General features: G+C 55.5%; 75 protein-coding genes (1 of these 75 running past the window's edge). 39 read left to right on the top strand and 36 right to left on the bottom strand.

The genetic code is table 11. From position 1 onward, the window contains the following. Together OSO_RS0104455 and OSO_RS0104450 are read right to left on the bottom strand one after the other, a co-directional pair. A protein-coding gene (locus OSO_RS0104455) for a glycine--tRNA ligase (RefSeq protein WP_010582307.1) crosses the window boundary here: on the bottom strand, nt 1-1277 show its 5' portion. It extends 199 nt beyond the left edge of the window; 1277 of the gene's 1476 nt are visible here — the first part of the coding sequence; the start codon lies at nt 1275-1277; its stop codon lies beyond the left edge, outside the window. Between the two features lie 340 nt (nt 1278-1617). After that, nucleotides 1618-2733, bottom strand: a complete 1116-nt coding sequence (locus OSO_RS0104450) for a Gfo/Idh/MocA family protein (RefSeq protein WP_010582306.1) — start codon at nt 2731-2733, stop codon at nt 1618-1620. 666 nt (nt 2734-3399) lie between these two features. On the opposite strand from OSO_RS0104450, the gene OSO_RS0104445 reads away from it, so the two are divergent. The 6 genes from OSO_RS0104445 to OSO_RS0104385 all read left to right on the top strand — a co-directional run bounded on the left by OSO_RS0104445 (nt 3400) and on the right by OSO_RS0104385 (nt 17885). Then, nucleotides 3400-6816, top strand: a complete 3417-nt coding sequence (locus OSO_RS0104445) for a tetratricopeptide repeat protein (RefSeq protein WP_157605030.1) — start codon at nt 3400-3402, stop codon at nt 6814-6816. 1293 nt (nt 6817-8109) lie between these two features. Continuing rightward, nucleotides 8110-8913, top strand: a complete 804-nt coding sequence (locus tag OSO_RS0104425; protein WP_010582303.1) for a DUF4198 domain-containing protein — start codon at nt 8110-8112, stop codon at nt 8911-8913. Between the two features lie 306 nt (nt 8914-9219). Continuing rightward, nucleotides 9220-10305, top strand: coding sequence for a DUF1559 domain-containing protein (locus OSO_RS0104415; protein ID WP_010582302.1), 1086 nt, complete (start codon nt 9220-9222; stop codon nt 10303-10305). Nucleotides 10306-10705: 400 nt separating this feature from the next. Further along, the gene (locus OSO_RS0104405) at nt 10706-12007 is read left to right on the top strand and encodes a Gfo/Idh/MocA family protein (protein WP_029246632.1); all 1302 of its coding nucleotides are present in this window, start codon (nt 10706-10708) and stop codon (nt 12005-12007) included. Between the two features lie 278 nt (nt 12008-12285). Continuing rightward, nucleotides 12286-15477 (top strand): DUF1553 domain-containing protein, encoded by a 3192-nt coding sequence (locus OSO_RS0104395; RefSeq protein WP_010582300.1) that lies wholly within the window; start codon nt 12286-12288, stop codon nt 15475-15477. Nucleotides 15478-15833: 356 nt separating this feature from the next. Beyond that, nucleotides 15834-17885, top strand: coding sequence for a TolC family protein (locus OSO_RS0104385; RefSeq protein WP_010582299.1), 2052 nt, complete (start codon nt 15834-15836; stop codon nt 17883-17885). Between the two features lie 94 nt (nt 17886-17979). Here the strand turns inward: OSO_RS0104385 and OSO_RS0104380 are convergent, their stop codons facing one another. Continuing rightward, a complete protein-coding gene (locus OSO_RS0104380) occupies nt 17980-19356 on the bottom strand; it encodes a Gfo/Idh/MocA family oxidoreductase (protein WP_010582298.1) in 1377 nt (458 codons plus the stop codon). Between the two features lie 562 nt (nt 19357-19918). On the opposite strand from OSO_RS0104380, the gene OSO_RS0104365 reads away from it, so the two are divergent. Both OSO_RS0104365 and trhA read left to right on the top strand, forming a co-directional pair. Beyond that, entirely contained in the window at nt 19919-20716 is a 798-nt protein-coding gene (locus OSO_RS0104365) for a polysaccharide deacetylase family protein (RefSeq protein WP_010582296.1), read from the top strand. Nucleotides 20717-20764: 48 nt separating this feature from the next. Continuing rightward, nucleotides 20765-21535, top strand: a complete 771-nt coding sequence (gene trhA, locus OSO_RS42085; RefSeq protein ID WP_010582295.1) for a PAQR family membrane homeostasis protein TrhA — start codon at nt 20765-20767, stop codon at nt 21533-21535. Here trhA and OSO_RS0104355 read toward each other — a convergent pair. The 3 genes from OSO_RS0104355 to OSO_RS0104345 all read right to left on the bottom strand — a co-directional run bounded on the left by OSO_RS0104355 (nt 21505) and on the right by OSO_RS0104345 (nt 26279). Continuing rightward, nucleotides 21505-22494: a 3'(2'),5'-bisphosphate nucleotidase gene (locus OSO_RS0104355; RefSeq protein ID WP_010582294.1), complete on the bottom strand. Its 990-nt coding sequence runs from the start codon at nt 22492-22494 to the stop codon at nt 21505-21507. The two genes, trhA and OSO_RS0104355, sit on opposite strands and share 31 nt — an antisense overlap. A gap of 21 nt (nt 22495-22515) precedes the next feature. Beyond that, nucleotides 22516-23571 carry an Ldh family oxidoreductase gene (locus tag OSO_RS0104350; protein ID WP_040591913.1) on the bottom strand — a complete coding sequence of 352 codons (1056 nt, stop codon included), beginning with the start codon at nt 23569-23571 and terminating at the stop codon, nt 22516-22518. 80 nt (nt 23572-23651) lie between these two features. Next, the gene (locus tag OSO_RS0104345) at nt 23652-26279 is read right to left on the bottom strand and encodes a tetratricopeptide repeat protein (RefSeq protein WP_010582292.1); all 2628 of its coding nucleotides are present in this window, start codon (nt 26277-26279) and stop codon (nt 23652-23654) included. Between the two features lie 287 nt (nt 26280-26566). On the opposite strand from OSO_RS0104345, the gene OSO_RS0104335 reads away from it, so the two are divergent. Beyond that, the gene (locus tag OSO_RS0104335) at nt 26567-28897 is read left to right on the top strand and encodes a GH92 family glycosyl hydrolase (protein ID WP_010582291.1); all 2331 of its coding nucleotides are present in this window, start codon (nt 26567-26569) and stop codon (nt 28895-28897) included. 63 nt (nt 28898-28960) lie between these two features. On the opposite strand, the gene OSO_RS0104330 is transcribed toward OSO_RS0104335, so the two are convergent. After that, complete coding sequence (locus tag OSO_RS0104330; protein WP_010582290.1) at nt 28961-29704, bottom strand: response regulator; 744 nt, start codon at nt 29702-29704, stop codon at nt 28961-28963. A 302-nt stretch (nt 29705-30006) separates the two neighbouring features. On the opposite strand from OSO_RS0104330, the gene OSO_RS42080 reads away from it, so the two are divergent. After that, on the top strand, nt 30007-34437 hold the full coding sequence (locus tag OSO_RS42080; RefSeq protein WP_010582289.1) for a chemotaxis protein CheB: 4431 nt from the start codon (nt 30007-30009) through the stop codon (nt 34435-34437). A gap of 134 nt (nt 34438-34571) precedes the next feature. On the opposite strand, the gene OSO_RS0104320 is transcribed toward OSO_RS42080, so the two are convergent. The 3 genes from OSO_RS0104320 to OSO_RS0104310 all read right to left on the bottom strand — a co-directional run bounded on the left by OSO_RS0104320 (nt 34572) and on the right by OSO_RS0104310 (nt 38930). Continuing rightward, the gene (locus tag OSO_RS0104320) at nt 34572-35885 is read right to left on the bottom strand and encodes a Gfo/Idh/MocA family protein (RefSeq protein ID WP_010582288.1); all 1314 of its coding nucleotides are present in this window, start codon (nt 35883-35885) and stop codon (nt 34572-34574) included. 154 nt (nt 35886-36039) lie between these two features. After that, nucleotides 36040-37026: a PD40 domain-containing protein gene (locus OSO_RS0104315; RefSeq protein ID WP_157605028.1), complete on the bottom strand. Its 987-nt coding sequence runs from the start codon at nt 37024-37026 to the stop codon at nt 36040-36042. A gap of 98 nt (nt 37027-37124) precedes the next feature. Continuing rightward, entirely contained in the window at nt 37125-38930 is a 1806-nt protein-coding gene (locus OSO_RS0104310; RefSeq protein ID WP_010582286.1) for a polymorphic toxin-type HINT domain-containing protein, read from the bottom strand. Nucleotides 38931-39237: 307 nt separating this feature from the next. Between OSO_RS0104310 and OSO_RS0104305 the strand changes: the two genes are divergently transcribed. The 5 genes from OSO_RS0104305 (at nt 39238) to OSO_RS0104280 (ending at nt 46237) form a co-directional block, all read left to right on the top strand. Continuing rightward, a complete protein-coding gene (locus OSO_RS0104305; RefSeq protein WP_162130509.1) occupies nt 39238-40011 on the top strand; it encodes a leucine-rich repeat domain-containing protein in 774 nt (257 codons plus the stop codon). A gap of 384 nt (nt 40012-40395) precedes the next feature. Continuing rightward, nucleotides 40396-42087, top strand: a complete 1692-nt coding sequence (locus OSO_RS0104295) for a DUF1549 and DUF1553 domain-containing protein (protein WP_157605026.1) — start codon at nt 40396-40398, stop codon at nt 42085-42087. Between the two features lie 63 nt (nt 42088-42150). Further along, nucleotides 42151-43452, top strand: coding sequence for a DUF1501 domain-containing protein (locus OSO_RS0104290; RefSeq protein WP_010582282.1), 1302 nt, complete (start codon nt 42151-42153; stop codon nt 43450-43452). A gap of 152 nt (nt 43453-43604) precedes the next feature. Next, nucleotides 43605-44159, top strand: coding sequence for a sigma-70 family RNA polymerase sigma factor (locus OSO_RS0104285; protein WP_010582281.1), 555 nt, complete (start codon nt 43605-43607; stop codon nt 44157-44159). Beyond that, nucleotides 44156-46237 carry a DUF1549 domain-containing protein gene (locus OSO_RS0104280; protein WP_010582280.1) on the top strand — a complete coding sequence of 694 codons (2082 nt, stop codon included), beginning with the start codon at nt 44156-44158 and terminating at the stop codon, nt 46235-46237. Before OSO_RS0104285 ends, OSO_RS0104280 begins: the two co-directional genes overlap by 4 nt. 97 nt (nt 46238-46334) lie before the next feature. Here OSO_RS0104280 and OSO_RS0104275 read toward each other — a convergent pair whose 3' ends face one another. The 5 genes from OSO_RS0104275 to hisA form a co-directional block, all read right to left on the bottom strand. After that, complete coding sequence (locus OSO_RS0104275) at nt 46335-47810, bottom strand: bifunctional 2-methylcitrate dehydratase/aconitate hydratase (protein ID WP_050985997.1); 1476 nt, start codon at nt 47808-47810, stop codon at nt 46335-46337. Then, nucleotides 47776-48924: a bifunctional 2-methylcitrate synthase/citrate synthase gene (prpC, locus tag OSO_RS0104270; protein ID WP_010582278.1), complete on the bottom strand. Its 1149-nt coding sequence runs from the start codon at nt 48922-48924 to the stop codon at nt 47776-47778. Before prpC ends, OSO_RS0104275 begins: the two co-directional genes overlap by 35 nt. 8 nt (nt 48925-48932) lie before the next feature. Next, nucleotides 48933-49829 (bottom strand): methylisocitrate lyase, encoded by an 897-nt coding sequence (prpB, locus tag OSO_RS0104265; protein WP_010582277.1) that lies wholly within the window; start codon nt 49827-49829, stop codon nt 48933-48935. Further along, the gene (locus OSO_RS42075; RefSeq protein WP_050985995.1) at nt 49826-51601 is read right to left on the bottom strand and encodes an amidohydrolase; all 1776 of its coding nucleotides are present in this window, start codon (nt 51599-51601) and stop codon (nt 49826-49828) included. Before OSO_RS42075 ends, prpB begins: the two co-directional genes overlap by 4 nt. 112 nt (nt 51602-51713) lie before the next feature. Continuing rightward, a complete protein-coding gene (gene hisA / locus OSO_RS0104255) occupies nt 51714-52448 on the bottom strand; it encodes a 1-(5-phosphoribosyl)-5-[(5-phosphoribosylamino)methylideneamino]imidazole-4-carboxamide isomerase (protein WP_010582275.1) in 735 nt (244 codons plus the stop codon). A 430-nt stretch (nt 52449-52878) separates the two neighbouring features. Here hisA and OSO_RS51555 point away from each other — a divergent pair, with 430 nt between their 5' ends. Together OSO_RS51555 and OSO_RS0104230 are read left to right on the top strand one after the other, a co-directional pair. Next, nucleotides 52879-54108 (top strand): tetratricopeptide repeat protein, encoded by a 1230-nt coding sequence (locus tag OSO_RS51555; protein ID WP_083842776.1) that lies wholly within the window; start codon nt 52879-52881, stop codon nt 54106-54108. 410 nt (nt 54109-54518) lie between these two features. Beyond that, nucleotides 54519-55553, top strand: a complete 1035-nt coding sequence (locus tag OSO_RS0104230; RefSeq protein WP_010582272.1) for a FliG C-terminal domain-containing protein — start codon at nt 54519-54521, stop codon at nt 55551-55553. 114 nt (nt 55554-55667) lie between these two features. Here OSO_RS0104230 and OSO_RS0104225 read toward each other — a convergent pair whose 3' ends face one another. From OSO_RS0104225 to OSO_RS0104185, 9 genes are all read right to left on the bottom strand, one after another. Then, nucleotides 55668-56552: a hypothetical protein gene (locus tag OSO_RS0104225; RefSeq protein ID WP_010582271.1), complete on the bottom strand. Its 885-nt coding sequence runs from the start codon at nt 56550-56552 to the stop codon at nt 55668-55670. After that, on the bottom strand, nt 56549-58255 hold the full coding sequence (locus OSO_RS0104220) for a hypothetical protein (RefSeq protein WP_010582270.1): 1707 nt from the start codon (nt 58253-58255) through the stop codon (nt 56549-56551). Before OSO_RS0104220 ends, OSO_RS0104225 begins: the two co-directional genes overlap by 4 nt. Further along, the gene (locus OSO_RS0104215; RefSeq protein ID WP_010582269.1) at nt 58233-59861 is read right to left on the bottom strand and encodes a helix-hairpin-helix domain-containing protein; all 1629 of its coding nucleotides are present in this window, start codon (nt 59859-59861) and stop codon (nt 58233-58235) included. The genes OSO_RS0104220 and OSO_RS0104215 overlap by 23 nt, the downstream gene beginning before the upstream one ends. Further along, nucleotides 59858-61039, bottom strand: coding sequence for a hypothetical protein (locus OSO_RS0104210; RefSeq protein WP_010582268.1), 1182 nt, complete (start codon nt 61037-61039; stop codon nt 59858-59860). Before OSO_RS0104210 ends, OSO_RS0104215 begins: the two co-directional genes overlap by 4 nt. Beyond that, nucleotides 61036-61545 carry a type IV pilus modification PilV family protein gene (locus tag OSO_RS0104205; RefSeq protein WP_157605024.1) on the bottom strand — a complete coding sequence of 170 codons (510 nt, stop codon included), beginning with the start codon at nt 61543-61545 and terminating at the stop codon, nt 61036-61038. The genes OSO_RS0104210 and OSO_RS0104205 overlap by 4 nt, the downstream gene beginning before the upstream one ends. Then, the gene (locus tag OSO_RS0104200; RefSeq protein WP_157605022.1) at nt 61542-62168 is read right to left on the bottom strand and encodes a pilus assembly FimT family protein; all 627 of its coding nucleotides are present in this window, start codon (nt 62166-62168) and stop codon (nt 61542-61544) included. Before OSO_RS0104200 ends, OSO_RS0104205 begins: the two co-directional genes overlap by 4 nt. A 2-nt stretch (nt 62169-62170) precedes the next feature. After that, a complete protein-coding gene (gspG, locus tag OSO_RS0104195; protein ID WP_010582265.1) occupies nt 62171-62644 on the bottom strand; it encodes a type II secretion system major pseudopilin GspG in 474 nt (157 codons plus the stop codon). A gap of 84 nt (nt 62645-62728) precedes the next feature. After that, nucleotides 62729-63937: a type II secretion system F family protein gene (locus OSO_RS0104190; RefSeq protein ID WP_029246625.1), complete on the bottom strand. Its 1209-nt coding sequence runs from the start codon at nt 63935-63937 to the stop codon at nt 62729-62731. Nucleotides 63938-63956: 19 nt separating this feature from the next. Beyond that, the gene (locus tag OSO_RS0104185; RefSeq protein ID WP_010582263.1) at nt 63957-65657 is read right to left on the bottom strand and encodes a GspE/PulE family protein; all 1701 of its coding nucleotides are present in this window, start codon (nt 65655-65657) and stop codon (nt 63957-63959) included. A gap of 698 nt (nt 65658-66355) precedes the next feature. Here OSO_RS0104185 and OSO_RS0104170 point away from each other — a divergent pair. Next, the gene (locus OSO_RS0104170) at nt 66356-67288 is read left to right on the top strand and encodes an EF-hand domain-containing protein (protein ID WP_010582262.1); all 933 of its coding nucleotides are present in this window, start codon (nt 66356-66358) and stop codon (nt 67286-67288) included. Nucleotides 67289-67405: 117 nt separating this feature from the next. Here the strand turns inward: OSO_RS0104170 and OSO_RS0104165 are convergent, their stop codons facing one another. The 3 genes from OSO_RS0104165 to OSO_RS0104150 all read right to left on the bottom strand — a co-directional run bounded on the left by OSO_RS0104165 (nt 67406) and on the right by OSO_RS0104150 (nt 79368). After that, entirely contained in the window at nt 67406-73267 is a 5862-nt protein-coding gene (locus tag OSO_RS0104165; protein ID WP_010582261.1) for a secretin N-terminal domain-containing protein, read from the bottom strand. Between the two features lie 1006 nt (nt 73268-74273). Beyond that, nucleotides 74274-75245, bottom strand: a complete 972-nt coding sequence (locus OSO_RS47425) for a hypothetical protein (RefSeq protein WP_157605020.1) — start codon at nt 75243-75245, stop codon at nt 74274-74276. Nucleotides 75246-75477: 232 nt separating this feature from the next. Further along, nucleotides 75478-79368, bottom strand: coding sequence for a secretin N-terminal domain-containing protein (locus OSO_RS0104150; RefSeq protein ID WP_029246622.1), 3891 nt, complete (start codon nt 79366-79368; stop codon nt 75478-75480). A 420-nt stretch (nt 79369-79788) separates the two neighbouring features. Here OSO_RS0104150 and OSO_RS0104135 point away from each other — a divergent pair, with 420 nt between their 5' ends. The 16 genes from OSO_RS0104135 (at nt 79789) to OSO_RS0104055 (ending at nt 93604) form a co-directional block, all read left to right on the top strand. Beyond that, entirely contained in the window at nt 79789-80367 is a 579-nt protein-coding gene (locus OSO_RS0104135) for a flagellar basal body-associated FliL family protein (protein ID WP_010582257.1), read from the top strand. Further along, nucleotides 80364-81272: a FliM/FliN family flagellar motor switch protein gene (locus tag OSO_RS0104130; protein WP_010582256.1), complete on the top strand. Its 909-nt coding sequence runs from the start codon at nt 80364-80366 to the stop codon at nt 81270-81272. Before OSO_RS0104135 ends, OSO_RS0104130 begins: the two co-directional genes overlap by 4 nt. 66 nt (nt 81273-81338) lie before the next feature. Next, nucleotides 81339-81713: a FliM/FliN family flagellar motor switch protein gene (locus OSO_RS0104125; protein ID WP_010582255.1), complete on the top strand. Its 375-nt coding sequence runs from the start codon at nt 81339-81341 to the stop codon at nt 81711-81713. Nucleotides 81714-82145: 432 nt separating this feature from the next. Beyond that, nucleotides 82146-82754: a FliO/MopB family protein gene (locus OSO_RS0104120; RefSeq protein ID WP_010582254.1), complete on the top strand. Its 609-nt coding sequence runs from the start codon at nt 82146-82148 to the stop codon at nt 82752-82754. Between the two features lie 3 nt (nt 82755-82757). Then, entirely contained in the window at nt 82758-83438 is a 681-nt protein-coding gene (fliP, locus tag OSO_RS0104115; protein ID WP_010582253.1) for a flagellar type III secretion system pore protein FliP, read from the top strand. A gap of 76 nt (nt 83439-83514) precedes the next feature. After that, complete coding sequence (locus OSO_RS0104110; RefSeq protein ID WP_010582252.1) at nt 83515-83784, top strand: flagellar biosynthetic protein FliQ; 270 nt, start codon at nt 83515-83517, stop codon at nt 83782-83784. Nucleotides 83785-83901: 117 nt separating this feature from the next. Then, nucleotides 83902-84645, top strand: a complete 744-nt coding sequence (locus OSO_RS0104105) for a flagellar biosynthetic protein FliR (protein WP_157605018.1) — start codon at nt 83902-83904, stop codon at nt 84643-84645. 3 nt (nt 84646-84648) lie between these two features. Then, entirely contained in the window at nt 84649-85716 is a 1068-nt protein-coding gene (locus OSO_RS0104100; protein WP_010582250.1) for an EscU/YscU/HrcU family type III secretion system export apparatus switch protein, read from the top strand. 21 nt (nt 85717-85737) lie between these two features. Further along, a complete protein-coding gene (locus OSO_RS0104095; protein WP_010582249.1) occupies nt 85738-87855 on the top strand; it encodes a flagellar biosynthesis protein FlhA in 2118 nt (705 codons plus the stop codon). Nucleotides 87856-88148: 293 nt separating this feature from the next. After that, nucleotides 88149-88868, top strand: coding sequence for a sigma-70 family RNA polymerase sigma factor (locus OSO_RS0104090; RefSeq protein WP_010582248.1), 720 nt, complete (start codon nt 88149-88151; stop codon nt 88866-88868). Nucleotide 88869: 1 nt separating this feature from the next. Beyond that, a complete protein-coding gene (locus tag OSO_RS0104085; protein ID WP_040591595.1) occupies nt 88870-89133 on the top strand; it encodes a hypothetical protein in 264 nt (87 codons plus the stop codon). 89 nt (nt 89134-89222) lie between these two features. Continuing rightward, on the top strand, nt 89223-90131 hold the full coding sequence (locus tag OSO_RS0104075; RefSeq protein ID WP_010582246.1) for a hypothetical protein: 909 nt from the start codon (nt 89223-89225) through the stop codon (nt 90129-90131). Nucleotides 90132-90134: 3 nt separating this feature from the next. Then, nucleotides 90135-90944 (top strand): hypothetical protein, encoded by an 810-nt coding sequence (locus OSO_RS0104070; protein WP_010582245.1) that lies wholly within the window; start codon nt 90135-90137, stop codon nt 90942-90944. A 161-nt stretch (nt 90945-91105) separates the two neighbouring features. Further along, the gene (locus OSO_RS42065; RefSeq protein WP_010582244.1) at nt 91106-91885 is read left to right on the top strand and encodes a motility protein A; all 780 of its coding nucleotides are present in this window, start codon (nt 91106-91108) and stop codon (nt 91883-91885) included. A gap of 57 nt (nt 91886-91942) precedes the next feature. Further along, nucleotides 91943-92719 carry an OmpA family protein gene (locus OSO_RS0104060; RefSeq protein WP_010582243.1) on the top strand — a complete coding sequence of 259 codons (777 nt, stop codon included), beginning with the start codon at nt 91943-91945 and terminating at the stop codon, nt 92717-92719. Beyond that, on the top strand, nt 92720-93604 hold the full coding sequence (locus OSO_RS0104055; protein ID WP_010582242.1) for a CDC27 family protein: 885 nt from the start codon (nt 92720-92722) through the stop codon (nt 93602-93604). A gap of 170 nt (nt 93605-93774) precedes the next feature. Here the strand turns inward: OSO_RS0104055 and OSO_RS0104050 are convergent, their stop codons facing one another. Together OSO_RS0104050 and OSO_RS0104045 are read right to left on the bottom strand one after the other, a co-directional pair. Next, entirely contained in the window at nt 93775-94758 is a 984-nt protein-coding gene (locus OSO_RS0104050) for a quinone oxidoreductase family protein (RefSeq protein WP_010582241.1), read from the bottom strand. 168 nt (nt 94759-94926) lie between these two features. Next, nucleotides 94927-96258 (bottom strand): Gfo/Idh/MocA family protein, encoded by a 1332-nt coding sequence (locus OSO_RS0104045; RefSeq protein WP_029246619.1) that lies wholly within the window; start codon nt 96256-96258, stop codon nt 94927-94929. 167 nt (nt 96259-96425) lie between these two features. On the opposite strand from OSO_RS0104045, the gene OSO_RS0104040 reads away from it, so the two are divergent. Then, nucleotides 96426-97235 carry an SDR family NAD(P)-dependent oxidoreductase gene (locus OSO_RS0104040; RefSeq protein ID WP_010582239.1) on the top strand — a complete coding sequence of 270 codons (810 nt, stop codon included), beginning with the start codon at nt 96426-96428 and terminating at the stop codon, nt 97233-97235. 30 nt (nt 97236-97265) lie between these two features. Here the strand turns inward: OSO_RS0104040 and OSO_RS0104035 are convergent, their stop codons facing one another. Together OSO_RS0104035 and secA are read right to left on the bottom strand one after the other, a co-directional pair. Continuing rightward, the gene (locus OSO_RS0104035) at nt 97266-98624 is read right to left on the bottom strand and encodes a 3-deoxy-D-manno-octulosonic acid transferase (protein ID WP_010582238.1); all 1359 of its coding nucleotides are present in this window, start codon (nt 98622-98624) and stop codon (nt 97266-97268) included. A 75-nt stretch (nt 98625-98699) separates the two neighbouring features. Beyond that, nucleotides 98700-102329 (bottom strand): preprotein translocase subunit SecA, encoded by a 3630-nt coding sequence (gene secA, locus OSO_RS0104030; protein ID WP_010582237.1) that lies wholly within the window; start codon nt 102327-102329, stop codon nt 98700-98702. 549 nt (nt 102330-102878) lie between these two features. Between secA and bioB the strand changes: the two genes are divergently transcribed. Both bioB and map read left to right on the top strand, forming a co-directional pair. Then, nucleotides 102879-103964, top strand: coding sequence for a biotin synthase BioB (gene bioB / locus OSO_RS0104015; protein WP_010582234.1), 1086 nt, complete (start codon nt 102879-102881; stop codon nt 103962-103964). Nucleotides 103965-104151: 187 nt separating this feature from the next. Continuing rightward, nucleotides 104152-104970, top strand: a complete 819-nt coding sequence (gene map, locus OSO_RS0104010; protein WP_010582233.1) for a type I methionyl aminopeptidase — start codon at nt 104152-104154, stop codon at nt 104968-104970. 105 nt (nt 104971-105075) lie between these two features. On the opposite strand, the gene OSO_RS0104005 is transcribed toward map, so the two are convergent. The 4 genes from OSO_RS0104005 to OSO_RS0103980 form a co-directional block, all read right to left on the bottom strand. Further along, nucleotides 105076-106902, bottom strand: a complete 1827-nt coding sequence (locus OSO_RS0104005; protein ID WP_029246617.1) for a DUF8034 domain-containing protein — start codon at nt 106900-106902, stop codon at nt 105076-105078. A 940-nt stretch (nt 106903-107842) separates the two neighbouring features. After that, nucleotides 107843-109474 carry a hypothetical protein gene (locus OSO_RS0103990; RefSeq protein WP_010582231.1) on the bottom strand — a complete coding sequence of 544 codons (1632 nt, stop codon included), beginning with the start codon at nt 109472-109474 and terminating at the stop codon, nt 107843-107845. Nucleotides 109475-109545: 71 nt separating this feature from the next. Beyond that, the gene (gene bioD / locus OSO_RS42060) at nt 109546-110283 is read right to left on the bottom strand and encodes a dethiobiotin synthase (RefSeq protein ID WP_010582230.1); all 738 of its coding nucleotides are present in this window, start codon (nt 110281-110283) and stop codon (nt 109546-109548) included. Further along, complete coding sequence (locus OSO_RS0103980) at nt 110280-111098, bottom strand: SAM hydrolase/SAM-dependent halogenase family protein (RefSeq protein ID WP_010582229.1); 819 nt, start codon at nt 111096-111098, stop codon at nt 110280-110282. Before OSO_RS0103980 ends, bioD begins: the two co-directional genes overlap by 4 nt. Nucleotides 111099-111724: 626 nt before the next feature. Here OSO_RS0103980 and OSO_RS0103970 point away from each other — a divergent pair. Together OSO_RS0103970 and OSO_RS0103960 are read left to right on the top strand one after the other, a co-directional pair. Beyond that, nucleotides 111725-112795: a hypothetical protein gene (locus OSO_RS0103970; RefSeq protein ID WP_010582228.1), complete on the top strand. Its 1071-nt coding sequence runs from the start codon at nt 111725-111727 to the stop codon at nt 112793-112795. A 240-nt stretch (nt 112796-113035) separates the two neighbouring features. After that, on the top strand, nt 113036-113842 hold the full coding sequence (locus OSO_RS0103960; RefSeq protein ID WP_083842772.1) for a DUF3592 domain-containing protein: 807 nt from the start codon (nt 113036-113038) through the stop codon (nt 113840-113842). A gap of 259 nt (nt 113843-114101) precedes the next feature. Here the strand turns inward: OSO_RS0103960 and OSO_RS0103950 are convergent, their stop codons facing one another. After that, nucleotides 114102-114635, bottom strand: a complete 534-nt coding sequence (locus OSO_RS0103950) for a hypothetical protein (RefSeq protein WP_010582226.1) — start codon at nt 114633-114635, stop codon at nt 114102-114104. Between the last annotated feature and the right edge of the window lie 708 nt (nt 114636-115343).

The following is a 115343-nucleotide window of genomic DNA, read 5'->3' as shown; positions in this document are numbered from 1 at the left end:
TATTCCACGGCGATTCCGGCCTGCTTGAATTCCCGATAGATCTCCGCCGCTTTCTCTGGCATTCCGTCCTTCTTGATGAGCGGAAAGACGGCGACCTTAATCGGAGCCAACTTCGGGTTGAATTTCAGATAGACGCGGGATTGCATCGCGCCTTTGTCATCCGGCTGCTGATCTTCATGATAGGCCTCGCACAGAAAGGCGAGCGTGGCGCGATCACAACCGGCAGCAGGTTCGATGACGTGTGGCACAAACCGTTCACGCGCCTGATCGTCATAGTAGCTCAGGTCTTTGCCGCTTCCCACATACTTCGCCTTTCCATCCGGGCCCGTTTCGATGACCAGCTTTCCATCCTGTTTGCACAGCTTGCCCTCAGAGTGTGAACGCAAATCGAAATCACCGCGGTGTGCGACACCTTCCAGTTCGCCGTACGAACCCGCTTCCAGAAACGGGAACGCATATTCCAAGTCAGCCGTTCCGACGGAATAGTGCGCTAGCTCTTCTTGCGCATGTTCGCGCAAGATCAAATTGCTCTTCGAGATACCGTGCTTGATGTACCAGTTGTACCGACGGTCGCGCCAATACGTGTACCATTCGAACGACTGGCTTGGATGGCAGAAGAATTCCATCTCCATCTGCTCGAATTCGCGTGAGCGGAAGGTGAAGTTTCGCGGGGTGATCTCGTTACGAAAACTCTTGCCGATCTGGGCAATTCCAAATGGGATCTTCACGCGGCTGGAATCGCAAACGTTTTTGAAATTGACGAACATGCCCTGCGCCGTTTCCGGACGCAGGAATGCGCGGTTTTCCTCCGATCGAACCGCACCGGTATACGTCTCGAACATCAAATTGAAATCACGCGGTTCCGTCAGTTGGCATTTGTCGTGCTCGCCCGGATGCTTTGAGGGCTTGAGCGGACACTCGCTGGTTCCCACGTGATCGGCACGAAAACGGCCCTTACATTCGCGACAATCGACGAGCTTATCGGCGAACAGGTCGAAGTGTCCCGAGACCTTCCAGACCTGTGGATGCATGATGATCGAGGTCTCGACCCCCACCATGTCGAAGCTCGAAGGAGCTCCCGCAGGGACCGAGATTTCGTCGTGCTCGGTAATCATATCCGACCACCAGGTTTGACGCACATTGCGTTTAAGTTCGACCCCCAATGGGCCATAGTCCCAAAAGCCGTTCAATCCACCGTAGATTTCGGACGACTGGAACACGAAACCGCGCCGCTTGGCGAGCGCGACGATTTTGTCCATTCGGTTTTCAACGGCCATCGATCAATGCCTTTTACTCAAAATGTTTCAACGAGACGAATCGAACGAGATCATCAGCCGGTTGAAATGAGACAGACAGCCGTTTCCTCAAAGGAAGTGGTGGGTCTCTCCGGGTGCGACAGAAGCCGTCCTCTTGAATTCAACAGACCGTTTGTGAATACGGGATGTGCCGTACGTTAGCCCGAAGTGTCTGCGAGGGAAAGTGAAGTTCCCCCTCACTGGCGCTTCGGCTATCGCCTTGGCACTTTTCCAGTTCGCTCCTGCGGGCACCAAACGGGTGAAGATCGAGCCGCCGCGCGACGATTACGTATCTGACAACGGCGACTCATCATAAGTCAGTTCACGATAACGTGAACTCGGGAAGGGGCATGACAGCACCGCCTTTCAGCGCCGACTCGTGTGCCAGAATCCCGACACAGGTCCAGTTGGCGGAAAGCGTCGCATTGGGCCAGGGGTCACGATCCTCAATGAGGGCACTCACCATTTCATGGACCAGATGTGGATGCGAGCCCCCATGACCGCCGCCCTGAATGAACGACAGGTGATCGGCATCCTGGATCGATTGAGTGAACTTCCGGATCGGTTCGGGAAGTCGGTGCGCAAAATCAGGGACTTCCACCTTCGAGGCGATTTCATGCTCAGGCTTTTTCGCTGTATGAAGCACGTGTGGCTCGCCTTCGACCAGCGTCCACTCAAAGCTCTTTTTGGTGCCGTAGACATCGAAGCTCTCGCGGTACTGACGCGCCACATCATACAGGAATCGCCAGATATGAGCCGTCAGGTCCGAATCCTTGATCTTGATATGGCATGACTCGACTGCGAACTTATTGCCGGATTTCTGGGCGATATCGTCCCGCACGGTTCCGGACCCGAAGCAACTGACATACTCGGCACGCCCATTGACCAGTCCCAGGCAAGGGCTGACCACGTGGGTGGCATAGTGCATCGGAATCATTTTTTGCCAGTAGGCCGGCCAGCCGTCCATATCCTGAGGATGCGATGCCGCCAGATGCTGAATCTTGCCGAGTTCACCCTTTTCGTAAAGGTCTTTGATGAACAGAAATTCACGCGAATAAACGACCGTTTCGGCCATCATATATTTCAGCCCGGTCTGCTTCACCAATTCGCAGATCTGACGACACTCCTCGACGGTGGTGGCCATCGGCACGGTGCACATCACGTGTTTTCCGGCCTTGAGTGCCTGAATGGACATCGAAGCATGATCGGGGATCGGCGAATTGATATGTACGAAATCGACGTTCGGATCTTTCAGGACGTCGGCATAGGTCGTGAACCGCTTTTCGATCTTGAATCGATCGCCGATCGCGCTCAGATGCTCGGCATTTCGCTGACAGATCGCGTAGACGTTCGCATTGGGATGTGACTGGTAAATGGGAATAAATTCCGCACCAAATCCCAGTCCAACCATGGCGACGTTGACTTGTTTCTGCCCCATCTTGCTAGTCCTTCTCGGAATTCAACGACATCAAACGCGGTGCATTGCGGCGGCGATCTGCGGCAATACCTGACCTCGCGCCTTCGGATAAAGTGCCTGAAGTCCGGCAAGAATAAACCAAATCTCGTCTGCATGCCAACATGTCGAAGTCCCCTCGTTCGACACCTCACGCAGTTTGGCATCGCGGCCGCGTCGGCGCGGTGAAAAGAACGCCGTGCACCAGGAATTGCCTATGTCGAATTACCTAGTTTTACTCAATCCCCCCCGAGTGACGAACGCAAGATCGAAACCCGTCGGTTTGCCCATTTCTCGCCTCTTCATTAGGGCCGGAACAAAAACGGCATCGTGTTCACTTTACAACTTACAAACAGATCAATGACAATGTGACTTTGTGTATATGATGTATTATTAATGTTTTGGCACGTGGCAACTATGCGCCACTAGCTCATCCGTGAAAACCGTTGAATGATGCCTGAACGAAATTCGACAGCAACGCGTCTGCGGAATGTGTCTTCCACCTTTTGCAAATTTACGGCATTCGCAGTGATTCTGATCGCGAGATGCGGAATCGACCTTCCGCACTTTCGACCAATCCTGGGGAACCAATTTTGTGCTTCTTTGTCCGCCTCGGAAGGTTCGTCTGGAGGGCGAGGTGACGATCACAAGGTGGAAAGACGCCTGCCCGTTCAACGTGCTCAAGACCAGCTTGCTCGTGCAAATGCGGAAGCCGATACCGTTGCTGCGAAGCCTGCGGAAGGCCTTGCACATTCACCAAAGGGGACCGTCGCACTCACCGTCGACGAGCCGTCCATTAGTGCAGACCTACGCGGAGTCTCATGTGGGTCAATGGGACGCGAGCTGATTCGGCAAAGTATCCTGATTGCCGCACGCGAGGAACTCGGGTTAAGTACCCTTGATGGGACTCTGGATGAACTGGTGCTGACCACGGATTCGCCAACATCCTATCCATTGCAAATGGATATGACGCTTGAATCACGTGACGAGGTCACGGGCGACATCCGTGTACAGATTGTGTTGTCGCGATATGGTGCGGATGGAAAAACATCTCGTTGGACGTCACCTTCGGTAAAAATGTCGACGACACAATCGCTAATTGAGCTCGCTGAACAAGTGGAACCGTTTTCACGGAAAGAATTTGTGGCGGCGCTGAAAGAGATGGGATACACCGCTGCACCCGTAACCGCTTTAGAATCGAAGGCGATTGTCAGCGATTCCGAAGATCACCTGGATTTTGTTTTTCAGTTCGGCCGCCTTCGCAATCTGCATGCACGGCGAAAAGTGCAAGGCGAATCGGTTGAGAATCTAGGAGAGTTGGTTCGTGCTTATGCCAATCTGGGAAGTCTGGTTGAATTTCATTGGGCTCCAACTTGGAAAGCTCTCAGTGCCAGGTCGCTGATTTATTCGCACCGCATGGTGGCGAAGTATGGTTCCAACAGCAACAGCCTTGGTCACCGCGCTTACGCATGGGCGCTCGCCGGGAATCACGCTCAAGCACTCAAAGACGTCAAAGCAGCTCAAGCGGATTCCCAATCGGAAGCTCCGAAATGGTTGCCCTTGATCGAAGCGTATTGTCAGTACGACTTACCGGTTTTTGAAAAATCCGGTGCCTCGAATTTGGAACTGTCATCCTATCTTCACATGCGGATCATTGACGCGCGTCACCATACCCAAGCGGCCCTTGAAGCGGTTGCGAAATTCGAGAGTCTGAATCCCGCTAGTTATTACGTGCTCGAAGTGATGTGTGAGACCAATAGGATTAGAAGTTTAAGAATCGCGACAGAGGACGTCGCCATACAGATTTGGCCCGAAATTTATGATCGCCTGACTCATTTGACGGGATTCCCTGCCGCAGCGCAAAAAATCGCCAGCCAACAATCCAACTCGACTGGCCGAGTCAACGTGGACACGGAACACCCTGCTCGATTGCAGCTGATGAAAGAACTTGAAAAGGCAGGATCAACATCCGAACGTCAGGAGGAGCTGAGCTGGAGGTTGCTCGCCAACATGCTGAAAGATGTGACGTTTGTTGAGGCCTGGCGACGTTTGAGTGTTGAATCAAAGACATTGGGGCTGCCCATCGAGCAAGTCAAGGCGACGTATCAAGAGTTATTGCCGATGTTCAAAGAGCATCGTTTCGGCAAGTATCTCACCACGTTCACTGGAGAACGCGAACTCATTGCGTCCAGCTATCAGGAGTTGATGAAGTCGGCCCCTCGGATTGCCTACGAAGCGCGTGGCCTGCATGTTGTCCACGCGGCCTATCAGGTCTCCAGAGAAGACGCCACGCAACTCGATATGTTTGTCTATCGGCACGTTGAGCGTCTCTACGACGATATGCAATGTGTGCTCAGAATTGGTGCGGCATCTTGGAGAACGCTCGCAGGAACGTCCCTGCGCGGCGTCGCACCGAATCATCCTCGTTCGTTTGCGTATTCGGTGCAATCCGCAACTTCCTTTTCCGATGAAACCGCACAGAAGTGGGAGCTCAAGTTTCAGAAAGACGCATATATCCAATTTGAAATGGGCAGAAAGTACCGCCGCCTGAATCGATCGGAAGACGCGATTCGCTGCCTGAAACAATCGATCGCGGTCGAGCCATCCCATGAGGCGTATTTTGCACTCGCCGACGAATACCAGGATCAGCAGGATTTCGAAACCTGCGTCAGTCTCTTAAAAGAGGCCGAAAAACTGCCTGGATTTGGACTCGAACAGGGACGCGCCAGCGAGAAGATCGCCAAAATATTAATGCGGCAGGGGAAGTGGAAAGAGGCCAAGGTTCATGCGGAAAACGCGGCCTCAACTTATTCTGGTTGGGGTCTTTTCATTGCGGGACGTTGTGCGGAAGGACTGAAGAATTGGAAAGAAGCAGAGAGATATTATCAAGCGCTTTCCGAACGCTACGAAGGGAACGCTATGGACTGGTTCTATGCCTGCGTTCGCTGGAACCGCGGAGATCGGAAGGCGGCACGCGCATTCGCGGATAGCTATCTGAATTCTCGACTCCCCAATCGCGAGAAAGATCAGGTGGTTGCAACGGGCCTATTGCAAATCATTGATGGTAACTCAAAGGCGGCACAGCAGACTTACCTCAAGGCCGTAGGCGAGGAATCCAGAACGCCCTTCTTCTATATTATGGGGGCACTGCTCGCGGATCATAACGACGATGCTGTGGCGCGCGATGATGTTTTGAAGCAGATGGGCGTGAAATTCAACCAGCATTCAACTCTCGTGCGACTGGCCGGCATGCTGCTCAGTGCCGTACAAGACCGAAGTCGTGTTCAGTGGAATGAATTGTCGTTCCAGGAGATTGTGGACGGTTCGTCAAACGACGATGACGTGACACTCATGTATTTCTGTGCGGGAAAATTCCTGGATCACCATGGAGAGAAGAAGCTTGCCACGCAGTATTTGCAGTGTGCCGCGTCGTCTTCTGATGTGAAAAGTTACGGTTGCCTCTTGGCCACACTGGTACTGCGTGGACAGAAGGCAAAGATCCCCGAAACCCGACTGAATCGTCATCCAGATGACCGAATCGCCGCGCTTAAATTGACTTGGAAACGCGATCAGGCTGTTCGAGAAAAAAAATACGAAGCCGCAGCCGAGGCCTTGAAAGAAGCTCTCAAACTTCGCCCCGATTTGACGATCGCATACCTGTCGCGCGGGAAACTGCACGAGGCTCAGGGACAGTATCAAGAGGCGATTCTCGCTTATCAGAACTTACTCAAGCGAAACCCTAATTCCGAGTACGCGCATCTCAATCTGTCCATTCTCTACGCCTCCTGTCCACAAGATGACGTCCGCAATGGCGCCGAAGCCACCAAATGCGCCCTGAAAGCCCTGGAACTTCGCGGGTTTCTATCACCCTACCACCTGACCCTCGTTGCTGCGGCCTACGCAGAAAATCGAGAATTTGACAAAGCGATCGAACATCAGGAACGAGCGATCAAGCTCTACCCGAATGTCAAAGCATGGAACGAGCAACTTGAATCCTTTCGAAACAAGAAGCCTCTCCGATTCACAGTACCTGTAGGTGCCGCTGAGGTATCGGAAAACGACGGTTAAGGCATGCCAGTGCACGGGTTGAGGACGGACGTATTCGCTTCGTAGCACTCGGTGACATTTCGAGTTCCAATCGCGATGACATGACGGTCTTCCAACGACTCTCGATCTCCCCTCCGCATGTTCCTCGCTTTTTCTTGGTGTTCCCGCTGAAGAATTTTCGTTCACTGGATGAATGCCGGCCCACAGAATTGAGGTGCGCCAACAATCGTGGCGTTCCACCGACATGTCTCTACAATTGCCGAACTGAAATGCTCTAACCATTGTCCCCGGTTCTCGGCACTGGGAAAAACTCGATCGACCAATCTCTCTTCAATGCAATTTGGAATGCACTCCTGATATGGTAAGCGTTGTGGAGAGCGAATCGATTTGGCCGTGAATCTGCCCGAGAAGGGCAAGGCAAAAATCGATGACGTTGTGTCGGTGGCAGGATTTTGTAGGTCTCTCGCGACGGCAAGTCATCTCGATCTTGCTGGTCATTGCGATACTGGGCGCGCTGCTGCCGATTCCCCTTGCCTCTTCTCGGTCACCAAGTGGCAAAGATGTCTCGCGTCCGTTTCCTTGCCAAAACCGAGCATGCGGATGCCATTCTGCTGAGCAGTGTGAGAAACGATGCTGCTGCTTCTCTGCCAGGCAAAAGCGAGCTTGGGCCAAACGCAATCAGGTCGACGCATTCGCAGTGCTTGCCGAGACATCTCGATCCAGCTCGCGAACCGCCGCAGCTCGAGGGGGATGTTGTTCGGCTCATGAAGCGTCACAGCCTCAACATCCAAAACTGTCAGCGAATTCTGCGACAAAGAAAGAATCGCGACTCGGATATGTGATGGGAGTCGTTGCTCAAAAATGTCAGGGGATTGCGACCGCCTTCTCCGGTCAACCCTTGTTTGTCATACCATCAATTGTGTCGCCGAATCCGCGAAGGAAGCAGGCAGGCGAACGATTCATCCTGGAGGATTTGTGGTTCGTCGGGCATGATCCGGAACCGCCTGTTCCTCCGCCCCGTCTACGGGATACCCGAGCATCATCTGATCTCGATATGTACTGCTTGAAATACGGAAGTAAATCCGCATTTGTTTAGCAGCCTGTTGACGTAAGGGGGACAGGCACCTCGGCATTCACGGTGTCATGGCGTTTTTGAATCTGGTCGGAGCCAGTCCCCGTTACGTCAACAGGCTGTTAGAGCTCATTTCCACTAAGCCGGAAATGAGAGACGACGAATATCGCGAAGCGTGTGCGTCAATTAGACGTACCTTCGACTCCTTCATTTGATGAAAATGCTTTCCAAGGGAAATGCTCATGCGAAATTTGATTTTAGCCTTTACAGTTGCTCTTGCGCCATTGACGGCCGTAGCTCACGATACCTGGGTTGAAACGAACACCGCCCTCGTCAGGCAGGGAGATGTTGTCTTTGTGGACTTGAAATTGGGCAATCACGGAAACGATCACCGAGACTTCAAATTGGCGAGCAAGATCACGCTTGCGCCCTGTCAGCTTTCTGTGATCGGTCCGGATGGCAAAGCGGTCGATTTGAAGCCGGGGATTGTCGATACCGGATATGCCCCCAAAGAAGGGTATTGGTCGGGTCGATTCGTTGCGAAAGACGCAGGGTTGCATGTGGTCTCGCATACGCTCAACACATTGCACGGTACGACACGGGCGATCAAAAGTGGCAAGACGTATTTTCAGGCGAGCCGTCAACTCGACGCCGTGCCGGCGGATCAAACGGGATTTGACAAACCCTTGGGCCACGCGATGGAACTCGTCCCCCTGGCGAATCCCATCACCGCGATGGGACCAAATGAACCCATTCGCGTGAAATTGTTCTATCAATCGAAGCCGCTGGCAGGCGCGCGCGTGTCGTTCATCCCACGTGGAGCCACACTGACGGAAGGTTTCGATAAAGATCATGAAGCGATGACAGACACTGAAGGCGTCGCCGCATTCATACCCAAGGAAGGGAATGTCGTCCTGGTGGTGGTTCATCATCCCGTCGCCGATCAAAAAGGGGATGGCTTTGAGAAAACGCATTACACCGCCACGCTGACGATTTCTGTTCCACAAATCAGCCGGATCAGCGCCGCCGAAGTGACTTCGAAATAGCACGTTCAGTGTCACATCGAATCAGCACAAGTGGCCGATTCGCCGTTTGGAGCAATTCGATTGACTCAACGATCCGGCTTTTCGTTTGCTGACTGGCGTCGTCCATCTGTACCCCATCCAGCGTGGTCGTGGGCTTAGTCGATTTCGCATGATTCCTTGTATGAACAAGGGCTCATGACAGGACTCGATCTCTCTGTTCAATCTCGTTTCGCGCGACAGACCGGTCGCGTCGAGTGTGCCGGTGCGCGCTGATGCGCAATCAATTTGGCATTCAATATTTTCAGAATCACCTTCCTGGAGGACCTCATGGGTTACTTGTCTCCCGCTCGCCGTGCGCGCGGATTTACGCTCATCGAACTGCTCGTGGTGATTGCGATCATCGCCGTCCTGATTGCCCTGCTTTTGCCCGCCGTTCAACAGGCTCGCGAGGCGGCGCGAAGAACCCAATGCAAGAATAACTTGAAACAGATCGGTCTCTCGCTGCACAACTATGAATCGACCCATACCGTTCTTCCGGCGTACTATTCATTTGGAGCGGCAAACAGCGGTTCGTTCTCGGTTCAGGCACAGCTACTTCCGTATATGGACCAGGCATCCCTTCACGCGCTGATCGATTTTGGAATCAAGCCTCAAATAGGTTGCTGTCCTGGCGACGTTAATCCGCCACTGGTCCCCGTGGCCAAGACGAAACTCGGTGTGTTTCGCTGTCCGAGTGATCCGGGACCTGACTTCATCAGTGTGACCTCAGGTACGACGGGCGGCGCTACGGGATCGACATTCCAGTACGCGACCACGAATTACCACATCAATTCTGGCACGGGTGTCGGGACACTTTACGACACTCGGCTTCCGACCGATGGAATTGTCTGGACGAACGCCAAAGTTCGCTTCGCAGACATTCCAGACGGAATGAGCAACACGGCGGCGTTCTCTGAATCGTTGATTGGTTTCCCATCGCAAGTCGTGTCTGCCCCTGCCAACAATCGCGAACGCCGACGTTCGTATATTAACGTCGCCTGCGTTTGGAACTCGAGCACCGTCCCTCCGGCAACGGCGGGGCTGGCAAATGGGTACACCGCCCCGTCTGATCCATCATTGTTTGAAGCGATGACTGTGGCTATCAGTCGTGGGTGGGCTGGGCAGCGTGGTGCGGGATGGATTCACGGCCGGGAATATTGGACCGCCTACAACCACTACCACTCACCAAATAGCAATGTCCCCGATATGGGTACCTGCGGCAACGGGCTCTTCGGCGCAAGGAGCGAACATGTCGGCGGAGTGCACCTATTGCTTTGCGACGGAAGTGTTCGTTTTGCCAGCGAGAACATGAATCTGCTCACGTGGCGCGCAATCGGGACTCGTTCCGGTTCTGAACTACTGGGCGAGTTCTAATCAAATTTGAAGCGGGCCCGGTACATCGAATCGCAACGTAACCCTAGTCGCCTCGATGATGACGGGCGGGCGTGAGGATCGAGATTCGCTAACGTTCGATTCTCACGCCAATTTAGCGTTTCTTCCCTGTCTCATTGCCTCGAATAACGGTGCATGAACCAGGCAATCCGCTTCCCTGCGAATTTCCCCCAAGTGAATTCAATGCCTGTGGCAGGGCATTCTGGTGACACTGCGCCATTGTCACGACGCAGCGGCTCGTAGGCTTGGCGATCGAGCGCGCAGAATGTGTAAAAGAATTGTCTATTCAGGCAATCGCCGGGTGTCGAGAAGTGGCGAAGTCCATCGTAGTATGATTCTGGTTTATGATCGACCATTCGTCACACTCGCAGGGGGCTCGCCAATGCGTTCAGATCGCCGAACGTTCATCATGGATTTCGGAGCGGCTGTGGTTGGGGCCACGGCGTTGACTTCGTCGAGACTCTCTCTTGCAAGTGGACCTGGCGAACAGGTGGGGATTGCCGTCATTGGATGTGGCAGTCAGGGCGAAGGGCTGGTGAAGCGATTCGGCGCGACGCCGAACGTGCGGATGAAGTCTGTGTGCGATGTGGACGAATCGCGGCGCGAAAAAGTGCGCGCCCAAGTTCCTGCCGCGACGGCCGTGGATGATTTTCGCCGCGTGCTGGATGACAAAGACGTGGATGCGGTCGTCATTGCCACTCCGGATCACTGGCACACGCCGGCGGCGGTTCTCGCGATGAAGGCGGGAAAGCATGTCTATGTCGAAAAGCCCTGTTGTCAGAATTTTCACGAGGGAACGATTCTGGTGGAGACGGTTCGTCGGACGAAGAAGATCGTGCAACATGGGACTCAGTTTCGATCCGATCCATTGGCTCTATCTGTCATCGCGGCTTTGCGTGAGGGCGTGATTGGTGACGTCCTGATGTCGAAGGCGTGGAATGTCCAACGCCGAAAATCGATTGGTCATGAGCGTCCGACCGAGGTTCCCGCGGGAGTGGACTATGACCTTTGGGTCGGGCCTGCGGAATTCATTCCGTTTCAAGCGAATCGATTCCACTACAACTGGCGATGGTGGCGGAATTTTGGTTCCGGCGACATGGGGAACGACGGCGCGCACGAACTGGATCTGGCCCGCTGGGGGCTTGGCGTGGACGCACTTCCCGACACCATCAGCGGTGTGGGAGGCAAGTACTACTTCGACGATGACCAGGAGTTCCCCGATACGATGACAGTGGCGTTCGAGTATGCCGGAACGGAGGCAAAGCAGCCTCCGCGAACGTTGCTCTATGAGCAGCGGCTCTGGTCAACCAACTATCCGTTCAATGTCGACAGTGGTGTCGAGTTCTACGGAACGAAGGGAAAAATCTTTGTCAGCAAACGTGGCAAGCTAGAAGTTCTTGGTGAACGGAACGCCAAAATGGAATTGCCCAACAAGCCGACTGAGAATGCGCCCTCGCACTACGCGGATTTTGTGGAAGCAATTCGAAATAGCCGCACACCGCATGCGGATGTGGACAATGCGTTTCGTTCGGCGGCACTCAGCCATTTGGGGAACTTGACGGTTCGTTTGGGCCGTTCGCTGAAGCTCGATCCTGTCCGACAGCAACTGGTGAATGACCCTGAAGCGGGAGCGTTGTTGGCGCGAAACTATCGTCCCTCGCATTGGGCGATTCCCGAAGCGTGACCGCGACACCGGGCGATTCGCCGGATGATGGGATTCTGAGCCGGACGAGAGGCGGCAATCCATTTCGATTGGATTCGACTGCCGCGGTGCGCGCAATCACGAGGTTGGGCATCTGGGATGCTCATGCTTTCTTCTGATTTCTGATAAGATTGCTCCGATGGGTGACGCGTTGATGACCCAACAGGGTTCCGAACGCTGGCCACTCGACCTTCACAAAGTGTGGCGATGGGCGACGCAGGATGAGGTCACTCATTTGTGTCGACGGAGGCAACGTGTTGATGAGCGATCGGTGTCAAAAATGTATTGCAAGCGTCTGGCGAAGCGGCGTTTGTCTGTTTGTACTTTTGACCGCTGTCCCTGGTTGGGGGGCCGAGCCAATCCATTTCAATCGCGACATTCGGCCAATCTTGTCTGACAAATGTTTTTCCTGTCACGGTCTCGACAAGAATGCACGAAAGGCTGATTTGCGGCTTGACCTGCGCGAGAGTGCCGTTGAGAAGCAGGCGATTGTACCGGGTAGTCCCGACACGAGTGAGATGGTCCATCGCATCTTGTCGTCGGATGACGACGAATTGATGCCGCCGCCGAAATCGAACAAGCCGTTGACACTTGCGGAAAAAAATCTGCTGAAGCAATGGATTGCGGAAGGGGCAGAATATCATCCTCACTGGGCATTCATTGCGGTGCCGACGACAGTACCGGTTCCTCATCCGGCCGATGCTGCGAATTGGATTCGATCTCCGATTGATGCCTATATCCTCGACCGATTGCAGCGAGAACGGGTTGAGCCCGCAGCCGAAGCAACGCGCGAGAAATGGTTGCGACGAGTCAGCTTTGACTTGATCGGCCTACCGCCGTCGACGGCGGCGCTGGATGCGTTTCTGGTAGACACGTCAGCGAATGCATACGAACGCGCCATTGATCAGTTGCTTGAGTCCAATGCGTACGGCGAGCGGATGGCGAACGAATGGCTGGATGTTGCCCGCTATGCCGACACATTTGGATACCAGGCAGATCGCAATACCCATGTTTGGCCCTGGCGAGACTGGGTCATTCGCGCGTTCAATGAGAACCTTCATTACGATCAGTTCATGATCTGGCAGACGGCCGGTGACCTGCTTCCGAACCCGACTCATGACCAATTGCTGGCGACGACTTTCAACCGCCTGCATCGGCAGACGAACGAAGGGGGCAGCATTGAAGAAGAGTTCCGTCAGGCGTACATCGCTGACCGTGTCGTGACAAATGGTACTGCTTTTCTCGGACTGACCTTTGAGTGCGCCCGCTGTCACGACCACAAGTACGACCCGATTTCACAAGCAAACTTCTACGAGTTTGCAGCGTTTTTTGCGAACATTGATGAGCACGGATTGTATTCCCATTTCACGGAAACGGCCCCGACACCTGCGCTGCCGCTGTTCGAGGGGAATGAGCAGTTACGGCACGATCAAGTGCTCGAGAAACTACGTGCTCAACGCACCACGCTTCAGCAAATTCGAACTGACGCGCAGACACGATTCCTGCAACACCCATTGTCAAAAGCCTGTGTTTCGAATGGGGCAGAGTTGACGGCGCTGCTTGCGTCCCATTCTTCACGTCCGCTGGAACCTAAACTGCGAGTGACCTTCGACGATGCGAAAGTCTCGGGCGAGAACCGGCTTGTGCCGGGTGTCGCAGGTCAGGCAATTGAGTTTGGTGGTGACGAGGCGTTCAAGTGCGTCGGGGCGGGGCAATTTGGTCGGACTGATCCCTTCACGATCTCATGCTGGTTGAAATCCGCTGAGCAAAAACCTCGAATCGTCGTTGCGCATCAATGTGTTGCGGCAGAGGACGCAGCCTATCGAGGATATTCGTTGATTCTCGACAGCGGACGGCTGAAATTCTCGCTGGTTCATTTCTGGCCTGGGAATGCGATTCAGGTCGAGACCCTCGACACGATTCCGATCCACCAATGGACCCAGGTCGTGGTCACGTACGATGGCAGCAGTAGTGCCGCGGGATTACGCCTATTTATCGACGGACAACCGGCGGACGTCAAAACCACACACGACAATTTGACGCGCGACATCACATACCGGAAGGAATGGGGCGATTCAAATTCTGAGGGTGTGGAGTTGTCGTTGGGGGCCCGTTTCCGCGATGTGGGGTTTCGTCTGGGACAGGTCGACGAATTGCAGGTCTTTGATCGCGAACTGACAACCTTGGAAGTTGCGAAGCTCAATCATGACGTGCAATCGCCCGAAGTCGGCTTGCGACACGCGTCATTGGAATTCGATCAGGCGAGCCTGTTCGAACACTATTTGCGGCACCTTGATGGTCCCTACATGGCCGCAATGGGTGAGCTGCGAATGCTCGAACGCGACGAGAACGATTTGATCTCGAAAGTCCGGCAGATCATGGTGATGCACGAGTTACCGGAACCGCGGCCGATGCATGTGTTGAAGCGCGGAGCGTATGATGCGCCGGGCGAAGCCGTCACGGCGGACACCCCATCGACGATCTTGCCCTTTGCAAAAGAGTTGCCACGAAATCGGTTGGGGCTGGCACGCTGGATGACTGATCCGAAGCATCCTCTCACAAGTCGTGTGGCGGTCAATCGTTTCTGGGGGTTGTTCTTTGGGCGTGGTCTGGTCCCGTCGGTCGAGGATTTTGGGGGACAGGGACAACTCCCCTCGCATCCGGAACTGCTCGACTGGTTGGCTCGCGATTTCATGAATCACGACTGGGACGTCAAACGACTTTGTAAACAGATTGCGCTATCGGCCACGTATCGACAATCAAGTATTCCTCGAGATACGAAACTTGACATCGACGATCCCGACAACATTCTGCTGGGGCGTGGATCACGCTATCGACTGCCGGCCGAGCAGATTCGGGATAATGCGCTGGCGGTCAGTGGCTTGCTGGTGAAAAAACTGGGAGGCCCCAGTGTGATGCCCTATCAACCGGCGGGATTGTGGGAAGAGGCCGGAACTGGCAAGACTTATCAACAGGCGAAAGGCGAAGGGCTTTATCGACGGAGTCTTTACACGTTCTGGCGGCGGACATCGCCACCGCCCAGCATGCTGACTTTTGACGCGACGGGCCGCGAAGTGTGTACGGCGCGACGTGAGCGGACAGCCACGCCGCTACAGGCTCTGGTACTGCTGAATGATCCGCAGTATGTCGAGGCGGCAAGAGTTCTTGCCGAGAAGGCATTGAAACGCCATCCCGGGCAGGTGGAATCACAGATTCGAGATGTATTTCGCGAATTGACCAGCCGGCTGCCAACTCCGCCAGAGCTCGACGTATTGATTCGGCTTCACGCCGAGCAGAAGCGTCACTTTGAAATGGTGCCGGACGATGCCAAGCTATTCCTTTCGGTCGGCGATTCTCCGCGGGATGAGCAACTGAGCCTATCGGACCATGCCGCCCTGAGCGTGATTGTCGAAACGATGTTGAGTTTCGACGAGTGCGTGACCAAACGCTAATACGGTGTGGATTGAGGGCCGTCCTGTGCCGGTGATTTGCCAGTCGCAACGTCGTTGACTTATGACGTCGATTGGCTGACTTTGACGGATAATGCAGATTTTCAGCTTGTACGAGATTCTCGGACAAATCGGTTCATGCCGCTCGTGGTGATTGTCCGATATTTGACGTATCTCATGGTCCGCTGGCCGCCTTAGGTTCGTGTCATGCGTCGACTCTTTCTCCGCCGATATTGGTCGTGAGAGATTTTCATAGCAAGCCGCAGTCGATGATTGCTCCATTGCTGATCTCTGCAGGATGCGGGCACAGCAACTTGGCTGTGCCGTGATTTACGACCGTATTTGCAAGGATGCAAGTAATGCGGTGGATGCGATCGATCCGATGGATCAACGCGCTGCTTATGTGTGGCGCCATATTCGGCTGTAAAAATTCTCGGCCCGTTTCCTATTTAGGTGAAGCGGACCTCCAGTACTACAAAGACCGATCGCTGGCGATCGAGTACTCGAATGTCGATCAGCCGACAAGCGAAGATGTGGTCAATTCTCAGCGGCCTCATACCGTTCGAGATCGTGGACATGACGAAATCTGGGAGATGCCGTTGCTGCAGGCCGTACACTTGGCCGTGCAGAACAACAAAATGATCAGAACCCGTGGGGGCAATCTGACATTATTGCAGACTCCGCAGAACGCACCGTCGATCTATGATGCCGCGCTGCGCGATACGGGCTTTCTGTTCGGTAGCCGCGGTGTGGAAGCGGCCTTGGCTGACTTTGATGCCTCGTTCACGAGTCAATTGGTGTTCGGCAAGAACGCGGTTGTTGCAAACTCGCTGAACCCGTTTGCGGCAACAGGGGCGGGATTCGTCAATAACACCGATACCGGGGCGTTGACGTCGACCTTGCAGAAGACAATGGCGAACGGTGGTACGATCAGCCTGAACCATAACGTCAACTACGTCGGGACGAATGCTCCTTCGCAGTTGTTCCCGTCAAGCTACAACGGGATTGCACAGGTTCAGTATGTACAGCCTTTGTGGGCAGGTTCAGGCGTCGAGTACAACCGGATCGCCGGTCCAGCTCGAGCCGGTCTGGGTGCCGTGACCGGGGTGTCTCAAGGGGTGGCGATCGCTCGTATCAACACCGATATCTCGCTGGCGGACTTCGAAAACGCCGTGATGACAATGGTCAAGGATACCGAGGATCTTTACTGGGAGCTGTACCTGGCCTATCGCCAGTTCGATACCGACAACGCGAATCGTGACAGCTTGCTGCGAACGTGGCAAGAAGTCAAAGCGAAGATGGATGTTGGAGCAACAGGCGGCAATGCCAGCAATGAAGCTCAGGCTCGCGACGCTTACTTGGAAGCACGAGCGAACTTGGAAAACTCGTGGGCCGGAATCTTGGCGGCCGAAAACGCTTTGCGGAAACAACTGGGGATGCCGGTCAACGACGGCAAGTTGATTCGTCCGTCAGATAACCCGCTTGACGGAGAGTATGTCGCGCAGTGGGAATCGACATTGATTGACGCCCTGACTCGTCGGCTGGAACTGCGTAAGCAGAAGTGGCAGATTAAGAGTTTGGAACTGCAGCGAATTGCCGCTGAGAACGTTACGAATCCACAGTTGAACTTCATCGGTGGTTACCAGGTCAACGGCTTCGGCAACAACCTGCTGTCGAATACCAATGTCGATGGAACAACCGCGGCAGGATACAACAGCTTCTATGGTGCGATGGCTCGGGCTGATCAGACGGGATGGAATCTTGGTCTGCAATTCAGTATGCCGCTCGGATTCCGTGCGGCACATGCACAGTTACGAAACATCGAGCTGCAACTCGTGAAGGCACGTGCCGCCCTGTCCGCACAGGAACTGGACATCAGCCACGAAATTGCGGAAACGATGCAGCGTATCGATATCTCGTACATGACGGCTCGCACATATCTCGATCGTAAAGTTGCCACCGAACGTCGAGTTCAGGCGACTCAGGCGGAATACGAAGCGGGAGTTCGAGACGCGACGCTGGACTTGGTGTTGCGAGCACAAGCGAGCAACGCTGCGGCTGAAATCGCGTACTACACCTCACTGGTCAATTACAATAAGGCCATTACCGAGTTGCACATGCGACGCGGTACAATTCTTGAAAATGATGGAATCAATCTAACGGAAGGGGAATGGAATGCGGTTGCACAACAGGAAGCGGTTCGCCGTGCCTGGGCACGCAGCTTTGCAACTCCGAACAATTGGCTGAAGACCGAACCGGCAGAGTTTGCTTCACCTGTCCCATATCCCAAGACAGACATTTATCCAGGAGTTCCGGACTCGGATGGGATTCTGCCAACGGCGGCACCGGTTGACGGGATGCAACCAAGCGATCAACAGGTTGAACCTGGTGCTGAAACGACAAGCTACTGAGTTTTCTAACGCAAACAACCACCTCTAAATGTGAATGAGCCCCATCGAGTGAAAACTCAATGGGGCTCATTGTTTTCTTCAGACTGACGCTGAATTAGAACTCACGCGTCGTCTTGATGCCCGGTGCGGGGACGGGGTACTTTCCATTGGCATCAGCCAGAATCGGTGCAGGACCGTCCATCGTCAATTTGTCAACGTTCGGTGCGAATTCATGCTCGTTGTTCAGCATGTCGTCGAACTTGACGATTCGGCCCGTATGGCAGGCCATACGTCCCATCGAAGTGACCAGGCTCGCCTCGGCACCGCGTTTGACTTCGTTGTACGGCTTGTCCTGCCGAATGGCGTGCATCAGGTGATCCCATTCCAATTGGTATGGATTGGGTTCGGGATCTTTGCAGCGCCAGACGACATCGTCTTCGACCATCCGTTGTCCCTTGAAGATTCGGGCGCGGGATGGTGCATGTCCCGATTGCGAAATCACGGCCGAACCTTTGCTGCCGTGACAGAAGCTGGAGAATTCGTTGTAGCAATTGATCATGCAACGACCTTCGAGGATCAGCTTGGCGCCGTCCGCGAACGTGTATTCGACTGTATACTGGTCGAAGTTTTGATCGATGTACTCACCACGATAGTGACGGCCCCCGAAGCCTTTCGCTTCGACTGGCCAGGCATTCTTCATCCAGCAACATTCGTCGATGTTGTGGATCAGGAAATCGCTGAACGCACCACCGCTGGCCCAGAGGAATCCGTGGAAGTTACGGATCTGGTACGCCAGTTCGCTGATATCACCTTGTCGCTTGTTCACGAACGCATTCCCGGTCGGCCCGGCAACGCGGTACGCGCGGAGCAGGTTCAATTCGCCCAGTTGGCCATCCTGGATGCGGTTGAACAACTCGCCACGTGATTCGCAGTGGCGGCACATCAGGCCGACGCCGACCTTCAGGTTCTTTTTCATGGACTCTTCATACAGTTCCAGCATCTTGCGAGTGCTGGGGCCGTCGACGGTCACGGGCTTTTCCATGAAGACGTTCAGGCCACGTTCGATGGCATACTTGAACTGCACCCAGCGAAACGCAGGTGGCGTCGTCAGGATGACCACATCACCTTTTTTCAGGGAGTCCATGGCCTGCTTGTAGGCTTCGAACCCGATGAACTTGCGTTCTTCAGGAACGTCGACCATCTCGTTGTACTTCGTCTTCAGCGAGTCATAGCTGCTTTTCAGCTTGTCGGGAAAAACATCAGCGATCGCCGACAGTTTGACCGGGCCGAGTTTCGTCGACAATGCGTTTTCTGCCGCACCGGTTCCGCGTCCACCCGCACCAACCAGCGCGATGTTCACGGTGTTCGTTTCACCAGCATAGACATGCTTCGGCAGAACGATGCCCGCCAGTGCCGACGCGGCGGCGACGGTTCCGGTGGTCTTGAGCAGATCACGGCGCGAGAGGCCGTTGTTCGATTCGATGCTTTCCACTGTACAAACTCCCCTAGAATCTACGGCTGGACGACGCTCGAAGCGGTCCACAACTATCACCAACGAAAATACCGATCAGCGAGATGCCAGCCGGATGTTCACTGCCGAGTCGAATCGGATCGGACAGCAGCTTGAATCATGGCTCGGTAATCGACCTATCGTTGTACCGCCAATTCGAATCTCACGCGAGTCTGCGGTCGGAAGTTCACACCGCTGCAGGTGGAATCACAAACTTGTTATTTTGATCCTGAGGCGAAAGCTCGCACGCGTCATTTGCCTGGCGATCTCGGGCATTGCGAAAATTCACAATTGGTTGGAATGGGAATTTTCCCTCTAAACCTTGAGGCTTACGACACTCGCAAAATCGCCGTTAATGGTTCAAACTACCAGGACGATGATCGGGAATCGTTCAGTTCTGGTGACGGGCGTTTCCACGGCGAAAATTTGTTGACGTGTCAGGCGGAATTCAGGTTTTCAGATGACTGTCCGCAGATACAGATGTCGTTCATGCGTTTATTCAGTCCGCCCTTGATCCTCTGCAGGTTTCTGCCGGCTTTCATCCATGCTGATCAATCTGCTCTATCACGACATTACGGCTGTAGGACGCGAATCGACGAGCGGCTTCCCCGGCCCTGGCGCGGCTCGATACAAGCTGACGCCGGATGAATTCCGAATCCACTTGGATCACATCGCCTCCGTCGCGCGAACGCCACCGGTTGCGTCGGCCGAGGCGGTGCGGTCTGTCGGTGGCCCCGCATGGGCGATCACATTCGATGATGGAGGGCTGTCGGCGATCACCGAGATTGCCGACCAGCTTGAACATCGCGGGTGGCGTGGCTGGTTCTTCATTGCAACGAACTATCTCGGTCAGCCCGCCTTTTGTTCGCCAGATCAGATACGCGAGTTGCACCGACGTGGCCACATCATCGGCAGTCACTCGCACACGCATCCGGATCGGATTTCTCAGTGTTCGTGGGATCAGATGGTCGACGAATGGGGCCAAAGTTGTCGCGTGCTTTCGGGCATCATTGGGCAACCTATTGAAACCGCGTCGGTTCCGGGTGGGTTCTATTCACGTGATGTTGCACGTGCGGCGTCTCAGGCGGGAATTCGCGTACTGTTCAACTCGGAACCGACGACGTCGGCCTTTGCCGTCGATGGGATATTGGTCCTTGGGCGCTACAATATCTATCGAGGAATGTCTGCTGCGGATGCCGTGGCGCTGATGAACAGTCCGCTGCGGCGCTGGCGTCAGGCGGCATTCTGGAACTTGAAGAAGATCGCGAAAACGTTCGCCGGGCCCGTTTACAAGGCCGTCCGCCATCGGATCCTGGCACGAGAATACGCCAATGACGAATAGGGCAGGTGCAATGGTTTCACGGGCGATCAAGATACCTGGGTGAGAGTGATGACGATTGCACCGCCGATTGAAGTTATCCCTTGGCTGGGATTCCGCGAACCGTTCAATTCGTTCAGCCATTTGATTGGTGCTGTGGTGTTTGCCGCTCTGGCGTTCCGCCTGATTCGACTGGGACGCGGTGATTGGGTTCGGACGACCAGTTTGATCGTTCTGGCCATCGCCTCGGTCGCAATGCTGCTCGTCAGCGGCATCTATCACTTGCACTGGCCAGGGCCGACGCGGGACTTGTTACTTCGCATGGATGTCGCGGTCGTGTTCGTACTGATCGCCGCGAGTATGACCCCGGTGCATGCGATTCTGTTCGAAGGTCCGGCGCGCTGGGGACCGCTAGTATTGATTTGGGCCGTCGCGATAAGTGGAGTTGCCTGGAGAATTTCACTGAAGGAAAGTTCGCCGGGGACGTTGGGGGTCGTCGTGTTCTTGCTGTTCGGCTGGAGCAGCGTGATCATTTCGGCGGTGTTGCTACATAGGTTTGGCTGGTCGTTCATGCAGCCCGCCATCCTTTCGGGGCTCGCCTATACGATCGGGGCAATCTGCCTAATGTTTCACCGCCCGACGATTGTTCCTGGTCTGATCGGGCCGCATGAGCTCTGGCACGTCGCCGTCCTATGCGGGATCGGACTGCAGTGGTATTTCGTAAGTCAGTTTGCGTCGCCCCTAACGATTCCTGTCCGTATTCGTCCGCCGAAATTCCGTGACCAGATCGCCACGCTCACTGATCCTGTTGGCTATTCCGACTTGCCTGCGAAGACGGATTGAACGGTTGTCAGAACCGCATCGTGCAGGTGACCGTTCGTGACGATCACCCCTCGATTCTTCCTCAGTTCCGATCCCAGGGAAAAATCTAGAGGATTCCCCATCAGGTCGGTGACCCGTCCGCCAGCCTCTTGAACAATGATCACGCCACCGGCGTGATCCCAGATTTTCTCGAAGTAACCTGTCTTCGACGGCAATCGCAAATAGACATCGGCATCGCCGGTTGCGACGGTCGCATACTTTGCCTGACTGTCCATTCGGAGTGGTGGCGCAGTAATCCCCAATCGATCCGCGACAATCGACGATTCGCTATGCGACGTGTGTGCCGACTCGAATGATTCGCAGAAACGCGCCAGTGCCGGATCGGACTTCGGCGTGGCGTGAATATGCCGTGCTTGTGAGTCCGGTTCCAACGTCATGCTATACGCGCCATGTCCGCGTACGGCATAAAACAGCGAATGGCCTCCACTGCTGACGGAGCCGAGGTTCGGGCAGCCGAGAATTCCAAGCTGGATCTCACCATCAATGATCAGCGCGAGCGAGACGGCGTATTGATCGCGACGCAAGAAACCCTTTGTCCCATCGATCGGATCAAGGGTCCAGAATCGTGGCGAATAGTTCTTCGCCCCGCCTCGATCAATCCATTCACAAATCGTCTGCGGACTGGCTGTTGGGTTGTCACGTTGGATCAGTTTCTGGATATCGGCCAGGAACTGTTGATTCTCGGGCTGGTGCAGCGCGAAAGAATCTTCTTCCGCGATAATTGGATCGGCAGGGAACGCCTGGCTGATCGCATGGCAGATCGCCGCCTGGCTCGCGAAGTCTGCGATCGTGACCGGGCTGTTGTCTTTTTTGTCCAGAACGTCAGGAGTGATCGTGGACTGCACCGTCTGGCAAATGGCTGCCGCGGCCCGGACTGCTGCCAGTCCAGCCTGCAGTTCCTCGGTAAAAGGATGAGACATCTCAACTTTCCTAGTGTTGGGTTACGCGTGTGGTGCCGTGACGTTTAATGACTTGGCGAGATCGACCAATGCTTTCCAGTTTCCCTCATCCAATGGAATTCCGTTCGCGCGCCGCTCGGTCAACGTGCGCCGCTCCGGGTCACCGGGTAATGTCACGTCCTGGACGCCATCGATCAAGGGAACTTCTCGAACGTAGGTTTCAAGGCGTTCGACTTCACTAGTCAAGTGCGAAAGTCCGCCGAAGAATTCTGGATTCATCACCCAGAAGACGGCGCAGTTGCCCAGTGGCGGAGGCGGATTCGGCGTGGCGCATAACCCACCAGAAAAGCCGCCCGCGAGCATCTCGATCATGAATGCCAGCCCAAAGCCTTTGTAGGCTTGATCGCCTCCGAGAGGCAGAATTGTCCCAGGGGGAGTTCCGTAGAGCTGGTTGGGGTCGGTGGTCGGCTTGCCGTCGGGGTCGAGAATCCAGCCCAGCGGTACAGTCTGACCCGCAATTTTCTTTACACGAACTTTGCCTTCGGCCGTTGCGCTCGTCCCGATATCAAATACGAATGGACCTTTTGCTCCTCCCGGAACGCCGATGCAAATCGGATTGGTTCCAAGACGCGGACGCTTGCCTCCGACGGGCGCGACGCGTTGCGCAGCGCCATGATTGTTGGCAATGACCATGGCTGACAGCCCTTTGGCCGTCGCCATTTCTGCATACTCACCCAGTCGTCCAATGTGACAGGCGCGACGAATCGTACCGCAGACGATTGCGGATGTCTCGCACTTTGTCATCAGTCGTGACATCAAGTCCTGCGCGAGGACTTGTCCAAAGCCCCAGCCGCCGTCGCAGGCGAGCGAACTTGCAGACTCTTTCTCAATGACCAGCCGAGCATTCGGTTTAAGCGTCCCATCCTGCACTTTGCCGATGTAGAACGGGATTCGCATCACTCCATGCGAATCGTGGCCGCGCAGGTTTGATTCGACAAGGCTATCGGCAACAAGCTTCGCATCGGATTCAGAGACGCCACACGCACGAAACAGTTCCGATGAAAAGCGGGCAAGATCGGCATCGCGAAGAATCGGCAACGTGGCACCTCGATTCGATGAATGGTTGGAATTCGGTCGAAGGGTGGGGACTGTATCAGACGACATGCCCTTCGCAAAAGTCATCGGTTTGACAGTTTGATTCCGGGATTGTGGGCGAATGTCTCTGGTTCGGGTGGGGACGTCAGTGGCGACATCGCGGGTTCGATCAAGATTGAATGGGTGAGATTCAGGCCTTTTTGGGCCTCGTCATCATGAGGGTTGCGGACAAGAACCTGCTGATACAGTTCCATCGCCTGCTCAGGCATTGCGAACGACCGATAGAGATCTGCCAGGGGACGTTGGATGACGTTCTGCTCGGGAAATTGCTGGTTCGCCTGTTCCAACGTCTTGAGTGCCCGGCCGCTCCAGCCACACTCTTGAAGCTGACGAGCGAGCTGAAGGTGGTCCTCCGGCTTCGCGGGGTTTACCTCGTCGCGATGTCCGCCGACGACAATCGACGTCGACACCTGGCCCGACAACGCCTGACCAAATCGGATCAGCCGGAGCCAGGGAATCGCGTCGCGATTTCCAAGTTGCAGGCAACGTTCGTAGCAGTCAGAGGCGAGCGTTTCCTCCCCCAGGCGATGATGGAGTCTTCCGCGGACGAACAGCACCTCTGGATTTTCAGCCGACCCAGCGACGATCTCGTCCAGTTCCTTTTCCGCCTGAGCATATTTTAATTGACTCATGAGACTCTTTACGCGATTCAATCTGCTGGTCAGAGTCGATTCGGACATATCGTTGACACCTTGTTGCAGGCGTTCTCGGGCTCGTGCGGCACCGCCGGCCAGGATTGATGCAATCGCTTCTGCATTCGGAAGTATCCGAGCTGCATCCAGAAGTTCCGCGGCCATTGCATACTCTTGCTTTTCAAAAAGCAGCCAGCCAAGTTCGGAATACACGCGTGCTGTTTTAATGCCTCGTTCCTTCAAGGCTAGAAAGGCTTCGATTGCTTTGTCGTTCGCACCCGCTTCTCGAAGCAGGCTGGCGTGTCGAATTGCCAAATCGGTTCGTGTTGGATTCCGATCGCAGGCCTCCTTGCTGGATTCAAGCTGGTGCTCGAGCCAAATGGGGAATGTGCTCTTGATGACTTCCCCGGTACGATTGGGGCTGACTTCCAAAATTGCGACATCGTCTTCTTGATAGACGACCTTGAATCGCAGAGTCGGATCGGCTTCCAAGACTTGCCAACAGAAACCATCGCCGAACTGGCCTGCTGGAACGACGAGATAGCGGGCGGAAAACGCTTCAATTTGCTGGCGAAGTTTTTCGACGGAGAGGGTCTCAAACTGAACTCGCTTTTGAAAGCGATGTGCAGTTCCTGCGACCGCCGCATGCCAGGTCAGAACGCGCGCCGTCGGCGGTGTGTGTGCGTTGAGCCACAATCCGGCCCGCCGCCAGTTGCTGAAGTAGAAACCTGGTGCCCGTTCCAAATGAAATTCATGAGGGGCTTTGACGAACGCAAGATTCACTCGCACGAGTTGTTCGCAGCCTACGCACTGCCAGCCGGACAGTGCCAGTATGGCCACGACGCCGCACCTGGGCAGTGTCGTGGTCAGCAGTGGCCACTTCGACGTCAGAACACTGATGCCAGCGGGAAAATAGATCATCAGCACGGGGATCAGTGGCCACAAGAAACGCTCGTGTCGCCACGGCCAGACAATCAGGCATACACCGTAAATCGCGATATAAAGGAAGGCGAGCGAACCGCCATTGGCACGACGTTGGGTCATTCCTAACACCGCGACCAGCAACAAGAGGGCGGCAGCACCCGCCGTGACCGCATACGTAAGTCCGAGCGTTGGAGATGCGTCAAGCGTTAAGGGCGCGTACCACGGACGTTCATTCGAGAATCCCGGCAAGAGCAGTCCCGGCAGGGTCGTCAAATAGTGGCCGATTGTTTCGATACCCGACGTGATCGTTGCAGAGACGCCTTGTTCGCGGAGTCGCGTCAGCAATGAGCCAACGTAGTTCTCACCTCCCGCCTGTTTGTTTCGCCAGGCGAGCAATCCCATTCCTGCTCCTGCCACAGCGACCGTCGACAGCCAGTGCCAGCGCGAACGCGACAAAATACTCCAGATCGCCACCGCAGCGACCAACGATACGCCAGCCGTGCGAAGCCAGGGCGTGAACGCCAAAGCCACAATCGAAAGGCCGATTGTCAACCCGCGTGAAAATCGCATGTTGTCAGAAGGAGCGATCGTTCGTTGGATGGTCGAGCGACTGAGCAGCAGTAGGACGAGCAATACGCCGAGGGTGTAAGGGACTTCCGTCAACACTTCGGTTGAGAGCACCAGGAACGATGGGCTTGTGGCAATTGCGGCCGTCACGAATAAAGCCGTCACAAATTGGCAATGCAGCATGGCCAATTCGAACACGACCCAAAGCAGGGCTGCTCCTGTCACGAGGATCACAAGCTTGGCTGCAATGACATCGTACGGTCGTAGTGCCATCGCCGGAGCGAGTAACAACGAAAGGCCCGGCGGTCGCCACGAGTAGAGGGGAGCGCCGGGCAGGTCGGTGGCGCGATAGTCACCCAAGTCAACCAGCGCCTGCGAATAGATCAGATAGCGAGGGCTGTCTGGATTGAAAAGATCACAGTCATTTAGACGCGATATTCCCATGGTGACGAACACGGCGATCAGTCCCAACAGGACAGCACGTTGCCAAATGGAAACGCGGTTGTTGGAAATCGTCTCGATGGACATCTCTTAAACCTCTGAAAGTACTGGATTGCATGAGGCGCGTGCGGTTGGGACGGATTGTAAAAAGGGACGCGGTTTGAGAGAGCAATCAACGTTCCGTGACGGAATTCAAATCATTCAGTGGCCTTTGCGAGATTGTGTTTTTCGATTTGGTTTACCCCGGTCTGTGTCTTTTGCGCGAACTCTCTCCTTTGGCTTTGCCGCAGGTTCGTGGTACGTTCAGCGCGTCAGAACCATTTCGTCTGACCGCCTTGTCCCCGTCGTATCACTGCTCGATGTGAGAAATCAGAATGTCAAACAGGGCCGAAAATTGGGCGCGATGCCGAGCGATTCTCGGGAAGTCCATTCTCTGTTTCGCCTTGACGGTTGTCGTCTCGAATCGTGTTTGCGTCGCAGTCGACGGCGAGAAACCCGTTCCTAAGGTCCTTCCTGGCGAACTGGGGCGCTTTGTCAATCCGTTTATTGGAACGGGCGGTATCAGTTATCTCTGCGGCAACAATTTTCCTGGTGCGACGCGGCCCTTTGGAAAGGTTCGGCTCAGTCCAGACACCGTCTCAACACTCGGCAAACGCGCGTCGAATACGTCGGGATATTTCTATTCAGACAATCGCATTCTCGGATTCAGTCACACTCGTCTGGCGGGGACCGGTGCCACTGATGGCGGTAACTTTCTGGTGATTCCCGCTGAGAAATCGACCGTCCGAACATGCCGCCGTGGAATGAATGCCGCGTTTCTTCATGAGAACGAAACGGCATTCCCTGGGTACTACGGACTGACGTTCCCGAAGTTGGGCATTCGCGCCGAATTGACTGCCATGCGACACACAGGATTCCACCGGTATACGTTCGACGCCAATCAGGCTCCGCAGATCGTGATTGACGTGACAAGCGTGCTTGGCAAAGGAACAAGCGAAGCCGGTGAAGTTCGTGTCGTTCCAGACTCGAATGAAGTCGAAGGGACGGTGCGAACATTCGGTACGTTCGCGAAACGGTACGGAGGTTTGCAGACTTATTTCGTAGCCCGGTTCAGTCGTCCGTTTCAGGAGTTTTCGACTTGGATCGGAGATACAGAAGCGGTCGGCCAGCGTGCGGCCGCCGGCAACGACCTGTGCGCGACTCTGGGATTTTCCCACGAAAGGAACGCTCAAGTCGTCGAGTTGAAGCTTGCCATTTCGTATGTGAGCGTCGCCAATGCCCGAGAGAATTTGGATCAGGAAGCGGCCGCATTCGACTTTGATCAGGCCCTGGCAGGGGCCGCTGAAGAATGGGAGCAGCACCTCGCACGGATTCGAGTCATCGGCGGGACCGAACGCCAACGCACGATATTCTACACGGCGCTCTATCACTCATTGCAGATGCCGACGGAATTCAATGATGTGAACGGCGAGTACATCGGGTTTGACCGGCAGACGCATCGCGCAATGAAAGCGCGCTACTATACCGACATGTCTTTGTGGGACACGTTCCGGACAGTTCATCCACTGTTCAATCTCATTGCCCGTCGTGAACAGCGCGACATGCTGATTTCGCTGGTCACAATGGCGGAACAGGGGGGCTATTTGCCGCGCTGGCCTTCGGGTGGCGGCTACACCGGTTCCATGTTTGGTTCACCTGCCGATATTGTGATCACGGAATCGTATCTCAAAGGAATTCGTGGTTTCGATGTCGAAACGGCATTCCAGTTCATGAAGAAAACCGCGCTGGGGCCGGTTCCCCCTGGTGCACCGTTCTCAGGGCGAGTTGGCATCGAGCATTACCTGAAACACAAGTATTGCCCTGCGGATCTGATGAAAAAGTCAGTGGCCAGCACGGTGGAATACTCGTATGCCGACCATGCGATTGCGCGCCTGGCGCATGAACTTGGTCATCACGAGGACGGAAAACAATTCGATGAACACGCCGCCTACTATCGGAACGTGTTCAATCCCGAAACGCAGTTCTTTCAACCCCGCGAAGCGAATGGCCAGTTTTCGAATGCGTTTCAACCCGAACTTTTGACCTATCTGGACTTCGGCGGAACGCAAACTCACGGGTATGTCGAAGGCAGCGCATGGCAGTGGAGGTGGGGCGTTCCGTCAGATGCCGCGGCAACTATTCAACTCTTTCGGAGTCGTGAATACTTCGTGCAGGAACTCGAGAAATTCTTCGAGCAATCGCCATTGGAACTGGCCGTGAATCCGAATGCGTACTACTGGCATGGAAATCAACCCGATATCTACGCCGCATTCTTGTTCAATGTTGCTGGACGACCCGATCTCACGCAGAAGTGGTCACGCTGGATCATGGATCACAAGTACGGTGATCGCGAAAATGGAGTGGATGGGAATGACGATGGCGGGACGCTTTCGGCGTGGTACGTACTTTCATCGATCGGCCTGTTTCCGACTGCGGGAACAGACACGTACGAGATCACAAGCCCGCTATGGGATCAGGCGCAAATTGCGATCGGCGATCAATTGCTGGTGGTCACCGTTGAACGGCAGGCACCCGAACATCTTTACGTGAAGCGGCTCTGGCTGAATGACGAACTCGTGACACAGCACTCGATCCGACACAGTCAGATCGCCAGCGGAGGCACGCTGCGATTCGAGATGGGCCCTGAGCCGGTCATCCAGCCTTAGAAAACGACAATCCGCTGGCCCGCACGAGACTCGAACGTAGCGATCTTGGATGAATCGACGTCGTCAGGCGACGGCAGATGTCGTTCGCCGCTGATGAATGGCTTCGACCAGTCGATTGGGATTCAATGGCTTTTCGAACCAGGCATTGATTCCGTTCCGACCGCCGATTGTGACCCCGACTTCGTCTGCCCGGTGTCCACTCATCCCAAAAATTGTCAGATCATTGAGAAGTTCATTCTCCCGGATCATTGACAGCATTTTGGGGCCATCGATTCTCGGCATCATCATGTCGAGTAAGACCACGTCTGGGCGTGCTTCTGGCGACGAGAGACGAACCAGCGCTTCTGCGCCATCGGGGACAGTCTCCACAAGACAACCGTCCATGCGCAAGAGACCGGCCAGCAATTCGCGCTCGTTGTCGTCATCTTCCACAATCAGCACGCGCGAGAGTGGCATCGTCTGCGTAGGAATCGGCACCGGAGGGGCATAATTCTGATCGATCTCTTTCAATCGTGTCAGCATTTGAAGGTAGGTCTGGTGGGCACGATCCAAGTCGCCCCGCTGGACCAAACGTTCGTACATTTCGATGAACAGCGTGATCGTGTTCAATTCGTTGCGGAGTTGATGCTTGGTCTTCTGTTCTTCATTTTCCGCCGAGTTCAGCAATTCGCCTCGGAGAATTTGAATGTTGGAGGGGGCATCAATTCCCAAGCGAGCTCGGTTACCTGAAGCGTTCAGGATCTTGACAGTGATACCGATCGCGGGGAACACGATCTCCTCGTCACAGCGTCGTGATACGACAAGCATGACGGATCTCCTTTCCTCGGACACCGCCCATAGCGGCATCTCGCGCCTGGTTCCGTGGCAGAGCATTCCAGATGCTCATGACCATCCTTGATGGGTCGTTCCCGACATCATGCCGACCACGGCAGCTTCTTGCTGCGATAACCCGACTAACTAAGTTGCCAGATTGGCGCAGAAAGTCAATGATAGATTGGCGAAAACCTCGACAATTGCGGGTTGATGTCAAGAGGACAATCGCAAGAATTTCTGAGCGACGCGCTCATTGGTTGCCGTGGTGCGGATTCCGGCCAAAGGAAAATCACTGCATGTCAACGGAAGAAAAGCCATCCGACGCGATGTCGACGGAATCGAATCTGCCGACGTATGTCGTGGGGATTGGCGCCTCTGCGGGGGGGCTTGAGGCGCTCGAACGACTGTTCAGCCGCATGCCCGCGAATACCGGCATGGCGTTTGTCGTCGTTCAGCATCTGTCGCCCGATTTCAAAAGCCTGATGGACGAATTGCTGTCGCGCCGTACGAGTCTACCCGTGCTGCGGGTCGAAAATGGAATGGCGGTCGAACCGAATTCCATCTATCTGATTCCTCCACGTCGCGAGATGATTCTGTCGGACGGAAAACTGCTGCTGACAGAAATTGAGCCGCATCAAGGATTGTCCCTGCCCATCGACTACTTCTTTCGCTCCCTGGCGCAAAGTTACGGACGAAATGCCATCGCGGTGGTGATGTCCGGGACGGGCAGTGACGGATCGCGCGGGATTCAAGATATTCATGCGGCAGGTGGTCTGGTGATTGCGCAGACGCCACGGACCGCAAAGTTCGATGGTATGCCGGATGCGGCGCGTGAAACGGGTGTCGTGGATTTGTCGCTTGACCCCGAAGACATACCGACCGCTCTGGTCCAATACAGCGTTCGTCACAATCTCGATGACCTGTCGACTCATTTTGAAAACGTTCCGGCGGATGAGGAGGGTCTGGCGGCGATCTTACGCCTCTTACGCGATCAGCATGGAATTGACTTTTCGACCTACAAATTGAACACGGTCGTCCGTCGCACGGAGCGGCGACTGCAGATCAATCGTATTGACGCCGTCAAAGACTACCTTCAACGGCTCGAGCGTGATCCTGTCGAGCTCGACGCCCTGTACCATGACCTGCTCGTTGGCGTCACGCGCTTCTTTCGCGACGAGGATGCATTTGAGCGGTTGAGTGAGGAAATCGATGAGTCACTGAAACGTCACGACCCCAAGTCGGAGTTTCGTGCGTGGGTTGCCGGCTGCGCCACGGGGGAAGAAGCTTACTCAATTGCCATTCTATTGGACGAGCGAATTCAAGCCTGCGGCAAGCAGATCACGGCCAGAATTTTTGCGACGGACGTCCATCGTCCCTCGCTGGAGTTTGCGGGACATGGCCAGTACCGCCGTGAGAGCATTGGCAATATCCCGTCGGATCGGCTGGTCACTTACTTTCTGCAAACCGATCGAGGATTCACGGTTCATCCGCGAATACGCCAGATGGTGGTGTTCGCTCCGCACAATATCATCAAAGACGCGCCGTTCACTCGGATGGAGCTCGTGACCTGCCGAAATCTCTTGATTTATCTGCAGCCCGGCGCTCAAAAGAAGGCGATTTCCTTATTTCACTTCGGGCTGAAAGCCAATGGGATCTTGTTTCTAGGACCAAGCGAAAGCACGGGTGAACTCGAAGAGGAATTCACGCCGATCGATCGACATTGGAATATCTATCGCAAGCGTCGTGACGTTCGATTGAATGTGGAATTGCGACCCGCGCTCGCGCTGTCGGGGCGTTCGCTCAGGGCTTCGGGACTTCCTGAGTTCACCGCGGTGAGTCACCGTGGGATCGATGATCACCTGGCGAGCGCCTATGACGCGCTACTCGCTGAATTTATGCCGCCTGGCCTATTGATCGATAGCGCGAACCGACTATTGCATGTGTTCGGTGACGCCGGAAAGTATCTGCGACATCCGGCGGGACGAGCTGGAAACGACGTTCTTGACAGCATGGAGCCGCAACTGAAGCTCGCCGTCGTCGGTGCTATCCGCCGGACTCAAGTCGCACAGCAGCCGACCCATCTGCGTGGCGTCATGATCGGCAGCGAACCGATTGAACTGGGTATCCGTCCGGTCATCAATTCAAAATACGATGTCGTCAACTACTTGATTACCTTCACGGCGCCAGACACCGCGACACCACCAGCTTCGCCAGCCGACGGCGCCTGGATCGATATGCAGCATGTGTCCGAGAATGAAATGAAGGTCATGGAGGTGGAACTTCGACGTGCGAAAGAGAACACGCAAGCGCTGATTGAAGAGCTCGAAACGAGCAATGAAGAGTTGCAGGCGACCAATGAAGAGCTGGTTGCGTCGAACGAAGAGCTTCAAAGTACCAACGAAGAATTGCATTCAGTCAACGAAGAACTCTATACCGTCAATGCCGAGCATCAGCGGAAGATACAAGAGCTGACCGTCCTGACGGATGACATGGAAAACCTGCTTCACAGTACGCAGATCCATACGTTGTTTCTTGATCGCCAGCTTCGTATTCGCCGGTTTACCCCCGCAATCGGGGACATCTTCAGCCTGGTGCCGCACGATATCGGCCGTTCCATCGAAGCATTCCACAACCGATTGCAGGACGACACGCTGCTCGACGAATTGCGCGATGTTCTGAAGACGGGAAATGCCTGCGAAAAAGAAGTACAAAGTCACGCGGGCCGGTGGTTTCTGATGCGAATCCTGCCCTATACCACGGACAAGGGAAACGAGGGCGTCGTTCTGACCCTGACGGATATCAATGTGACCCGTCGGGCACAGATGAATCTGAAGCGTGTCATCGATTTCTTCCCACATGCCGTGATCGCGACCGATGATCAGGGTTTGATTCAAATGGTGAATCAAAGGACACAGTTGATCTTTGGGTATGACGCGAACGAAATGATCGGTCAACCGGTTGAGATGCTGTTGCCAGAGAGATTTCGTGAAAAGATTCGGTTGGATCGACAGCAGTATGCCCTGCAGCATCAGCATGCCGAACTGGATCAATTGACCGAGCTTTCCGGGCGACGGAAGAATGGAGAAGAATTCCCCGTCGAAGTCAGCTTCAATTCGATCAATACCGAAAAAGGACTCCTGATTCTCGCCTCGGTCAACGATATCACCATCCGGCAGTTGACTCAGCAGGAGCTCGCGCGGCGTGAAGAAGAACTGCGATTGGTGATCAACAGCGTTCCAATGCTGATCGCCTATATCGATGTCAATTACGTCTATCGCTACGTGAATAACTTCTATTGCGAGAAGCTGAACCTTTCACCAGACGACGTTCGCGATCACCGAATTGAAGATGTGGTCGATGCGGAAACGTATGAGCAGAAACGCGGACATCTTGAACGGGTCTTCGCTGGAGAGCCATTCACCGCCGAGATACGCCGATCATTTCCCTGCGATCCGTCGCATCGCGAGACTTGGATTCTGGCGCACTATGTTCCCGATCGAGATGAAAGTGGCAAGGTTCGCGGCTGCTTCGTCGCGATGAATGACATCACTGAGCTCAAAGAGCTCGTGGCTTCAAAGCAATTGCAGGTCGAGCAGCGCGATCTGTTTCTGGCGACGTTGTCGCACGAGTTGCGAAATCCACTGGGGGCCGTTACGTCCGCACTCTGGCTGCTGCAGGCCAATCGTGACAATACCGAACTGCAGCGAACGACCCTCGCAGCGATCGATCGGCAGACACGTCAAATGACGGCGCTGCTTGACGACCTGCTGGATGTGGCTCGTGTGACACGCGGCAAGATCGCGTTGGACCGATCGCCTGTCGCGCTCGATCAGGTCATTGGTGAGTCGGTCGAATCGGTGATGCCCGCGTTTGATAAACGTGGACAAAAAGTGGAGACGATGCTCTGCCAGCAACAGGCCTGGGTCGACGGAGATCTGGTTCGACTGCGGCAGATTGTGACGAACTTGCTTTCGAATGCGTCGCGTTATAGTTCCCCCGGAAAAACGGTGAAACTCAGTTTGAGCCTAGAGGCTGCAAGCAGAAGTAAGCCGGCTATGGCAGTCATCTCCGTGCGTGACGAAGGAATTGGGATTGCACCCGATGTCCACGAAAAGATCTTTGAACCGTTCGCGCAGCTTCGGCGAACGCACAACGAAGCGTCCGAAGGGCTAGGTCTGGGGCTGTCGTTGTCCCGTCGACTGGCGGAACTGCATGGCGGAACGGTGACGGTCATCAGCGAAGGTGAAGGCTGCGGCAGCGAGTTTTGCGTCCGATTGCCACTGATCGAGGCGCCTGCCATCCGCGAATCGTCGAAGGGGGCGCCTGAGAGCGTCGATGGCAAGCAATCGCAGTCCATCGTGCTGGTGGAGGACAACGAGGATGCCCGTGATCTCCTTAGGCAACTACTCGAGTTTGAACAGTTCGAAGTCCACACCGCTCCAGATGGCTTGGCGGGCTTGGAACTCATTCGCAACGTGCGACCTCATTTCGCGGTTGTCGATATCGGCCTGCCCGGCATGAATGGCCACGAGCTGGCGCGCGAGGTCAGACGCCACGATCGCAGCACGATCTTGATTGCCGCGACAGGATACGGTCAGGAGTCCGATCGCGAAGCCGCTTTGGACGCCGGTTTCGACGAGCACATTACCAAGCCATTGAACTTCGACGAACTGCTGCTGCTGTTGCGGCGAGTGTCCACTCCAGCGTATCGCATGCGTCCCAAGTGAACGTTTGAGTGACCCTGAGATTGTCGAGCGGCGTCTCGATCCCAGATCGGTCTCGCCGGATCGCGTTGACGAGGTGCTTCGACGTCTGACGTGTCGGCTTCGTCTTTCTGAAAGAACGAATGACGCGGTCAGTCTTATGTGTTGAACGTTTGCAAGGACCAGGGCTCGCGATAGGGGCGATCGAGCATGGCTGCGGCATCCGGATCGCCCACGATGATCTCTTTCACGGGATCCCATGTGAGTTTTCGACCAGTACGGACGGCCAGATTACCCAGATGACAGACTGTCGCCGATCGATGGCCGATCGCCACATCACAAATCGGAAGCTTGCGAGACTTAATGCAGTCGAGAAAATTCCCGTGATGATCGGAGCTCTCATAGAGGCGAATGCCGCCCGTGTCGGGCTCTTCCTTTGTCAGATCGGTCGGAGTGCAGGTCATTCCCTTCCGAGTGATATGGATCTTGCCTTTTTCGCCTTCGAATGTCGTACCGCCCGGTTGTCCTTGTCCGCAGATCATGGTGGTCCCATTGGCGTACTGGAATGTCACTTCGCACCATTCCGGCACTTCAAAAAGCTTTTCGTCATTGTAGCGCGTTCCTCGCGCCTCAACAGAAATCGGGCCGCTCTCGTCCATGCCGAGCCCCCATTGAGCGATGTCGAGATGATGTGCACCCCAATTGGTCATCTGGCCACCGGCATAGTCCCAAAAGAATCGGAAATTGTAGTGCACATGCTTTTCGTTATAGGGGCGAAGAGGTGCTGGTCCCAGCCAGAAGTCGTAGTCGAGTTCTTTGGGGGGAGCCGAATCGATGACGGCCGGGCCTTTAAAATTGACCTTCGAGATGCCCGCGCGGACCGTGTGAACCTTGCCAATCGTCCCTGATCGAACGAGTTCACAGGCGCGGCGGAAATCTCCCTCTGACCGCTGCTGACTTCCGGTTTGCACGATCCGCTGATGTGTCCGAGCCGCAGCGACCATGGCCTTCCCCTCGTGAATGGCCAATGTGAGAGGCTTTTCGCAATAGACGTCTTTTCCCGCCTGGCATGCGTGGATTGTTTGCAAGGCGTGCCAGTGGTCGGGAGTCGTAATTACGACGGCATCGATATCCTTGTTTTCGAGCAGTCTCCGGTAGTCCGCGTAGGCGGAACAGGGGCGACCCGATCTCTTCTCGACACTTTGTTTGGCTGAACCCAGTCGCGCCGAGTCCACTTCGCAAACTGCGACGGAATCGGCTTGAGGAAACTGCATGATTCCCTTGATGTTGCCAGCTGCTCGATTTCCGACGCCAATGAACCCAATCCCGATCCGATCGCTCGGCGCAGGTCGATCTCCCTTCGCAAACGCACGCGACGAGACAATGAGTGGAAGGCCAGTGATGACCCCCGTCAAGGCGGCGGTTTTCCCCGCAGCGCTTAGAAATTGGCGACGTGATTGTGTGTGACTCACGGATCGAGTGCCCCTAAGATCGTTGATTTCGCGAGGAGGAATCTCGCATGTTGTGTGACGACATCGCTTTCTCTATGCACGTTCGGAATTCAATCTCGGCAATACGGAACGGCCAAAACATGCGATCAGAAAGCGGAGTGCAACCCGTTCCATGTTATTCGTCGCCCTGCTCGCGGCGGAATACGCTCACAGCCAGACGTTTTCCGTCAGGTGAAAAAGCGGCATTCCGGAGGCGGCGGTCGACGGGCCGACTTGGCATTCGCACGGCTTCTCCGGGCCTGTCGAGATTGACTCGAAACAGCGAGGGAAAGCCAGAGGGAGTTTCAAGGTATCGTTCGATCAGAATTTCATTCTGAACGGGATGCCACGTCACTGCGGGGCCAAGATTCCCCTCGAATACGATGTGGACTTTCTGGTTCTCGCCATCCACGTTGGCGATTGCCAGCACTTCCTTTTCGTCGGTGGTAGTTCCCTTGAAAGCGATTCGGCGACTGTCGGATGACCAGCAGAAATTCCAATGGATCTGGGAAATGCCAGATTGATCGACATCGAGAACCGGTGTGCTGGTGCCCTCAATCAGATCGAAGATCTGCAGATTTTTGTCGCGTGTATAAGCCAGCCGCGTTCCATCCGGAGACCATTCGGCCCCCCATCCTTTTTCGTCCACGAGACCCGCGTTATCGGGATCGGACAAGTCCGTAATATACACGCCCGGCGCACCGATATTGGGATGTCGACAATAGGCGACGCGGTTCCCCTTCGGCGACAAGCTAGGAAGAATTCCCGGTCCGAGATCACGAGGATTGGTTCCGTCGGCATTCACGACGATGAGATGTCCGTCAAAAAACTGTTGCCCCAGTTGGGACCTAGTCGCGTCAAACGCGATGAAGCGACCATCTTGTGACCAACACGGCGACCCTTGGCTCTGGTATTCCGGTAGATGGACCAACCGCTTCAGGTCGGAACCGTCCGCATTGCCAACAAAGATTTGAGCACGGTAATTGTTGTCGTCGTCCGCCCGCGTCGGCGTTGAACCGCCAACGAGCGCCACGATTCCCCAGAGCACGCCCCAGATGATCCCACGCCGCAAACACCTTCCATTTCGCGGCGCCCCATGTTGGGCCGTGAAAACACTCAGCATGAAAACATCTCCATCGTTCAGTTGCATAGCCCCTTGGCTCGTGCCCGGCAACATCGTGTTGTGTACGATTTGTGTTGTGGAAGATTGAGACGGGGTGTTTACTTCTCGTTCCGCGAAACGAGATCTCCATCCTCGCGTAGGCCGGGGACACGATTGGCAACCGGCTCGCAGGTTGAATTGTCGTGGCTCAATACCAGTGTCGTCCCGACGAAGTACGAGTGGCAATCGTCGACAATCAAATTGAAGGTCTCGGTTGGTTGCTGTTCTTCTTCGATGGAATTAACGATGGCGACGCCACGTGCTGTGTGCAACCCCATTCCCGGCTTGAGCGATCTGGCCTTGGTCCATCCTTTGCCTGAAACCCAAAATGGATGTCCGCCCGTCGCCCGCACGATCTCATCATTGATCTTCAAACAGAGCAAACGCTCCGGCGGGCGCGTCGTCGTTGTCAATACGGAAGCGAACGTCAGTTCGCCGGTGCGCTGATTTTGGGACAGGACAAGATCACCCACTTTCACCTGATCCACCGCGACCGAACCTGTTTCGGTCCAGATCGGTGTGCCCGCTGCAAGGCACTCGTGGCGGCTTCCTGGCGGAATCACCATCTTGTAACTCGTTTCGTATCGTGCCACGACGGCCTTGGCGTCTGAGGGATAGCTTTCAATGCGATCGTTCCACCAGTTCCACCAATCTTCAGGCGTTTTTCTGGTTGAGGCGTGTTGCTCCGATTTGTCTGCGGTTGTGCTGGCGAGCAGTTGCATCACGCGTTCATTCTTCTGTTCGATCGCGTCATTGAACGCATCGAGCTCGATGTCGCTTTCAAGCCGCAGTCGCTCGGCGACTTCGGGATTGAAAATCGACTGTGCGGCGACTCGCGGAGTCACCTGAAACACTCGATTGAAAGTCATAATTTGCTTCGTGTCCTGCGTCTCAAAGAACAGCCTCTGCCGCCAGATGATTTGGTTGTGATGATTGATGGCGAATCCGTCTTCTTTTGCGACACGGGTTTGCAAGGCACCCAGTAAGTCGGGAACGTAGCTCAGTTCATCTCGCCGTTTCAAAAATCGCGTGGCTCGAACGCGGACCGATTCGTCCGTGAAATCGAGTGCATGCTTCGCCAATGAAAGCGATGCTTCTGGTGCAGTCAGCGAGTCAACGGTCTCGACCGTACAAAGCCCTCCCGCTTCGCCGGAGCGCGAGAAGAGAAATTCGAGCCCGGGAATGACCAGCGGGTTGCGAAATTGGCGGAGTTCTCTGATGACCGCGGTCGGCGTCATTGACTCGTCTTGGAGCGCGATCGAAAGCGCGGTCAGGCGTTTGCTATGTTTTTCTAGAAAAGCGACGGTGGCAAGCTCGGTCTTCTTCTGCTTATCGACCTGACGTCGGTCCATCCAAGCGCCGTTGACATTGATTTGCCCAAGTCGCCGATGTGCCTCTTGATGATCGGGGTCGAGGGCGATCACGGCGGCCCAATGGGCCCGTTCCTGCGCGGGAAGATGACTCTGGTGGCAGTATTCGGCCAAGCGTGCTTGTCCACGCACCGTATCGTCGGCGGATCTGCGTCGCTCTTGGTACTTCAGCAGGTTTGAACGTGAAGCCGCCGCCGCTGCCGCATCTTCGAGCGAAAGCCACTGTCCGCGGACACGCACGTCACCGCGTGCCCAATGCGCTTCCTCGTGGTTGGGGTCTTCTTTCAGTGCCGCATCGATCAGCATGCCCCGCTGGTCCGAATCCAGTCGGATTTCAGATTTCAGAGCCAATTGCACAAGCGAGGAGATTCGATCCGAGCCGGAGCAGTTCGGCTCGCGCTGCAGGAAGCTGCAGAGCAGGGCGATCGCGGCCAGAACGATTTCGTACGTGTGAGACGGTGTACGGCTGGCCGGGCTGTCAGAATGATCGCGCATGTTGGTCTCCCCGATAGATCGATCAGGACTTCGTTCCAGACACAATCGCCGTCAGACAAAACGTCGTTACCCCATATTAGACGACCGATTTCGGAGAGATGCAATACGCTTCATACTGACGGGCGCGAAAGATTTCGAATGCGTCGCCAATGACGTTTTGATCTGTCTGCGCCTCTCCCGTGCTTAGCAGCGTATGCCTGACATTGATCGGCCCAGTGCCGAAAATGCTCTAGTCCAAAAAAGACATTTCCGTACACTTCTCAAGTTCCGAAGAAAGATGCGAGATAGGTCACAACCGAAAAGGCAAATGATGCGTATGTCTTCGCTCGTCCTCGCTCTCGCATTTTTTACCCCCATGATGAGTCTGGCGGTTGCCGAGGAAATTATTGACGAGGAAAAAGCGATCGAGAAAATCGCCCTGCTTGGCGGCAAAATCTCTCGTGCGGATACCCCCAATCGTACCGTGATCGGGGTGAATTTTAAGGGGAACAAGAAGTTCAACTACAAGTACTTGAATCTGCTGAAGCCTTTCCGAGATCTCACGTGGCTTGACGTGTCGGGGACTACAATCACGAACGCAGGAATGCCGGAAATCGGCAAACTGACAAGCCTCACGGCACTCTATCTCAGCAAGTCACAGATCAGCGATGCGGGGTTGTCGGAACTGCGATCTCTCAAGAATCTGACTACGCTTCACATCGTTGGTAACGGCATTTCGAACGAGGGAATGAGGTCTATCGGTGAACTCGACGAATTGAGAATTCTGCACCTCGGTCGTACCACCATCACAGAGGAGGGGCTGCATGAATTGAAGAAACTGACACATCTGTCGGATCTCAATCTGATCCATAGCAATCTTAACGACGACGCCGCGAATGTGTTGAGCGAGCTGACAAGCCTGACGACGCTCCATCTTGGCCGAAATGAGATCTCGGATGTCGGTTTGGCCAGTTTCAACAAGCTCAACAACCTAACGATTCTCACGTATCAGCGCAATAAGACGACGCTCGCGGGAGAGGAGGCGCTCAAACAGGCACTTCCCAATTTGATGATGTCCTCAGTCGCAGTGAAAGTCGACTGATCACGACGTCCTGACCGCTGCCCCAGCGGCAATACCGCAGATCAGAATGGCTGCGCCACCGGCTGATTGGGATGTTCGCCCGGCGATCGTTGCGAAACCGGTCTTCCGGTACGTATGAGCTTCTTGCCTGTATCGTCCGGGCCGCTACTCCAACAAAGTGCGACGCCCACAGTGTCGCAAGTCTTTGCGTATGCAACTCATTGCGTCAGAATCCGTGCGATCAGTTCACGTCGATTCTCGGACTCTGGGAGCCTGAAAATTCCGAGAATCGGACGAATGTTTTTCAGGCGAGTGCTGTTATTCTGAAGGACGGGTTCAAACGCGAGGCGAGACCGTTGGGCAGGATTGGCTGAGAGCAATCTGATCCGTTCTGAGGAATTGACAATGAAGCATCCTTGCATGCGTGCAAATCGCAGATCCATCACTGACTGTGCAATCGCTCTCGGTCTGCTGCTCGTGCTTGCATTCGTCTCCGAATCGACCATCACCGGCTCCATGGCCGCGGAACCGAAAGCGGCGGCGGATGGCGTTCGTTCCAATCGGAGTGACGCGCGTGGTGATGCCGTAGTGGCCGAGATCAATTCGCGTATCCGGTCCTCGTGGGGCGACAATGAAGTTGAACCATCGCCGGTGGCCGACGATGCGGAATGGATTCGCAGAGTCTATTTGGACATCGTCGGGCATATTCCTCCCCTTGAAGACGTCGAACAGTTTTTGTCCGACAAAGACAAGCTCAAACGAAAAAAACTCGTCGATCGTTTGCTCGATGACCCAGGCTATACACGGAACTGGACCACGATCTGGACCAACCTCTGCATTGGCCAGGAAACGCCACGCCGCGTCAGTCGTGAAGGGATGCAAAAGTTCTTCCGCGAGGCGTTCGGCAAGAATCGTCCCTGGAACGATATCGTCTTCGATCTGGTCACGGCGGAGGGGCATTTCGAGGAAAACGGGGCGGCAAACTATCTGTTGGCGCAGATGCAGGATCGCGACGAAGGGGTCCAGTTGACGGCCAAGACGACGCGGCTATTCATGGGAATGCAGGTTCAGTGTACTCAGTGTCACGACCATCCCTATAACGATTGGAAGCAGGATCAGTTCTGGCAGTTCAACAGTTTCTTCCGCCAGATCGACAAGAAGGAACATCGGAAGACGGATTCCTCAGGACAGATGATCGACGACTTTTCCGAAATCGTCGAGAAGGATTTTTCGGGTCCAGTTTACTTCGAGAAACGCAGCGGCTTGATGAAAGTCGCCTATCCCAACTATTTCGGGACCGAAGTCAATTCCGACAACACGACCGATCGCCGAAAAGAGCTGGCAAAGTTGATGACGGCGGGTGATCGACCGATGATCGCGCTGGCCTATATCAATCGCTTGTGGGCTCACTTTTTTGGCTTTGGCTTTACAAATCCGATCGACGACATCAGCAAGCATGTGCCGGTGACACATCCAGAACTGTTCGATTTCCTGGCCGAAGAATTCGTGAAAAGTGGTTACGACACCAAACAGGCGATTCGTTGGATTGTCAGCAGTGAGGCTTATCAACTGACAAGTCGCGGTACGAAGAAGAACACGCGCGATGATCCGGCAATCGGCGAAACCGCGTTGTTCACCCATGTGTCGCTGAAGCCGATGAATGCCGAGCAACTTTATGATTCGCTGATCATCGCCACGAGTGCTCATAAATCGGGCCGCGGAGGGTGGGAGCAGGCCGAGAAACAACGGCGCGAGTGGTTGCGGCAGTTTGTGCAGACTTTTGGAACCGACGACGGTGGTGAATCGAGTTCGTTCGATGGGACGATTCCACAAGCCCTGACGATGATGAACGGTCCGTTGGTTCGCGACGCCGTCAGCCTGAAACCGGGCAGTCATTTGCATGACGTGTTGACAGGGAAAGGCAGCGATGTCCAGAAAATTCAGCGACTGTTTTTGACTACGCTCAGTCGGATGCCGTCCAAATCCGAAATGTCGGCAATCCAGAAGTTTTTGAATGGAAATCCGAACACACTGTCGGTCTATCAGGACCTTTTTTGGGCATTGCTCAATTCGAACGAGTTCATTTTCAATCACTGATCGCGGCGGCACCCGCAGTCCGTATGGCAATGGGAACGAGTCGTCATTCGCTGGAAAGTTATCATGGATCTGTCAGCTCCTGTCGGTATGTCTCGCCGTCATTTTGCGCAGCATTTGCTTGCCAGTGCCGCGACGATTCCGGCGCTCGAATTCATTTCGCACGTGAAAGCGCATGCGGCAGATCTGAAGAAGAAGCAGAAGGCCTGCATCCTGATGTGGATGAGCGGCGGGCCTCCGACGATCGACATCTGGGACTTGAAACCCGATTCAAAAAACGGGGGCGAGTTCAAGCCGATCGGTACGAAGGGCGATTTGCAGATCAGCGAACTGATGCCCAAGACGGCCGGGGTGATGAACAACCTGTCGGTGGTGCGAGCGATGAGTACCCGTGAAGCTGATCATGGCCGTGGGCGTTACTACATGCACACGACGTTTGTGCCGAACCCGACGGTCGTGCATCCCGCATTCGGTTCGGTCGTTAGCTATGAGCTGGCTCCGAAACGGAAAGAGCTTGAAATTCCCTCCTTCATCTCCATCGGAGGGGGCGGCGTCAGCCCCGGCTACCTCGGCATGACGCATTCTCCGTTCCTGGTCGATGCCAGTGGTCGAATTAGCAATACGGAACTCGGGGACCTGGGAGCCGATCGGTTGAACCAACGGCTGGCGATGCATTCCACCTTGGAAGATAACTTCATTCGATCTGATCGCGGCGAAGCCGGAGCCGCTCATAAGGAAATCTACAAAAAAGCGGTGAGTCTGATGCAGTCGGAACAGATGACCGCCTTCAAGATTGATCAGGAATCGAAAGAAACGTTGGAGCTCTATACCGGATCACCCGCACGTGGTGGCGCGATGGGTGGGGGTGGGCAATTTGGTCGCAGCCTGCTAATGGCTCGCCGGTTGGTGGAAAAGGGCGTCCCATTCGTTGAGGTCGACTTTGGGGGATGGGACTTGCATTCGAATGTCTTCAATACGCTGAAAAATCAGCATCTCCCTTCTCTGGATGCCGGAATCGCGGCCCTGACAACCGACTTGAAGCAACGTGGTTTGTTTGATGACGTGGTCGTTGTCTGGATGGGTGAATTCTCGCGAACTCCGCGGATCAATAAGGATGTTGGCCGCGATCACTGGGCGAACAGTTGGTCTGTCATGATTGGCGGCGGTGGTTTGAAAGGCGGGCAAGCCATTGGCGAGACCGACGCAGATGGCGTGTCGGTTGTCAGTAGCAAGTCGTATCAGCCAGGCGATGTCTGGGCGACCGTGGCCCACGCGCTCGGGATTCCGCTGGACAGGGTGCACAAATCGAAGAACGGCCGTCCGATGAAGCTGGCAAACGGCGGTACAGCGATTCAAGAGTTGATTTAGTCAACCATCGTGAACATTTCTGATTTGTAAGAAGCGTCGTCAAGCGGGAACCAGGCAACGAGGAATTCTCCAACACCCTCAAGAATCCTCGTCCGAACGTGGTTGTTTCGTAAGTCGATGACGGTTTAGGTGACAATAGCTCAGGCGGCAATGTGGCAGACCAACTTGCTGGTGACGACAGCACGCGACAATCGCCCGATGGCGAGTTTGTGCAACTCTTCACGCATCATCAGCGTCGACTGTTCTTGTACATCCTGTCGCAACTTGGAAACCCGTTGGACGCGGAGGAAGTTCTTCAGGAAACGAACGTCGTTGTCTGGAGCAAATATTCGCAGTTCCGCTTGGGGACGAATTTTCTCGCCTGGGTCAGCCAGATTGCCAATTTCGAAATCATGAAGCATCGGACGAAAAAGCGCCGCGAAAAGATCGTGTTTAGCGATGAGTTCCTTCAGGCGGTTGCCGCCACCAGCCTCGAACGGTCTGACGAGTTAGAACGCCGCCGGACGGCGCTTGCCGACTGCTTGAAGCGGCTTCGGCCGAAAGACCGTGAACTTATCGAGCAACGCTACGCACCAGGCGAACGAGGGACGATGCTGGCCGAGCAAATCGGTCGTCCTGTGAATTCGGTCTATCAATCATTGGGGCGAATCCGACGTGCTCTGCTGGAATGCATCGAACGACAATTGGCACTCGAGGTGTCACCATGAATGCTCGTCAAGAAACTCCCTCAGAACTTGAAACGCTGCTCGAAGCACTTTGTGAAGACCGCATCACTGCGGAACAGGCCTCACGACTGGAGCAGCTCGTCGTGTCGTCCGAGGCGGCACGCTGGAAGTACCTGCAGTACCTTGATCTGCATGGCAATCTGTACTGGGATGCCGCCGGTGTCGGTTCTTCGCAACCGTTGTCGTTCGAACGCAATGAGACGCTGATTGGGGGCACTGGTCTGAATTCTCCTGCAGCTTCGCGACGGCGTAATGTGGGCGTCGCGCTTGCTGGTTGTGTGCTCTTGGCTGTCATCGTCGCGTTTCAATTTGGTGACCGACGCTCTGGCCGTGTACCGATCGCGACAATCGAACAAGACGAACTCAAGCAGCGACCATTACGATCAGATCGCCCCAAGCCGCCACGTGAATATGGACCGGCAATTACATTGTCGCACATCGAGCCCCCTCCCGGGGCTCCCACGCGCGAGGTGCCAGAGTCCAGAGCAGGTGAAACAGAGTCTCCGGATTTCCTGTACTCGGATTCGGACGTTGTCGCGACGATCGATCATGAAATTCAGGAGGGATGGACGGCGCTGGGGATTTCGGCGTCAGCGCCGGCTGATGATCCTGAATGGTGTCGCCGTCTCTACCTGGATTTACTGGGGCGAGTCCCCACGCTTCGCGAGGTTGAAACATTTCTTGCAGACCGGGGCAGTCGGAAGAAGTCGATTCTGATCGATCGGCTCATCACGGATACGGCGTGTGTCAGAAATTTGACGACGAAGTTTACGAATCTCTTGATTGGGCGCGTCTCCAATCCGCTTGTGGACCGCGCCGCGTTTCAGAAATTCCTACGGACCAGTTTTGCAGATAACCGCCCTTGGAATCAGATCGTGGCCGATCTCATATCCGCGGAAGGAACGAGTGACAAAAATGGAGCGACCAATTTTCTGATCGCTCATTTGAATAACGATGCGACGCCCGCAACGGCAGTTGCCAGCCGCGTGTTTCTCGGTCAGCAACTGCACTGCAATCAATGTCACAACAACCCATTCGACGAATCGAAGCAGAGTGATTTCTGGGAACTGAACAGCTTCTTCCAACAGACCACGATGCGGACGTATCCGCTCGTGGTGGGCGAGGCGGGAAACTCCGCGCGACGCGTCACAGAATTGGTCAGTCACGAAACGAGTGGTCCGACATACTACGAAACGACAAACGGCCTGATGCGTGTGGCCTATCCTCGGTTCCATGGGCACGATGTCGATCCAGGGCCAGACAGCAACCGTCGTCTCGAACTGGCTCGGCTGATGACGGCCGGCGACCAACCAGAATTGGCCGGGGCGTTCGTCAACCGGATGTGGGAACATTTCTTCGGGATGGGTTTCACCTATCGTGCCGACGATCTGGGGCCGCACCAGCCGACAAGTCATCCTGAACTTTTGAAATTTCTGTCGGGACAGTTCATCCGATCGGGATATGACATCAAACAATTGATGCGTTGGATCTGTTTATCGAACCCGTATCAGCTTACGAGCCGTTTTTCGGCGGCGAATCGCTCCGACGAGCCGGCACGAGGTGAATTACCAGCCTTCAGCAGGATGTATGTCAAAGCGATGACGGCCGAGCAGGCCTATGATTCTTTTTTGACCGCAACCAAGGCACATCAGGTTGGGGCGGTCGACTGGACGCAGTCAGAGCAGCACCGACAAGAGTGGCTTCAACAGTTTGTGGTCTGCTTTCACACCGATGACAATGACGAGACGATGTCATTCGATGGTTCCGTTGGAAACGCGCTTTCGCTGATGAACGGTCCGTTGATCAGCAAGGCGATGGACGTTTCGTCCGGTAGTTTTTTGAGCGACGTGCTGCGTCGGCATTCGACTGAGAATGACAAGATTCGATCGTTGTGGTTGGCAGTGCTGTCACGTCCGCCCACGGCCAATGAACTTGCAACGGCCAAGAAGCTGTTGCGTGCTGCAGGCGCGCAACAGGTCGCCAATCAGAAAGCAACGGAAGTCTATCAGGACTTGCTGTGGGCGCTGTTGAATTCCAACGAGTTCATCGCGGTGCGATAGCAAGCCCGTCGAAACAACGGGGACATGCCCTTCGTTCTTATTCGTGCGAAGCCAATCCCCATCAATTCAGCGAGCCGATATGACAGATGTCGGCGGCCTACGGCGACTCCGTTGTGAGGAATAACTCCATAAATCGATCGACCGACGTTGCCTCGAGCCTGTTGCGGTCGGAACAGAGTGTCAGGATTGGGTCTGCTTTGCTCGCGGGAAAACGTCCTCGCAAATTCCGTTCGAATTTTTCAAGCAGTACGGGAATTCCCTCAGCACGCCTGCGCCGATGGCCAATCGGATACTCCACCGCAACGCGCGATGTTTTCGAACCATCGGCGAAGAACACCTGAACCGAGTTGCCGATCGAACGCTTCGACGCGTCAAGGTAGTCCTTCGTGAATTCGGTGTTTTCGATGACGTCCATCTTGCTGCGTAGTGCATCAATTCGCGGGTCAGCGGCGATGGCATCTTCATAGTCTTCCGCGGTCAATTGGCCCTTCAAGAGGGGGACAGCGACCATGTACTGAATGCAATGATCGCGATCGGCTGGATTCGCCAGCGGACCTGTCTTGTCGATGATTCGTTTGCCGCTTTCCTGTGTTTCAATGACGATTCGTTCGATCTGATCGATTCGCGAAGCAACTTGCGGGTGCAGCGTGATCGCGGCCTCGACGGCCGTCTGTGCGTGGAATTCGGCAGGGAACGAAATCTTGAACAGGATCTGTTCCATGACGTAGGTACCGAATCCCTGGGGCGGAACGGTGACCGAGTTTCCTTTGAACAGAACATCCTGGAAGCCCCACAATTTCGCGGTGAGCGCACTCGGATAGCCCATCTCGCCTTTGAGGGCGATGAATGCGTGTCGAACCGCGCGGCCGGTTGCATCGCCGGCGGCCCAACTCTTTCTCGAACCGGTATTCGGTGCGTGACGGTAAGTTCGCAACGCGCCGCCGTCGATGAAGGCATTCGAAAGCGCATTGATGATCTGGTCGCGCGATCCCCCCAACATGCGAGTCACGACGGCCGTTGACGCAATGCGAACGAGGAGGACATGGTCGAGTCCGACGCGATTGAAGCTGTTTTCCAGAGCGAGTACGCCTTGGATTTCGTGCGCTTGAATCATTGCGATCAAGACGTCACGCACCTTCAATGCTGTTCCAGCTCGAGCGAGATAATCCGCGACCGCGAGGATTCCACCCAGATTGTCCGACGGGTGACCCCATTCGGCTGCCAGCCAGGTATCGTTGAAGTCGAGCCAACGAACCATCGCGCCGATATTGAACGCCGCCTGGACCGGTTCTAGTTCGTGCGGTGTTCCCGGCACACGCGCACCACGGCCGGGCATCGTTGCGCCGGGAACAATGGGGCCAAGCAGTTTGACGCAGGCAGGATAATTGAGCGCCAGCAGCCCGCAGCCCAGTGTGTCGATCAAACACAATCGCGCCGTCTCGAACGCTTCGTCGCTGGTGATCTTATCAACCGCCAGCGTGTAGTCGGCGATCTGCTGGAAAAGTTGATCGGGCGCGGGACGCACAGTCGAAGTCAGGTCATCTCTGCTCAAGGGAAACAAACTCCTGGTCATCTGGGCCGATGTAATTGGCGCTGGGGCGAATGATCTTGTTGTCGATCCGCTGCTCGATAATGTGAGCGCTCCAGCCGGATGCACGGGCGATTACGAACAAGGGCGTGAACATCGACGTGGGGACACCCATCACATAGTACGAGACGGCGCTGAACCAATCGAGATTCGGAAACATCTTCTTTTCACGCCACATGACCGATTCAATGCGTGCGGCGATCTCGAACATGCGAGAATCACCCACTTCGTTCGACAAGCGGTTCGCGACATCTTTGATGATTTGATTGCGCGGGTCAGCGACGGTGTAGACAGGGTGTCCAAATCCAATAATGACTTCGCGATTGCCAACACGCTGGACGATATCTTGCTCTGCCTGATCGGGATCGGCATACCGCTGTTGGATCTCGAACGCATATTCATTCGCGCCGCCATGCTTTGGGCCGCGCAGGGCGCCGATTCCGGCCGTAATCGCGGAATAGAAATCCGACCCCGTTCCCGCGACGACCCGCGTCGCGAATGTCGACGCGTTGAATTCGTGTTCGGCATACAGGATGAGTGACGTCTGCATCGCACGCACGTGCGACTCTGACGGTACGGTGCCGTGAAGCAAGTGCAGGAAATGTCCGCCGATGGACTCATCATCGGTTTCGACGTCAATGCGACGACCATTGTGAGAAACGTGATACCAATACAAGAGCATCGACGTCAGCGAACCCAGCAATCGATCCGCGATGTCGCGGGCGCCTGCCACGTCGTGACTTTCGCGCTCGGGCAAGGTGCAACCCAAAGTCGAGACACCTGTGCGAAGCACGTCCATCGGATGCGATGCGGCGGGCAGTGCCTCGAGAACTTGCCTGACAGTTGAGGGCAAACCTCGATTTGATTTGAGCTTCTGTTTGTAGACACGTAACTGAGCGGGATTCGGCAACGATCCGTGCACCAGCAGGAATGCCACTTCTTCGAATTCGCAGCGTGTGGCGAGATCCAGAATGTCGTAGCCGCGATAGTGCAAATCATTGCCACTGCGCCCGACGGAGCAGAGCGATGTATTTCCCGCCACCACACCGGAAAGGGCCACTGACTTTTTGGGTTTTAGCGTCGTCGTGGGTTCAGTCATGATGTGGGTCATTCCGGTTTGGATTTGGCGAACAACGCGTCCAGTTTTTGCTCATAGGCATGATAGTCGAGATACTGGTACAAGTCGGCGCGGGTTTGCATCAGCGACACGACGCTCTTCTGGGTCCCTTCGGCCCGAATGGTCTGATAGACCTTTAATGCCGCAGCATTCATCGCTCGATAGGCTGAACAACAATAAAGCATCATATCGACGCCATTGGCACCTAGCTCGGCGCTGGTGAACAGTGGCGTCTGTCCGAATTCGGTGATGTTCGCGAGAATGGGAACCTGTACGGCGGCTTTGAATTTCTGATACATGGCCAGGTCGGTGATCGCTTCCGGAAAGATCATGTCGGCCCCTGCGGCGACGTACGAGGCGGCTCGTTCGATCGATGCCTCGAATCCTTCCACTGCCAGCGCATCAGTTCTGGCCATGATGACAAACTTCGTGTCGGTCCGCGCATCGACGGCCGATTTGATGCGGTCGACCATCTCCGTCTGGCTCACAAGTTCTTTTCCGGGCCGATGTCCGCAGCGTTTCGTTCCAACCTGATCTTCGATATGAACGGCCGCCGCCCCGGCTTTGATCATCGAGCGAATCGTCCGACCGATGTTGAAGGCACCACCCCAGCCCGTGTCGATGTCGACCAGCAGTGGCAGCGACGTTACTTCGGTGATCCTGCGAACATCAATCAACACGTCGTCCATCGTGCTGATGCCCAAATCGGGCATCCCCAGGGAATTGGCGGCGACTCCACCCCCCGATAGATACAAGGCGCGAAAACCACACGCTTCGGCCATTCGAGCAACGTATGCGTTGATGGCTCCCGCGATTTGAAGTGGTTTTTCAGTTTCGACGGCCAGCCGAAACTGCGAACCGGGGGAGTTGGATGCCAAGGAAGTCATGGTGCGGTTGCCAAAGACGAGTAAATTTCTTGACCTTCCAGCAGGGTCAACAACACTTTTGCTTTGTGAATTTCGTGTCGCGGCAGTTCGAACAGGTTTTTGTCGAGCACAATCAAATCGGCCGATTTTCCCACTTCGATGGAACCCGTTTCGTGCTCCTGGAAATTCACAAACGCTCCGTTAATTGTATACGCGGCGATCATCAGCGGCAGATCGACGACTTCTTCTGGAATCCAGGGAGCACCTGGTTCGTCATCAAGATCCCGACGTGTCACGGCAACTTGAATGGCGTCGAGCGGATTCATGGAGGTCACGGACCAGTCGCTGCCGCCGACGATCATGGCTCCGGTATTTGCGACGCTGCGAATCGGATAGAGCCATCGCGAACGTTCGGGACCAAGAATTGGTTCTGTCATTTTCAGGATATAGAGATCGGCGCTGGCCCAAAGTGACTGGAAATTGGCAATCACACCCAGGCGACGAAATCGTACGAGATCTGGTGGATCGAACAGCTCAAGGTGAGCAATGTGGTGTCGCGAATCACGAGATCCGTTGCAGTGCCGCGCGAATTCAAACGCGTCCAATGTGGCTTGGATGGCACGATCGCCGATGGCGTGAACGTGGATCTGAAATCCAAGTCGGTCAAGTTCAGCAGCGAGCGGCTTAAGGACATCCGGCTCGAGATTGAGCCATCCGCGATCTTGCCCTCCACCGAGATAGGGTTCAATCACGGCCGCCGTTCGGGATTCGATGACGCCATCCAGAAAGATCTTGATTGAAGTGGCGCGTAGCCGCTTGCTTCGAAATTTGTCGCGCCATTTGACGAACTGTGGAAGCTGTCCGGTGAATGTGGCGGGCTCGATTTTCATCGCTGCAACCGTTCGAACGGTCAGTTCGCCAGCCTGATCGACTTCGGTGAAGGCCTTCAAATGATGCTCTGCGACCGAGGCTTCTTGAATCGAGGTGATTCCGAGTTGTCCAGCGAGCTTCAGGCCGCGTCGCAGGCCGCGGAGATTTTCCTCGTGCGTATAGGGAGAAATCTTGTTGGTGACGAGCCGTATGGCGGATTCACGCAACGTCCCCGAGGGTTCGCCGGTCTTTGGATCGCGTTCGATTCGACCGCGTGGTGGATCAGGGGTACTTTTGGTGATGCCACCGATTTCCAGAGCCTTGGAGTTGGCCCACGACGAATGTCCATCGAAAGCCTCAAGGATCACAGGTCGGTCAGAAATGACCTGATCCAGCAGTTCCTTCCTCGGATTTCCGTCTTCAAGTGTCAGCGGCCAGCCACCACCACGGATCCACTTCTTATCTGGATGCATGGCGGCGTACGTTTTGACCGCCTCGAGAATCTGCTCAACGGTCGTCATTCCGTTGACGTTACATTCGCCCAGCTCGATTCCACCGCCAAGCAGATGAACATGAGAATCGTGGAATCCAGGCAGCAACATTTTGCCTTTCAGATCAATGCTGCGCGTGTTCGGACCAATCCATTTCGTCAGGCCGATGTCCGGGCCAACGTAAACGATTCGGCCATCGCGAACGGCGACCGCCTCGGCCCAACTGCGGGCCGCGTCGACGGTATAAACGGCACCGTTGCGAAATGCGATTTCCGCGAACGAGGCCTGTGCGGTTGGTGGATTCACGGAGATCGATTTGGAATTGCTGACGCCGCTCCCGCCATCGAGCGCGGACTGCGCATGACCTGTTGCGGTCCAGCCTGCGCCGAGTGTGGTGACGAGAACGAGACGGAATCCCCAGGACGACTTCATGCATGCACCGTGATAAGAGTCGAAGACCTTTCTGCCCTGTGAACGGCTACAGACCTCTCTGACAGATTCGGTCTGGGATCGAACCGCTCGCGACACGATTTCGATCCACCGTTTATCCTGCAATCCGTACGGCATCCGCAACGCGGATCGTGCCTTCGTAGATGGCGCGGCCCACAATGGCACCGATGAGTTTTGGCTGCGTCCGCGAGACGGCGGTCAGGCGCTCGACATCGGTGAGCGTGCTGACTCCGCCGGAAGCGATCACCGGAAGTCCCAAGGCCGCCAAGTCCAGCATATCCTGGATCGTGCCTTCATCGACGCCTTGCATCATTCCGTCATTGGCGATGTTGGTATAGATCACCGCTGCGAGATCAAGGCCGACGAACTGACGCGCAAGCTCGATCGCTTTTGTTTGCGAGACATCCAGCCAGCCCGCTGTCGCGACCATCCCGTTTCGCGCGTCAAGACCCAGTGCGACATGTCCAGGAAATTGCTGAACCATCTCACGGAACCAGTCAGGTTGCTTCAGTGCCTGAGTCCCGATGATGGCCCGATCGATACCGATGTCCAGCATCGCGCGAATTGAATCGACGTCTCGCAGTCCGCCGCCCAGTTCGCAGGGAATGGAGATCGCGTCGACGATCGATTGAATGGCTGCCACGTTCACCGGTTTGCCAGCTTTGGCTCCATCGAGATCGACGAGATGCAATCGAGTGGCACCTTCGGCCTCCCAGCGTTTGGCCATTTCGGCGGGATTGTCGCCGAAGATCGTTTCCTGAGCGTAGTCGCCTTGTCGCAGCCGCACGCAGCAGCCACCTCGCAGATCAATCGCTGGCAGAATTTCCATGTCGTATTAGTGCCGAGAATTCAAAAAGGAGGGAACTAGCAGTCGGTAGAAGTAACGGGGACTGGCTCCGGCGAGCTTAAAAAACGCCATGACATCGTCAATGCCAAGGTGCCGGTCCCCCTTACTTCAACAGGCTGCTAGGGAATGAGGGGGCACGTGGCCCGGAAAACTGTGGGTCGCATGATATCAGGTTCAATCCTATCTCACGACGTCGAACCGCATCTTTTCTCGTGCTGAACCGAGTTCCGAAGGCGGGCAATGATGCCAAAAGGAAACATGCTCGCTCGTTCGGTTTGACCTGCAACATTGCCGAGTCGCATTGGAATGTCGTTTGTTTTTTTCCTGATTTGCGAATCGCTCGTTGACCCTGCCCCCGTACGACACAAACAATCAAATGGTGTCCTGATTTGAGCGGAAAGACAGGTTAGCCATGCGACTTCACCACTTGATGTTTCTCGCGATTCTCACGCTTACGAGCATCGACGCTTTGTTGCCGAACGCGTTGGCGCAGACGCCTATGCAAGCCAACGTGGAATACCAATACCAGATGTACTTCCCACGTTACTGGGGCGGAGGATGGGGTGGTGGATATGGCGGCTACGGCGGGTATGGAGGATACGGTGGCTATGGCTACGGCGGTTATGGGGGATATGGAGGAGGGTACGGTGGAGGATGGGGGTGGTCAGGACCGGGGCTCTCTCTGGGGGGATCACTTCCCGCCAATAGTCGTGAGGGAATCTCAAGCCTTTATGGATTTCCTTTTCCTGCTCCATTGGGGGCCGGCGTCTACATGAACCCGTTTGGATACGCGGCCCGTTTGCCGGGGCCGATGGAATTTGGTTTGGCATCGTCAACCCCAGCACGCACGAACAATGCTCAGGCATGGGCCCCATCTGTCGCGCCTGTTCCGAATACCGCGGCGGCTCGTCAGCCCGCGCCACCGTCCAAAGTCAAACAATCGGAAGTCAATTTGACGCGGACCACGTCGCTTACGAAGCAGTCGCCCGACGTCGAGGATGACGCGATCGAACCCGAATTGACGGATCTCGATCTGGCCGCGATTCAACGTGACAATGACATTAAAACTTACGGTGATGTCAATCTGCGTAATAGGCAGTGGGCGCAGGCGTACATCAACTATCGAAATGCGGCGCTCCTGTCGGATCGACCTGACATTCAGGTTCGGATGGGATTTGCGAGCGCCATGCTGGGGCTCTACTCTCAGGCCGCGCAACAATTCAAACGCGGAATCACACTTGATCCCACGACGGTCAGTGCTGGTCCAATCCTTGAGGACCTCTTGGGTGCGGAAAGCGTCCAAGTTCGAACGGATCTGATCAATGACGTGGCGCGATGGACGAAGAGCGATCTGCGCGACCAGGATCGGTTGTTTCTGTTGGGGCTGTTGCTGCGTTCCAATCGCGATGGGCGATCCACAGAAATCATCGAAGCGGCAGTGCGGCTGCCAGGACCTCAGGATCATCTGCAGGTGTTGCTCACTCCCGTTACGGAAACATTGAAGACTTTACCGTCGTCTCCCCCTTTCGAATCACCCAAGCCGACGCCAGATCCACCACCGGTCGTGCGGCGCGATTCTCTCAGCTTGCCCCAACTGAGTCACGATCCGATTCCGCTGGCATTCCACAATTCGGCTCGCTGAGAAAATCAATCGAACGAGTTGTCTTCTCGAGATTGGAGTGTCTCGTCGGACCCCCTCGGGGCGTCTAGCGTTCGCTCGTCCTGCCCCGGCCGCCCCCCGCGGCCGGACGCGCCATCTAGTGCGTCGCCCTTCGAGACGGTGTCTTGAGACCGCTCGGTCGAGTCGTCATTGCCACGACGCGACCAAACTGGCGCGGCTCATCGCCAGTCATTTCGCAACGCTAATTGCCCAAGTTGGCAATATCTTCCCCAGCTTTCCACGTTCATAGTGCCTTTGCACAGACGTCTTCCCCTAAATGGCGGGGAATGGTAAACCTCCGTTGACCAGATTTGATAGGAGATCGCGCCGCGCGCGACGAGTGCTGATCACGTCCGAACACTGGTTTCCTTGCTCCACGGAACGCTCTGGCGATGGTCCTGAACCCACCCACGAATCTCGAGAAGGCGGCGATTCTGCTGCGACGTTTGTCGCCGCCGTCTCTGTCGAAGGTTTTCGACATCTTGGGGGTGGAGACTTCGGACATCCTGCGAAAGGCGATGGACGCCGTCGGAAGCCGCACAGATTTGGCGGAACTCGACGAGTTGGTGATGCAAGAATTTCGTGAAATGCAGCAGGAGGTTCGAGAATCGCTGCGCGGTTCACCGGAGCTCGAACGTCTGCAGGATGTCGCGCGTTACGCTCAGGGTAGCGCCGCGGGCAACGTGCCGGGCTACCATGACTTGGCGGCAGGCGGGGCCGGTACGGACGACGAGGATAGCGAGACATCTGCGTCGGATGTCATGGATCAATTGACGAGCACCCCTCCCGCCGTCGTCGCCGCCGCGCTCCAGCGGGAAACACTTCGCACCACGGCACTGGTCCTGCGCGAGTTGCCGATGGAGTTCACTGGCCGAGTTCTGGAGAAACTTCCGGCCGAGCAACGTCAGCAGATCTTCATGATGCTGGCCGCAAAGTCGTCGATTCACCCCGCGGTGACTCAACGGGTGCTAAAAGCGGTCGCCGATGTTTGTTCCACAATGGACGAATCGAGCCTGGAAGAACAGGACAGCCGGTTCAAGACCCTGATCGGTATTCTGCAGTTGGTGGAACGCGAAGAGCGGCTACGGTTGATGGAAGCGTTGATGGAGCAGGATGAGGAACTGGCAACACAGATCGACGACAATCTGTACGACTACGCCGACATCATGCGCATCCAGGATCGGTCGGTTCAAAAGCTGCTGACTCAACTCGAACTCAAGGTCGTCGCGCTGGCACTGAAGACGGCGCCAGAAGATCTGGTCGAGAAGGTCATGAAGAACTTGTCCGAACGTGTGCGAGCGACATTGACCGAAGAAATGGAACTGATCAGTTCCCTCTCGCCGTCAAAGGTCGAACAGGCACGCCGAGAAATTGCGAACGTCATCCGCACACAGGACAAAGACGGCACGCTCCAGTGGATCGAGTAGGTGCGATCGTGGGGCGACCCGCCGTTTTCAACACGGGACGTCGTTCAACTTCCTCTCGTCTGACGACGTGCCCATATTCGATGAATTTCCGCAACGAATCCCGCATGTGACGGGTTAGAACTCCGGTGGAAGTGCCAGTGCTTCGGCAAGTGGTTCCCCAACCGAGATCAGCCAGCGTTCCCCGACCGATTCAAAGACGACATCGTCATTCAGAATGTCGATGACGGTGCCGGACACATAACCGACTTCGAAATGACCGCCTTGGCGTAGTTTTAGCAATTTGTCCTGGCCACGTAGCGTGAACCAGGCCTCGGCTTCACCGTCATCTCGGGTGACGGCAGTCAAATACGTCTGACGAGACGCATCCGAATCGCCGCCTGCTCCGAACACATTGCGCTGCGCGATGATTCCATAGTCCGTCATTGACGGGAAATTCAATCGATTCGAGACGGTGGTCGACAGTTCACTCTTGCGATCCGACCCCGGCAGCACGAGAGCCTCAACCGTCATGATGACATCCAGGCCGCCGCTCTTACCGATTGGCGTCAGGCTAAGCGACTGAATCTTGTGCAGGTGCCCCGCATGGTAGAAGTCGAACAGAAATCGAACGACCTGGTGTAAAGTTCCTTTGCCACGCACCGAGAACGCGAGGGCTTCATAGAACCCCTTGCGGCTTGTCGCAGGCCCCGAATCGACGTGGGCCGTCTGAAATTCCGACTTCTCGACCAGGTCCAACAGCCAGGCTCGGTAGAGCGAACGCGCGACTTCGGTATCGCTCGGCAACGATGACTTTTCGAGCACAATCAGCTTTTTCGCGGCGTCTTTCGCGTCGGCCAGCTTTTTCTTGCGTTCCTTAATCTTCTTTTCGAGCTGGGCTTTTCGCGCCTGCTTCTGTTCGAGCGGGCCGTCGACGTAGGTCCGCATTACAAAATCGCCAACCACATAAAGCAGGATGGCGCCCAATCCAAAGTACATTAGTCGATTTCGGGTTTTATTCACGGTGTCGGCTCCTGTGGAGCGGCGGCAGGGGATTCAGTGGTTTTTGCTTCATCAGACTTGGCTTCGTCGCTGGTCGATTCCGTCGCAGCAGGCTTGTCCGCGCCTTGTTTGGCGGTCGTTTTTTTCTTGGCGTCGGTGCGGTTCTTGGAGGTTCCACGTCTCTTTGCGGCAGGTGTGGACTTGGTGGCGTCTGCGGATTCGCTGTCCTTCTTCGACGAAGTGTCCTGCTTTGCAGGCGGTTCATCGGGGGGGACTTCGATTTTCACTTTTGCTGGGGTCAGGCTGACTCCCGTCTCGAAGCTCCACGAGTAGGTCTTGTCTTGAACGCGTTCTTCGACGCGTGGTGTCTGAACTTCATGACGACTGTCACGAAGCGACGCTTCCATTCGTGTCACGACCTTCGGCTCGCGCGCCAGTCCCTGGAATGAGACGTTCGCTTTTCCGCCGCGGCTGGGTGTCATCGCCAGGCGTTGAATGACCAGATCCTGCCCTGGAGGAAATTTTGCTGAAAGGTCACGAAGTTCATCCAGCCACACGACGGAATTCGAGTTCCATTCTTCGATGGCGTCGGCCACCTTCTTCTTCTCGGCAGTCTTTTTTACGAGTGCGTCGAGGCTTGTCAGGCTTTCGCTGAGCTTTTTGATTTCGGCATCGGCTTTTGCCTGCCCTTCCCAGACATAGTACCCGCCCGCACCGCCGATCACGGCGATCAGGCTGGCGGCAATGGCCAATTGTCGAATGCGGTTAGGTGGCTTCGGCGCTTTGCGTGGATGCAGGAAATCGACAGCATGCTGAGCACCGCGAGTTTCGGCGACGAGCATCCCCAGCAGCGGAACGAGACGTCCCGATAGCTGTCCCTCCCAATGTTTTCCGAAACTGAATCCTGAGTATGGATCGAGCAATTCAACCTTGGTTGAAATCTCTTTCGAGATTTGGGCAACCAGACGCTCATGCTCGGCTCCCGATCCGAACCAGTAAACGGCTTCGATCACATGTCCGATTTCAGGACTTTGCGGTGCGACAAGCAGGGTTCGCCGAATCTCGTCCAATAGACGTTGCTCGGCCGTTTCATCGCCCATCCGCGCCGGTAGACGGACCGTTCGGAAAAACAGGATCCGCACCGAATCGACGACGATCAGATCGACTTCATCACCGATCACATTCACCAGCAAAAAGTTTCCGCCAGTGACGGACCGTTGTCTGAGGAACAGTGCGGCCGTTTCGTAGGGACGAACGAGCAATCGATCTGCCGTCAAACCCGCAGACGAGCATGTGGCCGTCACACGTTCCAGTTCGGTTTTGGCAAGGGCGGCTGCCGTCACTCGGCGCGATTCGGTTTCGCCGCCCGACTGAGCGATGAAATCGACGATCGCCTCGTCCGCGATTGTGGCAGACTCCATCGACAATCGATTCAGGACCAGTTCTGGAAGTTCCGGGTCGGATGCCGGGGGGACGACAATCTCAAACAGCTCGATGGAATTCCGGTCCACCGATGCCAGGACTTTGACTCCCGTTCGCTTTTGCTTGGCCAAAGCAGATTGCAGCTTTTTCCCAATTTCGTCCGGTGTTAGCGCACGATCGTCGGGGCCGCTGCCGAGCAGGACCGTACCAGCGCTTTCGAGAGTGATCCGTTCGCCCGAAGCTGTGGCAAGAACGTAACCCAACTCTCTCGCGTCGCAATCAATAGCCAACAGACGCTGCATTGCCCGCTCCGAACTGTGAGGCAGAAATTCCACCAGGGGTATCAATCGCGTCCCACGGAAAGCCCCGACCCAAAACCTGCAGATCTTTCCACATCACACGTCGCGTTGGTTTCTCGCTGGCATCCAGCACCAGTTCCACTCGCTGCGAGAGTCTCGACCTTTCAGAAAACGCGACAATTTGAGTGCGATGTGTATCGCCCCCGACGGTCAAGAAGGGGGAGAGTTCCTTAAGCCGACTGATGTCGACCAAACCCTCACTATAGATCCAATAAGGGTGGTCGTCATGACTTTTTTCAGTATTCCCCGTTCCGCTGCGTGCGGCGACAATCTGTTCTGCCAAAGCCTTGTCGAGCCCCGGAAGCGATCGCAGGACTTCGGCGGGTGCCGTATTGATGTTGACCCGCCCTTTCAGGAAAGGCAAAGGCGATACGGTCAGGTCGTCATACATTTGCATTAAGAGCTCGTGTGACCCTTCAGGATTGATCGTCAGTGGGCACTCGACGATTGTTCCTTGTCCCGGAATGGCCCCTATCTGAACGCGCGATTGCAGCAGATCGAGCGCAGACGAAATGCGGTATCGAGCAGATTTTGTGAAATCAAGTGGCGCCGTGCCGACAGCCACGCCCGGCCGCGTATTCAACGCTGGACCATTCTGTCGAAAGAGGACGACGTATGCGGCGAAGCTTGGTGCGAACGATTCCGACAACAGCCGATGCAATTCACGAATGTCAGGGTGATTAAGATTGATTCGCGGCTTGCCGTCGCGTGTCCGGTTTTGCTCGTTGCTGTAGATCGTCAGAAGTTCGATCCACGGCCACTGGCGCTCGCCGTTTGTATCACGGGCCGTTCCGGTGGATGACGATTGCTCCTCGTAATCGAGACGGTGATTCTGGTCCGCGTCGCGTCCGAACAACAATTCCCGAGTAATCCCCTTGATGAGTAGCAATTCTTCCAGGGATTCGGGAATGCCATTGCGCGGCGAATAAGGAGGATTGAGTGACGCGTAGAAATCCATCTCGGCTCCCGACTGACGGGGAGCACTGTCGGAATCCATCCAGTCGAGCAGGGCATCCGCAATCGATTCTGTCATGCCAGGCAGGCCAAGCAGCGCCATTTTCCCACTGCCGGGACGGCGATTTTCCCAGTCGGCTACGGAACGAAGGTCCAGGCGATTTGATTCACGCTCAAGACCATATTGCAACGTCGCTGCGCCGGTCTCATCGTACCGCGGTGCGATCGCAGTAAATCGAATTCGGCTTTTTGGCCCATCTTCGTCAACAACCACGCCTCGCATGAGAGACTCGTTGTCTCCGCCTGGTCCCGTCAACTGTGCAAACGGTGATGATCCTGGCGTCGAATCGGCATCGGGCTTTGATCGTTGCACATAGATCTTCAAAAACTCCTCCGCCGAGGCGATCGCGTTCTCCATCCGAAGTTGCTCACCGCGTAGATGGACCGCTTTGTTTTCGTTTGACATGGATGCCACGAAACTGAACCCCGCAAGGCTCACCATCGTGACCACGACCATGACCAAAACCAGCACGATTGCCCGGCGGGAATGTCGTACGCGACTGCGACGCGATCGTTGATGCGTGATTGAGTTCATGGCTGGCGCGTCCTGCTGCTGGAAACAGGCGGGCTCATCCGCGCGATGGGGGCACCATCTAGCTCGGGCTCTAGATTGACGTTGTTGGCAAATGGCAAATGAATCAGTCGTCGATACACCGTTCCGCCCGGTGCACGATTGACTCCATTCGAGCTTGAACCGGTCTCGTCCGCCAGTTCCGTTGACTCGCCTTCTGCGGCGGACTTTCTGGGCTTGGAATTGATTTCAAATTCGAGCAAGACTTCGACGAGGACAGGCAACTTTCCTCGCTCCCAACTATTCCATTCGACGTCCCAATCTTCGCCGTCGAAGTATTTGAACTCGAGACTTTGCACTTGCGAGACGTGTAAGTACTCCTGGTCCTCAAACGCGACGGTGTCCTCGGCCGTCCACCCAGATTCACCCTTCGGTAACATGGCAGACGCTTCAGCCGCCCCCACGGAAAGTTGGCTTGCCGCCCGAAGTCCAATCCAATGTTCCCATGCCCATTCTCGCCGGATCAATCCCGGCGGATGACGTTGATCAAGATCCGTCGACTCGCGTGATGTTCCCAATGAATATTCAATCGTTCTTAATTCCGAGGCGAATGGAGTTCGCAGCCGGCCGGGGTCGGGAAGCACGTCCGCCAACTCTGTTGGGGCTCGCGTTGTGCGAGGATCAATCTGGAGTACGATCAATCGGAGTGCATCGCTGGTCCCGAACAGACCAAATCGCGGAATTGATTCGTCGATTTGTCGTGGTGTCTCGCCTAGACCAGAATTCGTTTCGATGAATTCGCCTTGAAGAGATCCTGCGGAGGGCGGTGGCAAACCGGGGTCTTGTCGTCCAGCGGCCGCACCGGAAAGGGCCGCGCGCATTGGTTGGGCATTCCGCGAACCTGGGGGCGACGCGAAAGGCGGGGCGAACTCGGTAAAGGATGGATTCAGCCGACGTTCTTCGGGGCGTTGGACCACTTGTGACACATCACGGGCGAATTGAGACGTCAGGCTGCGAGCGAGTTGTGTTTCCTCGATCTTGTTCCGGCCAGAAACGAATAGACGCATGTAGATGTCAGAAAGACTCCACAAGGCGATCAGTACGACCGATGCCAGCAGCGATGTCAGCAAGACTTCGAGCAGCGTGAAACCACTCGATGGTCGCGGCTGCTGCGCGATCCGCCGCACTTGCAGCGGAATCATGGCGTGCCCTCGCGTGGCATTGATCGACGTCGCGGCAGCGATGTCCGTTGTTCGGTGGAGTCCGGCTGCGACGTGGTGGACGATGGAGATTGAGCCGGCGGTGTTTCGGGAGGAGCGTCTGCGAACGGATCCTTCGACTCGGTAGGAAGCCATCGCACCAGTGTGAATCGAATCTGCTTTTGATTTTCGCGCGCTTCTTGAAAGACAGAGACCTTCACTTCCGTCAGGTCTTTTAGGCGCAAAGGCTGGCTCTCGATAGAATAGAACCAGCCTGGATTGTCGAGCAGTTCCTGCTCTTCAGTTCCTTTGGACGACGCGATTCCCGCGATCAATTCGTCCATTTTCGCTTGGCACAGAAGCTGTGCCGTATTCAGGTCATAGGCCGAGTTCGCGTGTTTACGACCAATCGTTGCCAACTCGATCAGCGCGATGGAACTCCCCAAGAGAATGCTCGTGGCGAGCATCACCTCCATCAGTGAGAATCCGCGCCTCGACCCATGCATCATCGATATTCCTGGCGGTGCGCTTCTCCGATTTTCGCGATGCCAGTCAGACCATTCAGTTTGACGTCGACGTGCATATCCGAATTGCTACGCAGTCCTACGACGGCATTCGTCGTGTCACCGTTGGGGTAGAAGACGGCCAGATCCGTCCAACCTTGCTGATCTTCAACAACGTCGTTCTTCCGAGTTTCCGTGGATTCGTCCGACTTGGGAGGCGTGAAGCAGATGCCGCAGGGCAGTTCTCGCTTTTCCGGTATCGTGTCCGAAGCCTCCGTCAACGGCGATCGTTCGAGATTCGATCCAGACGAATTTTCTGCAACTTCGATCGAGTCCGACGTGGACTCGTCATCCGATTCATCTTCCGACGCGGCGGTCACCTGGAATTTGCCTGTGTTCAATTGAATGCGGAACACTTGGGCCACGCCTGACTGCATCGCCTTGAGGCGTGCTTTAGCAAGTTCCGTAGTGACTTCCTGTGCGGCGGATTGCAATCGCAACTTGCTGAGCGGAGATTGCAACATGGGCCACGACAAAGCGGCCATTCCCGCGAGGACCGACATCACCACCATCATCTCCATCATGGAGTGACCGCGGCGATTGCTTTTCTTTTGGTTCATCATCGTCATGATCATTCCCCGTCTTTTTTGTCGTCTTCCCAACTCGTGATGTCGTCATCAGTGCCGTCTTGGCCGTCGGGACCCATCGACCAGATTTCAGGTTCTTTTCGCTTGGAGTCGGAATGAGTACCGGGGTACTCATACTGGTAATCATTGCCCCACGGATCTTTGGGGATTTGCGATTTCTTGATGTAGGGGCCACCCCACTTCGATTTTTTCTCTTCGTCTTCCGAAGGGTCTTCCAGCAACGCGTTTAGGCCCTTGTCAGAATCCGGATAGTCGGCCATATCGACGACGTAGGTTTCAAGGGCCGAGAACAACATGCCCATCTGCGTTTTGGCGGCGCTGATGTCTGCCTTTTGTTTGCTGCCCAGAATTCGCGGGCCGACCATCGAAATCAGCAAGACCAGGATGGCTAGCACGACCAGCATTTCGACGAGGGTAAAACCTCGTCGTTGTGGTTGTGGCGTTCGTTGTCGTTTCATCGTTCCATCCTCCTTCTGAATGTCTTCCTCGAGTACTTATCTCGATCAGCACAAGGTGCTGCTCAAAAACCAGGTGAATCCCGGCTAACTCATTGTCGAACTCATCTCAAACACCGGCAGCAGCAGTGCCGTCAGGACGAACAACACCACCGCTCCGAGGATCAAAAGCATCGAGGGCTCCAACAGCCGAACCATGATGTTCAGTTGTCGTCCGATTTTTCGGTCGATGCCGTCGGCGATGTTGATCAAAACTTTTTCGAGGTTGTTTGACTCTTCTGCAATCGCAATCATCGCCATGATGGGTCGCGGGAACAGACCGCACTCTTCCAATGGACGCGAGAGCGTTTGACCCGATGAAATATTCTGTGCTGATCCGCTGATCGCGGCGGCGAGGACGCGGTTCCCCGTGGCGCCACTGCTGATCTCAAGCGCACGCAGCAAGGGAACGCCGTTTTGTAGCAGGGTTCCGAGCACGCGGCAGAAGCGGGACAACGCGGTTGACAAGAAGATGGGGCCAATCGCAGGCAATTTGATTTTATAGCGATCGACAAAGAGCCGCGCCGCGTCGGTCTTCAGTCGTTTTCGAAGCCAGAAGACCAAGCCGCCAAGACCAGCCGCGATAAATAGGCCATAGTTCCCCAGGAAGTCGCTGATCCACAACAACGCGACCGTGGGGCCGGGCAAGCCGCCGGCTTTCTCGAGCTGTGCAAACAGCTCGGCGAATTTCGGCACGAAGAAGACAATCAAAACCACCGTGACGACAGTACCGGCCGCGCCCAGGAATGCGGGATAAGCCATCGCGCCGACGACTTGTCCCTTCATTTCTTCCTGCATTTCCAGGAAGTCGGCCGTTCGCTTCAGAGCGTCTTCGAGGAACGCACCTTCCGACCCGGCGCGAACCATGCTGATTGCCAGTTCGCCAAAGACTTCGGGATGACGTGCCAACGCTTCATCGAACGGCAAACCTTCAGCGACCTTGTTGCGAACGTCCTGCATCACCTCGGTGACCACTTCGTTCGACGATTGCTCGACAAGCACATCCAGCGCGGCCATTAACGAGACGCCGTTCTGCAGCAAGTCAGCCAGTTGCGTCAGGTTGTTCGCGAGCAGTTCGGCCTTAATGCGTTTTGATTTCGGCCAAAGTCTCAGGGGCGGCCGGGCTTCGTCGACGCGTACCGGATGCAGTCCGCGATCCCCCAGCAGCGAGAAGACTTCTCGCTTGCTGGTGGCAGACATCGAACCGGAAACGTCCTTCCCGGCCGAGTTGCGCGCTGTGTATGTAAATTCCGGCATCGGAAACCCAATCTGAAAATTAATCGGCCTTCGTGGCACGAAGGACTTCGGCGAGCGTTGTCTGACCTCTCATGACTTTTAACCAACCATCTTGTCGCAGCGTTCGCATGCCGCTTTTCATCGCAATCTTTTTTACCGCCGTTGACGACGCTCGTTCCGTCACCATGGACCGAATTTCATCGTTGGCTTCCAGGAATTCGTACAAGCCGACGCGGCCCGAGTAACCCGTTCCGCGACAACTGCGGCAGCCGACATTCTTGAAAAGTTGCAGGCCGCTCTTCCGTACTTCCTCCATCGGGAAGTCCGCAGGAATTTCTTCGGGGGCGGGCTCATGGGGGGCGCAGCAGGCTTTGCACAGCGTGCGGACCAGCCGCTGCGCCATCACACCTTCGATCGTGCTGCCAACCAGAAACGGTTCGACGCCCATATCAGCCAGTCGCATGAAGGCACCGGCTGCATCGTTCGTGTGAAGCGTGCTGAATACGAGGTGGCCGGTCAGTGATGCTTGAATCGCGTTCTCGGCCGTTTCCTGGTCTCGAATTTCCCCGACAAGAACGACGTCGGGGTCGTGACGAAGGATGGCTCGCAAGCTGGCGGCAAATGTCATCCCCACCTTGGCATGAACCTGGATCTGGTTAATCCCGTCGAGTTGATACTCGATCGGGTCTTCCGTCGTGATGATCTTGGTTTCTTCGTCCTTGATTTCGGCCAGCGAGCTATAAAGCGTCGTCGTTTTTCCCGAGCCCGTGGGGCCGGTCACCAGCACGATTCCGTGAGGCAGACGAATCACTCGACTGAAGCGATCGTAGATATCCTGATCCATGCCGATCCCGCGAAGCGAGAACTTCATGGCGTCTTTGTCCAGCACGCGCATGACGATGCTTTCGCCATGCAGCATGGGAATCACGGAAACGCGAATGTCGACTTCGCGACGTGACACCTTCAACTTGATGCGACCGTCCTGTGGGATGCGTTTTTCGGCGATATTCATCTTCGCCATGATCTTCAGGCGGCTGATGATTGCGGCTTGGAAGCGGTTGATCTCGGGTGGCATCGGCTGCGTCTGCAGCACACCATCGATTCGATAGCGGATCTTCACGCCGGTCGCTTGTGATTCGATATGGATATCGCTGGTTCGAGCATCGACCGCTTCGCACAGGATTTCATTCACAAGATTCACCACCGACGCCTGCTGCGCCATCTGTGATGCTTCGGAACGATCCCATTCCAACTCGTCGAGAACCTCGACGTTGTCGTCGTCGGTCTCTGTCTGCGCAATCAAACCATCGATCATTTCGGCGCCAACGCCGAGATTCGCTTTGACGAGCTTGGCGACTTCCCAGGGAAGGGCCACCACAGGAATCACGCTGCAGCCGACGGCTGAACCGACGGCGTCAAGAGCGTGCAAGTCGAATGGGTTGCCGGTCACCACAACCAGAGAATCGTCTTTACGGCTGAGAGGAAAGACGCCGTAGCGGTGAATCAGCTTGACCGGGAATTTCTCAACCAGGGTCAGGTCGGCTTCGGTCGTAGAGAGATCGACAAAGTCCAAACCCAGCGTCATCGCGACAGAACGAACGGCCAATTCTTCTGATTCAAAGCCGAGCGTCCCCGCCACCTTTTCCAAGGTTCCGTGGGTGACCTGAGAGTCACGTGCAATTTGAAACTCGTGAGCATCCAATAGTCGGGGCCCGCTCACAAGTTGGGCGCTTTGCATCATGTTTTTCGATTCAAATCAAACTAAGCAGATTGATCAGTTGGTCTACGCAACCAAACTGGAGGGCATGAACCTCACCCGGGCGGGTGTCGGCTCTGGTTTGGCGATCAATCAGTGGTGTTAGTTCCTACAGCACTACGTCGTGTTCGAGAAACGCTTTGGTCAGCAAGGTTGGGGAGATCAATCGCTTGCGGCGTCAGCTACTTCTATTTGGCTCGTAACTCGAACAGTTCGCTCGGGTAGGACATCAACTCAAGGTCAGGCAGGAATAACGTCTATTGGCGGGGTGGATACTGGTCAGCGGCGGAATTCAGTGGTCGGTCGAATTTCCGGAGTAACACATCAAAGTTCGTTTAGGTATCGGTTTAATTTAGGGAAAGCTTAACGCCCAGTCAAGCGCCAAATCCACACTGCGATACGAGAATCCCGAGGTTTTCAGCTCGTTTTTTTCGCTGTTTTTCAAGGCTCTTTCTAGATTTACGCGGCTGGCAACCCATTGCTCACGAATCACTTACAATGCCGATATCTATGCGCGATGCTGTCGCAAGTCCTTTCTGATATCGACTAGACAGCCAGTCGGCGTCCGACGTTTTTTTCGAGGGGAATGTTCTGTCGATTCCATCGGTCAATTCGGTCGTTCTTGCCGAAACACCCTAGTTCGCCTCCGCGCAATCGGCACATTCGTCTCTCCGAAAACCTGAATGATTCGTATAATCTGGGCGAGCCGTCTTTCATCGATTTTTGCTTACTTGTTTGCGAGTGGTGTGATGGGTGTGATTCAGACGACAATCGGCCGATGGTCTTGCGCGCAGGTACGCCATCTCCTGACCGTGGTCGCGGTTTGGCTGGTGATTACAGTCCGCAGTTCGATCGGCGCCGATGGCCAAGTCGAAGTGCGTGGGCCGGCGCCCGAGGGGATCGCGCCGCGAAATTCGATGAAGAAGCAGGCAAGCGTGCCATCCGCTCCGACCAAAGTGGTCCGGTACGCGGAACGGTTGCTTGAGAAGTATGACCTGAATCGCGACGGGATTTTGCAAAAAGACGAATGGATGGCGATGCATGGCCATCCCGAATTCATCGATATCAATCGGGATGGCAACATCAGTCTGGATGAATTGAACAATTGGGTTGCGGACTATGGACGACGCAAACGTCTCGGTGTTCCGTTCGAACCCGAGCCCGCGACAGAGCAGGTGGTCACGACGACAAACTCCCCGTTGTCCAAGCCGGACGCCACTTCCAATCCCGCTGACGAACTTGCGTCGTCTGCTGCTTCGACCACCACAACGCCCTTGGCGAACGGCGATCGACGAAGGGATTCCAAGTTCTTTGTGCCGAGTAACCGCCTGCCCGCTGGGCTGCCGGAATGGTTTATCGCCAAAGATCTGGATGGTGATGGACAATTGACTGTCAGTGAATATTCTCCCACATCAAACTCGCAGGAACTCGTCGATTTCGCGAAGCTCGATGCCAACGGTGACGGTGTCATGACCGCCAAGGAGTGCGTGGGAAAACCCGCTGCAAAGCCGGCCAAGAAAGTGGCCGACTCAGCAAATGAAGGAAGTTCAAACGATGGCGGTCAGACTCAGGCAAAGCCGAGTCGAAGTCGTCGAAAAGCCTCGACCACGCCCTGACGAGGAACGAGATTTTTCGGTTCAGACCATTTCACACGTCTCACCTGCAGGCGGTGAGGTGGTTAACGTGTCATTTCAGATGCGTCAATCCAGTTGGAATGCTCTCCACCAGATTGATCAGGGACGACGTTGGCGTGACTTCTCGAGAATCTGGTTGAGTACCTTTTGCGCCCGTTGAGAGCTCATGCGTTGTGTTGAGATCATGTTCATTCCCTGAGCGTTTTCGCTGAGGGCAGCTTGATCGAGTTCTTCAATCATCGTGGTGACCTGCTCGGCGAGCGCTGCGGGGGCCATGACGACGATCGAGTTGGTCACTTCATCGACGCTCAGGCTAAGCAGTGGTCCAGTGTTCAATGCATTCATCTGCTGCAGCGTCGCGGCGATCTGTGGTGGCAATCCGGCAGGGATTGGAAGTTCTTTTCGACCACCCCCCGTGCTGAGCTGTGTTTTGTAGACCTGTTGCAGCACACGCTGGATTTGTGTCGCAGATCCATGTTTGAGCGCGATTCTTCGAGGACGGTTCGCGGCGAACGAGTTGGAGATTTCCGACGAGTCCAATGTCTCGATCAGGCTTTCAATCGCAGCGCGATCCGCGCGGTTCGCATGCACTACGATCGCATTCAATCGTTCGTCGGCGACGACCGTCGGTGCGGACGTCCGGCTTCCGCCACCACCACCGCCAGCCTGTAGACGCAGAGATTTCTGAATCGTTTCGGCGATTGACGTGGCCCCGGCGTATTTCAACGCATAGACGGCGAATCCACGTCCTCCGATCTCGGTCGGTTGCGACAATGCACGCAAGAGCTTTTCCAATTGCTCCAACGCTTCGACATCGTCCGAAAAAACGGTGATCGTGCCATCGCGTGGCATGATCACAATCGGTGGTGCCGCATCCGTATTGTCTTGCGGCGGTGCATCCGCGTCCTGTTTCAACGAGACTAGTTTCATTTCGGGCACCGAACTGTGCGCTGGCTCTTGGGGCTTGGAATCACGGTTGCCGACCGTATTTGAAAAGTTCTTCCCTTTAGGCGACACCGCGTTCAATTTACGACCGCGTTGCGGATGGACCTCGGTGTTGTCCTGGTTTGGGGTAGGCGCCGCGGGCGCGGGGTTCTTCGGTTGATTCAACGATTTTGGTTCATCGGATGACGGAAGAGCATTCGAATCGGGTTCGGTCTGACTACGCGGGCTCAGCAGTTTGGATTTGACGGGGGAGGGCGCAACGCGAAGTGGATTCGAACGGAGTTTTGGCCAGATTTGCTGAATCTCGGAAACCGCCGCAGCGGCATCGCCCGTGAAAGGGATCACGCGTACGCGCCGATTGGTCGTGTTGCCGGGAGTCGAACTGCCGTGCTCGCCCATCTTGTCGAGCAATTCCCGAACGCGAGCAACCTGCTCCTGAGTTCCGCGGACATACAGCCGCTGCGACGTCGCATCGGAGTCGACGACCGGCGCAGGGCCTGTCCGCGAATTCGAGAACATCCGGCGGACGATCGTTTCTGCCGCGAACGGATCAATCGTCTCGAGTTGGAATGTTTCGAATTCCAATTCGGGGACCGGCTTCAATCCCATGAGTGCCGTTCGGATCTGATCATGTTGAATGGGACGTGCTTCGACGAACAGCTGGTTGGTTCCCGGAATCAATGAAACCGTCGACCCGGTGCCTTGTTTCTGCAATAGCGTTTGAACCAGCCGCAGCGCGGCATCTGCATCGAGGTTGTGAACATCATAAAACTCGATCTTGTGATCGGGAGCATGTTCGGAGTCGAACTGTTTCACAATCTGCTCAATGAGCGCGTGGTCGGTGGGCAGCGCCCAGATAATCATGCGGTTGGGTTCGGAACTCGGATTGACCATCGCTTTCGGAATGGCGCGACCGATGAGTGGCTGCAACAGCGTGGCGTTCCCAGACTTGACGGAATAGATTTTGAGTTCGAAGTTCTTGTTGGGCGCCGATTCCGACTCCAACTGCGTGATAATTCGTTCGATCGTCACATGGTCATCGGGGCGCGCCCACGCCATCAATTGAGTGGGATCCTCGCCGGAGGAGATTTTCGCTTCGGGTACGGCTTGGGTCAGGATCTGGATGGCAACTTTTCGCTCGGTCTTGAACAGTCGATAGGTCACGAACTTTCCGGTTTCGCCGATGGCCTGGGCCACCATTTGACTGATGGCGGATTCGATTTCCTCTTGTTCCGCTGGGGTGCCAAGTGCGGCGAGTCCACCGGTGCGCGCGTCGACGGCCAGCTTCGCATTTGGGAATGTGACGCGCAGAACTTCGATCATATTCGCCGCGTTGATTTTCCCGGCTGGATAAATCTTCAAACGCTGCTTCTGGTCACCATTGGCCGTCGCACGCATCGTGGTGATGGTTTTCGCAATCAGTTCATGATCCGCTTTCTTTCCCCAGGCCACGATTGTTCGGGCTTTGGCATCCTTCATCAGCCGAACTTTGGGAAGAACGGATTGCAGGAAGGCCGCAGCCACTTCGGGATCGATTTCGGGTATGGGATACACCTGAACGCGATCTTTGCTTTCACTCAGATTCTCTCCGTCAAGCTCGTCAAGCGCCTGCTTGATCGCCTGATGATCGGCGGGACGTGTCCAGATCAACACGCGGTTCGTTGAGGTGTCGACATTGATTTTGACGCCGGGAAACAGCGTTTGAAGCACGGCCGACGTCGTAGTTGGGTCGGCGAACTTCAATGGATAAGAAATCAACTGATTCCGTTCGGCCGCGGGGGCCTCGCGTTTCAATTCCTCGAGAATGTCGCTGATGACAAGGTGCTGAGCAGGCTTAGCCCAGATGGAAAGTTCGTTTGCGCCAGAGTCCGGTACGACGCGAATGTCTGGAAGATCTGTCGTCAGGGTCGTGAGAGCCGCCAGGAAGCGGGCTCGCTGCGCAGCGCTGACGGGATAGATCACCATTTTGCGTTTCTCGAGTGCGGGCAGTTCTTTGAATTGCTCGTCGAGGTTGCGTTTGATGAGTGCGTGATCGGCGGCCGATGCGACGACTTGCAACCACTTGCCATCGGGGTCAGGTGTGACGCTCGCTTTAGGGGCCAGCCGCGTGAAGACGGTCAACACACTCGCCGGCAGTTGTCGTTCCAGCGGATAGAAACGAAGGACCGGTGTGTCCGCGGGCAAGTCTTTGAATTGTTGGTCCAGGTTACTTTTGATCAACGCATGGTCGGTGCTCGTGGCGACCACTTGCAACCATTTGCCGTCCGGATCAAGCGTGACTGTCGCTTTCGGCGTCAGCTTCGTGAACACAGTCAGTGCGGTTGGTGGAAGCGGATGCGCCAGGGGGTAAAAGTGCAGAATGGGTGCGTCGGGGCCCAAGTCTCCCGGTTGCAGCTTCTCAATGGCATTCTTGATTGCCTGATGGTCTTCTGGCGTCGCGACGGCGACAAGCAGGCGGTTCTGCGTGTCGAATGATACTTTGGCATTGGGAGCGACGGTCTTCAGGATCGTCATCGCCGCCGTCAGGTCCGCAGATCGCAAGGGGTGGGAAACCAATTCCGTTTTCTGGATTTCCATTCCTTCTGCTGCCAGCGAATCGATGAGTCGTTTCAACTTTTCGTGTTGCGCGGGCTTGGCCCAGATCGCAATTTCGTTGCGATCAATTTCGACGATGGAACGAATGTCCGGGAAATCGGTTGCGAGCGAGGGCAGGATGCTGGTGAAGCGCGTCTTCTGCGCTTGAGTCGCGGGGTAGATCGTCATTTCCCGCTTCTCTTGCACGGGCAGGTCTTTCACCAATTCGTCCAGTGTCGATTTCATCAGTACGTGATCGGCGGCCGTCGCGATCACTTGCAGCCATTTGCCTTCCGGGTCGAGTGTCACCGTCGCTTTCGGTGTCAGCTTTGTGAACAACGCCAATGCCGTCGGAGGAACGGGTTGCGCGAGCGGATAGAATCGCAGGACCGGTGCGTCGGTACCCAAATCCCCTGGCTGCAGCTTCTCGATGGCGTCTTTGATCGACTGATGGTCATCCGCAGAGGCGATTGCAATCAGCATACGATTCGCCGTATCGAACGACACCTTTGCGTCCGGTGCGACGGTCTTCAAGATGGTCATGGTCGCCGTCAGGTCTGCCGATCGCAGGGCATGCGAGACCAATTGCAATTTTTTGCCATCTAATCCTTCTGCCGTCAGCGAATCGAGGATTGGTTTCAATAACTCATGTTGCGCTGGCTTCGCCCAAATCGCAATTTCATTCCGTTCGGTTTCCACAACGGCGCGAATATCCGGGAATTCGATCATCAAGCTAGGCAGGATGCTGTTGAAACGAGTTCGCTGCGCTTGTGTTGCGGGATAAATGGTCATCTGCCGCTTTTCTTGTGGCGGTACACCTTTTAAGAGATCCTCGAGCGTCTTTTTGATGAGTGCCTGATCGGCGGGGCTTGCGAGAACTTGCAGTTGTTTGGCCTCGAGGTTGGACGTGATCTGCGCTTTGGGAGCCAGAGTCGTCAGCACGGCCAGCGATGAGGGCGGCAGAGGATGATCGAGCGGATAAAACTGGACCGACTGCGTATCGGGTCCGGGTTCCATCGACTGGAGTTGATCGAGAATACCTTGAATCGCCTTGTGGTCGTCGGGAGTTGCGACCGCCACGATTCGACGGGTTTGAGAATCGAGCGAGAATTTGGCCTGCGGCAGCAGGCTTTGCAGCAGCGCCATTGCCGCGGACGGTTCCGCACGGGTCAAACGATAAACTTCCATCTGCCGCATCTTCTCGACCGCACCGGGCGTCGCGAGCTTCTCGATGGCCGCTTTCAAGTTCACCTGGTCTTTGGGGGTCGCAAAGGCAACGATCTGACGTTCGCGGACATCGAAGCTAATTCGTGCGGTGGGGGCCACCAGTGCCAGATTCGACATCAGTTGCGCCGTGTCTTGGTCACGAACTGGATAGACTTCGAGGCGTGGTTTCTTCTCTGGCGGGTTCTGAGCCTGCATCTGCTCGATGGTCGCCTTGATCGCGGCCTGATCTTTGGGGGATGCATAGGCATTGATCTGCTCGGCCTTTACGTCGGCCGCGATCTTGGCTCCCGGAAACATTTTGATCAGGACTTCCTCGGCCGTTTTCGCGTCGACGTCGAGCATCGGATAGACGCCCAGGACAGGCTCGGGTTGTGGGTTTGGTTTCGCGTTTCCGGGCATTGATGCGATCACGTTGCTGATGGCTCGAACGATTCCGGCCGTATCAGTCACGAGCAGTTGTTTGGTCTGCGCCAGCAGGACACTCTTGCCGAACGGGCCAAGCAGTGGCGTGATTTCTGTCTTGACCGCCTGGGGATCGTGATCTCCCAATGGAAACATCACCGTGACCAGCTCAAACCGACCTCGCTTTTCGAGTTCCTCAGGAGTAATCCGAGGAATCAAGCCGTCTGGAATTCCCTCTTGGATATCAATGACCAGCAGCATTCGTCCACGACGAATCAGGGTGTACCCCTTCGTACTCAAGACACCGTTCAAGAGGTCGAGTGCCTCGACGGTCGTGTATTCTTTTGAATCCGAATAGTTGAAGGTCCCTGGTGGCGGTGCATCAAGAACCAGTGACAAATCGGATTGCTTCGCAAACCATTCCAACACGTCGGTCCAACGCTGGAATCGGAAATTGAACCGCAATCGCGGCAGTGTCATTTCTTTCGCAAACAGCACGCGCTGCTCGTCATTCAAGATGGCTGAAAGCTCGGTTTCATTCTGTGCGATGACTTGGGGACGGTCTGCGGGGGCCGCCTTTCCGATCGCTTCGGCCCGCGCGGTGATCAAACCGGCGACCTTACCCCTCTGTTCGTCTGTCAACTTAAGAGCTTCGGCAATCTTTGGATCAGCCAGGCGGACGAAGCTGGATTCGATCGACGGTTCGGTGCCATCCTGTCCAAATGACGAAACGGGACCGAAAGCAAGGATCCCCGCAAATAACGCGAACGCGACGATTCGCGAAAAAACGGTGATGGATTTGTGGTGGTCCAAGATCAGATCTCCATCTGCGGAAAGCACAATCAGGCGGGATGAGAAGTTTGCTGGGCTGTTCGATTGGGTTGGAACAACTGGACAAAATCTCGTGTTCTGGCAAGGGCGTTGGCGGACAGAAGTCTGTCCGCCGGCGGGCATTGACGATCATTCTAATGGACCGGGTGGGCCATTGGTCAAATCGACATATAATTTCATGTCCCTTGCGACCCATTTACTGGATTGCGCCGTTCGCTCGATCTTTCATTGAAGGCGATGAGGTACAGTTCAACTATCTTCACACTTTTCACGGAAATCACGAGATCGGGGCGAGATTCGGAACGTCCAGTTAAGGTCGTATGGGCGACGGTCCGAATCACCTTTGGGTCTCGGGATCTTTCCGCGAGCAACAACGTGACTTAAGATTGTCATCGGCAGCCGGAAGGGTTTGCGCGTGCGCATTGCAACCTGCGTTACCCAATCGGTGCAGTCGTTATGCTTGGCGTAATCCGCAAAGCTTCGCTTACAAGGGAGTTGGGAATGCTACGATCGACGGGTATGGTGATCGTTGCGGTGGGCTTTATCAGCTTCGGCGCGCATGATTCCTTCGCGCAGATGTTTGGATCGCGCAACTTCGGCGGTTCGTCACTTCAGCCGCAAAACAATCCGGGAGGTGGCAACTTCGGGGGGCTGACAGGCGCACCGGGAGTCGGCGGCGGAGCAACCTCGACGAGTGGAAGTGGCGGAGGAAGCGGGTATCGATTTATGCGAGACAGCCGTTCCACGAGTGATTTTGTTGGTAGCGATGGTAGCGGGAATCGGGCAGTCGGAAATGTTCAGGCTTCGAAACTGGTCGGGAATTTGCCTGCGGCTCTCGAAGTTGTTGAGCGGCGCGTGCCCGAAAATCTGTTAAATCCCCCTCGCCCACCGCTGAATCGATCGCGGATGTACGAGCCGAAGTTGGACGTGGCGTTTCAGTACGTGCCCCGACCTGTGGACGCGATCAACGCCAATCTACAGTCGCAAATCAATCGTTTGGCTGTCGGAGGTCGACCTGTTCAGGTGACGACATTTGTAGACGGCTCGACAGTTCGTCTTGAGGGTCTCGTCGGAACGGAGGACGAGAAAGCCTTGATTGGCCAGATGGTTCTCTTTGAACCTGGGATCTTCGCCGTTGAAAATGATCTGAAAGTTCTTTCTTCCGCTCCATAAGCGCCTGCTGTGACGAGATCGACTGCTCTTCCTTACGTTCTTTCAGCGCTTCCGCCACCGACTTGGGGGCCTTTTCGCTGCTCGCGTCTGCGGATTTCCCGTTCGATGCGGCCTCGGCAGCATCCGGCAGCAATCCCGGTGCGATGGTCGCGTCGTCGGTAGGGTTATTCGGCTTTGATGCCGAGTTGTCGATGTCATTTCCAAGTCGTCGACTGAAGCTTGGCGGCAGGTCAATCGTATCCGTGGTCTGATTCAATCGTGTTGGCAGGGTCCGTTCCTGGACTTTCCAGGACGATTGTTGATAGCCAGCCTGCTGAATTTCGGATGGGGCTTTCTCGTCCTTCGGTGATGACGAAGGTTCGTCATAGTTATCTGGAGCGATTCCCGGCAAATACTGAAGTGCATTCTCTGACAAAATCATGGCACCGCCCGCTGGTTCGAAACGAGCGACAAGATTAATTCGCCGCGGTTCGCCGCCGACTTCGTCCCAAGGCAGCCAGACACTGTACGAATGGCCCAGCTTTGAGACACTGTGGTGCTTGGCGAATTGTTCTGGGGTGAAGACGAATTTGCGTTCAGGGACGGTGCTCGATCGCTCGGTTTCATCGAATGCATAGACCGTCAGCGTGCCATCGACAAGAACCGGTTTATTGTTCGCTTCCTTGCCGTGAAACATGAGTCGCCCACCGAATCCGCGAATTCCTTTCTTGCCAGGCTGATTCAATACGGTGTGAGTCCAAAGGGCCGTCAAATGTGTCGGTTCTTTCTCGACCGCGTCGGGATTCATCCAGGGAATCCTCTGATTCATATCGAAGACGGTACAACCGCAAATCAGCGTTAAGCAAATCGCGAGGGTGGCGGCCACCGTTCGGCCACACGACGCGCGCTGGATGCGTGGACTCGTCTGTTCGTCGCGCGCGGCGAGGAAACAACGTCGGGTCCACCTGGATTCGAATCGTGTCATTCGCATTTCATTCAATGGATTCATGAGGCGTTTTCATGTTTCGCAAGAGCCGGGATCATTTCCGTTTTTTGGCGGAGAAGATCGGTAACTTCGCCATTTGCTTGTTCTTCGTTGCCGCTGCGTCATCGGCTTTTCCACCAACCTGCCCGCGAAGTGATTCGATGGGTTGCGGCGGTTGTGGTTGTGGAGGAATCTCGGGTGGATGGAGTGAACCGCGCGGGTTGACATCCGGATAGATGACAGGCACTTCGTTGTCACCGAACGGCCCAATGGGTTCTTCGTCGATGATCCCTGGACCATAGACGTCGACCACGTCACCGGCACACCAGTGCATGCGAGCCACTTCGGCTCGTTTAATCCTCGCAGATTCTTCGGGACTGCGAATGACATGCGGCGTGAGGATGATCAAGAGCTCAGAACGCTGTGCGATGACACTGTCATAGCGGAACAGGTTCCCGAGGATCGGAATATCGGACAGCACGGGAACGCGGCGGCGCGTGTCATTGTTACTCTTGGTGATGAGCCCGCCGATGATAATCGTTTCTCCACTGAGCGCACTGACCGTGGTTGACGCCGTCGTGACGTTAAACAATGGCGAGCGGATCACCGCGCCGCTGGCAGACACAGAGACGGGAATCCCCTGGTCGGTGACGTCGACTTCCGATTTTTCGGCATCGACTTCCATGACCACCATTCCCTCGGGACTGATTCGCGGCGTGACCCCCAGGATCAATCCCACGTTTTCCAGTGTGACGCCGTTGACCGACCCAACCTGCGTCACAGAGACGCTCACAAGGCGCGGCACTTTCTGACCGATCTGGATGAAAGCGGGCTGATTGTCGAGCGTTCGGATTTGAGGACGGCTAAGAACTTCCAAGCGATTGGATTGCCTGAGCGCCCGAATCAACACGCTGACATTTTCGCTGCTTGCGGAAAGAACGAGCCCTCCGTATCCGAGTGTCTGATTACTGCTTCCAACGCCAAAGTTGGAAACGGCTTGTCCGCCAACGGTGTTGGAACCCGCGAGCGCACCTGGTGCACCGCTGTTACCAAGTGGCGATCCATTGAAATTAAAACCTGGCGTGTTCGTCGCACCCAAAACGTTCTGCGTGTTTTGAGTCAGAATTCCAGAAGGGGTCGAGGCGGACGTCGAACTGGCCGTCGTCACCAGATTTCCCAGCAGACTGCGATCAAACAGGACGGAGTCTTGGATTCCCAGCTCGACACCGAACTCGTTCGTATTGTTGAGCGACACCTGAGCGATCATGACCTGAATCATGACCTGAGGCGGTTCCGCATCCAGCTTCACCACCAGTTTCTCGATCTCGTCGAAGAAACGGGGGGTGGCACTGATGATCAACGAATTGCTGACAGGTTCAGGGACGACAACGACTTCGCTTTCAATTTGCTGGAATGGACTGATCGCGCCCGGAGCGGCCTGCTGAACGGTTCGTTCGCTTCTCAGGAAGTCATTCACGCTTTTGGCAACTGCGGCCGCGGGAGCATTCTTCAGGCGATAGACCTGATTCTTACGCTGCTCAACATCGCGCTGATCGAGTCGCAACAGCAAGGCTTCGATGATCCGGAGATCACCAGCGGCGCCGGTTGCAATGATGCTGTTGGTCCGCAAGTCCACAGAGAACCGGACGGGGATCAACGACGTTTCGTCACGTGAATTGGCGAGCTGTGGAGAAGTCGGTGATGCGTTTGGCGGTGGCAGCAATGACCGAAGCATTCCCACCAGACTGGTGGCATCGCCGTTGTAAACGCGAAACACCTTGATTTGAGCGCCCTCGCTGACGGTATCGTCCAGCCGTTTAATCAACGCAGCGATCAGTTCCATACTCTCGGGCGATGCTGATACGAGCAACGAATTTGTGTGTGGATCAGGCGTCACCTTGACGTCGGTCAGGACCGCCTGCTTGAGGATTTGATTCCCCTCTTTGTCGATCGCCATGAATTCCAACATCGATGCTTTTTGTGCGTTCGCGTTGCCGGTTCCCCCACGAGATCCATCAATCGCCGATTGAAGCAGCGGTGCCAAATCGGCCGCCAGCGTATTCTTGAGTTTGAAGATGCGTGCTTGATGAACGACTTCGCCACCGGCGACATCCAGTTGCTCGATCAGGGACGTCACTTCTGCCAGATCACGCGGCGCGGCCTGGATAATCAGAGAATTCGTTCGCGAATCGGCGGTCACTTGAACTCGTGGTGCAAGGCCCGCACCCGCCACCGCACCGGTGCCTGCCCCAGGTGTGTTGCGCGCCGTAAAGAACTCTTGCACCGTTGTGCGTGCGGATTGTGCGTCCGCATGCTTTAGTCGGAAGATCTGGAATTGGGCCTCTTTGGGAATTGGCTGATCAAGCTTCGCAATTAGCTCTCGAACCGATTCGACGGTATCACCCCAGCCGATGATCAAGAGCGCATTAGGCTTGATCAATGGCGTGACCGTGACGCGTCCACGCAGTCCTCCGGTAAGATCCGTATTCACTTTCTCAATCAGTATCGCCAGCGAGTCGCCACGAACATGTTGAAGTGGATAGACCTCGACCGTGGGTTCGGTCTCAACACTCAAGCGTTCCAGTTCTTTCAGGATTCGCGTCATTTCGCGGACGTCATTCTTGTTCCCGCGAATGATGATGACGTCGAGATCAGGCAGGACTTCCACTTCCAGCTCGGGACCGAAGCGACGCAACTGCTGGTCGAGCCCCTGAACCTCGTCAGCCATCTCAACTTCGTCAACGCCCGCATTGTTTTGTTGCGGTGCGGATTCCTGATTTCCCGCCAGTCGGATTGTGCTCAGTTCATCGTCACCTCCGCTGATGTTGGCCTGTCGCACTGCCGACTGTTGACCTTTGAGGCGAGCGGATTTTGACTTTTCACGCGTGGGTGCCACTCGTTTCGGCTCGACACGCAACGCACTTTGCACGTCTTGAACTTTGACAGGATCGACTCCGTGCAGCGGCAACACGGTTGTTGTGTCGCCGCCTGTGGTGTTCGGTTCGTCCAGACTCTCGAGAACGAGTGCCATTTGATTGCAGAGTTCTGGATCGCCGGTCAGAAGCACACCTCGACGTTTTCGGTCGAGCGACAGTTCGAGTACCAAGCCTTGTGTCGTCGTCAGGCGATAGGCCGTTCGGCTCGATCCGACAGCGTCGAGTTGCAGTCCTACGGTTTTCTTGAGGAATGGGACAACAGCGTCGGTATTGACGCGGGTGAGTCCGATAAATCGTTCTTCCGTTTCTTGAGCCGTCTGTGCGACCGGGACAGAAATCTGCTTGATCCGTTTGTCAGTCTGGGCGACGGCAGTCTTTCGGCGGGGCTCAGTCGATTCGCGACGAATTGCTGTGGCGTCGCGTTGTGTGGTGGCCAAAGGTCGCGACGTGCGAGGTGCAGGGCGATCCGCTTCGGTCTCTTCCTCCTCGTCGGCGAAGATGCTTCGAATCTCGTCATGGACTTCAGGCGGCGCCAGAATCAACAATCGTTCACCTGCGGAGTAACCCGCGATACGAACGCCATCCTGTTCGGAATATCGCTCGCGCAACTTCGCCACAATTCCGTTCAAATTCGTCTTCGAACAGGCATACGATTTGACAATCGGTTCGGATGTCGTCGATGTCTCGGTCGAAGTTGGTACATCAATGCTGCGCAGGACCTTGGCGATAATTCGATGCGCCTTCTCTGGTCCGCTGACGAGAAGCCGATTGGATTTGGCATCGGCCACGATGTCGATGGAGTCTTCAAATCCGTCCAGCATCTCGGTGAGAACGGATTCCGCTTCGGTCACCGACTTGTGTTTGACTTCATAGGATTGGTACCGATCGCCGTCGGCGGCCTGAACCAACACTTGACCAGAAATGTGTATGGTGAGTCCGAAGAGGAACGTTCCGAGCAAAACTCGAAACGCTCGCTGCGCGCAGACTCTTTGCGAGCGAAGGATATCCACGGGGAATGGCCTGGCAGGGGAGATGAAATTCGATTTGTTGAGGGAGAGAGGTCGGGATACTAGGCACCTGAAATACTTTGATCAAGATCAATTGATCCATCGGCGATCGTTAATTTGATGAGAATCTCTTGAAGATCAATTTCAATCGCGCCGTTCTTGTTGCAGCAAGGCATTCATCCCGGCAACGCATGGTGAAACACCGCAACTGTTGACGCGAACACCGAACGGAAGGATCGTCGATGTGAGGTTTTGCTTGGGCGTCCAGACCGCCTAATGCATTCGCATGGTCTTTTCGGGAAATCCTTCGAATCCCTCAAGGTTTAACTTGCCAGGGCCGATGTGATCCATAAGAGGCTGCGGGCGCATTGCGCCGATGGTGGACGTTTGATACCGTCGGCCCGCAAATTAAAGGTGGCAATCATGGACTTGAAGAAAATCCTTCTGTTGGGCGGCGTGGGCTTAACGTCTGCTGCAGCGGGCATCGTGCTTCCAACCATGATGAGCGGCGGACACGAGGCGACCGGTGCCAAAAACGACACTGCGGCGCACGATTCAGGCCACGGCCACGAGGCCGCTGCAAGTGGGCATGAGGCACCAGCGGAAGCTCCGAAGAAAGCCGATGCACATGGCGGGGATCACGGTGGACACGGCAAGGAAGTGAAGAAGGTGATCAAGGTCGGACCTTGTTTCCTGCCGTTCGGCCAGATCGTCGTGAACTTGAATGAGAGCAATCTGACCAAGTTCTTGAGCCTCGATATTTCCGTACAAACCGACGGAAAGTTCGAGGATGAAGTCAAAGATGCTCTCGATGCCAAGCGGCCGGTGTTGAGAACCTGGCTTACGAGTCATCTGGCGGATAAATCGATCGAGGATATTCGCGGCAAAGTCGGGGTCAATCGGTTACGCCGTGAGATTCAAGACAACTTCAACTCGCTGCTATTCAAAGATGGTCACGAACGAGTGAATGACATCCTTTTTGAAGAATTTCGCGTCGAATGACGATCCAACCGCACGATTTTTCACGCCCTCCGACACTTCATCCGGTCACCCGTCAGAAACTCGTCCAGTGGCTTACGCGGGCGAATTTGATGCTGGCCGAGGTGATCGCGGCGTATTCGCCCGGCGTGCAGATCCGGCTGGAAGATTGCGCCACGGCCTGGCCGTTTGATGCGCTTCAAAGCTGGCCCGAAAAGACGGTCAGCTATCGTGTGAGCCTGCCCGATGTCTCTGCGATGTCGGTGATCGCCCTCCCCGGTCCACTCGCTCAAGTTCTGATTGGCGGATTGCTGGGTGAGCAGCTCGTGGAATGGCCTCAGGAACGAGACCTGACCCCTGGCGAACAGTCGATTGGCGAATTTGTGATCTCGAGCATTACCAGCTGCATGAACGAGGCGTGGGAAGGGGACCAGGTCAACGATTTACAGGTAGTCGAGCGCGAGCCGAATCTGCGGCGGACGCGAATCTTTCGGTTCCGCGAACCGTTCATCGTATGTCGTTCGACGATAACGACATCGCTCGGAGCCGCGCAGTGGAGTTGGATTCTTCCGCATGAATTCCTCTCGAAATTATTCGCGAACATTCGTCCATCCGAGAGTCTCAAAGCACCGGCCGAGCGACAGCAATTGGAAACGCTTGCCAAAGATATGACGACACAAGTCACCGTGCGTCTGGGGACTGTGCAGTTGACGGCTCCACAATTGGCGGGCCTTCAGGTCGGCGATCTCGTTCTGCTGAACCAGAAAACGACGGAACCGCTGAAGGCGATGATTGCCGGAAAACCACGCTATTTCGGTTGGCCTGGACGGGTGGGAAATCGTCAGGCGTTCGAGATCGCGTCGGAAGGTGGTCGGCGCGATCGATCGGCAGAAACTGCCCATGAAGCCGGCGTCACAGTGGGTCAATGAACGGAATCCGACAGTTTTCGCGCTAAACCCGATGGAATGGTCTGTCGGATCTTGAGGAGGAATGCTATGACCGAATCACTTGATGCCGTACTGGAACAAGTCGAGCAAGAACTCAGTGCCTCGAATGTCAAACCAGCGACGACGTCCGATATCGCAGCGAAAGCTCCGACATTTACGAATCTCACACCAGCAAAACAGGCTTCGGTGAAGTCACTTGATCACCTGTATGCCGTGAAATTGGATGCCGAAGCCGTGCTGGGGCGAGCGGATTTGTCGGTGGAAGATATGTTGAATCTTGGTGTTGGGTCGGTCGTGGAACTCGATCGATTCGTTTCCGATCCTGTCGATTTGATTGTTCAGAACGTACGAGTTGCACGTGGCGAAGTTGTGGTCGTCAATGATCAGTTCGCCATTCGGATCACAGAAATCATCGGTGCTTGAATCGGTCAAATTGGCGAAATGCAATAAGACAAAAGACCTCATTCCTATCCCATCAAATTCACACGGCGAATTCTTATTCGCCGTGTGTGCCTATCTCACAACCTGATGAAATCACGGGGACTGGCTCGGCCCAGATTCAAAAACGCCATGGCATCGTGTCAGCCAAGGTGCCCGTCCCTCTGGAGTCATGAGGCAGCGAACGTCACATCAAAAAATGAACTGACAAGTTGATGAACTCGCCGCGATCAGGCCGACCAGCCTGCGGGCGATGCTCACGAACCTTTCAAGCCGAACCGGCTGTACCACGACCCACCAAGACAATCGTCACTGGTAGGGTTGTGACAATGTCATTACAAACCCATCCCGTCCAAAATCCTATCCGCAATACAATCGGCGTTTCACCTCGACGACAGCCAGGGAAGGCGGTGTCTCGTGTTTCGTTTTCCAACGGGAATTCGCATCGTTGTCATCGCGACCACGTTGGTCCTTTCGTGTTTTGAACAGATGTTCGCGGCTGACCCCAGTGTGGTACGGGCCTCGCGCCAGATTGCCCAATCCGATCCCCCGGTCGAAGAACTGCCAGACAGCAACGACGATCCGGCCGTCAACAAAGGCGACCTTGCGTCCTACTCGCCTAACTGGCCCGAACCTCCGAATACGGGGGCAATGCTTCTGCGACTTGGGATTGGGACGGTGATTGTCCTGGCCTTATGCGTTGGATCGCTGTGGTTTGGAAAGCCATGGCTCCAGCGGCTTCAAGTCGTCGGTGTGAATAGTTCTGCATTTCGCATTGAAGGCAGTGTGGCGCTCGGTCAGCGGGCAATGCTGCACCTTGTGCGCGTTGGTGACACGCAACTCGTAGCGGGCACAGATGCGACCGGTCTCAAATCCTTGATTGCCCTGCCTCTGTCGTTCAAAGATGTTCTGGGCGAGCAAGTTCCGGATGCGGAAATCCCTGCCGCGCCCGTAGTGCCGCCGGTTGCAGTCGCTGCAAGACCGTTCGACACGCGCGTTCTCTTCAGGCCCACTGGAAAGGAATGAGCGATGTCGAATGTCGAGACTGTTGCGGAACGGCTGGCCGAATCGGGCCTGCTGCAGAACTTGTCGCCACCACTGCAGATGGCGATTTTTCTGGGAAGCCTGGTCCTATTGCCCGCTGCATTGTCGTGTCTGACCTGCTTCACCCGAATTGCGATCGTGATGTCGTTCGTACGGCGCGGCCTGTCGACGCAGGAAATTCCGCCGAACACCGTGCTGATCGGTCTGTCATTGTTCCTGACGATTTTCATCATGGAACCGACGCTGACCAAGTTGAACGACAAATCGGTGCTGCCGTACCTGAATGGCGAGTTGACTGGGATTGAGGCCATTCGACGAGGGATCGAGATTCACAAGGGATTCATGCTGCGACAGACGCGAAAACATGATCTGGCATTGTTCGCGCATATGTCGAAAAGCGGACCAATCCAGACACCTCAAGACACCCCGATCAGTGTGTTGATTCCGGCGTTCATTATCAGCGAGCTAAAGACCGCATTCGTCATGGGATTCTGTATCTATATCCCCTTCTTGCTGGTCGACCTGGTTGTTTCCACGGTGTTGATGTCGATGGGCATGATGATGATGCCTCCGGTCATCATTTCAACGCCGTTCAAGATTCTGTTGTTCGTTCTGGCGGATGGCTGGCACCTGGTTTCATTGTCGCTCAGTCAAAGTTTTGGCTAGCAGGCGATTGACTCCACACGATGTTTTGGTCTCGCATGGATCGCTCAGAATTGCCCTGTGCCGCAAGGATTTCGCTATGACAGAACTTGATGCCGTGACACTTGGACGCGAATTTTTCTATCACGCTGTCCTCCTGACGACTCCTGCCCTGGTCGTCAGTCTGGTGATCGGTTTCATCATCAGTATTTTCCAGGCGGTGACCAACATTCAGGAGCAGACTCTCAGCTTTGCACCTCGAATTCTTGCATTGGCTGGGCTATTCGTGGTCACGATGCCCTGGCTGATGCAGATGTCAATTTATTTCACCGTTCAAATGTTTTCTCGCGCGGCTCAGGCAGGTCATTAGTTCGCAAGGCTCAATCAATTTCAACGTCCTCGCCCGATGGGTCTATCGGGACCCTATCCCCCGGCGATCGTTGAGAGATCTGAATCGACCATGGACGGCATTCTGACAATTTGGTTGATGAGTTTCGGGCTGATTCTGGCCCGCGTTTCATCGTTTCTCGCGACAATTCCGTACCTGGGTGGGAAGAACGTCCCACAGTTGGTTAAGGCCGGCACGGCACTCGCATTGACCTGTTTTTGGTTTTCCGAATCGGGCGCCATGTCCATCCGCGTCGCCGCTCAGATGGACGAACAGCCCTGGATGGCATTCGCCATGGCGACCGGACGTGAAGTGATTGTGGGGGCGGCGCTGGGTTATGTGTTCGGCCTGTTTCTTGTTCCATTTCGCATTGCTGGTGAATACATCGCTCAGGAAATGGGGCTGACGATGGGAACGATCACCGATCCGACGCGACCACAGCAAACGACCATTTTCGGTGAGATCTTCGAAATCTTCGGCGTCCTAATGTTCTTTACGCAGGACATTCACCATCTGTTTTTGGCGGCCCTGCATCGCTCGTTTGCTGACCAACCGATTGGCGGATCAATCCTCGCTCTTCCGATCACGGCACAACTGAGTTCATTGGCCTCGGCGACCGAATGGGGCCTGACACTGGCCGCGCCCGTCGCTTGTTGCCTGTTCATGACATCATTGATCCTGAGCCTGATGTCGCGCGTCGCGCCACAGATGAACCTGATGTCGTTCGGATACGCCATTCGATTGCTCGTCGGAATGCTCGCCGTTTTGGTTCTTTGGCCGGATCTGGCAACCAACATGAATGGTGTGATGCGTGGCTTTACGTCGCTGTTAATTGGACGGTGACAGATGGCTGAAAACGAAGATTTCGATAAGTCAGAACTTCCAACGCAGCGTCGCCGTGACGAGGCGCGCGCGGAAGGCCAGTTCGCGTATAGTCACGAGCTGATTAGTGGATTACTACTTTTCTCGGGGACGATGGGCCTCTCGTGGATCGGACTGACGCTTGTTCGCGGAATGTCAAATGATCTGTTCCTGCAAGTGGGGCGATTGCCGACGGATGTGACCATCGACAGTGTCCAGTCGATGGTTTCGTCGGTCTTTGGCAGCGGTCTGCAGCTCACCGGATGGCTGATCGGTGGACTGTTCATGGTTGGCCTTGCGGCGAATCTGGCGCAGGCCGGTTTGCACTTCAATTCCGAGTCGCTCGGGCCCAAATGGGATCGCATCAATCCTTTTCTGAATTGGCATAAGATCGTCTCGATGGACGGTTTGATCCGTGGTGGTTCTTCGTTACTAAAAATCATCATCATCGGTGCGGTGTCCTGGTGGGTTCTCAGTGACCGTGGTGGACAGATTTCGGCTCTTTCTGAAGGACGGCTGGGACGTTCCGTCTCCGTCGCCTGGACGCTGGCTCTTGAGTTGCTGATGGATATCTCGGCCATCCTGCTGGTTCTGGGCGGGGCGGACTATGGATATCAGTGGTTTCGTAATGAACGCCGGCTGCGCATGTCGCGCGAGCAGTTGAAGCAAGAACGAAAAGAAGATGACGGCGATCCGATGATTCTTGCAAAACGGCGTCAGCGTGCACGAGAAATTGCCAATCAGCGCCGAATGCTCGAAGACGTTCCAACGGCGTCGGTGGTCATCACGAATCCAACCCACTTGGCGATTGCGTTGCGTTACGAACGCGGAGTCGATTCGGCGCCAATCATCGTGGCCAAGGGACACGATCAGTTTGCATTTCAAATCGCGTCAAAGGCTCGGCGCCACGGTATTCCGGTCGTCGAACGCAAGCCAGTCGCACAAGCACTTTATAAGACGGTGAAAGTTGGGCAAGCAATTCCACAAGAACTGTTCGTAGCCGTCAGCGAGGTCCTCGCCTACGTCTACCGCCTGCGTGGAACAAAGGCTTAACATTTCGGAGGTGATCGAGTCATGGCAAGTCCCGCCCCATTGGGTATGAATCAACGCAGCGAACTGCTGTTTCCGCTTGCGGTGATGGCCGTATTGGTTGTGTTGATCGTCCCATTGCCGACGGGGCTGCTCGATGTTCTTCTGACACTCAACTTGAGCGTGACGATTCTGCTTTTGCTGGTGACTCTCGGTGTCGAACAGCCCCTGGAACTTTCCGTATTTCCGTCGGCACTGCTGCTTTTGACCCTTGGGCGTTTGTCGCTGAACGTGGCCACGACGCGGTTGATTCTGGGGCAGGGCGAAGCCGGGAAGATTGTCGAAACCTTCGGGAATTATGTAGTCGGCGGCAATCTTGTCGTGGGGCTCGTGGTTTTCCTGATTCTGGTCGTCATCCAGTTCGTGGTCATCACGAAAGGTGCGACGCGTATCTCAGAAGTGGGGGCGCGCTTCGTCCTGGACGCCATGCCTGGCAAGCAAATGGCCATCGATGCCGATCTGAATGCCGGTTCCATCAATGATGTTGAAGCGAAACGCCGTCGAGCCTTTCTGTTGCAGGAAGCACAGTTCTATGGGGCAATGGACGGGGCGAGTAAATTCGTTCGCGGCGATGCCGTAGCTGCGATGGTGATCACTGGAATCAACCTTGTCGGCGGTGTGATTATCGGACTGATGAACGGGATGCCGCTCGTACAGGCGCTCAAGGTCTATGCGGTTTTGACCGTCGGCGATGGTCTCGTGTCACAAATTCCCGCCCTGATCATTGCCACGGCGGCCGGTATCCTGGTGACGAAATCATCGAACGAACAAGGGCTGGGGACGGAAATCGGGTCGCAGTTCTTTTCCAAGAAGCAACCATTGCAGATCGGTGCAGGGCTGCTCGGCCTTTTGTCGCTGGCTCCCGGAATGCCCATGATTCCATTTCTGATCCTGGCCGGAGCGCTATGGTACGGTTCTCGACGCGTGAAGTCGCCGGCGGAAAACGAAGCGGAAGCAGCCGCCGATGTTCAACGCGGTACCGCCGCGGCGGTTCCGACACCAATGGAAGAACATTTGTCTGAGTTTTTGGAGACGGATCGCGCCTGTGTAGAGATCGGACGACATCTGATTCCGCTGGTAGATCCCAAACGCGATTTGGGACTACTGCAACGAATTGCGACCGTACGAAAAGATCTCGCCAAACGCTGTGGATTGTGGATTCCGTTGGTTCGAATCCGTGACAATGGGCAGCTTCGCGACGATGAATATCGCATCCTTGTCGGGGGACAAGAGGTGGGCCGGGGCTCAATTCAGATCGGGCAAGTCCTGGCGATTCACCCCGAAGGCGCACCAATTCCGCTGAATGGGCGTGAGGCCAAAGATCCGACGTTTGGTCTTCCCGCAAAATGGATCGCGGAAATCGATCGAACGCAGGCGGAAATTCGTGGATGTACGGTGGTTGATGCGCCGGGGGTCTTGGTGACGCATCTCCGCGAAGCGCTGAAACGCCACGCGGGTGACCTGCTCAGTCGCGAGGATCTCTCGAAACTCATTGCCAAGGCCCGTGAAACGTCATCGGCGGTTGTTGATGAGCTAATTCCCAACATGCTGTCCATGGGAGCGGTGCATCGCGTGTTGTCGCTGCTCTTGCAAGAACGCGTCCCGATTACCAATTTGACTCGAATCCTGGAAAGTCTGGCTCACCATGCACCGACGGTGAAGGATCCCGAAGAATTGGCCGAACGGGCTCGAAGTTATCTGGCTCGGGCAATCTGTGAGCCCTTCATTGATCCGCAGAATCGCATACATGCGCTCATTTTTGAGCCTGCACTGGAACTTGAGCTTCGTCGCAGCCAGCAAGACAAGAAGATGGCGATTCCTCCCGATGCCTTTGAGGCATTGATTGTCAGGCTCGCTAAGGCACTACGGACTGCGGGGCAGAAAGGTGTCGAGGTGGCGCTGTTGGTGGACTCACAGTTGCGTCGACCGCTCAAGAATTTGTTGTTGCGCGGTTTGCCGGATCTGACCGTGGTGGCCTTCACCGACGTGCCGAACGATGTCCTGCTCGAGGCAGAGTACATCATTAAGCGAGATGAGGTCTACAAGCCCCGTGTTCCGGGAGATGCTGTTGTCGAGGCGGCAAATGGCGCGAGAGCGGCATGAGAGCCGCAGAAATTGCCGCTGATCGATTGCCTTGGCGGCGGAACTGTTGATCTGTTCGCTGTCCACCGCGTTCAACCGCTCCATCATCTTGACAAAAATAAGGTGATCGGCCAAAACCCCCCGCTCCCCTCACCCACATCTCAAAACGTCACACTCCGGCCGCGATCTTGATCGCGACGGTTCAACTCCTGCATCACCACCATCGAAGTTTTTGACCGGACGCCAACGCGTCCGCCCGCAGTTCATTCCCCATCGTCCTCGTTCCGTTGAATGACAAGAATGGTCGGGCCCGTATGTCAGTCAGTATCAGCCAGAATTTGAAGGAATATTCTCGTACGGCAGAGCAGACGACTCGTGATGCCCTAGTCATGAATCATCTTTGGCTCGTTCGCCATCTCACGGGAAAGGTCACCGCGCGCCTACCGATGGGTGTCGACATCGAGAATTTGGAATCGGCTGGCATGCTTGGTCTGGTGGAAGCGGCACGGCGCTATGACGCCTCACGCGGGGTCGACTTCAAGTCCTTTGCCGCGCTACGCATTCGCGGAGCAATCTACGACGAAGCGCGTCGCAATTGCCCATTGCCTCAGGAAGTGATGCAGCGGGTCATGCTGGTCTCGAAGGCTCAGGAGCAACTGACCGCACCAATTTCGGTCGACGACCTGGTGGCGGAAACCGGACTGGCCAAGGACGAAGTCATTGATGCTCTGCTGGCGATGCCTTTGATTCGCGTGCAATCGCTGGATCAGGTTCTCGACGACCCGACTCGAAACTCTGATACCGCGCCTGATGCGTCGGCCGAGTTTGCAGAGCAGAAACGCCTGCTGGCGGATGCCATCGCAGCGCTCCCGGAACGCGAACGGCTGGTGGTGACGCTGTACTACATGGAAGATCTGCGTCTCAAGGAAATTGGTGAAGTGCTGAAGCTTTCTGAATCGCGAGTGTCTCGGCTACTCGCGGCAGCGCAGCTCCAGTTGCGGTCGTATGTCGGAACGAACAGGAAGGATGCGTGACATGAGTGAACGAATCACCCGAGCGTTCGTCCGTGACATCGTGCAATCGGCGGTGGTACCTGGAAATCGTGTTGTCCGATCGACAGAGCTGGCACACGTGGGCGGCCGCCATGCTTCGCATAACGAGACCGCATCGATCGAGCTTGTGAAAGAAAATGACATTGTGCGAGCGATCGATGTGACCTGCGCGTGCGGTCAAAAGATGCGAATCTGGTGTTCCTATGAAAATCCGAGTGAGATTCACTCGACAGCTGAGACCCCGTAAGCGTTGCCGGTCGCAACGAAACTCGGCGTCGGATGTATCACAATCGGTGAGAATGCATCCTACGGAATGCAGATGGAAATGGAGGTCGAATGATGAATTCGCAAGTGATAAGGCGAGGCCTCGTGCCTGTCATCGCCGCTGCGCTCATCATGGCTGACGCGTCGATCTTGCGTGGACAACGTGACGCGGACGAAATGAGTTTTCAGCCGCCAGTCAAAGCTGCGGTCGGAAATTCGATCGGTTCAGAACGCACGAACAATCGCCCTGGCACCTCTCGCGACACGACAGTCGCCGATTTGCCCGCTGCAGGACGAGCGGTTGTCGGCAAACGAACCTATAACCTGCCCGGGCGATCGCTGCCCTTGCAGCCGCAAAACTCGGACTACAAGAAGAACACTTCAAACACGCAAGCGCCCTACTCTGCCAGGTCGTCCGTCGTGACGGCCGGAGTCAAAAATTCTGCGGCGACGGGCTCAGAGATTCGGCAGGCATCGCATCAAGATCCTTACTCGGGGCTGACACCAGATGGCATGGATCGGACGCTGGTACCGCCACGTCCGCGACAAAGCCGTATCCTTCCCCCTCAGGTCGTCGTCACGCATGGAGATCAAACCAGGCCTTCACCTGTTCGTGGTTCCATCGTGGGCTTGAACGGCGAAACGGCAATGGAACGCCTGCTGCAGATGATTGAAGTGGTTCGCGAGTTGGAAGACGAGAACGGCACACTACGTCAACAGAATGCGGCTCTTCAGGCGCGCAACAAGGAGATGCAGGACCAGCTTGCCACCGGCGTGCGCGAGATTCAGGGAGCGCGGAAGGAGCTGACACAGTCGCTCAGCGATCTCAATCGATTGCGAGCCGATATTCAGATGCTGCGGGAAAAGGTTCGCACTACCGAAAATGATCACAAAGCGGTCCTGCAGTCGATGGGACCGCTCTTGCAGCAGTTGCTGGAAGCGGATGACATCACGTCGCTCCCCCCGAATCCGACGGAGTGAGCCATGAAGTCACGTGCGATGATTTTCACCCTGATGTTTTGCCTGATTCTGGGATGCAGTCTGACAAAGCCGAAGTCCAAGCAGGCGCGGCATTCGGGGCTGCGCAAGGGATCAGTTCAGGAAGTGAAAAACTTCGTCGCACCATTTCAGCAGTATATCGCCACGAATTTTGACTGGCCTTCCGTTCGGCGTGTGGTCCTGATGCCGCTGGCCAACCAGACGGCGTACACGCGAATCCACGAACAGATGCACGCGAATCTGGCTGCTGAGCTACAACGTGCAGGTCGGTTCGAAATCGTGGCGGCCACTCGTGAAGACGAAACACTGCGTGCCCTGGACGTCTTCCTGAGCGGTCAATTCAATGAAATCGAATTGCTGCGCATCGCACGCGAATATCAAGCGGATGCGGTCATCTTTGCAAATATCACACAGTATCATCCGTACTCGCCGCCCAGCGTTGGACTTTCGCTATTGATGATCAGTCCTGCCGAGGGAGTTGTCGTTGCGTCCCTGACTGGCCTGTGGGACATGCGCGAAAAGAATACGGCAGAGCAGGCAGAAATCGAATTTGCGCAGCACCAGGAGTTCTCCCGCAGCCTGCGCGGCCCGGAACGAGTGCTGGAATCGCCGGATGTGTTTCAGCGATTTGTCAGTCGACAGATTGCCGTCGCGTTAGATCCGCCCGCGGCCAATGGCACGATTCCTCCCGGTACCCAGACTGTGCCGTTCGAACCAGTTGTACCGATTGACCCGAACTTCTCTGGGGGGATGGCGCCGCCTCCGGTTCCTCCCGCGACAATGGACATGCGCTGAACTTTACAAAATTACGTTGTGCCGTTTCGTACGGCCGGTTCCGATTCACAATCTTGTCAGTACCGATCTGATTCAGACTTCTCACCGCAAGGGCCCTTGAATTCGTTCGACTATCAGACGGGCTACGCCGTGTCGATTCGATTTGAGGCGAAAGAACTGTTATGGACATCGCGTCGATTTTGGGGCTGATTATCGCTTTCGGCATTATCGGCGGCGCCGCGTACCATCAGACCCACGGCAATCTCATGGCGTTTTACAGCACGGAAGGGGTGCTGCTGGTGATTGTCGGTGCCATTTGCGCGACCATGATCAGTCTGCCGATGAGCAATTTCCTGGGCATCTTTGGCGTCATGAAGAAGTGCTTTCTTTACAAGGAAACGCCCCTGGGTGTCGCCATTTTGAAGCTCGTTGAATTCGCCGCAGTAGCTCGTAAGGACGGTCTACTGGCACTCGAAGGCCGCATGGCGGAAGTGGATGAACCGTTCCTGGCGAAGGGACTGCGAATGGTGATCGACGGTCAGGATCACCATGACGTTGAATCGACATTGCGGCTGGAACTGTTCGCGTTGGGTGAACGTCATTCGATCGGCAAAAAGGCCTTCGCGATGATGGGAAACTATGCCCCTGCTTATGGCCTGATGGCGACGATCATCGGTCAGGTCGTGATGTTCCAAAGCATGGGGGGCGACATTTCCGCGATCGGTGCCGGTTTGTCTGTGGCGTTGCTGGGGACGCTGTATGGTTCACTGTTCGCCAACATCGTCTGCTGTCCGTTTGCGGACAAACTGGGGATTCGTGCCGGCCAGGAAATGCAGCTCAAAGAGCTCTATCTGCAAGGGATCATGGGAATCGCTGCCGGGGATTCACCCACGGCATTGAAGCAGCGCCTGCTCAGCTTTCTCGACGGTCGTACAGCCATCAAAGTGGAAGAAACGAAGTAAGACTTTCGCTCGAATTAGGGCGTTCTACGGTTCTCAGTTCTTCGACAAGGTTGGCAAATGTCTGGTCCACATAAGAAAGGCGGGCACGAAGAAGGCGGCGGCCACGCCCCGGCGTGGATCGTTAGCTTCGCGGACATGGTCATTCTGCTAATGAGCTTCTTCGTGCTTTTGTTGTGTCAGGGCTCGCAAAAGACAACGACAGACGAAGAATTGCTCCGAATTCTGGCATCGGTCAAAGTCGGATTCGGTTATCGCCCCAAGCCGAACTCGAAAGATCCGATCGACATGGCCGTGCTGCAGATGCTGTCGCAGCAACAAAAAAAGGCATCGAATCCCGCGGGGCAACGCTGGCGGTCAGCCGCAGTGAAAGGTCAAACCGCAAAAGAGAAGAACAACTGGTCCAAAGCTCAAGCCGGCGTGTGGCGGCCGATTCGGTTTGCTCGAAATTCCGCAATGCTTTCCTCAAGTTCGAATGACAATCTCGAACAAATTGCCGAAGTCGTGCGCGATCACTTTCGCAGTATTGTGATCCAGGGCCACTGTTCGGAGGAAGAAGCGGCCGGTGATCCCGAGGACGGTCATGAACTGTCATTTCGCCGCGCGATCGCCGTCCGAAACGCCTTGCGCGATAAGTTTGGAGTCGCCGCGAAGCGGATGAGGATTGTGTCGTGCAGCTCGCACGAACCCCTCAAAGAACTGAAATCGCCCGATCGGCAGGTGGCACTGGTTACGATCGGTGAATACTTCCTGATGTCGGAGGGAGACGCGATCGACGAGGATCCGATTCCTGGACCGGCGGAAGACAAGAAACCCTCAAGTCACGGTGGACATTAAATGAGAATTCATGGATGGATTTTCGCAGCCCTTTGCGGCGTGACGCACAGTGTCTGGGCGCAGGACAATTTTCCGCCACCATCGGACAATTTTCTTCCTCCGTCGCCCACCCGGGCCGATTCGAAGGATGATGAACCACAGCAATTGCCCGGCGCCGCGGTTTCGAGCGATGCCGCGGTGAATCTGGAAGCCGAGTTTCGGCAGCTCAGGAACCAGCTTCGCGAATTTCAACTGATGCGCGAAGAACTGACTCGCGCGACCAAGTTAACGGAATTGGAAGCGGACAAGGTTTCGTCGAAGCAGCGCCAGGACTTGCTCGACATGTTGACGAAGCTGACCAGAGTGAGCGTTGCCCGCAAGGCCGCCGCGGCGGCTGCGGCGATCGGTTCGTCGCGTAGGGCCGATGTCGAAACTGAATTTGATACGCCTTCACAAGCCGTGATTGCGCCGCACGACAGCGAGCCGAGTCTGCCACCTGAGCCGCCGCCAGTTCCTGGGGAAACGGAAGAATCGTCCAGTCTGGCGACAAGTGTTGATGCGGCTGATGCGTTTTCACTTGGCAAGGTCTTGTTTCGCACCGGGGATTTTATCGGAGCCGAGCGAGCCTTTCGAAAAGCGTCGGTCTCGCCCGAAAATGAGATGACGCTGAAGTATCTCCTCGCAACGTGCCTGCGCCGACAGTCACGCTGGAAACCCGCACTTGAGGCCTATAAGGTCGTGGCGGAATCCAATCAAGACCCGGTGCTGCGCGACTTGGCGAAATGGCAACTGGACAATATTCGGTGGCAGCAGCAAAGCGAGTCGCAACTGGAGCAGATGCGGAAGACTCGCGAGAACCCGACCGCGCCACGCGGAAAGCGATCGAGCGGAAAATCATCCCAATAGCGCCCGGGATTCGAGATTTCGTTTCGTAAATTCGTCTGGACATCAAGGGTGTCGGGCCGTGTGTTGCAACTCACGGCCCGACATGTCTCGTGCATGCACTGCACGTTGCTCGACGAGTTGACCCACTCGCGCCGAGTTCATCGCCGTGCCAATTCAGGCTTGAAGCTTCACTAGTTTGAGACTTGAACGACAACCTTACCGAACACGTTGCCGCGCAGTTTTTCAAACGCATCCGAGGATTTCTCGAGCGGGAAATGTGCGTCGACGATGGGACGGATTTCCGCGGTCGTCATGAGTTCGACGATCTGTGTCCAGGCGGCCTGTGATTTCGCCGGCACATCATCGGTGACGAGCACCCCATGAATCGACGCTCGCTTGAACATGAGTGCGGGAATGGAAATGTTGCTTTCCACGCCGGCCAGAACACCAACCACACTGATCCGTCCGTGAACGCCGAGTAGATGCAATGACGTCGCCAGAATGGGACCTCCGACAGTCTCGACGACAACGTCGACTCCTTTTGCCTTAACCGCGTCGAAGATCTTGTCTTTGAGGTGGTCCGTTTCCGGTGAGAAGACGTGATGCGCACCCGCCGTTCGTAGTCGATTCTGCTTCTCGGTGGACCGGGACAATGCGACCACGGTCGCACCGTAGGCACGGGCCAACTGAACGGAGGCGAGACCGACGCCTCCAGAAGCCCCCGTGACAACGACCGTCTGTCCTGGTTGCAAACCGCCGACATCAACGAGTGCCTTCCAGGCCGTTTGATAAACGAGCGGCGCTGCAGCGGCCTCAAGGTCACTCCATCCCGTGGGCTTGCGGGCCAGATTTTCGGCGGCAATCCACTGCTCCTCGCACAATGTTCCGTGTTCCAAGTCCGTCGTCGTTGATTGGAGTGCGATGACCGCATCGCCTGGCTTCCATTGTCCACCGGCGTCCCCTTTCAGGACCACACCGCAGGCATCGCGGCCGACGATAAAGGGTGGCTTGGGACCACCCGGGTAGCGTCCTTCAATCTGAAAATTGTCGGCAGGATTCAAGCCCACTGCGGTCACTTTGACCAGCACTTGATTGGGTTGTCCGAGTCTCGATTCGACGTTCGAGATGGAAGTATTGGGCCAGCCACCAGGGGCCGTTGTGAGTAGCGCACGCATCGTGACTCCTATCGAGATGGACTCGTTGAACGCAGGGTACGGATCGGACGTATCGGGATTGGACCGTGAATTGTGATGATCACCAAATTACTTGTTGAAGTGCAACAAGGCCCGATCTTGTGACGGATCGAGCCTTGCAATTTCCTGGCGTCATCGACATGCCTTTGATTACAACTCGAATCCCTTGCGGTAGACGCGAGTAATGTATTGGTTGGCTGCTTCATCGTTGGTGATCTTCATGTTGTCACCATCCCACATGATTTTCTTGCCAGCTCGCAACGCGACATTGCCCAACAAGACCGTTTCCGTCAAGCGCCCGGCGTAGTTGAAGTTCGACATGGCCATTTCAGGCTTGTTCTGCTTGATGGCATTCGCGAACTCTGTGAAGTGGCCCGGCGATACGATGTATTCAGGTTTGACTCGGTCGTTAAAGCTGTCCTTCGGAAGGATGACGAATTCCGCGTGGTAGTCATTCTTCGAATAAATTCGGCCTTTGTCACCGATGACCAGTGATCCGCTGGCACCGATGGTTTCCCCCATCAACAATGACTCGTCGGGGCGAATTCCGCCATCATACCAGGTCAGTGTACAGGGGCTGAACTTGCCGCGAGGACCGAATCCAAACTTGATGACCGAGCTTTTCGGATACGATTCGACACGCGCTTCACCGGTCCATTCTGTGTCAGGCGTTGCCTCGACGCTGATGGGGTCGAACAGCTCAAGCGCTTTGACCGCCATATTCATCGTGTGGCAGGCCATTTCACCGAGAGCACCCGTGCCAAAATCGAGCCATCCTCGCCAGGCGAAGGGGGCATAGGCCGGATTGTAAGGGCGCTCTTTTGCAGGGCCGAGGAACAGGTCCCAGTGAATGTGCGGCGGGCAGGGCACTTCTGTCTTGGGGCGTCCAACACCTTGAGCCCAGATGGGACGATTGGTCCAGACGTGGATCTCTTTTACGTCGCCAATTTCGCCACGACGGATGACTTCGACCGCTTCCCGAAGGCCGCTGATTGACGTTCCCTGATTTCCCATCTGGGTACAGAGCTTCTTTTCCGCGGCGAGCAGCCGCATCATTCTTGCTTCTGCGACAGTGTATGTGAGGGGTTCTTGGCAGAAGCAGTGCTTCCCCATCTTCATGGCGCGGATGGCCGCGGGAGCGTGTGTATGATCGGGCGTACTGACCGTGACGGCATCAATCTGGCCACCGATTTCGTCGAGCATCTTGCGATAATCGACGAACGTCTTCGCCTGTGGGAATCGCAACGCCGCCTTCTCGAGTCGCTCTTCGTCGATATCGCAAAGCGCCACGATGTGCCCGTGACGACCTGCTTCGTCGCGATCGCTTGACCCGCGTCCCTCGACGCCAATGCAGGCGAAACGAATTTCTTCATTCGCGGAACGTTCTTGCGACCATACTTGATCTGATGAACCAACCCAGTACGCCGCAGCGAGCACCGATGAATGCTGCAGGAACTTACGACGAGAAGATTTCGTGTTCATCAGTTGTTCGCTCATTGAATCAGGCATCGAGACTTGGGTTGACTGAGCGTGACTCGGTTGGTCCCAGTATCCAACCCATGATAATCTGGCACTATTTGGATCGACAGTCTTCAGGCGGGAAAACGCCGACTCCAATTGGAATTCCATCAACACAAGGTAAGTCCCATATGGATCTGTTTTTGAGCGGACAGAATGCGGTCGTGACTGGTGGGGCGAGCGGGATCGGACTTGCTTGTGCCACGGCGCTGGCCAGCGAGGGATGCCACGTGGCGCTTTGGGATCTGTCGCCGTCGACGGCCGATGTCGCCGCATCGTTGGGGCAGAAGGCGGGCGTCAAAACGGAGGGTCTGATCGTTGATGTCAGTCAACCGGCAACGATCGAGGTGGCCCGCCTTCAAACCGAGGAGCTTCTCGGGCCGGTAACGATCGTTGTACATTCGGCGGCGATTTCTTCGGGACGGTTTGGTTTTCCATTCACAAACGTGCCCGCCAGTCTTTGGGACCGAGTACTCGATGTCAACATTCTGGGAATGGTACACATCGCTCATGCATTCGCCCCGCAGATGGTCGAGCGGCGGAGTGGCTCGTTCGTGTTCGTGGCATCGGTGGCAGGTCAGATTGGTTCTCAAACCGATCCCCCTTATAGCGCCAGCAAGGCGGCGAATATTAATTTTGCACAGTGCATGGCCAAGGACTTGGCCCCACACGGAGTGCGCGTGAATACCGTCTGCCCGGGTATGGTGCAGACACCCTTGAATCAGTCTGTCTGGCGGGCCTGGAATGACCAGCAACCGCCCGAGCTTCGTCGAACCTATGAAGACTGGGCCAACGAAAAAGTGAAGAATGTCATTCCTTTAAAGCGTTGGCAAAAGCCTGAAGACATTGCGAATCTCGTGACATTTCTAGCATCCGAACGAGCCTCGGAAATGACAGGGCAAACAATCAATGTCGATGGTGGTTTCGTGATGCACTGGTAGCCGATCGAACGGCAAGGGTGATGTAAACAGTCATCCTCGCGTGGTTCGCGACAACGTCTTGTCGATCAAGTCGAGCGTGCGCTGGACCGCGCCCTGTTGTGACTGCACAAACGATTGCGCGGCCTGACCGAGTTGATTCGCTTCGACCGGGCGCCCCAACAATTCGCGAATTGTCTCACGAAGTCCATTCGCGTCATGAACGACGCGTGCGGCGTTCCGTGAAACGAGAGCTTCCGTGATGTCCTTGAAGTTCCAGGTGTTGGGACCGAGTACCAGTGCGGCGCCGTACCCGGCTGGCTCGATCATGTTCTGACCGCCTCGGTTTGTCAGTGTCCCTCCGACGAACGCGATCTCTGCCAGCCCCCAACAGGCGGCGAGATCACCCAGGGTATCCAACAAGAGGACGGGGGGGATTCTGCCTGCCGACATACCCTCCGCTGGTTCTGCCGTCTGGGTTTGATCGTTAACGTTGGAGCCGGGCTCGGAGCTAAGGCGACTGCGACGAATCAGCGGATAGCCGCGGTCGAGAACAAGCGCCGCCACTTCGTTGAACCGTTCCTTATGTCGCGGAACGAGGATCAATCTCAGATTCGGAAACTCGGCTCGTAGTGCCGCCCACGCCGCCAATGCGTAAGATTCCTCGGGATCTTGCGTGCTTCCTGCAACCAGGACTTGTTCCGTGTCCGCAAGCTGAAAGCCGCGTCGCAGTTCTGCAGTTTTAGGATTCGACCGATCAGTCTCCACCCGGTCGAACTTGATGTTCCCCGTGACGATGACGCGCTCGGTTGGGGCGCCCAGACGACGGAGTCGATCAGCATACGTTTCATTCTGAACGGCGAGAACGTCGAAGCAGACCAGGATTTGCTGCATCAGCCATTTGATTCGCGAATAGCCACGAAAGCTTTTCTCGCCGATACGGCCGTTAATCAGCACGAGCGGGATGTGTCGTCGATGCGCTGCGAAGACAAAGTTCGGCCACAGCTCCAGTTCTACCAGCACAATCGCATCGGGGCGAATCGCGTTCAACGCGGCACTTACGGCCCAGGTGAAATCGAGAGGAAAATACGAGACCGTGTGATTGGGATACTTCGATTTGGCGACTTCGAAACCCGTATCCGTCGTGACCGTGATGAACAATTCCGCCGACGGAAATCGTTGGCGGGCATCTTCGATTATGCGTTGTAACTGGACGACTTCACCGACGCTGACGGCATGAAACCACAGGCACGGCCGATCGGGATGCTGACGGCGCAATTGCCCCGTCAGCTTTTCCTTCCAGCCGTGACGGTACTTTCCTTGGGCCAGCCGACGATAGACCAGCACCGGTGCGACCGCCGTCAGGATCAGGACGTAAATGCCATTCAATAGCCAACCAAATACAAAGGGCATCCGATTCCCCTGCGCTGGATAAGCATCAACGTTGGGCGCGTGCAGTGAGCGAGCGGCCCACCGACGCACGACGTCTTAGTTGGCGCCACAGCACTTCTTGTACTTCTTGCCGCTTCCACAAGGACATGGGTCGTTTCGCCCCACCCGATGCCCGAAATTGCGAATCGGTTCCACGGCCTGTTCGCGCGGTGTATGGGCTTCCCCACCTTGTTGTCCGAGTGCGGGGTGATCATCGGGAATGTCATCCACAGGTGACTCGTGAACCTGTGAAGTGATCTGCCAGCGGTTGGATGTTGGCTCGGGAATTTCGACCGCGATTCGGAAGATCGTTCCGGTGATCTGCGTCGCAATCCGATCCCACATCTGTTCGAACGCTCGCATCCCTTCACGTCGGTATTCGACTTTAGGATCTTTCTGAGCGTATCCCACCAGGCCAATCCCCGACTTCAATTGATCCATGAAGTACAGGTGATCTTTCCAGGCGGTGTCGAGCGTTTCGAGCGAAACGCTGCGTTCTCCCGAATGGATTTCGTAGCGATACTTTCGTTCGTACAGGCTCCGAATCTGTCGCTCGAGCGTTTCACGGTCGGTGCCGATCAGTGCGTCTGGAACGAGTTCGATTCCAAATTCCTGACGGGCCCAGTCGGCCAGTTCACGCGTAGCGGTGACATTGGAAATTCGTTCGGCTGCTGCCGCACCGTTGCGGGCCTGGCTGTCGTGATGCGAGGTACCGCATGCCGCATCCAGAAGTTCGCTCAATCGCTTCGCGGCTTGATCACCACGAGCGAAGAATTCAGAACTGGTATCTACCAGCAGTTGGGTAATGTCGGCTTTCGATTTTGGTTCGATTTCTTCCAGTGTGAAAGTTGTTCCAAACCGTCGATTGGCCCAATCGACCAGACCTTCACGATTGTATCGTGCGAGACCATTGTGCTCGGTCATGAAGTGCGACAGGCCCACCGACACCGGCAGTTCGATTTCTTTTCGGTGATAGAGCTCTTCGATCTCTTTCTTGATGAGCTTTGCGGCGTCTTCCGGAGAAAGTGCCGCAAACTGTTCGGGCCTCATTTCGATGCCATACTGCTGATGCAGCCACTGGCAGAGCGATTGTCGTCCCCAGCTTTCGTCGAGGAACGCTTCGACGGCGCTGAAGTCGAAGCGATTGATCGTTTCGAGTGCCCTTTGATACAGGTATTCGTGAAGCTTGCCAGAGTCGAGCGAATCCGGATCGCCGTCAACTGTAAAAGCTTCTTTCTTCAATTCGCGTTCATTCGTGTTCAACCCGTAATTCGAGTTGGCCCATTTCGACAACGCTTGCCAGTTCTGCTCGCGTGCATCTGCGTCTGCGGGAATGTTGTCTTCGATCTGCTCTCGAATCGTTTCGTATGCCTGGCGATCCGCGCGGTCTTTGAGGAACGACACAAGTTGATCGGCTTGCATGTCGCGAACTTCGCGGGGCTTCAGTTCCATGCCGCATTGCTGTCGGACCCAGGCGACGACGGTTTCCCAGCGATAGGTCGAACGTGTGAAGTAGTCGCACTTCGACAGCAGTTGCTTGTCGATCATTTCGAGGATCAGATTGCGGCAGTTCGCGCCTTCCAGAATCGATTGCCGGTACGAATAGACGCGTTTGCGTTGTTCGTCCATCACTTCGTCGTATTCGAGCAGGTGCTTGCGCTGTTCAAAGAAGCGTTCTTCGACCTTTTTCTGTGAACTTTCAATCTGACGCGTGACCAGCGGACTTTCGATTCGTTCGCCTTCCTGCATGCCCAACCGTGCGAGCCAATCCTTCACGAATTCGCCACCGAATTTTCGCATCAGGTCGTCTTCGAGCGAAATGAAGAAGCGACTGGACCCGTTGTCCCCTTGGCGACCGGCGCGACCGCGAAGCTGAAGGTCGATGCGGCGTGAATCGTGACGTTCGGTTCCGATCACGTGCAACCCGCCCAGCTCGGCGACACGGCGACCTTCTTCTTCCATTCCCTCGCGTTTGGCGATTTGCTTCGTCAAGTCATTCCAAACCGATTTTGGAACGTCGAGACGGGTTGGATAGAGCGGACGGTCGTCTTCATTCTTCATCTGCTTGAGTTCGTCCCAAGCGAGATACTCCGGATTTCCGCCCAGGATGATGTCGGTACCACGACCGGCCATGTTGGTGGCGATCGTCACGACGTTCTGGCGTCCTGCCTGTGCGATGGTTTCTGCTTCGCGTTCGGCATATTCGGGCTTTGCGTTGAGCAGCTTATGTTTCACGCCATTTTTCGTGAGCTTATGGCTGAGCTTTTCCGAATTCTCGATTGAGACGGTTCCCAAGAGTACGGGGCGTCCGGTCTGGTGAACTTCTTTGATCTCTTCGACGACCGCATCCCACTTTTCGCGTTCCGTCCGATAAACGGCATCGGGATAGTTGACCCGTTTCATCGGTCGGTTGGTGGGAACGGTGATCACGTCCAGGTTGTAAATCTTGACGAACTCGGCCGCTTCCGTCATGGCGGTACCGGTCATCCCGGACAGCTTCTTGTAGAGCTTGAAGAAGTTCTGCAGAGTGATGGTTGCCAGCGTCTGCGTTTCTTCCTTGATCTTGACGCCTTCCTTCGCTTCGACGGCTTGATGCAGTCCGTCGCTCCACTGACGTCCTTCCATCATGCGGCCGGTGTGTTCATCGATGATGATGATTTCGTCGCCGCGGACGATGTAGTTGACGTCGCGCTTGTAGAGATGATGGGCACGCAGTGCGTTGTCGATCAGGTGCGGCCATTCCATGTTGCCAGCGGTATAGAAGCTTTCAACGCCGGCCAGCTCTTCGGCATGGCGGACACCGGCCTCCGTCAAGTGGCAGGTGTGTTCTTTCTCTTTCACTTCAAAGTGGACATCGCGCTGCAGTTGGCGAGCGATTTTTTCCGCTTTGGGATATTTGGAAATATCGTCGTGAGCCCGTCCCGAAATGATCAACGGCGTACGGGCTTCATCGATCAGGATGTTGTCAATTTCGTCAATAATGGCGTAGGTCAGTTTGCCTTGGACCTGTTCCTGCGCATACATCTTCATGTTGTCGCGCAGGTAATCGAAGCCGAACTCGTTGTTCGTGCCGTAGGTGATGTCACACGCGTAGGCGGTGCGGCGTTCGAAGGTGTCCATGTTCGACTGAATGGCACCGATGGTCAGGCCGAGACCCATGTGCAGCGGGCCCATCCATTCCATATCGCGTTGCGCGAGATAGTCGTTGACGGTCACGACATGGACAGAACCTGCGACCGCGTTGAGAAATGCGGGCAGCGATGAAACGAGCGTCTTGCCTTCACCCGTCATCATTTCGGCGATCATCCCTTTGTGCAGGATGTAACCGCCGACCATCTGGACGTCGTAGTGTCGCATCTTCAAGTAGCGTTTGCCTGCTTCGCGAACGGCGGCGAACGCTTCTGGCAACAGCATGTCGAGTGTTTCGCCGTCGGCCAGGCGTCGGCGCATCTTCGATGCGGTTTCTCGCAGTTCGCCGTCGCTCAGCAATTCCAGTGACGGTTCGAGCTGATTGATCCGGTCCAGAACCGAGCCGGGAAGAATCGAGGCATTTCCGTTCTTGTCTCGGGAATATCCGATGTTGCGAACACGACGGTCGTTCGACGATCCAAAAATGTTGGTGATGAACCGTTCGGCTCCCCCCAGAACTACGTTGAATGCATCGCCGACTTTATCCAGGATTTCCATGATTCATCCGTTAATTTTACGAGCCGAGCATCCCTGCAATGTTCACAATCAGCGGTGTTTATTGCTCGCCAGCGGCCACAATCCATGGACGCCTGCGAACAAACGGCGGATTTCCACGCCATCGATTCCAGCGTTTTCCTGCCACCTTGACAGTGACCAGCGGTTTGTGGACGGTGCCAAACGGCATGCTTATTTGCCAAAACCGCTTTTCGCTTGCGGAAGTGACGACGTAAGTTGCCTGAGCAACGTAGTTTATTGGCATGCCAAAAACCGGTCAATGCCGTCCCGCGGGGACAGATTGGCTGGAACGGCGATTTGAGACGCAAGCAGCATGCCATCCCCCTCTGGATTGCAAGCTTTGCCAAGCCGAAAATGGGCATCCTGCGCGGACAGATCCTCTCGACAAAAATGTGGGGGCAAAAGCCCCAACCTGACGAATTCGTCCAGTGAAAGGCCGAGCACTGTCGCACTCGCCCCTCGGGAAGCTAGAATCGCGACTCTTGGTGGCGAACAAATATTGACGCAACTTGATTCGAAGGACGGCTGTTGATGGGCACGCTGGCGACTGATTGTTGGAACGATTTGGCAACTCGAGTTCTAGCGGGCCATGAATTGACCGTCGACGAAGGTCTTCAGATCCTTCAGTCTGACGATGACGAACTGCTGGATTTGCTTGCGGCAACATATCGCGTGCGTCGCCAACACTTTGGAAAGCGCGTTCATCTGTATTTTCTGAAGAATGCCAAAAGCGGGCTGTGTCCTGAAGACTGTGGATACTGTTCGCAATCGATCGTATCTGAAGCCGAGATTCCACGTTATGCCCTGTTGAACGAAGCCAAGTTGATGGAGGGGGCCGAGCGTGCCGTCGCTTCACAAGCGCGAACCTACTGCATTGTGACCTCGGGCCGCGGTCCGACCGATCGTGAAGTCGGACACATCGCCAGCACAGTGACAAAAATCAAAGACAAATACGGACTGCACATCTGCTGCTGTTTGGGGTTACTGAAGCCGGAGCAGGCCGAACAACTGAAGGCGGCTGGCGTCGATCGAATCAACCATAACCTGAATACCAGCCGCGGTTTTCACGACAAAATCTGTTCAACGCACACCTACGAAGATCGGCTGCAAACGCTGAAGGCCGTGCGAAACGCGGGAATGGAGTTGTGCAGTGGTTTGATCGTTGGAATGGGTGAATCGGATCGCGATCTGGTCGATGTGGCGTTTGAACTCAGAACGCTGGGCGTGCATTCAACACCTGTCAATTTCTTGCATTCGATCGACGGAACCCCGCTCGAGCGAAAATGGGACCTGAATCCACGATACTGTCTCAAGACGTTGTGCCTGTTCCGGCTGGCCAACCCAGCTGTGGAGCTTCGCGTGTCGGGTGGACGTGAAGTGAATTTGCGTTCTATGCAGGCAATGAGCCTTTATGCTGCCAATTCGATGTTCGTCAGCGACTATTTGACGACGAAGGGGCAGGCTGCGGAAGACGATTTCAAAATGGTGGCCGATCTGGGTTTCGAAATTGTCATTGGTGACCACGAAGCGTATCAGGCCTGGAAGGCGACCCAACCGAGCACGACGGAATCGGGAAGCTCGGCTGAGCCAGTCCAACCGGTGACTTGCCACGGATAGATAAGATTTCAGTGTGATCGCTGGACTCCAACGCAAGATTGTCGAGGGCCGTCAACCGACGGCCGACCTTGCGAAATGGTGGCGGGGCGGTGACACTGATTCAAACTAAGGAGCGATCGATTTCATTCGTCGTTTTCCGGTCCTAACAATGGCGCCGGGGCGGCGCTGGAGCGTATAGTTGAACATTATGAATGTGTTGCGTCGCAAGCCAAAACCGAAGTGTCCGCTGTATCTCACCGACGAGGAACAAGCGGGTCTGCGTGCCGCTGGGCGCTTCAATGCCCAGCTTATGGATTTTGTTCGACCTCATGTGAAGGCGGGCATCACGACGCTGGAACTGGACAAGCTCGTGTACGACTACACGATGGATCACGGACATATTCCGGCATGTCTGGGTTATAAGTCGTATCCGAATACCATCTGCACCAGTGTGAATGAAGTCGTCTGTCATGGCATCCCCAACAAGATGCCACTCCGTGATGGCGACATCGTGAATGTCGACTTGACCACGATTGTCGACGGCTGGCACGGCGATTCGTCCGAGACTTTCATCATCGGAACCGTCTCTGACGAAACACGACATTTGGTTCAAGCGACGTTCGATTCGCTGTACTTGGGTATTCAGGCGATTCAGCCGTTTGGCAAGATCAGCGACATTGGGCAAGCGATCGAGAAATTCGCCCGGTCCGAGGGGCTGTCTGTTGTCCAGGAATATCAGGGACACGGGCTGGGACGTGAGTTCCATCAGGAACCGGGTGTTCCGCACTATCTTCCGAAGACGGGTGCGTCTCAAATCGTGATCGAACCCGGAATGTCATTCACCGTCGAGCCGATGTTGAACATCGGTACCTGGCGGACGATGCTCGACACGCGCGACAAGTGGACGGTTCGAACCATGGACTTGTCTCTCTCCGCCCAGTTCGAGCATTCGATCCTGGTGACCGAGTCGGGGCCTGAAATCCTGACCCAAACTCAGAATGGCCCGAAGCCCGGCCATAAGTTCTAGTGGCGCATCGCGCTACTCTCTTCTGTTAGGTTCCTGAGCGTCACTTGCAGGCCCGTGGGTCTGCCTGGCATGAGTTCGTCAATCTGTCGGTTTAGGTCTGGAGCTCTAATTCCACGGGAAGGCCATCGTCGGTGGATGGGCGTAGCGTTTCATGGTCAGCTTCAGCCGCGTTCCTGATCCGGGGGCGAGGTTCACGATCAGGTGATTCGTGTTCAACGGTTGTTGCTTGTCGCCCGAGTCCAGCGACAGGAATTGGTGTTCACCATACCCCCCTGCCTGGACAATCAGTTTTCGGCAATCCAGTTGGTTGATGTTGACGAGCGTGACAGTGACGTGATCCTCGGTCATTTCTTCGATCAGTGCCGCAACATCCTCGGGGAAACCGGCGCGTCGGTTGACCGGGTCAAAGTATCGCAGCCGACAATGGAGTGCCGAGCCGCTTCGACCCGGATGCAATCCGCCCAGCGCCAATTGAATCAGTGACGTCACACTTGCGGGATTGTACTTCATCGGATCGTCCGCCAGACGTGTATCGGGTGTGGTCCGATCGTCACGCAGGCCGCGAACCTGTTTTCCAATCAGCGCTAAATCGCCGCGGAGAGCCTGTTCGGGAAACTCGGGGTTCTTTCCGCGAAGGTAAGTCATCCAGGGGTTCGCAGCGATTCGTTCTAGATCGTCAGCCTTCATGGTGAAGTAGGCGATCTCCGTCGCACCGGCGGAGTATTTTTCGGGGACAAAATCGTACCACCCCTGCTCACCGAACATCCGAGGGTACAGCGTCGTTCCATTCTCGATCTTTTTGTTGGCGTTGACCGCATCCATCTGCTTGCGCCACGGGTCAAGATATCGGTCATCGCCCGTCAGAGCATACGCATTGATAAATCCTTGAAGCCCCGCTTCGTGTTGGTTGCGGCTGGCCATTTTTTTTGATGCCGGGTCATAGACCGTGAATCCCCAGCCGTAGACGCCGCCCCACCAGTGTCCGCCCGCATCACTGCCGATCTTTCCGTCCAATCCGACGTTGGTGGGGATGATGTTCGAGTTGGCCCGCATCCTTTCGCGCCAAGCATCGACATATTCAAGTAGCCATTTGCGATACTTGTCGTCATGCGTTAGCGCAAAGGCGTTGAATGCCAAGGTCGTGGACTTCAGATTCTGAGGGTGGTCCCCGACGGTATCGTTGTAGTCTTTGAAGTGCTCGAGCATTTGGGCATACGATGTTTCTCCGTGGCCGGGGCGAAATCGGTTTTCAACTTCGATCGGATCGCCGGCCCAATCGAGCCCTGTGGTCTTACGCAGCAGGGGGCCACGACTGCCATTGAACATGCTGCGAATGATTTTGTGTTGGGGATCATAGTTCGGCGCGCCAGGATCTTCGTTCAAATAGAACCCGGCGTATCGTTTCACACGCTCCGAAAAACGTCGATCATTGGGATCGGACAGGCCCTGCAGGTTAAAGACAACCAGTCCTTCTGCGTTGTGCAGCCAGTCCATCATCACGGGGAATTCTTTGTAGTACATTCCATCGCGAGCGAAGGGGACTTCAACCGTTTTGGCGAGCGTGTACTGTCGAAGGTGTCCTTCCCACGCCAGCTTGTACATTCGCAAGATGTCATCACTGGCCCCCAGCGCGTGCAGGATCGGCCAGTCGAGACAGTTTTCGATGGCGTCATCGGGGCCATCGTCGCCCCCCCAACGTTCGACACACAACAGCCAGCCACGTTCGTCGAAATATTTTTCGAAGTACTCGCGGCAAGCCGCAACATTCTGCCGCAACAACTCGCGTTCCAGGAGCGCCCAATTGGGAGGCGTCATGGAAGTTTCAACCGAAATGACAGTTTCCTCGGCCATCAGAACCGAGGCCAATTGTCCCTGGACGAATCCCATGGCAAGTACGCAAAGCAAAACGCGCCGAACATGGAAGCCAGTCATAGTCGCTCTCGCAGAATGAGGATCGCTGTTGATGAGCACTGTGCGTCCCGCCAGCATAACGCGACCTTGATGGGACAACGAGCGAATCAGATCTGATTCAAAACGCGATGCGTCGGTGCGCTCTCCGATGGCAGCGAGGGGGCGTTTCGTTTTGCAGATTGTCAAAGAACGAGATGACGATGCATCGAGCAGCGATCGGCCGGGAATTTCGGCGACCGCATCGTCCCACGTCATTCCGGCCGGACATCCTTATCCGTTCACAGGCCGGGGACCGGCTCATTTTCCCGCGGTATAAGGGAAGGATTGACCTTGTCGATGCACTCTGGATTTCAATTTAACCGGGACGATGTGCCTGTCCCACTCTCTTTGGGCAGTGAGCGGGTTCCCCGTAATCCCCCCAAGTTCCGCGTGAATTCAAGCCGGCCCCCCAGAATTTTGTGAGCATCTTGATTCACTTGACTGTCTTGTTTCATAAGGTGTTTTGCAATAACCAATTGCGTCGATATCGCGTTTTGATCGTCTTGATCGAATTGAGCAACATGGCCGCTGTTGTTGCTCTAACTGCCTGCGTTTCCATCTCGTTTAAGTGTCGGTCCACCATATGGTCCTCACCTTACTCGCTTTGAGTGCCGAACGAGTTTCGATTGGTCACGAATCGATCACCGTATTTCGACGTGCGCAGTAGCGCCCATTCGGTGCGTGTCTGATGATACGAATTCATTGTGATCTGTCTCGATCAAAACCGCTGTTGTTTCCAAACGTTTGGAAACGACACGATGATAAGCAGCGGATCACTCGGCTGAATCCCGGTCGACAGCATGTTGGCCACGCTGCATCCCTACCAGCCTGTTGAAGTAACGGGGACTGGCTCCGACCAGTTTAAAAAATGCCATGACATCGTGAACGCCGAGGTGCCTGTCCTCGTTACTTCAACAGGCTGCTACGCGGGATCGGCCGTGATCTGATCGCTCTGAAAGTGCACGTCGATCAAGGTCGTTACGCCGTTCCCTGACTTTGGACCGTGACCTTTGCGAAAGTGAACGCGCCAGATGATTTCGCCGGTCAGGTCGTCGAGATGTTCTTCCGAAGGAATGAAGGTCTCGAACGATTGATGGGGTTCAAGCACTTCGTTTGTGTGTTGTCCGACGATGCGCCATTCGCTGTCCTCGGCAATGCGATCGAAGGGGAAATGAGTTGCCGGCTGTTTCCGCTGTGCAACCGGAAAGATGGCGTTATAGGATGCGACACGATCGTTAACGATCCGCCGAAAAAACATCAGCGTCGTATCGAGCGGGGCGATCACCTGGTTGGTCGAGACATTTTCGAATTTGATCCAGAGCTTGAGCACGGGGGCGGACATCGCGCGGACTTGAGTTGGATCACCCGAAAAGTGGGTGAACGCGATTGGGCCGCGTGTGACGCGCAGGGGTGTCGCGATCAGATTTCCGTACCGTCTTGCTTCGCCCAATCGCAAATCGTGTCCCGGTGGCAACAGATTCGCGGGGCGAGGGACCACAGCTCGACCACCCAATTGCTGGACCGTCTTCAGGTCAGGCAGACTTTCCAACTGAGATTGTCGTCCGAAGAGGCTGAGGTAGACCACATAGATCGTGAGCAAACTGGCGTAGCTTCCGATGACGAGCAGAAGCATTGCCATGGACGAACGTGCGGCCTTCGCCTGTTCCGACCCCGGATTTCGGTCATTGGTGTCGTGCGTGTGGAAAGTCTGCGGCCTGGGAACCGCAGGTGTGTGGGGCGACGTGGCCGTGAAATCATTGAATGGTGACGCCGCATCCATCGCGGCAGGAAGGGGACTCTGCGGGCGTTCCGACTCGGAGACGCCTGGATCGGTGGGAGGCACGCTTTGCATCTCGGCCGATGTCAGGCTGAGATTGAGTGCCACACCCGCATTTGACGCGGCGGGTGTGGCCCGCCTGTGATCCGACATCCAGGAAAAGTCGGGTCTACCAACTGGGCCCGGCGTGGAGGCCGATCCCTCCATCAATGGCATGGGTTTCTCTGGTTGCGGATAAATGTCAGGAAGTGCCACACGGGTGTCGGGGATCGCAAACTGGTCCTGTGGGAATCCGCTGTCGCCCTCCAAGTCAACGACATTGTCGGAGTTGACGGCATCCGAATGAATGTCGGAATGGTCGCCATCCTCTTCAAACGGAATATCGGAATTGGCGGAGTTCTGTTCGATGACGGACTCGGTCGCGTCCACGTCTTGCGGTGGATTCACCCTCAAGTCGAGGTTCGAAGGCGTGCTGTGATTCTCGGGATGGCCCGGTTCAAACAGTCGTGACTGAATTGGCGCGGGCTCATCAAACAAGGGCGCAACCGAGCCTTTGGCGACAATCGTTACGGCCGAGAATCGTCTGATCGCTTCGAGTTGTTCGTTCACGAGATTTGATGATCGAGACGCATGCGGAGCCGAGGGTGGGTCGGATGGCTGTGGGGCGGGCAGCGGGGTCATCAGATGCGCTCTGCAATGCGGACAGGCGACGATCTCGCCCGGCGTTTCGACCAGCAATCGGCCGTGACACTGCCCGCAACTCACTTCCATCGGCATGTCGCATTCCTTTGGCGGGTCACGAACTCATCGCGAACGGCTCGGTGCAATCTTGAGTCTGTGTCCTTGAGTCATTGTCGTTTTGAACGGGTGGCCAGCGATTCCCAACGAATTGTGACTGGCTGACCCGCTCGACGCAATTCCGACTCCGACTGATAGGCGACGGTACCGAATACGGGAACACCACTGCGGGCCTCGATTTCATCGGCGTTCGTTTGCACGGAGAGATCGTCTGGATCGGCGACAACGCTGTTCAACACGATCCCTGCAATCGCGAGTCCGCGTGATCGAATCGACTCCACAGTCAGCAGCGTATGATTGATGGTGCCCAGGCCTGATCGGGCTACGATCAAAATCGGCGCGCCGAGTTCCCGAGCCAGATCGGCGACTGTCTGAGTTTCGGTGACGGGAGACAGCCAGCCCCCGGCCCCTTCGATCAACAGTATGTCGGTATTCGGAAACCGTGCGGCCCCCGACACCAGCCGTTCAAAGTCAACCTGCCTGCCTTCGAGTTGTGCGGCAACGGGCGGCGCAACGGGTGCCAAAAAACGTTGCGGGCAAATCGTCTCATCTGTCCAATGACCGCCGATAACTGTTTTCAGGCGTTCAATATCATCCCAGCGGTATTGGCCGTCGATCGGAGGCGATGAAGGATATCCGATCGCACCGGAACAGGCGGGCTTATAGGCGGCGACTTTCAGGCCGCGTTCGATCAACTGCCGTGCAATCAGGCAGGTCACATGCGTTTTTCCAACGTTGGTATCTGTTCCGGTGACGAACAAGGCGTTGTTCAAGTGATGTTCTGTCATTGGGCGACCTCCGTCCAGCGAACCGTAATCCGCTGTCCAAGTGGCGACTGAAATTCTTCTGCGGCACTTCCATCACGAACGGCAATTTCGAGTCGCCCCGCGCTACCCACTAAAGTCATCGGTTCTCCGGGGTCTCCCTCAGCGTAGCAGTGTGTCAGTCCCAGGATTGGAAATGAGCCAATCTCGACTTTGAATGACGCAAACGTTTTTGGCAGGTCGCTGGCATCGATGTTGGTGATCAGGTTGCCGAAGTGGTCGATTTCGACAACCTGGCCAGACACGGAATTGCGGCCCTTTGACTTGCGCGGCAGCGGCAATGTCACAATGGGGGTGGTGAGTGTTGATCCCAATTCACGGATGTCGTGTCCCAGTGACCAGGCCGCGGCGACGGGCGTCAGGATGTCGCGGCCGTGGAATGTGCTTGAAACAATTGATCTCCACCAACGTGGTTGATCGAGTACGACAGCTCGTTGAAGTGTTGATCGTTCCAGGATGACCGAGAGCAGCCCGTTGTCCGGACAGACAAATCGTTGGCCTTCGATTTCGGCGGCGATCAGTCTGCGATCGGAACCGACTCCCGGATCGACGACACCGACATGTACGGTTCCTTTGGGAAAGGCGTCGATACCATCATTCCAGGCGTAAGCACCGCGAAGGACCTGTTGCGGCGGGATTTCGTGCGATAAATCGACCAAATGCAGATTGGGATTGATTCCAATGGCAACTCCCTTCATCTGGCCAACGTACGTGTCGCGCGTGCCAAAGTCGGTGAGAAACGTGATGCAAGGTCGATGGGTAAGGGGCGGCGATGACATAGCGCGATACGTATACCTTGTGCACTCAAACTTGAATCTGTTGGAAAGTTCGCGACGCCAACAATCTCCGGGGCGAACGTTTTGTTCGAGTTGCTTATTACTACGTTTCCTCGTGCACCTCTTTTGACACATCAGAAGCGTTGCCAAGCGGGAGCTTGACAACGAGGAAAACGCTGGCAATGAGGGAATATCTGGGGGGCAGCCTGCGGCTTGAAAATTGTTGGGGCGAATTCCTCGTCAGGGTGACGCCCTGATGCAATGACGTCAATTGAGCCACGCGTTGAGGCGGATAATTTGTTTGAGGGAATCCGCCAACTTGGGGACTATTCACAGTGTGAAGTGAGGGGGTAGGCTCATCTTCCTGGTTCATTGGAATCCACGGTTCATCGATCGGATGCAATCTAACATTTTGCCGCGGGAAGATGAGCCAGTCCCCGGCTTGTGAACGGTTACACAAATTGTCCAACGGAAGTTGGCCAGATCAAGGTGGATAGCTCACGACGCTCAATGCGATCGGATGATTGTCAATTCGAATTGACGCGATGATGCCATCCCGATAGACCGTGATCTTTGTAACACGATTGTGCATCCTCCGTGAGTGATTCCTGTGTCAAAGGACGTTCTCAATGCGAACATCGCCGTTGCTGCTTGCCGTAGGAATGTGTGGTCTTGTGTGTTGCTTTCAACACGTCGAACCCGTGAGGGGTGACGAGATCGGGCCGGCGGTGATTTCGGACGAGGCACAAAGGTTGATCGACGCCATGATCGCTGCCCGTCGCGAACTCAAGTCCGGCATCTTCACGGCCACGGTTCGACACACGACCACCGAAGCAGATGGAGTGTCAGTCAATCAGAAGGCAAGGTTGCGCTATGTTTTCGACCATCCGGAAGCGTGCCTGCGGTATGAGTATCACGGAGAAGCCGCGATGGGAATGGAAGCTGCGAGCGAGGATCCCGCGGAAGTGGAGCGGCAGATCAAAGAGGGCAGGTATATTACAAAACCACGCATGCGTCCAATCATGGTGTACTTCACGCGGAATGGCGACTATAGCGCCGGTTGGTCCAAGATCGGCAATCAATCAGACGAAGATTTTGGGTTCAATCAACTTTCGATCAGGCCACCGGAAGATCACGGTATTCATTGCTTTTCGACCATTCTGAATCCTTCGGTGGTGGGGATGACGGACGAGCGGGATCTCCGCTCCTTAAATAATGAGATTGAGGTGGTGTTGAAACGTCATTCCTCTCGCGTCACGACCGTCTCGCTGAAACATCTGGAAAACGGTTGCGTTCAACTGCACTATGACATTGAATTCAATCTCGGCCGTTGGCGACGGACGCTTGAGATTGATCCTGCGAATGGATTCACCTGCCGTCGCATGACGATTTCACTGTTGAGGCCGTTAAGTGATTCGGAGCCCGTTCCGTTCGAAGTGACCGCCGACTGGGTACAAAGGAACGGAATTTGGGTTCCGATCCGGACGACGCTCAGATCCGTTCACTTGAAGAAGTCGACGACCGAGTACGATTGCGTCCTGGATTGGGCCGAAGTAAACCCGGCGCGAATCAATCCCCTGGAATTTGACTATCACATGTTTGAGCATGTGTCGCCAGGCACGAAGGTCTACGATCGAAGAAATGGCAATTCAGAGCTGATCGAAATTGTTGATTCTTGCGATGAATCCGTGGAGCAGTGACGGATGCCAATCGGATCTTCTTCTGATCCTGGCGCCTGTCAGCTCTTCTGGGACTTGGCAATTTGAGTGCCGGTGAGATGATTGAGAACGTTTGCTGGCAGCGATCCGTCATGTGCCCAATTCTCACGCTTTGGAACGCAATGGGAGCCAAGGTTCAGCTGGTCGTATTGCGACGCTTCAACTCCTACAATCTTGCCGGCAATGTGATTAGCGGGTGACGGTCAGGCAAGGTCAGGCTTCATGAGTGTTCAACAACAGGCATATCGAGGTGGGATTCCCAGAGGGCTGATGCGAGGCGCGCCTCGCCCGCTTCGGCTGGCACGCAAGATTCGTCTGGGGCTGTCGATTGCGATCACGGCGGGCATCGGATGGTTCGTCTTGTGCATGCTGGGAACGTTGCTGCTCGCCAAGTCCGTTGCCAAACCCTGGAAAGAGTTGCGTCAACACGGACAGGTCGTGGAAGGACGGATCACGCAGGCAGGGATGATCAAAGGATTCGGCAGGACGTCGCGAAACTATATCCACTACGAATTCAAGACAACGGAGGGGCAGCTGATCAGCGGTCAGCTGCAATCCGGGGTCGCTCAGCAAGTCAACGAAACTCAGAAGTTCACGTATCTGCCCGACAATCCCGCTCAGCATGTGATTGGTGAAGTCGACGACCAGCGACTGGTGGACGAAGAGCGGGCCAAATACGACTGGGTTCCAATCGTGTTGTTTCTTGCGATCTTTCCAAATGTCATTGGTGGTCTGATTGTGCTTGCGTTCGTTGTGGGCGATCTTCGGCAGGTTCGCTTCGCAAAGTACGCGGATCTGATTGTCGGTCGCGTTGATCAGGTCGATTCACACGGATTCCACTATGTTGCTGAACCGCAAGGGCAGGATGCAATCTCTGGTCGGGTCGATGTCACCGCGTGGAATGGCCAACCGGTCCAAGTGGGTGACAAAGTGCCCTTACTGAAAGCGGGTTCCCGCGTGGAAGTATTTTCGCGGCTGTCATCGGTTGAGTGGTCCGACCCTGAGATGGCGCACTGTGAGCCGTTGTGAAGGTTGTTTCCGACTGTGGTAAAGTTTTCCGACCGCAGTGATGTCGGCATGAAAGTGTGATTCGCGCGCAGAAAAACGGTTGCCGCAAGAATACGGCAACCGTTTTTCGCATTGTGAACGATTCATCACATCACTCGTGATGATCTCACGTCATCTTAATCATCACTCGCGCCACGAATCGTCATGGACGTGCTCAATTCGTGGTTCGAAACATGTTGTTCGTTCACAGTTGTGATCGATCCACATGGGATCGGGGCAATCATCGATAGAAGATGGTGGCGTAGTAGCCGTTCGCACCACGGGCGACACCGATTTCGATAGGTGTCAGTTGACCCCAGTAACAGGCATTGCGGATCGCCTGGTCTGGTGTCGGGCCGAAACCGTTGCCTTCGTGGCTGCCGCCGCCGAAGTGTCCACCGATGTGGGCGACGCTGCCCATGCGAGCGCTTTGTTCTGCTTTCCATTGAGCGCTACCGACGACCGTCACTTTCGGCGCTTCCACGGTTGTGGTTGCAGGAGCCGAGGTTGCAGGAGCCGTTGAAGTGGCTTGCACAACGCCGTTTGTGGTTTCGACGGCGTTGGTTTGCACGATCGTCGAAGCGGGGGCTGCAGGCTGTGCCACAGTGGTCATCGGAGCGGTTACGACTGTCGTTGGCGTCATCGTGTTGTACTGCTGCGTGTACTGCGGTGTGTAGTACTGCTGCTGGTACATCATCCGTCGGCCACGCGCTTCAGCATTGGATCCACCGAATGCCACCACGAGGGCCAAGACGACCAATTGCGTTCTAACCATTGTCAATCCTTTTCAAGAACACGAAAGCTGAACTTCGCATGAAGTTCTCTCGAATGCAGTCATTGATGTGACGTCCATCGCCGACTGAAATCATGTCTGGTGCAAGGTGAATTGCATTCCAGTCATACTCAAAAACCTGACTTAAATTGGCGTACCTTCCTCGACGTCACCACGGACGTTTTGGCGGGCCGCAATTGCAATTCTGCTCTGCGGACGATGATCGTCCGCGGAACAGAAGTCGGAAGTTGTGTTGATTGTTTGGGTACTCGAAAACAAAACGAGTTCATCTATCCGTTTGAGGTTGCTTGAGAGCGCAATTCAGTCCGTTTTGGACCTGATGCCACCCAAGTGGGTTCTCAAATTGATGAGCGTCGCCGAACGATCGGACGTTCTGATCGACACTCATTCGACGTCTTCGTCTTGGCCAGGGGGCTCGAAACGGCAAACCGAGGGATTCCTCGATCGTTACCATCACGTCCCAACCAGAAGCTTGTGCCGGTCACAACATCGGCTTCTGATTCGCGCCGGTGGCACCACCCTTGATGCCAATAAAACGGCAGCACAACTGATGATCGCCGAGCAGCAGGCCCACGGACAACGCGATGCTCTACTGATGACGACCAGATCGACCTGAGTTCAGGTCTTATGGGACGCACCCTTCCGTGTCGCCCACAAAAACACGCTCGCGCTCAACCCTGATCGCGATAA

It is taken from the genome of Schlesneria paludicola DSM 18645 (assembly GCF_000255655.1).
Lineage (GTDB): Bacteria > Planctomycetota > Planctomycetia > Planctomycetales > Planctomycetaceae > Schlesneria > Schlesneria paludicola.
The sequence above is the reverse complement of the archived record's forward strand: the minus strand, read 5'-3'. Positions and strand labels throughout refer to the sequence as shown.

Excerpts from the sequence above, each read along its gene's own strand:
- OSO_RS0104450 (WP_010582306.1), bottom strand. The coding sequence starts at position 2,733 with ATGGGGCAGAAACAAGTCAACGTCGCCATGGTTGGACTGGGATTTGGT.
- OSO_RS0104425 (WP_010582303.1), top strand. The coding sequence starts at position 8,110 with ATGCGAAATTTGATTTTAGCCTTTACAGTTGCTCTTGCGCCATTGACG.
- OSO_RS0104415 (WP_010582302.1), top strand. The coding sequence starts at position 9,220 with ATGGGTTACTTGTCTCCCGCTCGCCGTGCGCGCGGATTTACGCTCATC.
- OSO_RS0104405 (WP_029246632.1), top strand. The coding sequence starts at position 10,706 with ATGCGTTCAGATCGCCGAACGTTCATCATGGATTTCGGAGCGGCTGTG.
- OSO_RS0104395 (WP_010582300.1), top strand. The coding sequence starts at position 12,286 with ATGAGCGATCGGTGTCAAAAATGTATTGCAAGCGTCTGGCGAAGCGGC.
- OSO_RS0104385 (WP_010582299.1), top strand. The coding sequence starts at position 15,834 with ATGCGGTGGATGCGATCGATCCGATGGATCAACGCGCTGCTTATGTGT.
- OSO_RS0104365 (WP_010582296.1), top strand. The coding sequence starts at position 19,919 with ATGCTGATCAATCTGCTCTATCACGACATTACGGCTGTAGGACGCGAA.
- trhA (WP_010582295.1), top strand. The coding sequence starts at position 20,765 with ATGACGATTGCACCGCCGATTGAAGTTATCCCTTGGCTGGGATTCCGC.
- OSO_RS0104355 (WP_010582294.1), bottom strand. The coding sequence starts at position 22,494 with ATGTCTCATCCTTTTACCGAGGAACTGCAGGCTGGACTGGCAGCAGTC.
- OSO_RS0104345 (WP_010582292.1), bottom strand. The coding sequence starts at position 26,279 with ATGTCCATCGAGACGATTTCCAACAACCGCGTTTCCATTTGGCAACGT.
- OSO_RS0104335 (WP_010582291.1), top strand. The coding sequence starts at position 26,567 with ATGTCAAACAGGGCCGAAAATTGGGCGCGATGCCGAGCGATTCTCGGG.
- OSO_RS0104330 (WP_010582290.1), bottom strand. The coding sequence starts at position 29,704 with ATGCTTGTCGTATCACGACGCTGTGACGAGGAGATCGTGTTCCCCGCG.
- OSO_RS42080 (WP_010582289.1), top strand. The coding sequence starts at position 30,007 with ATGTCAACGGAAGAAAAGCCATCCGACGCGATGTCGACGGAATCGAAT.
- OSO_RS0104315 (WP_157605028.1), bottom strand. The coding sequence starts at position 37,026 with ATGCTGAGTGTTTTCACGGCCCAACATGGGGCGCCGCGAAATGGAAGG.
- OSO_RS0104310 (WP_010582286.1), bottom strand. The coding sequence starts at position 38,930 with ATGCGCGATCATTCTGACAGCCCGGCCAGCCGTACACCGTCTCACACG.
- OSO_RS0104305 (WP_162130509.1), top strand. The coding sequence starts at position 39,238 with ATGATGCGTATGTCTTCGCTCGTCCTCGCTCTCGCATTTTTTACCCCC.
- OSO_RS0104295 (WP_157605026.1), top strand. The coding sequence starts at position 40,396 with ATGAAGCATCCTTGCATGCGTGCAAATCGCAGATCCATCACTGACTGT.
- OSO_RS0104290 (WP_010582282.1), top strand. The coding sequence starts at position 42,151 with ATGGATCTGTCAGCTCCTGTCGGTATGTCTCGCCGTCATTTTGCGCAG.
- OSO_RS0104280 (WP_010582280.1), top strand. The coding sequence starts at position 44,156 with ATGAATGCTCGTCAAGAAACTCCCTCAGAACTTGAAACGCTGCTCGAA.
- OSO_RS0104275 (WP_050985997.1), bottom strand. The coding sequence starts at position 47,810 with ATGACCAGGAGTTTGTTTCCCTTGAGCAGAGATGACCTGACTTCGACT.
- prpC (WP_010582278.1), bottom strand. The coding sequence starts at position 48,924 with ATGACTGAACCCACGACGACGCTAAAACCCAAAAAGTCAGTGGCCCTT.
- prpB (WP_010582277.1), bottom strand. The coding sequence starts at position 49,829 with ATGACTTCCTTGGCATCCAACTCCCCCGGTTCGCAGTTTCGGCTGGCC.
- OSO_RS42075 (WP_050985995.1), bottom strand. The coding sequence starts at position 51,601 with ATGAAGTCGTCCTGGGGATTCCGTCTCGTTCTCGTCACCACACTCGGC.
- hisA (WP_010582275.1), bottom strand. The coding sequence starts at position 52,448 with ATGGAAATTCTGCCAGCGATTGATCTGCGAGGTGGCTGCTGCGTGCGG.
- OSO_RS51555 (WP_083842776.1), top strand. The coding sequence starts at position 52,879 with ATGCGACTTCACCACTTGATGTTTCTCGCGATTCTCACGCTTACGAGC.
- OSO_RS0104230 (WP_010582272.1), top strand. The coding sequence starts at position 54,519 with ATGGTCCTGAACCCACCCACGAATCTCGAGAAGGCGGCGATTCTGCTG.
- OSO_RS0104220 (WP_010582270.1), bottom strand. The coding sequence starts at position 58,255 with ATGCAGCGTCTGTTGGCTATTGATTGCGACGCGAGAGAGTTGGGTTAC.
- OSO_RS0104215 (WP_010582269.1), bottom strand. The coding sequence starts at position 59,861 with ATGAACTCAATCACGCATCAACGATCGCGTCGCAGTCGCGTACGACAT.
- OSO_RS0104210 (WP_010582268.1), bottom strand. The coding sequence starts at position 61,039 with ATGATTCCGCTGCAAGTGCGGCGGATCGCGCAGCAGCCGCGACCATCG.
- OSO_RS0104205 (WP_157605024.1), bottom strand. The coding sequence starts at position 61,545 with ATGATGCATGGGTCGAGGCGCGGATTCTCACTGATGGAGGTGATGCTC.
- OSO_RS0104200 (WP_157605022.1), bottom strand. The coding sequence starts at position 62,168 with ATGACGATGATGAACCAAAAGAAAAGCAATCGCCGCGGTCACTCCATG.
- gspG (WP_010582265.1), bottom strand. The coding sequence starts at position 62,644 with ATGAAACGACAACGAACGCCACAACCACAACGACGAGGTTTTACCCTC.
- OSO_RS0104190 (WP_029246625.1), bottom strand. The coding sequence starts at position 63,937 with ATGCCGGAATTTACATACACAGCGCGCAACTCGGCCGGGAAGGACGTT.
- OSO_RS0104185 (WP_010582263.1), bottom strand. The coding sequence starts at position 65,657 with ATGATGCAAAGCGCCCAACTTGTGAGCGGGCCCCGACTATTGGATGCT.
- OSO_RS0104170 (WP_010582262.1), top strand. The coding sequence starts at position 66,356 with ATGATTCGTATAATCTGGGCGAGCCGTCTTTCATCGATTTTTGCTTAC.
- OSO_RS47425 (WP_157605020.1), bottom strand. The coding sequence starts at position 75,245 with ATGAATCCCGACGCGGTCGAGAAAGAACCGACACATTTGACGGCCCTT.
- OSO_RS0104135 (WP_010582257.1), top strand. The coding sequence starts at position 79,789 with ATGGACTTGAAGAAAATCCTTCTGTTGGGCGGCGTGGGCTTAACGTCT.
- OSO_RS0104130 (WP_010582256.1), top strand. The coding sequence starts at position 80,364 with ATGACGATCCAACCGCACGATTTTTCACGCCCTCCGACACTTCATCCG.
- OSO_RS0104125 (WP_010582255.1), top strand. The coding sequence starts at position 81,339 with ATGACCGAATCACTTGATGCCGTACTGGAACAAGTCGAGCAAGAACTC.
- fliP (WP_010582253.1), top strand. The coding sequence starts at position 82,758 with ATGTCGAATGTCGAGACTGTTGCGGAACGGCTGGCCGAATCGGGCCTG.
- OSO_RS0104110 (WP_010582252.1), top strand. The coding sequence starts at position 83,515 with ATGACAGAACTTGATGCCGTGACACTTGGACGCGAATTTTTCTATCAC.
- OSO_RS0104105 (WP_157605018.1), top strand. The coding sequence starts at position 83,902 with ATGAGTTTCGGGCTGATTCTGGCCCGCGTTTCATCGTTTCTCGCGACA.
- OSO_RS0104100 (WP_010582250.1), top strand. The coding sequence starts at position 84,649 with ATGGCTGAAAACGAAGATTTCGATAAGTCAGAACTTCCAACGCAGCGT.
- OSO_RS0104095 (WP_010582249.1), top strand. The coding sequence starts at position 85,738 with ATGGCAAGTCCCGCCCCATTGGGTATGAATCAACGCAGCGAACTGCTG.
- OSO_RS0104090 (WP_010582248.1), top strand. The coding sequence starts at position 88,149 with ATGTCAGTCAGTATCAGCCAGAATTTGAAGGAATATTCTCGTACGGCA.
- OSO_RS0104085 (WP_040591595.1), top strand. The coding sequence starts at position 88,870 with ATGAGTGAACGAATCACCCGAGCGTTCGTCCGTGACATCGTGCAATCG.
- OSO_RS0104075 (WP_010582246.1), top strand. The coding sequence starts at position 89,223 with ATGATGAATTCGCAAGTGATAAGGCGAGGCCTCGTGCCTGTCATCGCC.
- OSO_RS0104070 (WP_010582245.1), top strand. The coding sequence starts at position 90,135 with ATGAAGTCACGTGCGATGATTTTCACCCTGATGTTTTGCCTGATTCTG.
- OSO_RS42065 (WP_010582244.1), top strand. The coding sequence starts at position 91,106 with ATGGACATCGCGTCGATTTTGGGGCTGATTATCGCTTTCGGCATTATC.
- OSO_RS0104060 (WP_010582243.1), top strand. The coding sequence starts at position 91,943 with ATGTCTGGTCCACATAAGAAAGGCGGGCACGAAGAAGGCGGCGGCCAC.
- OSO_RS0104055 (WP_010582242.1), top strand. The coding sequence starts at position 92,720 with ATGAGAATTCATGGATGGATTTTCGCAGCCCTTTGCGGCGTGACGCAC.
- OSO_RS0104050 (WP_010582241.1), bottom strand. The coding sequence starts at position 94,758 with ATGCGTGCGCTACTCACAACGGCCCCTGGTGGCTGGCCCAATACTTCC.
- OSO_RS0104045 (WP_029246619.1), bottom strand. The coding sequence starts at position 96,258 with ATGAACACGAAATCTTCTCGTCGTAAGTTCCTGCAGCATTCATCGGTG.
- OSO_RS0104040 (WP_010582239.1), top strand. The coding sequence starts at position 96,426 with ATGGATCTGTTTTTGAGCGGACAGAATGCGGTCGTGACTGGTGGGGCG.
- OSO_RS0104035 (WP_010582238.1), bottom strand. The coding sequence starts at position 98,624 with ATGCCCTTTGTATTTGGTTGGCTATTGAATGGCATTTACGTCCTGATC.
- secA (WP_010582237.1), bottom strand. The coding sequence starts at position 102,329 with ATGGAAATCCTGGATAAAGTCGGCGATGCATTCAACGTAGTTCTGGGG.
- bioB (WP_010582234.1), top strand. The coding sequence starts at position 102,879 with ATGGGCACGCTGGCGACTGATTGTTGGAACGATTTGGCAACTCGAGTT.
- map (WP_010582233.1), top strand. The coding sequence starts at position 104,152 with ATGAATGTGTTGCGTCGCAAGCCAAAACCGAAGTGTCCGCTGTATCTC.
- OSO_RS0104005 (WP_029246617.1), bottom strand. The coding sequence starts at position 106,902 with ATGACTGGCTTCCATGTTCGGCGCGTTTTGCTTTGCGTACTTGCCATG.
- OSO_RS0103990 (WP_010582231.1), bottom strand. The coding sequence starts at position 109,474 with ATGCCGATGGAAGTGAGTTGCGGGCAGTGTCACGGCCGATTGCTGGTC.
- bioD (WP_010582230.1), bottom strand. The coding sequence starts at position 110,283 with ATGACAGAACATCACTTGAACAACGCCTTGTTCGTCACCGGAACAGAT.
- OSO_RS0103980 (WP_010582229.1), bottom strand. The coding sequence starts at position 111,098 with ATGTCATCGCCGCCCCTTACCCATCGACCTTGCATCACGTTTCTCACC.
- OSO_RS0103970 (WP_010582228.1), top strand. The coding sequence starts at position 111,725 with ATGCGAACATCGCCGTTGCTGCTTGCCGTAGGAATGTGTGGTCTTGTG.
- OSO_RS0103960 (WP_083842772.1), top strand. The coding sequence starts at position 113,036 with ATGAGTGTTCAACAACAGGCATATCGAGGTGGGATTCCCAGAGGGCTG.
- OSO_RS0103950 (WP_010582226.1), bottom strand. The coding sequence starts at position 114,635 with ATGGTTAGAACGCAATTGGTCGTCTTGGCCCTCGTGGTGGCATTCGGT.